102 protein-coding genes and 3 pseudogenes (2 of these 105 only partly in view) are annotated in these 113,090 nt (G+C 62.3%); 56 read left to right on the plus strand and 49 right to left on the minus strand.

Features of this window, described 5'->3' with window-relative positions:
- Both JFU57_RS12680 and JFU57_RS12685 read left to right on the plus strand, forming a co-directional pair.
- A protein-coding gene (locus JFU57_RS12680) for a DUF1329 domain-containing protein (protein WP_201129494.1) crosses the window boundary here: on the plus strand, positions 1-206 show its 3' portion. 1,162 nt of this gene lie to the left of the window's left edge; the window shows 206 of its 1,368 coding nt (coding positions 1,163-1,368); its start codon lies beyond the left edge, outside the window; it ends in the stop codon at positions 204-206.
- A 150-nt stretch (positions 207-356) separates the two neighbouring features.
- Positions 357-2,906, plus strand: coding sequence for a LuxR C-terminal-related transcriptional regulator (locus JFU57_RS12685; RefSeq protein WP_201129496.1), 2,550 nt, complete (start codon positions 357-359; stop codon positions 2,904-2,906).
- Between the two features lie 42 nt (positions 2,907-2,948).
- Here JFU57_RS12685 and JFU57_RS12690 read toward each other — a convergent pair whose 3' ends face one another.
- Complete coding sequence (locus tag JFU57_RS12690) at positions 2,949-3,740, minus strand: IclR family transcriptional regulator (RefSeq protein WP_201129498.1); 792 nt, start codon at positions 3,738-3,740, stop codon at positions 2,949-2,951.
- A 165-nt stretch (positions 3,741-3,905) separates the two neighbouring features.
- Between JFU57_RS12690 and hmgA the strand changes: the two genes are divergently transcribed.
- The 4 genes from hmgA to JFU57_RS12710 all read left to right on the plus strand — a co-directional run bounded on the left by hmgA (position 3,906) and on the right by JFU57_RS12710 (position 8,670).
- A complete protein-coding gene (gene hmgA, locus JFU57_RS12695; RefSeq protein ID WP_201129500.1) occupies positions 3,906-5,210 on the plus strand; it encodes a homogentisate 1,2-dioxygenase in 1,305 nt (434 codons plus the stop codon).
- A gap of 3 nt (positions 5,211-5,213) precedes the next feature.
- Positions 5,214-6,518 (plus strand): fumarylacetoacetase, encoded by a 1,305-nt coding sequence (gene fahA / locus JFU57_RS12700; protein WP_201129502.1) that lies wholly within the window; start codon positions 5,214-5,216, stop codon positions 6,516-6,518.
- Positions 6,519-6,530: 12 nt separating this feature from the next.
- Positions 6,531-7,169, plus strand: a complete 639-nt coding sequence (gene maiA / locus JFU57_RS12705) for a maleylacetoacetate isomerase (RefSeq protein WP_201129504.1) — start codon at positions 6,531-6,533, stop codon at positions 7,167-7,169.
- Between the two features lie 142 nt (positions 7,170-7,311).
- The gene (locus JFU57_RS12710) at positions 7,312-8,670 is read left to right on the plus strand and encodes an MFS transporter (protein WP_201129506.1); all 1,359 of its coding nucleotides are present in this window, start codon (positions 7,312-7,314) and stop codon (positions 8,668-8,670) included.
- A 12-nt stretch (positions 8,671-8,682) separates the two neighbouring features.
- Here JFU57_RS12710 and JFU57_RS12715 read toward each other — a convergent pair whose 3' ends face one another.
- On the minus strand, positions 8,683-9,504 hold the full coding sequence (locus JFU57_RS12715) for a class I SAM-dependent methyltransferase (protein ID WP_201129508.1): 822 nt from the start codon (positions 9,502-9,504) through the stop codon (positions 8,683-8,685).
- Between the two features lie 101 nt (positions 9,505-9,605).
- On the minus strand, positions 9,606-10,409 hold the full coding sequence (locus JFU57_RS12720) for a SirB1 family protein (protein ID WP_078469879.1): 804 nt from the start codon (positions 10,407-10,409) through the stop codon (positions 9,606-9,608).
- A 184-nt stretch (positions 10,410-10,593) separates the two neighbouring features.
- Between JFU57_RS12720 and JFU57_RS12725 the strand changes: the two genes are divergently transcribed.
- From JFU57_RS12725 to JFU57_RS12735, 3 genes are all read left to right on the plus strand, one after another.
- The gene (locus JFU57_RS12725) at positions 10,594-11,619 is read left to right on the plus strand and encodes a Leu/Phe/Val dehydrogenase (protein WP_078469880.1); all 1,026 of its coding nucleotides are present in this window, start codon (positions 10,594-10,596) and stop codon (positions 11,617-11,619) included.
- Between the two features lie 104 nt (positions 11,620-11,723).
- A complete protein-coding gene (locus tag JFU57_RS12730; RefSeq protein ID WP_201129510.1) occupies positions 11,724-11,978 on the plus strand; it encodes a hypothetical protein in 255 nt (84 codons plus the stop codon).
- The gene (locus JFU57_RS12735) at positions 11,975-12,400 is read left to right on the plus strand and encodes a hypothetical protein (RefSeq protein ID WP_201129512.1); all 426 of its coding nucleotides are present in this window, start codon (positions 11,975-11,977) and stop codon (positions 12,398-12,400) included. The genes JFU57_RS12730 and JFU57_RS12735 overlap by 4 nt, the downstream gene beginning before the upstream one ends.
- Before the next feature lie 176 nt (positions 12,401-12,576).
- Here JFU57_RS12735 and JFU57_RS12740 read toward each other — a convergent pair.
- Positions 12,577-12,831, minus strand: a pseudogene (locus JFU57_RS12740) (YebG family protein); the annotation flags it as partial.
- Between the two features lie 295 nt (positions 12,832-13,126).
- Between JFU57_RS12740 and JFU57_RS12745 the strand changes: the two are divergent.
- Entirely contained in the window at positions 13,127-13,627 is a 501-nt protein-coding gene (locus JFU57_RS12745) for a phosphate-starvation-inducible protein PsiE (RefSeq protein ID WP_020298359.1), read from the plus strand.
- Here JFU57_RS12745 and JFU57_RS12750 read toward each other — a convergent pair.
- From JFU57_RS12750 to JFU57_RS12760, 3 genes are all read right to left on the minus strand, one after another.
- Complete coding sequence (locus tag JFU57_RS12750; RefSeq protein ID WP_020298360.1) at positions 13,624-13,941, minus strand: DUF3509 domain-containing protein; 318 nt, start codon at positions 13,939-13,941, stop codon at positions 13,624-13,626. The genes JFU57_RS12745 and JFU57_RS12750 overlap by 4 nt on opposite strands.
- A 219-nt stretch (positions 13,942-14,160) precedes the next feature.
- Positions 14,161-15,474, minus strand: a complete 1,314-nt coding sequence (locus JFU57_RS12755) for a serine/threonine transporter (RefSeq protein ID WP_201129514.1) — start codon at positions 15,472-15,474, stop codon at positions 14,161-14,163.
- Positions 15,475-15,537: 63 nt separating this feature from the next.
- Positions 15,538-16,914 carry an L-serine ammonia-lyase gene (locus JFU57_RS12760; protein WP_201129516.1) on the minus strand — a complete coding sequence of 459 codons (1,377 nt, stop codon included), beginning with the start codon at positions 16,912-16,914 and terminating at the stop codon, positions 15,538-15,540.
- A 135-nt stretch (positions 16,915-17,049) separates the two neighbouring features.
- On the opposite strand from JFU57_RS12760, the gene JFU57_RS12765 reads away from it, so the two are divergent.
- Together JFU57_RS12765 and JFU57_RS12770 are read left to right on the plus strand one after the other, a co-directional pair.
- Positions 17,050-17,997, plus strand: a complete 948-nt coding sequence (locus JFU57_RS12765; protein ID WP_201129518.1) for a LysR substrate-binding domain-containing protein — start codon at positions 17,050-17,052, stop codon at positions 17,995-17,997.
- A 212-nt stretch (positions 17,998-18,209) separates the two neighbouring features.
- On the plus strand, positions 18,210-18,617 hold the full coding sequence (locus tag JFU57_RS12770) for an HPF/RaiA family ribosome-associated protein (RefSeq protein WP_201129520.1): 408 nt from the start codon (positions 18,210-18,212) through the stop codon (positions 18,615-18,617).
- Positions 18,618-18,701: 84 nt separating this feature from the next.
- On the opposite strand, the gene fecA is transcribed toward JFU57_RS12770, so the two are convergent.
- From fecA to JFU57_RS12785, 3 genes are all read right to left on the minus strand, one after another.
- Positions 18,702-21,059 carry a TonB-dependent Fe(3+) dicitrate receptor FecA gene (gene fecA / locus JFU57_RS12775; protein WP_201129522.1) on the minus strand — a complete coding sequence of 786 codons (2,358 nt, stop codon included), beginning with the start codon at positions 21,057-21,059 and terminating at the stop codon, positions 18,702-18,704.
- A gap of 125 nt (positions 21,060-21,184) precedes the next feature.
- A complete protein-coding gene (locus JFU57_RS12780) occupies positions 21,185-22,150 on the minus strand; it encodes a FecR domain-containing protein (protein WP_201129524.1) in 966 nt (321 codons plus the stop codon).
- A 22-nt stretch (positions 22,151-22,172) separates the two neighbouring features.
- Entirely contained in the window at positions 22,173-22,661 is a 489-nt protein-coding gene (locus JFU57_RS12785) for a sigma-70 family RNA polymerase sigma factor (RefSeq protein WP_201129526.1), read from the minus strand.
- A gap of 216 nt (positions 22,662-22,877) precedes the next feature.
- Between JFU57_RS12785 and JFU57_RS12790 the strand changes: the two genes are divergently transcribed.
- From JFU57_RS12790 to JFU57_RS12820, 7 genes are all read left to right on the plus strand, one after another.
- Positions 22,878-23,183 (plus strand): DUF3649 domain-containing protein, encoded by a 306-nt coding sequence (locus JFU57_RS12790; protein ID WP_078469890.1) that lies wholly within the window; start codon positions 22,878-22,880, stop codon positions 23,181-23,183.
- A complete protein-coding gene (locus JFU57_RS12795) occupies positions 23,180-24,754 on the plus strand; it encodes a PepSY-associated TM helix domain-containing protein (RefSeq protein WP_201129528.1) in 1,575 nt (524 codons plus the stop codon). The genes JFU57_RS12790 and JFU57_RS12795 overlap by 4 nt, the downstream gene beginning before the upstream one ends.
- Positions 24,755-25,081 carry a DUF3325 domain-containing protein gene (locus tag JFU57_RS12800; RefSeq protein WP_078469892.1) on the plus strand — a complete coding sequence of 109 codons (327 nt, stop codon included), beginning with the start codon at positions 24,755-24,757 and terminating at the stop codon, positions 25,079-25,081.
- 12 nt (positions 25,082-25,093) lie between these two features.
- The gene (locus JFU57_RS12805; RefSeq protein ID WP_078469893.1) at positions 25,094-25,672 is read left to right on the plus strand and encodes an RNA polymerase sigma factor; all 579 of its coding nucleotides are present in this window, start codon (positions 25,094-25,096) and stop codon (positions 25,670-25,672) included.
- The gene (locus tag JFU57_RS12810; RefSeq protein ID WP_201129530.1) at positions 25,669-26,658 is read left to right on the plus strand and encodes a FecR domain-containing protein; all 990 of its coding nucleotides are present in this window, start codon (positions 25,669-25,671) and stop codon (positions 26,656-26,658) included. The genes JFU57_RS12805 and JFU57_RS12810 overlap by 4 nt, the downstream gene beginning before the upstream one ends.
- Positions 26,659-26,825: 167 nt before the next feature.
- On the plus strand, positions 26,826-29,261 hold the full coding sequence (locus tag JFU57_RS12815) for a TonB-dependent siderophore receptor (RefSeq protein ID WP_201129532.1): 2,436 nt from the start codon (positions 26,826-26,828) through the stop codon (positions 29,259-29,261).
- Positions 29,261-30,313, plus strand: coding sequence for a YncE family protein (locus JFU57_RS12820; protein WP_201129534.1), 1,053 nt, complete (start codon positions 29,261-29,263; stop codon positions 30,311-30,313). The genes JFU57_RS12815 and JFU57_RS12820 overlap by 1 nt, the downstream gene beginning before the upstream one ends.
- Before the next feature lie 36 nt (positions 30,314-30,349).
- On the opposite strand, the gene JFU57_RS12825 is transcribed toward JFU57_RS12820, so the two are convergent.
- Positions 30,350-31,225: an AraC family transcriptional regulator gene (locus tag JFU57_RS12825; protein WP_201129536.1), complete on the minus strand. Its 876-nt coding sequence runs from the start codon at positions 31,223-31,225 to the stop codon at positions 30,350-30,352.
- Positions 31,226-31,445: 220 nt separating this feature from the next.
- Here JFU57_RS12825 and JFU57_RS12830 point away from each other — a divergent pair, with 220 nt between their 5' ends.
- A complete protein-coding gene (locus JFU57_RS12830; RefSeq protein ID WP_201129538.1) occupies positions 31,446-32,357 on the plus strand; it encodes a DMT family transporter in 912 nt (303 codons plus the stop codon).
- Between the two features lie 106 nt (positions 32,358-32,463).
- On the opposite strand, the gene JFU57_RS12835 is transcribed toward JFU57_RS12830, so the two are convergent.
- The gene (locus JFU57_RS12835) at positions 32,464-33,438 is read right to left on the minus strand and encodes a 2-hydroxyacid dehydrogenase (protein WP_201129540.1); all 975 of its coding nucleotides are present in this window, start codon (positions 33,436-33,438) and stop codon (positions 32,464-32,466) included.
- Positions 33,439-33,604: 166 nt separating this feature from the next.
- The gene (locus tag JFU57_RS12840; RefSeq protein WP_020298381.1) at positions 33,605-34,573 is read right to left on the minus strand and encodes a LysR family transcriptional regulator; all 969 of its coding nucleotides are present in this window, start codon (positions 34,571-34,573) and stop codon (positions 33,605-33,607) included.
- 264 nt (positions 34,574-34,837) lie between these two features.
- Between JFU57_RS12840 and JFU57_RS12845 the strand changes: the two genes are divergently transcribed.
- The 6 genes from JFU57_RS12845 to JFU57_RS12870 all read left to right on the plus strand — a co-directional run bounded on the left by JFU57_RS12845 (position 34,838) and on the right by JFU57_RS12870 (position 40,618).
- Positions 34,838-36,349, plus strand: a complete 1,512-nt coding sequence (locus JFU57_RS12845) for an efflux transporter outer membrane subunit (RefSeq protein ID WP_201129542.1) — start codon at positions 34,838-34,840, stop codon at positions 36,347-36,349.
- Positions 36,350-36,373: 24 nt separating this feature from the next.
- The gene (locus JFU57_RS12850; RefSeq protein WP_201129544.1) at positions 36,374-38,575 is read left to right on the plus strand and encodes an FUSC family protein; all 2,202 of its coding nucleotides are present in this window, start codon (positions 36,374-36,376) and stop codon (positions 38,573-38,575) included.
- Positions 38,565-38,765 carry a DUF1656 domain-containing protein gene (locus JFU57_RS12855; protein WP_078469901.1) on the plus strand — a complete coding sequence of 67 codons (201 nt, stop codon included), beginning with the start codon at positions 38,565-38,567 and terminating at the stop codon, positions 38,763-38,765. The genes JFU57_RS12850 and JFU57_RS12855 overlap by 11 nt, the downstream gene beginning before the upstream one ends.
- Before the next feature lie 10 nt (positions 38,766-38,775).
- Positions 38,776-39,639: an efflux RND transporter periplasmic adaptor subunit gene (locus JFU57_RS12860; protein ID WP_201129546.1), complete on the plus strand. Its 864-nt coding sequence runs from the start codon at positions 38,776-38,778 to the stop codon at positions 39,637-39,639.
- A 91-nt stretch (positions 39,640-39,730) separates the two neighbouring features.
- Positions 39,731-40,165, plus strand: a complete 435-nt coding sequence (locus tag JFU57_RS12865; protein WP_201129548.1) for a DUF3592 domain-containing protein — start codon at positions 39,731-39,733, stop codon at positions 40,163-40,165.
- A 57-nt stretch (positions 40,166-40,222) separates the two neighbouring features.
- The gene (locus JFU57_RS12870) at positions 40,223-40,618 is read left to right on the plus strand and encodes a DUF3592 domain-containing protein (RefSeq protein WP_078469904.1); all 396 of its coding nucleotides are present in this window, start codon (positions 40,223-40,225) and stop codon (positions 40,616-40,618) included.
- 23 nt (positions 40,619-40,641) lie between these two features.
- Here the strand turns inward: JFU57_RS12870 and JFU57_RS12875 are convergent, their stop codons facing one another.
- From JFU57_RS12875 to JFU57_RS12885, 3 genes are all read right to left on the minus strand, one after another.
- Positions 40,642-41,673: a sel1 repeat family protein gene (locus JFU57_RS12875; protein WP_201129550.1), complete on the minus strand. Its 1,032-nt coding sequence runs from the start codon at positions 41,671-41,673 to the stop codon at positions 40,642-40,644.
- Positions 41,674-41,852: 179 nt separating this feature from the next.
- Entirely contained in the window at positions 41,853-42,677 is an 825-nt protein-coding gene (locus JFU57_RS12880; protein ID WP_201129551.1) for an SDR family oxidoreductase, read from the minus strand.
- 36 nt (positions 42,678-42,713) lie between these two features.
- Positions 42,714-43,178 carry a multidrug transporter gene (locus JFU57_RS12885; RefSeq protein ID WP_078469907.1) on the minus strand — a complete coding sequence of 155 codons (465 nt, stop codon included), beginning with the start codon at positions 43,176-43,178 and terminating at the stop codon, positions 42,714-42,716.
- A 526-nt stretch (positions 43,179-43,704) separates the two neighbouring features.
- On the opposite strand from JFU57_RS12885, the gene JFU57_RS12890 reads away from it, so the two are divergent.
- The gene (locus JFU57_RS12890) at positions 43,705-44,367 is read left to right on the plus strand and encodes an RES family NAD+ phosphorylase (protein WP_201129552.1); all 663 of its coding nucleotides are present in this window, start codon (positions 43,705-43,707) and stop codon (positions 44,365-44,367) included.
- Between the two features lie 30 nt (positions 44,368-44,397).
- Here the strand turns inward: JFU57_RS12890 and JFU57_RS12895 are convergent, their stop codons facing one another.
- The gene (locus JFU57_RS12895) at positions 44,398-45,036 is read right to left on the minus strand and encodes a hypothetical protein (RefSeq protein ID WP_201129553.1); all 639 of its coding nucleotides are present in this window, start codon (positions 45,034-45,036) and stop codon (positions 44,398-44,400) included.
- Between the two features lie 854 nt (positions 45,037-45,890).
- Between JFU57_RS12895 and JFU57_RS12900 the strand changes: the two genes are divergently transcribed.
- Both JFU57_RS12900 and JFU57_RS12905 read left to right on the plus strand, forming a co-directional pair.
- The gene (locus JFU57_RS12900) at positions 45,891-46,187 is read left to right on the plus strand and encodes a helix-turn-helix domain-containing protein (protein ID WP_072451362.1); all 297 of its coding nucleotides are present in this window, start codon (positions 45,891-45,893) and stop codon (positions 46,185-46,187) included.
- On the plus strand, positions 46,184-47,449 hold the full coding sequence (locus tag JFU57_RS12905) for a type II toxin-antitoxin system HipA family toxin (RefSeq protein ID WP_201129554.1): 1,266 nt from the start codon (positions 46,184-46,186) through the stop codon (positions 47,447-47,449). The genes JFU57_RS12900 and JFU57_RS12905 overlap by 4 nt, the downstream gene beginning before the upstream one ends.
- 401 nt (positions 47,450-47,850) lie before the next feature.
- On the opposite strand, the gene JFU57_RS12910 is transcribed toward JFU57_RS12905, so the two are convergent.
- From JFU57_RS12910 to yaaA, 14 genes are all read right to left on the minus strand, one after another.
- On the minus strand, positions 47,851-48,126 hold the full coding sequence (locus tag JFU57_RS12910) for a short-chain dehydrogenase (protein WP_201129555.1): 276 nt from the start codon (positions 48,124-48,126) through the stop codon (positions 47,851-47,853).
- 539 nt (positions 48,127-48,665) lie between these two features.
- A complete protein-coding gene (locus JFU57_RS12915) occupies positions 48,666-50,117 on the minus strand; it encodes a mannose-1-phosphate guanylyltransferase/mannose-6-phosphate isomerase (RefSeq protein ID WP_078469912.1) in 1,452 nt (483 codons plus the stop codon).
- 116 nt (positions 50,118-50,233) lie between these two features.
- Positions 50,234-50,887 (minus strand): alginate O-acetyltransferase AlgF, encoded by a 654-nt coding sequence (locus tag JFU57_RS12920; protein WP_020298391.1) that lies wholly within the window; start codon positions 50,885-50,887, stop codon positions 50,234-50,236.
- A gap of 14 nt (positions 50,888-50,901) precedes the next feature.
- A complete protein-coding gene (locus JFU57_RS12925) occupies positions 50,902-52,077 on the minus strand; it encodes an alginate O-acetyltransferase (protein WP_201129556.1) in 1,176 nt (391 codons plus the stop codon).
- Positions 52,078-52,088: 11 nt separating this feature from the next.
- Positions 52,089-53,654 (minus strand): MBOAT family O-acyltransferase, encoded by a 1,566-nt coding sequence (locus JFU57_RS12930; RefSeq protein WP_201129558.1) that lies wholly within the window; start codon positions 53,652-53,654, stop codon positions 52,089-52,091.
- A 150-nt stretch (positions 53,655-53,804) separates the two neighbouring features.
- Positions 53,805-54,920, minus strand: coding sequence for a mannuronate-specific alginate lyase (locus JFU57_RS12935; RefSeq protein ID WP_078469915.1), 1,116 nt, complete (start codon positions 54,918-54,920; stop codon positions 53,805-53,807).
- A gap of 7 nt (positions 54,921-54,927) precedes the next feature.
- Positions 54,928-56,388: an alginate O-acetyltransferase gene (locus JFU57_RS12940; RefSeq protein ID WP_078469916.1), complete on the minus strand. Its 1,461-nt coding sequence runs from the start codon at positions 56,386-56,388 to the stop codon at positions 54,928-54,930.
- A gap of 11 nt (positions 56,389-56,399) precedes the next feature.
- Positions 56,400-57,974, minus strand: a complete 1,575-nt coding sequence (gene algG / locus JFU57_RS12945) for a mannuronan 5-epimerase AlgG (RefSeq protein ID WP_421548327.1) — start codon at positions 57,972-57,974, stop codon at positions 56,400-56,402.
- Between the two features lie 41 nt (positions 57,975-58,015).
- Positions 58,016-59,494: an alginate export family protein gene (locus JFU57_RS12950; RefSeq protein ID WP_078470225.1), complete on the minus strand. Its 1,479-nt coding sequence runs from the start codon at positions 59,492-59,494 to the stop codon at positions 58,016-58,018.
- A 35-nt stretch (positions 59,495-59,529) separates the two neighbouring features.
- Entirely contained in the window at positions 59,530-61,053 is a 1,524-nt protein-coding gene (algK, locus tag JFU57_RS12955) for an alginate biosynthesis TPR repeat lipoprotein AlgK (RefSeq protein ID WP_446739661.1), read from the minus strand.
- Positions 61,054-61,055: 2 nt separating this feature from the next.
- Positions 61,056-62,225: an alginate biosynthesis protein Alg44 gene (locus JFU57_RS12960; protein ID WP_078469918.1), complete on the minus strand. Its 1,170-nt coding sequence runs from the start codon at positions 62,223-62,225 to the stop codon at positions 61,056-61,058.
- A 35-nt stretch (positions 62,226-62,260) separates the two neighbouring features.
- The gene (alg8, locus tag JFU57_RS12965; protein ID WP_446739662.1) at positions 62,261-63,742 is read right to left on the minus strand and encodes a mannuronan synthase; all 1,482 of its coding nucleotides are present in this window, start codon (positions 63,740-63,742) and stop codon (positions 62,261-62,263) included.
- Between the two features lie 94 nt (positions 63,743-63,836).
- A complete protein-coding gene (locus JFU57_RS12970; RefSeq protein WP_201129560.1) occupies positions 63,837-65,153 on the minus strand; it encodes a nucleotide sugar dehydrogenase in 1,317 nt (438 codons plus the stop codon).
- Positions 65,154-65,964: 811 nt separating this feature from the next.
- Positions 65,965-66,744: a peroxide stress protein YaaA gene (gene yaaA / locus JFU57_RS12975; RefSeq protein ID WP_078469921.1), complete on the minus strand. Its 780-nt coding sequence runs from the start codon at positions 66,742-66,744 to the stop codon at positions 65,965-65,967.
- 187 nt (positions 66,745-66,931) lie between these two features.
- Between yaaA and JFU57_RS12980 the strand changes: the two genes are divergently transcribed.
- The 3 genes and pseudogenes from JFU57_RS12980 to JFU57_RS12990 all read left to right on the plus strand — a co-directional run bounded on the left by JFU57_RS12980 (position 66,932) and on the right by JFU57_RS12990 (position 70,861).
- Entirely contained in the window at positions 66,932-68,056 is a 1,125-nt protein-coding gene (locus JFU57_RS12980) for a polysaccharide deacetylase family protein (protein ID WP_201129562.1), read from the plus strand.
- A 349-nt stretch (positions 68,057-68,405) separates the two neighbouring features.
- Positions 68,406-69,800 carry a PhoH family protein gene (locus JFU57_RS12985; protein ID WP_078469923.1) on the plus strand — a complete coding sequence of 465 codons (1,395 nt, stop codon included), beginning with the start codon at positions 68,406-68,408 and terminating at the stop codon, positions 69,798-69,800.
- 142 nt (positions 69,801-69,942) lie between these two features.
- Positions 69,943-70,861 (plus strand): annotated as a pseudogene (locus JFU57_RS12990) (LysR family transcriptional regulator).
- Here the strand turns inward: JFU57_RS12990 and JFU57_RS12995 are convergent.
- Positions 70,858-71,304, minus strand: a complete 447-nt coding sequence (locus JFU57_RS12995) for a DMT family transporter (RefSeq protein WP_201129564.1) — start codon at positions 71,302-71,304, stop codon at positions 70,858-70,860. The pseudogene JFU57_RS12990 and the gene JFU57_RS12995 sit on opposite strands and share 4 nt — an antisense overlap.
- Positions 71,305-71,498: 194 nt before the next feature.
- Here JFU57_RS12995 and moaC point away from each other — a divergent pair, with 194 nt between their 5' ends.
- From moaC to JFU57_RS13015, 4 genes are all read left to right on the plus strand, one after another.
- The gene (moaC, locus tag JFU57_RS13000; RefSeq protein ID WP_201129565.1) at positions 71,499-71,972 is read left to right on the plus strand and encodes a cyclic pyranopterin monophosphate synthase MoaC; all 474 of its coding nucleotides are present in this window, start codon (positions 71,499-71,501) and stop codon (positions 71,970-71,972) included.
- A complete protein-coding gene (moaD, locus tag JFU57_RS13005; protein WP_078469927.1) occupies positions 71,969-72,211 on the plus strand; it encodes a molybdopterin converting factor subunit 1 in 243 nt (80 codons plus the stop codon). The genes moaC and moaD overlap by 4 nt, the downstream gene beginning before the upstream one ends.
- Before the next feature lies 1 nt (position 72,212).
- Positions 72,213-72,665: a molybdopterin synthase catalytic subunit MoaE gene (moaE, locus tag JFU57_RS13010; protein ID WP_201129566.1), complete on the plus strand. Its 453-nt coding sequence runs from the start codon at positions 72,213-72,215 to the stop codon at positions 72,663-72,665.
- A 236-nt stretch (positions 72,666-72,901) separates the two neighbouring features.
- A complete protein-coding gene (locus tag JFU57_RS13015) occupies positions 72,902-73,678 on the plus strand; it encodes an ABC transporter substrate-binding protein (protein ID WP_020298410.1) in 777 nt (258 codons plus the stop codon).
- Between the two features lie 48 nt (positions 73,679-73,726).
- On the opposite strand, the gene JFU57_RS13020 is transcribed toward JFU57_RS13015, so the two are convergent.
- The 5 genes from JFU57_RS13020 to JFU57_RS13040 form a co-directional block, all read right to left on the minus strand.
- A complete protein-coding gene (locus JFU57_RS13020; RefSeq protein ID WP_201129567.1) occupies positions 73,727-74,353 on the minus strand; it encodes a helix-turn-helix transcriptional regulator in 627 nt (208 codons plus the stop codon).
- Positions 74,354-74,442: 89 nt separating this feature from the next.
- Entirely contained in the window at positions 74,443-75,570 is a 1,128-nt protein-coding gene (locus JFU57_RS13025) for an NAD(P)/FAD-dependent oxidoreductase (RefSeq protein WP_201129568.1), read from the minus strand.
- 41 nt (positions 75,571-75,611) lie between these two features.
- Complete coding sequence (locus tag JFU57_RS13030; protein ID WP_201129569.1) at positions 75,612-76,589, minus strand: ornithine cyclodeaminase family protein; 978 nt, start codon at positions 76,587-76,589, stop codon at positions 75,612-75,614.
- Positions 76,590-76,733: 144 nt separating this feature from the next.
- Positions 76,734-78,227 (minus strand): ATP-dependent RNA helicase RhlB, encoded by a 1,494-nt coding sequence (gene rhlB / locus JFU57_RS13035; protein WP_078469932.1) that lies wholly within the window; start codon positions 78,225-78,227, stop codon positions 76,734-76,736.
- Between the two features lie 96 nt (positions 78,228-78,323).
- Positions 78,324-78,980 carry an alpha/beta hydrolase gene (locus JFU57_RS13040; protein WP_078469933.1) on the minus strand — a complete coding sequence of 219 codons (657 nt, stop codon included), beginning with the start codon at positions 78,978-78,980 and terminating at the stop codon, positions 78,324-78,326.
- A 468-nt stretch (positions 78,981-79,448) separates the two neighbouring features.
- Between JFU57_RS13040 and JFU57_RS13045 the strand changes: the two genes are divergently transcribed.
- The 4 genes from JFU57_RS13045 (at position 79,449) to JFU57_RS13060 (ending at position 83,607) form a co-directional block, all read left to right on the plus strand.
- On the plus strand, positions 79,449-80,477 hold the full coding sequence (locus JFU57_RS13045; RefSeq protein WP_020298417.1) for an amino acid ABC transporter substrate-binding protein: 1,029 nt from the start codon (positions 79,449-79,451) through the stop codon (positions 80,475-80,477).
- Between the two features lie 65 nt (positions 80,478-80,542).
- Positions 80,543-81,724: an amino acid ABC transporter permease gene (locus JFU57_RS13050; RefSeq protein WP_078469934.1), complete on the plus strand. Its 1,182-nt coding sequence runs from the start codon at positions 80,543-80,545 to the stop codon at positions 81,722-81,724.
- A gap of 10 nt (positions 81,725-81,734) precedes the next feature.
- Positions 81,735-82,832 (plus strand): amino acid ABC transporter permease, encoded by a 1,098-nt coding sequence (locus JFU57_RS13055; protein WP_078469935.1) that lies wholly within the window; start codon positions 81,735-81,737, stop codon positions 82,830-82,832.
- 10 nt (positions 82,833-82,842) lie between these two features.
- Positions 82,843-83,607 (plus strand): amino acid ABC transporter ATP-binding protein, encoded by a 765-nt coding sequence (locus JFU57_RS13060; RefSeq protein WP_003171943.1) that lies wholly within the window; start codon positions 82,843-82,845, stop codon positions 83,605-83,607.
- A gap of 59 nt (positions 83,608-83,666) precedes the next feature.
- On the opposite strand, the gene JFU57_RS13065 is transcribed toward JFU57_RS13060, so the two are convergent.
- Both JFU57_RS13065 and JFU57_RS13070 read right to left on the minus strand, forming a co-directional pair.
- Complete coding sequence (locus tag JFU57_RS13065) at positions 83,667-84,149, minus strand: type II toxin-antitoxin system MqsA family antitoxin (protein ID WP_201129570.1); 483 nt, start codon at positions 84,147-84,149, stop codon at positions 83,667-83,669.
- Positions 84,146-84,457: a type II toxin-antitoxin system MqsR family toxin gene (locus tag JFU57_RS13070; protein ID WP_201129572.1), complete on the minus strand. Its 312-nt coding sequence runs from the start codon at positions 84,455-84,457 to the stop codon at positions 84,146-84,148. Before JFU57_RS13070 ends, JFU57_RS13065 begins: the two co-directional genes overlap by 4 nt.
- A gap of 166 nt (positions 84,458-84,623) precedes the next feature.
- On the opposite strand from JFU57_RS13070, the gene JFU57_RS13075 reads away from it, so the two are divergent.
- From JFU57_RS13075 to JFU57_RS13095, 5 genes are all read left to right on the plus strand, one after another.
- Entirely contained in the window at positions 84,624-85,283 is a 660-nt protein-coding gene (locus JFU57_RS13075) for a FadR/GntR family transcriptional regulator (RefSeq protein ID WP_078469938.1), read from the plus strand.
- Positions 85,273-86,589: a CynX/NimT family MFS transporter gene (locus JFU57_RS13080; protein ID WP_201129573.1), complete on the plus strand. Its 1,317-nt coding sequence runs from the start codon at positions 85,273-85,275 to the stop codon at positions 86,587-86,589. The genes JFU57_RS13075 and JFU57_RS13080 overlap by 11 nt, the downstream gene beginning before the upstream one ends.
- A gap of 99 nt (positions 86,590-86,688) precedes the next feature.
- Positions 86,689-87,159, plus strand: a complete 471-nt coding sequence (locus JFU57_RS13085; protein WP_078469940.1) for a nuclear transport factor 2 family protein — start codon at positions 86,689-86,691, stop codon at positions 87,157-87,159.
- 53 nt (positions 87,160-87,212) lie between these two features.
- A complete protein-coding gene (locus tag JFU57_RS13090; RefSeq protein WP_078469941.1) occupies positions 87,213-87,533 on the plus strand; it encodes a GIY-YIG nuclease family protein in 321 nt (106 codons plus the stop codon).
- A gap of 87 nt (positions 87,534-87,620) precedes the next feature.
- Positions 87,621-88,556, plus strand: coding sequence for a glutathione S-transferase family protein (locus JFU57_RS13095; protein WP_201129574.1), 936 nt, complete (start codon positions 87,621-87,623; stop codon positions 88,554-88,556).
- 22 nt (positions 88,557-88,578) lie between these two features.
- On the opposite strand, the gene JFU57_RS13100 is transcribed toward JFU57_RS13095, so the two are convergent.
- Positions 88,579-88,929, minus strand: coding sequence for a glutaredoxin family protein (locus JFU57_RS13100; RefSeq protein ID WP_201129575.1), 351 nt, complete (start codon positions 88,927-88,929; stop codon positions 88,579-88,581).
- Positions 88,929-89,933: a nucleoid-associated protein YejK gene (gene yejK / locus JFU57_RS13105; protein WP_078469944.1), complete on the minus strand. Its 1,005-nt coding sequence runs from the start codon at positions 89,931-89,933 to the stop codon at positions 88,929-88,931. The genes JFU57_RS13100 and yejK overlap by 1 nt, the downstream gene beginning before the upstream one ends.
- A 395-nt stretch (positions 89,934-90,328) precedes the next feature.
- On the opposite strand from yejK, the gene JFU57_RS13110 reads away from it, so the two are divergent.
- Positions 90,329-90,610: an HU family DNA-binding protein gene (locus tag JFU57_RS13110; protein ID WP_003440137.1), complete on the plus strand. Its 282-nt coding sequence runs from the start codon at positions 90,329-90,331 to the stop codon at positions 90,608-90,610.
- Positions 90,611-90,673: 63 nt separating this feature from the next.
- On the opposite strand, the gene rlmF is transcribed toward JFU57_RS13110, so the two are convergent.
- The 5 genes and pseudogenes from rlmF to JFU57_RS13135 form a co-directional block, all read right to left on the minus strand.
- Positions 90,674-91,696 carry a 23S rRNA (adenine(1618)-N(6))-methyltransferase RlmF gene (gene rlmF / locus JFU57_RS13115; RefSeq protein WP_201129576.1) on the minus strand — a complete coding sequence of 341 codons (1,023 nt, stop codon included), beginning with the start codon at positions 91,694-91,696 and terminating at the stop codon, positions 90,674-90,676.
- Between the two features lie 130 nt (positions 91,697-91,826).
- Positions 91,827-94,673: a valine--tRNA ligase gene (locus tag JFU57_RS13120; protein ID WP_201129580.1), complete on the minus strand. Its 2,847-nt coding sequence runs from the start codon at positions 94,671-94,673 to the stop codon at positions 91,827-91,829.
- A gap of 256 nt (positions 94,674-94,929) precedes the next feature.
- Positions 94,930-95,345: pseudogene (locus JFU57_RS13125) on the minus strand (DNA polymerase III subunit chi).
- 7 nt (positions 95,346-95,352) lie between these two features.
- Complete coding sequence (locus JFU57_RS13130) at positions 95,353-95,781, minus strand: DNA polymerase III subunit chi (protein WP_201129581.1); 429 nt, start codon at positions 95,779-95,781, stop codon at positions 95,353-95,355.
- 60 nt (positions 95,782-95,841) lie between these two features.
- Positions 95,842-97,332: a leucyl aminopeptidase gene (locus JFU57_RS13135; RefSeq protein ID WP_078469949.1), complete on the minus strand. Its 1,491-nt coding sequence runs from the start codon at positions 97,330-97,332 to the stop codon at positions 95,842-95,844.
- Between the two features lie 309 nt (positions 97,333-97,641).
- Here JFU57_RS13135 and lptF point away from each other — a divergent pair, with 309 nt between their 5' ends.
- The 8 genes from lptF to pdxJ all read left to right on the plus strand — a co-directional run bounded on the left by lptF (position 97,642) and on the right by pdxJ (position 105,982).
- Positions 97,642-98,760: an LPS export ABC transporter permease LptF gene (gene lptF / locus JFU57_RS13140; RefSeq protein WP_078469950.1), complete on the plus strand. Its 1,119-nt coding sequence runs from the start codon at positions 97,642-97,644 to the stop codon at positions 98,758-98,760.
- The gene (gene lptG / locus JFU57_RS13145; RefSeq protein ID WP_078469951.1) at positions 98,753-99,814 is read left to right on the plus strand and encodes an LPS export ABC transporter permease LptG; all 1,062 of its coding nucleotides are present in this window, start codon (positions 98,753-98,755) and stop codon (positions 99,812-99,814) included. Before lptF ends, lptG begins: the two co-directional genes overlap by 8 nt.
- A gap of 171 nt (positions 99,815-99,985) precedes the next feature.
- A complete protein-coding gene (gene lepA / locus JFU57_RS13150; protein ID WP_020298957.1) occupies positions 99,986-101,785 on the plus strand; it encodes a translation elongation factor 4 in 1,800 nt (599 codons plus the stop codon).
- 5 nt (positions 101,786-101,790) lie between these two features.
- Positions 101,791-102,645, plus strand: coding sequence for a signal peptidase I (lepB, locus tag JFU57_RS13155; protein ID WP_020298958.1), 855 nt, complete (start codon positions 101,791-101,793; stop codon positions 102,643-102,645).
- Positions 102,646-102,848: 203 nt separating this feature from the next.
- On the plus strand, positions 102,849-103,538 hold the full coding sequence (gene rnc / locus JFU57_RS13160) for a ribonuclease III (RefSeq protein ID WP_020298959.1): 690 nt from the start codon (positions 102,849-102,851) through the stop codon (positions 103,536-103,538).
- A complete protein-coding gene (era, locus tag JFU57_RS13165) occupies positions 103,531-104,433 on the plus strand; it encodes a GTPase Era (RefSeq protein WP_020298960.1) in 903 nt (300 codons plus the stop codon). The genes rnc and era overlap by 8 nt, the downstream gene beginning before the upstream one ends.
- Before the next feature lie 66 nt (positions 104,434-104,499).
- Entirely contained in the window at positions 104,500-105,189 is a 690-nt protein-coding gene (recO, locus tag JFU57_RS13170) for a DNA repair protein RecO (RefSeq protein WP_078469952.1), read from the plus strand.
- Positions 105,190-105,238: 49 nt separating this feature from the next.
- Positions 105,239-105,982 (plus strand): pyridoxine 5'-phosphate synthase, encoded by a 744-nt coding sequence (gene pdxJ, locus JFU57_RS13175; protein WP_201129584.1) that lies wholly within the window; start codon positions 105,239-105,241, stop codon positions 105,980-105,982.
- Between the two features lie 154 nt (positions 105,983-106,136).
- On the opposite strand, the gene mltF is transcribed toward pdxJ, so the two are convergent.
- Positions 106,137-107,597, minus strand: coding sequence for a membrane-bound lytic murein transglycosylase MltF (gene mltF, locus JFU57_RS13180; protein ID WP_078469953.1), 1,461 nt, complete (start codon positions 107,595-107,597; stop codon positions 106,137-106,139).
- A gap of 286 nt (positions 107,598-107,883) precedes the next feature.
- On the opposite strand from mltF, the gene purL reads away from it, so the two are divergent.
- Both purL and JFU57_RS13190 read left to right on the plus strand, forming a co-directional pair.
- Positions 107,884-111,780 (plus strand): phosphoribosylformylglycinamidine synthase, encoded by a 3,897-nt coding sequence (purL, locus tag JFU57_RS13185; RefSeq protein ID WP_078469954.1) that lies wholly within the window; start codon positions 107,884-107,886, stop codon positions 111,778-111,780.
- A 5-nt stretch (positions 111,781-111,785) separates the two neighbouring features.
- Positions 111,786-112,097 (plus strand): Nif3-like dinuclear metal center hexameric protein, encoded by a 312-nt coding sequence (locus tag JFU57_RS13190; protein ID WP_201129586.1) that lies wholly within the window; start codon positions 111,786-111,788, stop codon positions 112,095-112,097.
- A gap of 71 nt (positions 112,098-112,168) precedes the next feature.
- Here the strand turns inward: JFU57_RS13190 and JFU57_RS13195 are convergent, their stop codons facing one another.
- Together JFU57_RS13195 and JFU57_RS13200 are read right to left on the minus strand one after the other, a co-directional pair.
- Positions 112,169-112,672, minus strand: a complete 504-nt coding sequence (locus tag JFU57_RS13195) for a L,D-transpeptidase family protein (RefSeq protein ID WP_078469956.1) — start codon at positions 112,670-112,672, stop codon at positions 112,169-112,171.
- 191 nt (positions 112,673-112,863) lie between these two features.
- Positions 112,864-113,090 carry the final stretch of an NUDIX hydrolase gene (locus tag JFU57_RS13200; protein ID WP_201129588.1) on the minus strand. The gene runs 325 nt beyond the window's last position, so the window shows 227 of its 552 coding nt (coding positions 326-552); its start codon lies off the right edge, out of view; the stop codon is at positions 112,864-112,866.

A 113,090-nucleotide genomic window follows, 5' to 3' on the forward strand; every position in this document is an offset into this window, starting at 1 on the left:
TGTGGCGGGTGGCCGAGGGGCATGCGCAGTTCTATTACGATCACCAGGTGCCGGCCTACACGGTCGAAACCCTGTACGACATCATCGCCGGGCGCTACATCGCCCTGGGCATGAAGAACGAAGAGAAGCACAGCTTCGAATTCGGCTTCGCCGCCAAGGCCGCCGACTACACCCCGGCAGCGCTGCGGGCGTCGGGGGTGCGTTGACGCCCAGGCGTTACCGGATGGGCAGAAGGCGACCGTTGGGTCGCCTTTTTTATGGGCCCTGATCAGCCTGCTGAATACTTCTCAACAAGTGGGGAGTTGAGGGCTAGGGTGATGCCACGCTGGCTAAAACTATAAAAAAGGCACGTTGCGATGACCGCCATGACTCACCGTCTGGACCGTCCTGGTCTCATGCCCCGCTTGTCCTCCCATCACCTGTGTCGCAGTCGTCTGAGCAGCCCGTTGCTGGCCTCTCAGGCGCGGGTCAGATTACTCTGTGCCCCGGCCGGCAGTGGCAAGACCGCACTGCTTGCCGAGTGCCTGTTGCAGGCGCCGCCCCAGGTGCACGTGTGCTGGTTACCGATGGCGGGAGCCGAGCAGGGCGCCGCCGATTTTGCCGGCCTGTTGGCCGAGGCCCTGGGCCTGCAGGCCCGCGACGAACTGTCGTTGCTGGCGTATCTGGCGCGTCTGCAAACCCCGACCTGGCTGTTTATCGATGACTATTGCCGTGTTGGCTGCGCCGGCCTCGATGGGTTGCTCGATCGTTTGCTGGCGGTCAGCAGCCCGGCCCTGACCTGGTGGTTGGGGGCCCGGCGCCGGCCCCAGTGCAACTGGCCACGGCTGCTGCTCGACGATGAGCTGTACGAGTGCGATGGCGCGCAACTGGCCTTCAGCCAGGCGGATATCGAGCAGTTGCTGCAACAACTGCCGCAACCGATGTGCGCGCAAACCGCCAGCCGGATCCTGCAACGCAGCGCCGGTTGGTGCGCCGGGGTGCGCATTGCCCTGCTCGAAGGCAGCGAGTTGGCAGCGCAGCCCTGCAAGCAGGGGCGGCCCAACACCCTGCGTGAATACCTGGAGCACGAGCTGTTCAGCCTGTTGTCGGCCGAGCTGGCCGAAGCCTGGCAGGTGCTGGCTCATCTGCCGCGCTTCAACGCGGCGCTGTGTGAGCATTTGTTCGGTGCCGGCGAGGGCGCGCAGTATTTGCGTGATCTGCAGGAGTTGGGTTGCTTTATCGAGCCCTGGGACGCCTCGGCCGACTGGTTGCAAGTGTTCCCGCCCCTGGCGCGGCTGATGCAGGATGAGGATTGCCCGGCCGGCCGAACCTGGCACCGGCGCGCCTGCCAGTGGTTTATCGCGCAGGAGGACTGGCAGACGGCGTTCGAGCAGGCGCTGCTGGCCCAGGAGTACGAGGTCGCCGTCAGCCTGTTGCAGCACTTCAGCTTCGAGCACCTGTTCGAACAGCAGAACGTGGTGTTGCTGCTGCGCCTGTACGAGCAGCAGGGTGAAGAGTTGATGCTGGGCAGCCCGCAATTGGTCGGGCTGCTGACGGCCGCTTTGCTGTTTGCCGGGCGCTTCGATCAGGCCGAAGCCTGTGTCGCGCAAATGGCCCGTTTCACCCCGCAACCCAGTGCCAGCCTGCAACGGCAATTGATCGCCCGCTGGCAAACGCAGCGCGGCTGCCTGTTGCATCTGCAAGGTTGCATGGAGCCTGCGCGCGAACACTTTCTCCGGGCCCTGGATGAGCTGGCGCCCAGTGCCTGGCCGGCGCGCCTGTTATGCCTGTCGGGCCTGACCCAGCAGGCCCTGCTCAGGGGCGAACTGGATGTGGCGCAGGCTATCAATCGTGAAGCGCTGTGCCTGGCGCGGGCGCAGAATTCGCTGCTGTTCGAAGGCCTGCTGGAGTTGGATCACGCGCAACTGCTGGAACAGCGCGGCGCCCCCCACAGGGCCGAGAGCCTGCTGGCGCGGCTGGATGAGTTGCTGCGTCGGCAAACCCGGCGGGCGACGCCGCTTTTGGGGCGGATTGCCTTGCGTCGCGGGCGCCTGGCCTTGCGCCAGGGCAATGAACCGCAGGCGGCGGAGTACTTTCAGGCGGGGCTTGAGCAATGCCTGCGCAGCCAGGACAAGCGGGCGTTGTACGGGTTTCTCGGGCAAGCGCTGCTGGCGGGGAATCGCGGTGACTACGCCCAGGCCTTTGTCCTGTTGCGCGACGCCGAGCGGCTGATGCAGCAGCGGCAGATCCCGGACACGGTGTACCGCGGGGTGCTGTTGCAGATCAGCAGCCATTTCTGGTTGCAGCAAGGGCGTCCAGAGCTTGCTCATGAAGCCTTGAGCCGGGTGCTGCGCCACTATCAGGGCGCAGGCGCGGTACAGGCACCACCCGCCACGATCGAACTGATCCCGCGGATCGAATACCTGCTGGTGCTGGCCCAGGTTCACCTGGGGCAAGCCGAGGCGCCGCTGGCCACGCTGCAACGGTTGCTGGAGCAGGCCCGACAGCAGGGCATGCTGGGTTTGCAGGCCGAACTGCAACTGGCCCTCGCCGAAACCGCCTACCTGCTGGGGGACGTTGAGTTGTCCGGGCAGGCGCTGCAGGCCGGCATGGCCCTGGCCGCCCGTTGCCAACTGCCCCAGGCGCTGCACGAATTGCGCCTGCGTCAGCCGGATATGCTGCTGGTCCGCGAAGTGCCGCTGCCCGACGCCGACCAGCCCCTGGCCAGCGACAATCCTCTGAGCCTGCGTGAGCTTGAAGTGCTGCAACTGATCGCCCTCGGCAGCTCCAACCAGCAGATTGCCGAACAGCTATTCATCTCCCTGCACACCGTGAAAACTCATGCGCGCCGGATCCACAGCAAACTCGGGGTAGAGCGACGCACCCAGGCCGTGGCCAAGGCCAAGGCACTGGGCCTGATGAATTGAATGACCTCACCGGTAGCCGCTGCCGATAGTCAGCGGCTACGTTCAGGGTTGATAACCCATGCGCCAACTGACGGCCTGGCTTGCGGCCAGCAGGCGGCGGGCGGCGGGGCCGTCTTCGTCGGCGTGGAACAGCGAGGTCGGCCCGACCACCGTCAGCACGGCGGCGATCTTGCCCATGGCGTCGAACACCGGCGCCGACAGGGCGTCGACCCCCGGCATCAACAGCCCATGCACATGGTGCAGGCCGCGATGGCGGATCTGCTCGCAGACCTCGGCGTACACCTGCTCGTCCGCCAGGGCATGGGGACTGCCGGCCTGCAGTTCCTGCTGGCGCAGGTCGACGCTTTCCCGGTTGGGCAAATAGGCGCCAAACACCAGGCCGGTGGATGAACTGAGCAAGGGCAGCACCGAGCCCAGCTGCGTCACCACCGTCACCGCACGCACCGCCGGTTCGATATGAACCACGGTCGCGCCCTGATTGCCCCAGACCGCGAGGAAGCAGGTTTCATTCAGTTCGTCGCGCAGTTCCGCCAGGGGCAGGGCGGCGACCTTCAGTACATCCATGCTGCTCAACGCCGCCAGCCCCACGCGCAGGGCTTCGCGGCCCAGTCCGTAATGGTTGGTGGTGCTGTTCTGTTCGGCAAAGCCGCTGGCGATCAAGGCTTGCAGGTAGCGGTGGACCTTGCTCGCCGGCATCTGCACGTGTTCGGCCAGGCGCGACAGCGAAGTGGACGGTGCCAACTGCGCCAGCGCCTTGAGAATGTCGGTGCCGACCTCGGCCGAGCGGACTTTCTGTTTACCGTTGCTGTCGCTGGTGCTGCGCGGCTTTTCCATGGAGGCGGTGTGATCCCGAGACGAATGGGCGTCTTTATAGCTTGACGGTCAATACCAATCAAATTACGTTATGCGTAATTGGATTACGATAAAAATAACGCCGCGTGCCGAGACTTCCAGCAATGGAGCAGGGCATCGCTGCCCACTCCATTCACAGGAGGCTCCATGAACCTCGATTCCACGCCGTCCGGCCTGGCCTATCAGTCGGGCTTCGGCAACGAATTCGCCAGCGAAGCATTGCCAGGCGCATTGCCCGTCGGCCAGAACTCCCCGCAAAAAGCCCCTTACGGCTTGTACACCGAACTCTTTTCCGGCACCGCCTTCACCATGGTCCGCAGCGAAGCGCGACGGACCTGGATGTACCGCATCCAGCCCTCGGCCAATCACCCGGCCTTTGCCAAGTTGGCGCGTCAGCTGGCGGGCGGTCCGCTGGGTGAGGTGACGCCCAATCGGCTGCGCTGGAACCCGCTGGATATGCCTGCCGAGCCGACCGATTTCATCGACGGTCTGGTGAGTATGGCGGCCAACGCACCGGCACAGAAACCCGCCGGCATCAGCGTCTATCACTACCGCGCCAACCGCTCCATGGAGCGGGTGTTCTTCAATGCCGATGGCGAGTTGCTGCTGGTGCCCGAGCAGGGTCGCCTGCGCATCGCCACGGAACTCGGCGTGTTGGAGCTTGAGCCGCTGGAAATCGCCGTGTTGCCCCGCGGCCTGAAGTTTCGTGTCGAGCTGCTGGACCCCGAGGCGCGCGGCTATGTCGCCGAGAACCACGGCGCGCCGCTGCGCCTGCCGGACCTGGGCCCCATCGGCAGCAATGGCCTGGCCAACCCGCGGGATTTCCTGACCCCGGTCGCCCATTACGAAGACCTCAAGCAGCCCACCCCTCTGGTGCAGAAGTTCCTCGGCGAACTCTGGGGCTGCGAACTCGATCACTCGCCGCTGAACGTGGTGGCCTGGCACGGCAACAACGTGCCGTACAAATATGACCTGCGCCGTTTCAACACCATCGGCACCGTGAGTTTCGACCACCCGGACCCATCGATCTTCACCGTGCTGACCTCGCCCACCAGCGTGCACGGCCTGGCCAACCTCGATTTCGTGATCTTCCCGCCGCGCTGGATGGTGGCCGAAAACACCTTCCGTCCGCCGTGGTTCCACCGCAACCTGATGAACGAATTCATGGGCCTGATCCAGGGCGCCTACGATGCCAAGGCCGAAGGTTTCCTGCCCGGCGGCGCGTCCCTGCACAGCTGCATGAGCGCCCACGGCCCGGACGGCGAAACCTGCACCAAGGCGATCAATGTCGAACTGCAACCGGCCAAGATCGACAACACCATGGCCTTCATGTTCGAGACCAGCCAAGTGCTGCGCCCGAGCCAGTTCGCCCTGGAGTGCCCGCAGTTGCAGAACAATTACGACGCTTGCTGGGCCTCGCTGCCCGCCACCTTCAACCCCAATCGGAGATAACCCATGAGCCAGCCAACCATCACCCGCAGTTGGGTTGCCTCCGCCAACGGGCATGCCGATTTCCCTTTGCAGAACCTGCCCCTGGGCGTTTTCAGTCGCAACGGTTCGGCACCGCGCTTTGGCGTGGCAATCGGCGAGCACATATTCGATCTGGAAGCCGCGCTGGAGGCGGGCCTGCTTGAAGGCGCCGCCCGCAGCGCCGTCGAGGCCGCACGTGGCGGGCAGTTGAATGCCTTCTTCGAGCTGGGGCGTGGCCCACGGGTGGTCCTGCGCGAACGCCTGCTGGAACTGCTGGGCGAAGGCAGCACCCTGCATGGCAAGATCCAGGCCCAGGGCGCCAAGCTGTTGCCCCTGGCGGCCGACTGCCAGATGCACCTGCCGGCGAAGATCAACGACTACACCGACTTTTATGTCGGTATCGAACACGCGCAAAACGTCGGCAAGCTGTTCCGCCCCGACAACCCGCTGCTGCCCAACTACAAATACGTGCCCATCGGCTACCACGGGCGCGCGTCGACCATCCGCCCCTCGGGCGCCGAGGTTCGCCGGCCCAAGGGCCAGACCCTGCCTGCTGGCCAGACCGAGCCGAATTTCGGCCCGTGCGCGCGGCTCGACTACGAGCTGGAACTGGGAATCTGGATTGGCCAGGGCAACCCGATGGGGGACTGCATTGCCATCGCCGATGCCGCCGAGCATATCGCCGGCTTCTGCCTGCTCAACGACTGGTCGGCGCGGGATATCCAGGCCTGGGAATACCAGCCCCTGGGCCCGTTCCTGTCGAAAAGCTTTATCACCAGCATCTCGCCCTGGGTGGTGACGGCCGAGGCCCTGGAGCCATTCCGTCGCGCTCAACCCGCGCGCCCCGACGGTGATCCACAGCCGCTGCCGTACCTGCTCGATGCCCGGGACCAGGCTGCAGGTGGCTTCGATATCGAACTCGAGGTGCTGCTGACCACCGCCGCCATGCGCGAGCAGGGCTTGCCGGCCCACCGCCTGACCTTGAGCAACACCGGGTACATGTACTGGACCGTGGCGCAGATGGTCGCGCACCACAGCGTCAACGGCTGCCAGTTGCAGGCCGGCGACCTGTTCGGTTCGGGCACGTTGTCCGGCCCGGAAAACGGCCAGTTCGGCAGCCTGCTGGAAATCACCGAGGGCGGCAAAAAGCCGATCGAGTTGCCCAGCGGCGAGGTGCGCAAGTTCCTCGAAGACGGCGACGAAATCATCCTGCGCGGGCGTTGCCGGCGTGAAGGTTTCGCCTCCATCGGCTTCGGCGAATGCCGGGGCACCGTCCTGCCGGCCCGCTAAGAGGTGTGCGCCATGGAGCTCTATACCTACTACCGTTCGACGGCGTCGTACCGGGTGCGCATTGCCCTGGGGCTCAAGGGCCTGGACTTCCAGGCCATCCCGGTCAATTTGCTGGTGCCCAAGGGCGGCGCCAACCGTCAGCCGCAGTACCTGGCGATCAACCCCCAGGGGCGGGTGCCGGCGCTGCGCACCGATGACGGTGAGGTGCTGGTCCAGTCACTGGCGATCGTCGAATTCCTCGACGAACGTTATCCACAGGTGCCGCTGCTGTCCCGGGAGCTGGCAACCCGTGCCCATGAGCGTGCGGTGGCGGCGATGATCGCCTGCGACATCCACCCGCTGCACAACTCCAGCACCCAGAACCTGTTGCGTGAATGGGGCCACGAGGAAGCGCAGTTGCAGGTGTGGATCGAGCACTGGATCAGCCAGGGCCTGGCGGCCGTGGAGCAACTGATCGGCGATCACGGCTATTGCTTTGGCGAGCAGCCGGGGCTGGCCGATGTGTTCCTGATTCCACAGTTGTATGCCGCCGAGCGCTTCAAGGTGTCGCTGGCGGCCTACCCACGGATTCTCCGGGTTGCGGCGCTGGCCGCAGAGCACCCGGCATTCCGCGCGGCGCACCCCGCCAACCAGCCCGACACCCCGGCCTGAGACGCCTGCACGCCCCCAGCCAGACCTGGGGGCGGCAGACCTCTGGGTCACTCAAGGTTTCGAGGGCTCCGCAACGGAGCCTGCTCCATCCCACCTGCAACCCTGCTGTACATAACGATAAAAACAGAACAGGTACCTTGCGATGCACAATCAGATTGCCAGCTTTCGGGCGGCGCTCGACGCCCGTCCGGTGTCGCGTTATCAGTGGTTACTCTTGCTGCTATTGGCGTTGCTGTTGGTCACCGACGGCTATGACGCTCAGGTTCTGGGGTACGTGGTGCCGGCCCTGGCCCGGGACTGGGGCCTGGAAAAAGCCGCCTTCGGCCCGGTGTTCAGCGCCAACCTGTTGGGCCTGACCCTGGGCTCGCTGGCCGTGACGCCCTTGGCGGACCGTTTTGGTGTGCGGCGGATTCTGCTCTGCTGCGTACTGATCTACGCCAGCCTCACGGTGTTGATGATCTTCGCCAACTCCCTGAACACCCTGATGGCTGCGCGCTTTATCTGCGGCATCGGCATGGGAGGGGCGATGCCCAGTGCCATGGCGCTGATGTCCGATTATTCGCCGCCGCGCCTGCGCACCCTGATGGTGACCTTGGCCGCCTGCGGGTTTTCCTTTGGTGGTGCGGCGGGTGGTTTTGTCGCGGCCGGGTTTATTGATCGCTTCGGCTGGGAGGCGGTGTTCCTGGCCGGCGGCGTCACGCCCTTGCTGCTGTTTCCGTTTCTCGCCTGGTGCCTGCCCGAGTCCCTGCCACGCCTGCTGCGTGACGCGCCGCCCTATGCGCGCCTGCGTAAAGTCAGTGCGCGAATGCTGCCCGAGTGGACGCCACCGGCCGCATCGGCCGAGCAGAACGCGCAGGAGCAGGGCAGCCAACTGACGGTGATCGAACTGTTCCGCCACGGCTATGCGCGGCCGACCCTGCTGATCTGGTCGACGTTTTTCGTCAGCCTGATCCTGCTGTATTTCATGATCAGCTGGTTGCCTTCGCTGTTGCTGGAAAGCGGGCTGGGCCTTAATCAGGCAAACCTGGTGACATCGATGTTCCTGTTCGCCGGCACCCTCGGCGCCATCTGCATGGCCTGGTTCGCCGACCGTCTCAAGCGCAAGGTGCGCCTGCTCTCGGGCGTCCTGGCTGCGGCTGCGGTCTGCACCATTCTGCTGGGCCTCAACCACGACAGCCCGCGTTATCTGGTGGCTTTTGTGTTCACCGCCGGGTTTTGCATCATCGGCGGGCAACTGACCCTCAACGCCTTCGCCAGTAACTTCTACCCGGCCCATGTGCGGGCCACGGGCACCGGCTGGGCCCTGGGCGTCGGCCGCTTCGGCTCGATTCTCGGGCCGCTGTTCGGCAGCATGCTGCTGGCGATGCATGTGCCGGTGCAGCAGATTTTCTTCTTCTGCGCGATTCCGGCAGTGATCGCGGCGCTGCTGATTATCCAGGTGCGTTCGCCGCTGGACGTTTCGCCGACGCCAGCGGACCAGCCCCAGGCCGCGACCCGTTGATTGCAGGGCAGGTCAGGCCGCTGTCGCGCGGATCAGGCGCAGGCCCCAGCCGGTGGCGATTGTGCCGTCTGCGCGTTGCAGCGCAGTGACCGAGGTTTCCAGGCGTTGCTTCAACAACGCCTGGCCGGCGGTTGATAGCCGATCCAGGTCATAGGTGTCGTTGAGCGCGGTCCAGAGTTCGTCGAAGTTCGGGGCCCACTCCACGTCCAGCTCGTCGAACTCGATGCCACTGAAGCGGGCGCCAAGCAGCTCGCGCCAGCCCGCTTCCGAACGGGTGCGCGGATCGCCCATGGGCAAGGCGGGCAGGGCGTGCTCCCGGGCCACGCTGCGAAAGGCCTGCAGGTAGAGCTCGCCGATTTGCCCCAGGAGAAACCCCCGGCCGACAATCGCCGCGAATTGTCCGCCCGGGCGCAGCACCCGGTGAGTCTCGTCGAGTACCTGTTGCAGGTCATCCATCAACATCAAGGCCAGGTGCGACAGCGCCACGTCGACGCTGGCCGCAGGCAGTGACAGGGCCTGGGCGCGTTCGTGCAGCAGTTGTCCGCGCGTCCCCAGGCGCTGGCGCGCGGCTGCGAGTTCGCTGTGGCTCATATCGACGCCGATCAGCGCCAGCTCCGGGTCCTGTTCGGCCAGCAGTTGCAGCAGGTAACCATCGCCACAGGCGATATCCAGCACCGTCTGCGCCAGCCCTGTGCATTTCACGGTCGAGGCCAGTACCGCGTAGGTAGAGCCGCGTCCGGCAATGTTCAGGGGAGCGAAGGCGACGCTGGTGGTGCCGGGGCGGCGCTGGTGAAAATCCTGCAGGAACAGCTCGGTATCGGACAGTGCGTGCATCAAGGGTCATCCATGAGTCAGGGCCAGGAGCGTGATCGCTCAAATGCTGGCAGGTTCGGGCGGGTGGCGGCGGGCGATGCCAGACGGGAGCAGCGGCAGGCTCAATGCACGATGGTATTGGGCGGCAAGTGGCCCAGGCGTTCGGTCAGGCGCAGGCGCTGGATCGGGTCCTCGCTGAGCAGCAGGGCGTGCTCCAGGTCGAAGCGTTCGGCGTTCGGGCAGTCCAGGCGCTGGTAGAGGCTGGCGCGGGCCAGGTAGTCGGCGGCGCTGGCGTTGCCCAGTTCCAGCACCCGCTCGGCATCGATCAGGGCGCCGAGGTTATCATCGTTGGCCAGGTGCAACTGGCGCAGGTTGCGCGACAGGCGCTGGAGAATCTGCACCGGCTGCGCGGTGAGCATGTGCTCGGCGACGAGCTTGATGTTGTTGCCGTACTGGCGTTGCAGCAGTTCACGGCAGTCGGCGGGGTACAGGCGTCGGCCGCCACAAGGGTCCAGCAGGTGGTCGGCGCCGGGCACGCGCAACAGAAAATGCCCGGGGAAGTTGACCCCCACCAGGGGGATTTCCAGGCGCCGCGCCAGCTCCAGGGCAATCAGCCCGAGGGCCAGTGGCTGCCCGCGCCGACGTTGCAAGACCTTGTCCAGCAAGGCCGCCTGGGCGCGCAGCGGTGTGGCTTCGTCCTGCTGGAAGCCCAGGTCGTTCATGCGCCGCAACAACGGCTGGCCCAGCTCGCTGACCGGCAACATGGGCAAGCCCGAGCTGATCCGCTGCTGCAAATCCTTGAAGTCGTGCAGCAGTTCTTCGGGGGCGACAGTGGTGTCGTGCTCGGCGGCAATCCACAGCGCCGCTTCGAACAGTGCGGGCGGGGAGCGGTGCAGGCAGGCGAAAAAAGCTTGGCGCGGGTTCATCTCGATCTCCGACGGATGCCCCGTTTTAGCCCGCTGACGCTCGTTCGTCCAGTACTGCACACACGCCGTAGCAGGTTATTTCCTAAAGCCCGCATAGCCCTTGGGCTTATTCCCGAGCGCTCCAGCAAATTCCAGGCGCAAGCCTATACTGGCGACTACAAGAAGTGATTCGGGGAGCCCGACGATGTTCGCTCTCATGCAAAGCACTCGCCTTGAATCGCTGCACCTGAGCGTTGATCCGGTCACCGGATTGAAGGCGGTGATTGCCATTCATTGCAGCCGCCTGGGGCCCGCCCTGGGCGGCTGTCGTTACCTTGCCTACCCCGACGATGAAAGTGCCGTGGCAGATGCTGCGCGCCTGGCCCAGGGCATGAGCTACAAGGCCGCACTGGCCGGGCTGCCCCAGGGCGGCGGCAAGGCGGTGATCATTCGTCCGCCGCATGTGGAAAGTCGCGCCGCACTGTTCGAAGCCTTCGGTCGCTGTATCGAGCAGCTCGACGGGCGCTACATCACCGCCATCGACAGCGGGACCTCGGTGGCCGACATGGATTGCATCGCGCAACAGACCCAGCATGTCACCAGCACCAGTGCCGCCGGCGACCCCTCGCCCTATGCCGCTCTTGGCGTGTTCGCCGGGATTCGCAGCACGGCCATGGCGCGCCTGGGCAGCGACAACCTGGAAGGCCTGCGCGTGGCGATCCAGGGCCTGGGCAATGTCGGCTTCGCCCTCGCCGAGCAGTTGCACGCCGCCGGGGCCGAGTTGCTGGTCAGTGACATCGACCCGGGCAAGGTGCAACTGGCCATGGAGCAACTGGGCGCCCACCCGATTGCCAACGATGCGCTGCTCAGCACCCCATGCGACATCCTCGCGCCGTGCGGCCTGGGCGCCGTGCTCACCAGCCACAGCGTGGCGCAATTGCGCTGTTCGGCGGTGGCGGGATCGGCCAACAACCAGCTGACCAACCTGCAGGTTGCCGATCAACTGGAGCGCCGCGGCATCCTCTACGCACCGGACTACGTGATCAATGCCGGTGGGCTGATCTATGTCTCGCTCAAGCACCGCGGTGAAGAGTTGTCGACCATCACTGCCCATCTCTCGAAAATCAGCTCGCGGTTGACCGAAGTCTTCGCCCACGCTCAGGCCGAAAAGCGCTCCCCGGCACGGGTGGCGGATGAGTTGGCGGAGCGGGCGTTGTATCGCCAGGCATAGGCGTCTTAACCGTTGCGCGTGCTAGCTGTAACATCAGCGCCCGCAATGGTTGCAGGCGTGAGCCCAACCCCCGACTGCTCAACTGACACGGAATGTATTCGACGATGCTTGAAGCACTGGACACTGGGCTGGATCAGCAGTTGGCGTATCGATTGCGCGGCGGCGCGGACATTGAGGCGATACGTGTTGTTCTGGTGCAGTACCGGGACAAGGGCTTTACAGCGCAGGCGGTGTACAACCATCTGCAATTCATCAGGCTTGCAGCGCCTGAAGACGTTGAAGACCGCATCCTGGAAGCCATGGATATAGCATCCGGGTACTGCTCGGCAGGGTGCCGGGTGTGGGACGTCGCGCAATGACAGAAGCAGATACGGATCGGGCGTTGACCGGTTGCTCTGTCAGGGACTTGCAGCTCTATGCTGCCGGGTGCCTGGCGGCCTACTGCACGGGCAAGGGCCTGGCTCACCCGTCCATCGATGACTTGCTGAAACACCTCAATGCCTATCCGGAACACGATCATCTACTGGCGTGGGAGAGGGCGGGGGCGTTACTGGCATTGAATGGTCGGGGCGATGATTTGCCGCAGGAGCTTGTCGCCTTGATGTCGTCTCAAGATATCGAGGCGTTCTCCAGCATTGTCGATAGCGCGGTCGAAGTCGGAATTGTCGATCTGTATGGAGACTCAACAGACTTGCCTGCCAGCTTTGTGCGAAACATCAGGTCCATGCTGCGTCGCAATGGGATTGATGTACCTGGTATGAAAGAGACGATCTCAGCCTGATGGACCGCTGCAAAAAGGCCGTGGCTCTGCCCCATGCATGAAAAAAGCCCTGTGCCAGGGGCACAGGGCTTATTCAATTCGGGTGACGCTTATTTCGCAGCCTTGGCCGCTTTCGCCGGTTTGGTCGGCGCCTCGACTTCAGCGGGCTGCTCCGCTTCGACAGTCTCCACTACGGGAGCGGGAGCGCTGAGCAACTCGGACAGGGCGTCCGGCTGGCTCTTGAATGCCTTGGCGAACACATCGCGGTTTTTCGCCATGTAGATCCCGGCTTCTTCCACTTGCTGCTCGCTCAGCGACGGCACGGCTTTTTGCAGCACTTCGGCGAGCAATTCAGCCAGTTCGAGCATTTTGTCATGACGATCAGCTTCGGCTTTATCCATGAACAAGCGCTCCAGATCTCGGCTGCTGCGGTATACCACTTCGACGGCCATTTACCACCTCACATGCCTTCACGATAATTGGTCTTTTGCGACTACTGTATTTATATACAGGTCAGAGGATAGGCGAATCTCTGTCCCTTGGATAGTGGCTTTTTAATGTAGCCGGGATTTTTGTTTTGTCGCGGGACAAATCCGTGGTCGGTTCGGGTTCGATAAAAGGTTGAACGTGCCTCATGTCACGCCGCCATCATCTTACTGACGGGCCTCTGGCCTTTTTTCTGCATGCAGAACAACCGTCACGTCCAACCCGCATCATCCGGTCGAAGCGACCTAAGGAAAAACCATCGTGAAAATCAATTGGGCCGAGAACCTGCGGCAGAACGTTCATCAACTGGCCGAGTCCCTGGGCAATCTGTTTGTCGAGTCGTTCCATTACCTGGCGCTGTTCGCCATCGGTGCCGTGACCGCCTGGGCCGCGGTGATGGAGTTTCTGCAGATGATCGAGGCGGGTCATATCAAGATCGACGACATTCTGCTGCTGTTCATCTATCTCGAGCTGGGCGCCATGGTCGGGATCTACTTCAAGACCAACCACATGCCGGTGCGCTTCCTGATCTACGTCGCGATCACGGCCCTGACTCGGCTGCTGATCTCCAACGTCTCGCACCACAATCCGCCGGACGTGGGGATCATTTACCTGTGCGGCGGGATCCTGCTGCTGGCCTTCGCGATCCTGGTGGTGCGCTACGCCTCCTCGCAGTTCCCTTCGGTGAAGATCGAGAACCCGCAGCGCAAGCTCGGTGCGGGCTCCAGCGAGCATCCGGAAGTGGAGAAGGGCGAGCTTTAAACCACCATGCCCAAGGGTGAAGGGCCGCTGCCGGCCGGTGGCGGCAGCTTCAGGCTGTCGCTGTTGGTCATGGCTTCAAGGATCGCCATGGCGCTGTGGCCCTGCTCGATGGCGATGCCGAACTGGATGCTTTGCACCAGACGCTTGAGGCGTTGCGGATCATTGCGCTGATGGGCGCTGATCATGCGCTTGGCCACCACCCGCCCGGCCTTGGACAGGGTCAGCATGATGCTGCCGTCCAGGCCCTGGATGCTCAGGTTGACCTGGTACTCCGGGGTGAAGGTGTCGGTAATCAGTTGAAATGGGTTATCCATGATGCGTCACCGCTTGATTGGATCGTGCAGTCATTGACCGGCAGTGATCGAGATTAGTTCGCGATACCAGACCACTGGCAGGCCGTTCGCTGAGGTTTGATAACGTCCGTATTCCTCGAGGGCTGACAAAGCAAGGGGCATGCCGCTAACCACGAAACCCAGTAAACGCAGGTATAAAAAAGCGGACCATGAGGTCCGCTTTTTTTATCGACGCCCGTTTCAGGGCACGACCGAATAAATGATCGCTGACAGTGCGATCAGGCCAATCAGCACCACGAACACATTCGACAGCCGGCCTGAATACTGGCGCAGTGAAGGCACGCGCCGGATGGCGTACATCGGCATCAGGAACAACAGGCAGGCGATCACTGGGCCGCCCATGGTTTCGATCAGGCGCAGGATGCTCGGGTTGAGGGTGGCCACAGCCCAGCAGGTGACGATCATGAACAGCGCAGTCAGGCGCTCCAGCCAGCTCGCGGAAATCACCCGGCCACGGCTGCGCAGGCTTTTCACGACCAGGCCCTGGAAGCCTTCGCTGGCACCCAGGTAGTGGCCGAGGAAGGACTTGGTGATTGCCACCAGGGCGATCAGGGGCGCGGCGTAGGCGATGACCGGGGTCTGGAAGTGATTGGCCAGGTACGACAGGATCGAGATGTTCTGCGCCTTGGCCGCCACCAGGTCGGCCGGTGACAGGGCCAATACGCAGCTGAAGCAGAAGAACATCACCGTCAGCACCATCATCGCGTGGGACATGGCCAGGATCGCGCTGCTTCTGGGTTCGGCCTGGGCACCGTACTGACGCTTCTGATCGACCGCGAACGCGGAAATGATCGGCGAGTGGTTGAAGGAAAACACCATCACCGGGATCGCCAACCACAGGGTCTTGAAGAACAGCGACAGCGGCATGCTTTCGCTGGCCGAGGCGAGGAAGGCGCCGTTCCAGTTCGGGATCAGGCTCAGCGCCAGCAGCAGCAAGGCGGCGACGAAGGGATAGACCAGCACGCTCATGGCTTTGACGATCACGCCCTGGCCGCATCGCACGATGGCCATCAGACCGAGGATCAGTGCCAGGGACAAAACCGCCCGGGGCGGCGGGGCAATGTGCAGCTGGTGTTCCAGGAAGTTGGTGAGGGTGTTGGTCAGCGCCACGCTGTACATCAACAGAATCGGGAAGATGGCGAAGAAATACAGCAGGGTGATCAGCTTGCCCGCGCCTACTCCGAAGTGTTCCTCCACCACTTCAGTGATGTCACCGGAGCGCCCCGAGAGCACGAAACGGGTCAGCCCGCGGTGGGCAAAGAAGGTCATCGGAAACGCCAGCAATGCCAGCACGATCAGCGGCCAGAAGCCGCCGACGCCGGCGTTGATCGGCAAAAACAGGGTGCCGGCACCGATGGCGGTGCCGTACAGGCCGAGCATCCAGGTGGTGTCGTGCTTGCTCCAGCCCTTGCGGGTGGTGGTGTCGCGGGTGGTCGCCGTGGAAACGGGTGGTGCAGCGGGATTTTCGGCAGCAGGTGTTCGTGCATCGGTCATCGGTATCGCCTCGTTATTATTTTTGCTCGGGCTCACGTGGGGCGGACAGTCAGGCCATGCTCCTCAGCATTCGACCCAACTCACGGCCAGGCCGCCCCGTGAAGTTTCTTTGTATTTGTCATGCATATCGGCGCCGGTATCGCGCATGGTGCGGATCACCCGGTCCAGGGAAATGAAGTGTTTGCCATCCCCGCGCAGGGCCATTTGCGTGGCGTTGATCGCCTTGACCGCGGCGATTGCGTTGCGCTCGATGCAGGGCACCTGCACCAGGCCGCCGACCGGGTCGCAGGTCAGGCCGAGGTTGTGCTCCAGGCCGATTTCGGCGGCGTTTTCCAGCTGCTCCGGGGTCGCGCCGAGGATTTGTGCCAGGCCGGCGGCGGCCATGGCGCAGGCGGAGCCAACCTCACCCTGGCAGCCGACTTCGGCGCCGGAGATCGAGGCGTTTTTCTTGCAGAGGATGCCCACCGCTGCCGCGCCGAGGAAAAAGTTGATGACGTCGTCCTCGCAGGCGTCGGCGTTGAACTTCATGTAGTAATGCAGCACCGCCGGAATGATCCCTGCAGCGCCGTTGGTCGGGGCGGTGACCATGCGCCCGCCGGCGGCGTTTTCCTCGTTCACAGCGAGGGCGAACAGGTTGACCCACTCCATGGCCGACAAGGTTGAGCTGATGACATTCGGCTTGCCGATTTCCAGCAGGCTGCGGTGCAATTTGGCCGCGCGCCGTGGCACGTCTAGGCCGCCGGGCAGGGTGCCTTCGTGGCGCAGGCCCTGCTCGACACACTCGCGCATCACCGACCAGATATGCAGCAGGCCGCTGCGGATCTCGGCCTCACTGCGCCAGGCCCGTTCGTTGGCCATCATCAGCTCGCCAACGCTCAGGCCGTTCTGCTTGCACAGCGCCAGCAACTGGGCGGCGCTGTTGAAGTCGTAAGGCAGTTCGACGCTGTGGCCCGCGGCGGCGCCGGCGGCGACTTCGGCGGCTTCGACGATAAATCCGCCACCGACCGAGTAGTAGGTCTGCTCCCACAGCGGGCCGTTGGCATCAAAGGCGGTCAGGGCCATGGCATTCGGGTGGTAGGGCAGGCTTTCGTCGAGCAGCAGCAAGTCGCGGTGCCAGTCGAAGGCGATGGTGGATCGGCCACCCAGGCTGAGTTCGCCTGATTCGCGCAGGTGCTGGATGCGTGGGCCGATGCTGCTTGGGTCGATGCTGTCGGGCCATTCGCCCATCAGCCCCATGACGCTGGCACGGTCAGTGGCATGTCCGACGCCGGTGGCGGAAAGCGAGCCGTACAGGCGGATTTCGACCCGTTGCACCTGGGCGTGCAGGCCCTGGTCGAACAGCGATTGGGCGAAGGTCGCGGCGGCGCGCATCGGGCCCACAGTGTGGGAGCTGGAAGGGCCGATGCCGACTTTGAAGAGATCGAAAACACTGATAGCCATGCTAAAGCCTTACAAGCAATGGAGGAGGAATCGCTGCCATTTTTTGTAGGCCGAGCGCAATGTCGGCGATACTGCCTGCCTCGGTCAGCACTGACCAACGAAACTTCCTAAGACAGCCTTTAGCAGGACTAAACGATGAGCCGTCAGTTTCATGCCCAGACTTACGTCTGGCTGCATGTGTTTTCCTGTGCCGCGCGGCACTTGTCGTTCACCCGCTGCGCGGAGGAGTTGCATATCACCCCCGGGGCGGTCAGCCAGCAGATCCGGCAGTTGGAGGACCGCCTGGGTTTTCGCCTGTTTCATCGCCGTGCCCGTGGTGTGGAGTTGAGCGCCGAAGGCCAGCGCCTGGCGGTCACGGTGAACGAGGCCTACGGCAGCATCGACGCCGAACTGCGGCGGTTGGATGCGGGGATGATCAGCGGAATCCTGCGCTTGCGTTCGATCCCGTCTTTTCTCGGAAAATGGCTGACACCGCGCCTGCCGCGCTTGCAGCAGCGTTTTCCGGATATCCAGTTGCGGCTGGTGGCGGAAGACAGCAGCGTGGCCCTGCACGAGGGCGACTTTGACCTGGCCATCGACCTCAACGACGGCAGTTACCCGGGGTTGTTATCCACAGCCCTGCTGGACGAGCAGATCTTTCCGGTCTGTGCGCCGAGCCTGCTGCGTGGGCGTCCGCCGCTGCATGGGCCGGCGGACCTGGTGCACTTTCCGTTGCTGCACGACATCACCGCCTGGCGTGGCAGCTATGAGTATGCGGAGTGGGAGTTCTATCTGAATGCCATCGGTTTCGAAGGCGCGGACGTGCGGCGCGGGCACACCTTCAACCGCAATCACCTGACGATCGAGGCGGCCATTGCCGGGATGGGCGTGGCCATCGCCCGGCGAACCTTGCTCAACGATGAGCTGGAGCGTGGCACCTTGATCGTGCCGTTCGGCCTCGCCGTGCCCAACCACAAACGTTATGTATTGATGTATGCACCGGGTGCGCTGAGCCACCCAGGCGTGCGTGCGGTGCATGACTGGCTGGTGGAGGAAGCGGAGATTTTTCGCGGCATGCACCCGCTGGGCGAGGGGCAATTATGAGCAAAGATGACAGAGTACGAGGGCGACCCAACTCCCGACATTAACAGCGCTTTTGCTGCTTGTCCGGGTTTATTTGCGAATGAATATTTATCTTTTTTTGGGGGTTGAATTGTTCGCCGCTCTGCCCAACTCTAGTAAACAAGAGGCCACGAAAACGACACCGCAAGGTGTTACCGGGTCTCTCGCGAGCTAGCTGAAATAAGGGAAGAACTATGCAAATCCAAGTCCATAGCGATAACCATATTCAAAGCAGCATCCGTCTGGAGGAGTGGGTAAAAAATACTGTTGAGAGCACCCTGGAACGCTACGAAGAAGATTTGACCCGGGTTGTGGTTCACCTGCGGGACGAGAACGGCGACAAGCCCGGTCCCCACGATTTGCGCTGCCAACTGGAGGCGCGGCCAAAAGGCCATCAACCGATTTCTGTAACGCACAAGGCCGACACACTGGAGCAGGCGATCGACGGAGCTGCCATCAAGCTCGAAAGCGCCCTGGAGCACATGTTCGGCAAGTTGCGCAGCAAACGCGCTGCCGCCACGCCTACAGCCGATAGCGGCGAGGCCGACGCACTGCTTGAAGAAGAATTTCTGGAAAACGAACAGGCTGCACTCAATAGCTGACGCCTGAGAAAGTCCCCCACCAACGGGCCTGCATTTGCAGGCCCGTTTTGTTTTGTGGGCACGAATGGCAAAGGTTGTCGGCGATCAGAAGGCGACCGAAGTCTGCACGTACAGGGTGCGTGGTTCGCCGACGTATTTGCCCATGTTGTTGTCGTCGAAGGAGCGGGTGAAGTACTGGTGGTTGAGGATGTTTTTCACCCCCACCGCCACGTTCAGGTCAGACAGCTGCGGACCGAAATCGTAGGCTGCGCGACTGCTGAACAGCATGTAGCCCGGGATATTGCCGACGTTGCCCATCGCGTTTTCCGCCGAGGTATTGGCGTTGTCGGCGAATTGGCTGCTCTGGTAGCTGCTGTCGAGGTTGAGCTTCCATGCACCTTGGGTGTAGCCCAGGCCCAGGGTGCCTTTATGCCGGGATGAAAACGGTACGCGATTGCCCTTGTTCGGCCCGTCCTCGCGGATGGTGGCGTCGACATAGGCATAGGTCGCGTGCAGGTCGAAGCCGGTCAGGGCCGGGCTCAGGCCGTCGAGGGCATAGTTGATGCTGCTCTCGATCCCCTGATGGCGGGTTTCACCGCGGGCGATCACGGTGTCGTTGGTCTGGTTGCTTTCATATTGGTTGTCGAAATTGATCAGGAACGCCCCGACTTCGGCGCGCAGGCCGCCGTTCTCATAGCGGGTGCCCAATTCCCAGGTTCGGGCTTTCTCCGGCTTGATCGCGCCTTTGTCGACGCGGTTGCGCATCTGGCTGTATTGCACGCTGCCGAATGAACCTTCGGTGTTGGCGTACAGGTTCCAGCTGTCGTTGAGGTGATAGAGCACGTTCAATGCCGGCAACGCGGTGTTGTAGTCGCCCTTGTACTGGGCATTGAGGCGCTTGTCGGTCTGCTCCGACTCGATCATCTCGTAGCGAATGCCAGGGGTGATGGTCCATTTGCCGATATCGATGCGATCGTCGAGGAAAATCGCATGGGCTTCGGTGCTGCCCCGGGTGTTGCGGTCCCTGGCATCAGCCGTGGTGGGCAACTGCTGGGCGGCAATCGGTGTGATGAAGCGCTGTTCGTGGCCCGCTTCGTTGATGTAGCGGTAGCCCAGGCCCAGTTCGTGGCTGGTGGGGCCGAGGTCGAAACCTTGGGCGAAACGGCTTTCCAGTCCGCGCACCCAGTACTCGCGTGGCGACAGTGAAATAACGGTGCGCTGATCCAGATAACCGCTGCGCAGGGTCTTGGTGAAGAAGCTGTTGACGGTGAATTCTCGGCGATCTTCCTGGTAGCGGTAGCCGACATTGAACATCGTGCGGCGGCCCCAGAATTTGTCGAACGGCCGGGTCGACTGATACGGATCAGCCTTGTACGCCGCAGTGCTCAAGCCGCCTGGCATATCGGCCTGGCCCTCGTAGTACTGAGCCATGGCGTTGAAGCTGTTGGCCTCGTCGAGTTGATACTTGCCCTTGAGAATCAGGTCGTCGATCTGCGTGTCGCTGTGTTCGCGCCAGTCGCCGCCGCGGGTGCCGGAGTACAGCAGCGCGCCGCCCAGGCCATTGTCGGCGGTGCCGCCGGCCAGCAGGTTGCCGGTGGTCTTGAAGCCGTCATGGCTGGACGACGGACTGGTCTCGGTCTGCACCCCGCCCTTGAGCGTCGGTTCATCGGGAATCGCCCGGGTCACGAAGTTGACGATCCCGCCGACGTTCTGCGGCCCGTAGCGCACCGCGCCGCCACCACGCACCACGTCCACGGCGTCCATGTTGCCCATGCTGATGGGAGCGAACGACAGCTGCGGCTGGCCATAGGGTGCGAACGGTACCGGGATCCCATCCATCAACACCGTCGAGCGCGATGCCAGGCGCGGATTGAGCCCACGGATACCGAAGTTCAGCGCCATGTCGTGGCTGCCGGTGCCGTTGTTTTCCGGTGCGTTGACCCCGGGAATGCGGTTGAGCACATCCCGGGCCTGGGTCGCGCCCTGACGTTCGAATTCTTCACGGCGGATCACGTCCCGAGCGCCGGGATGCTCGAACACGTTGCTCTGCGCCGCATCGCCCAGCCAGTCCCCGACCACGCTCGACGCCCCCAACTCCAGGGGCGCCGGGGTGTTGTCGTTGCTCAGCGGTTGCAGGCTGTAGGCGTTGTTGCCTTCGGCCCGGGCTTGCAGGCCGGTGCCTTCGAGCAGCAGCTTCAAGCCTTGTTCGGTGCTGTAGTGGCCGTCCAGGCCGGGGCTCTGCACGCCGTTGGTGACCTGCGAGCCAAAGGAAATCAGCACCCCGGCTTCACGGCCGAACTGGTTGAGCGCACTTTCCAGGGACGCGGGGGCAATGTGATAAGCCTTGGCCTGGGCGGCGTCTGCATGGGCCATGGGCAGGGCGCCGAAACTCAGGCTGGCGCCCAGCATCCAGTTGCGTAGCGTGCGGGCTAGTGGGGTAAGGCGAGGGGTGTGCTGGGGCATGGCTGACTGTCCAGAGAAGGGGGGAATCAAGGTGGCTTTCCTTGTCTGTCACTCGAGCTGTGCAAAACGGCTCAGCCGCCAGCAAAAAAATATCCGTCGTTAACCATCGATGTGTCGCCGCGGCCTCAAGCGCGGGCCTGGACCGTGACCCAATAGCGGGTGAAGCGGCGCACTTTGACCGGCAGGCTGATTTCCAGCAGCTCGAGAATCCGTTCGCTGTCGTCCAGTGGATAACTGCCCGAGAGCAGCAGGTCGGCGACCCTGGGATCGCAGTTGAGCTGGCCCCGTCGATAACGGCCCAGTTCATCGAGAAAATCCGCCAGGCGCATATGGGCCGCCACCAGCATCCCTTCGCTCCAGGCCCCGCTGTTGGCGTCCAGCGCCGTCGGGGTGTCCCAGGCCTGGGCTCTGAAGCTCAGTTGCCGCGCTGGCGGCACCAGCAGGGGGGCGCCGTTGAAGGCGGTCGGGCTCAGGCTGACCCGACCGCTGAACACCGCCAACTGGCTGCGCTGTTTGAACTGGCGCAGGTTCAGGCGCGCGCCCTCGGCCTGCACCAGGCCTTCGGCGGTCTGCACCCGCAGCGGGCGGTTGTCGTCGGCGCTGCTGAGCATGATTTCGCCTTCGAGCAGGCGGATCAGCCGCTGCTGGCCGTCGAAGTGCAGGTCCACCGCGCTGTTGGTATTGAGTTGCAGCAGGCTGCCATCGTCCAGGGTCAGCTTGCGCCGCTGGCCCAGCGGGCTGCGGTAGTCGGCTAGCAGCGGCGGCAGCGGGTTGTGCTCGCGCAGGCCCCAGGCCGCGGCAGAACCGGCTCCAAGAATCAGTAGCAGCTTCAGAGCCTGACGCCGGCTGGAGGACTTTGGCGCATTGAGCGCGGCATGGGCCAGGGGCGAACCCATGCCCCGCAGCCGCTGGTTGACCCGCTGAATATGCTCCCAAGCCCGCTGATGTTCGCTGTGGGCATCGTGCCATTGCTGCCAGGCCTGCTGCTGGCGCGGACTGAGGGCACCGCTCTGGATTTCGATCAGCCAGTGCACGGCCTGCTCGGCGACCTGGGTCGAGAAGCCCGGCGCACCATTGAAAGGGTTGTTCATAAGGGGGAGGGCATTGAGTGATTCACAGGGCGAAATAGCAGCGCAGGGCGGCCTTGTTCAAGTGACGTTTGACTGTGGCGATGGAAATGCCCAGCGCCTGGGCAATTTCGCCGTAGCTCAGGCCGTCGACCTGGGCCAGCAGAAAGGCGCGCTTGACCGGACGTGGCAAGCCGTCGAGCAACTCGTCGAGTTCAACCAGGGTTTGCAGGATGATTGCCCGGTCTTCCTCGGAGGGCGCCACCAGCTCCGGCATCTGCGCCAGGGTTTCGTAGTAGGCGCGTTCCAGGTCCTGGCGCCGGTAGTGGTTGCACAGCACGCGCTTGGCGATAGTAGTGAGGAACGCCCGGGGTTCGTTGATCTGCGGCGTTTCACGGGCCGTCAGCACCCGCATGAAGGTGTCTTGTGCCAGGTCGGCGGCGTTGTGGGGGCAGCCAAGGCGGCGTCGCAACCAGCCGTTGAGCCAGTTGTGATGCGCGTGATAGAGCACTTCGAGGGTTGAGGCGTGGGCCAAGCGAACGCTCCGGCAGCATACAGATGCTTAAGAGAACAAGAATTGTTCGCATTGTAGGGGCGAGATATGGCATTCGGCAATCAGTGCGGACCGACGGCGAGGCATCGGTTTATCGGCACTTTTTGCGTATGAGAATATTTATCATTAATATTGCCGCTCTTTAAGCTTGCCCCGGAGCTGTGCGGTGCAGGTTTTTTAACGTTTCCAGGGCGGAACATGAAAAGCAAAGTTGGCGCGACTCCCGTTTCCTATCGCCTGGCCGTGGCCTCGCGAGTGCTGGCGGCGGTGCTCGGCGGTTACCTGCTGGCGGCGTTGGGCAGTGTCTGCCTGACCTTGCTGTTACCCATGCCCCGGATCGATGCGACGGTCAGCGGGATGACGGCCTCGTTTGTGTTCTACCTGCTGGCGGTGCTCTGGTGTTTCGCCTGTCGCAGCGCCTGGCGGGCCTGGGCCGGGGTCGCGGGCGCCTGCCTGGTGCTGGCGCTGATCGCCGGCCTGGCCTACTGGATGGCGCGCCCATGAAAGAGGGTTTTCGTCAGTCCATGGCCTGGCTGCACACCTGGAGCGGGTTGGTGTTTGGCTGGCTGCTGTTTGCGATTTTCTTCACCGGGACCCTGTCGTATTTCAAGGCGGAAATCAGCCACTGGATGCAACCGGAAGTCCCGGCCCGGGCAGTCAGCACCGACAGCAGCCTGGCCCTGGCCCAAGGCTACCTGCAGCAACATGCCGGTGGCGCCGGGCGCTGGTTCATCAACCTGCCGGATGCCCGTGAACCGGCGCTGTCGGTGATGTGGCAGGGCCCGGTCAAGCCCGGCGAGCGCGGCGCCTTCACGGAAAAACTCCTCGATCCGGCCACCGGCAGCGAAATCCAGTCCCGGGATACCCGAGGCGGCGAGTTTTTCTACCGCTTCCACTTCCAGCTGCAAATGCCCCACCCCTGGGGTCGCTGGCTGGCGACCAGCGCGGCGATGGTGATGTTCGTCGCCTTGATCAGCGGGATCATCACCCACAAGAAAATCTTCAAGGACTTCTTCACCTTCCGCCCGCGCAAGGGCCAGCGCTCATGGCTCGACGGGCATAACGCGGTGGGTGTCCTGGTGTTGCCGTTTCACCTGATGATCACCTACAGCAGCCTGGTGATCTTTATGACCATGGTCATGCCGGCCAGCATTCTCACGGCTTATAACGGTGACACCCGGGCGTTTTTCAATGAGGCGTTTCCAGGCACCAACAATGCGCCGGCCTCGGGCAAACCGGGGGTGCTGATGCCTATGGGGCCGATGGTGGAGCAGGCGCGGCAGCAGTGGTCGGGCGGGCACATTGGGCGGATCGCGGTGAACAATCCCGGGGACGAAAACGCGTCGGTGAACGTGTTCCGCCACAGTGCCGATCGGGTGGTGCACGACTTTGGCAGCGTGATCTCGTTCAACGGCGTGACCGGCGAACTGCTCAGGGTATCTCCCGAACAGTCGTTGCCGACGGCCATCGCCGGCGGTTTCTATGGGCTGCACATGGGGGTGTTTGCCGGGCCGGTGTTGCGCTGGCTGTACTTTATCTGCGGTCTGGCCGGTACGGCGATGATCGGCACCGGGCTGGTGATCTGGCTCGGCAAGCGCCAGCTGAAGCACGCCAAGAGTGGAGTCATGCCGTTTGAGCTGCGGTTGGTGGAGGTGCTGAATATCGCCAGCATGTCGGGCCTGGTGTTGGCGGTCGCGGCGTTTTTCTGGGCCAATCGCCTGTTGCCGGCAGGTTTTGCCGAACGGGCGGACTGGGAGGTCAATAGCTTCTTCATGGTCTGGGGCTTGAGCCTGGTGCATGCCGCCGTGCGCCGTGGGCGGCGGGCCTGGGTCGAGCAATTGGGCCTGGCCGCGCTGCTGTTTGCCGCGGTGCCGCTGCTCGACCTGTTGACCGCACCCGCCGGCCTGGCCGGCAGTGACTGGATGCTCGCCGGGTTCGACCTGACCTGCCTGGGCAGCGGTGTATTCCTGGCCTGGGCCGCCTGGAAAATGCAGCGCTCGTCCCACTCCAAGCCCAGCCCACAGCCGCGAGCCGAACGGCCACGGCCGCTGACGCTCAAGAACGAGGTGAACTGAATGTTGCTCGCCGTGCTGCTGTGCTACGCCGGGTTTGCCGCCTTGTGCCTGTCGATGGATCGTCATCACAGCGACCTGCTGGGGCGCAAGGCCTCGGCAGGGCGCCGCCAGGGTTTGAGGCTGGGCGGCTGGTCGCTGCTGGGGCTGTCGTTGTGGGCGGCGGTGGCCGCTGCCGGTTGGGGCCTGGGGTTGGTGCAGTGGTGCGCAGTGTTGATGCTCAGTGCCTTGCTGCTGGTGCTGCTGTTGCCTTATCGCCCGCGCCTGGCCTTGTGGCTGGCCGCCCTGGGCTTGCTGGCCAGCCCGCTCGCCGCTGTTGCGCAGCTTTAAGCGGACCGTCCGATGATCATCAGTCCCCCTCCGGAACACCCTGACCCCGACCGCCCGGAAGCCTCGGGCAGTCGTGCGCATTTTCTGCAGGTATTTTTGTCCCAGCGCCCGCAGATGGAGGCCTTGGTCAGCCGTCGCGTAGGTTGCCGGGCGACGGCGGCCGACCTGGTGCAGGATTTGTTCCTGCGCTTCTGGCGCCGGCCGCTGGTGCAGGTCGAAGAGCTCAGCACCTACCTGCTGCGGTGCGCCGGCAACATTGCTATCGACCATTTGCGCAGCGAGGGGGCGCGGGTCCGGGTCAATGAAAGCTGGCTGCCGGAGCAGCAGGATCACTACAGCGCCGAGCCGCAAGCAGCGCTGGAGGCGGGCAATGATCTGCGCCATGTCGAGGCGGCGCTGCGCAGCCTGCCGGAGCGTACGCGGCAGATCTTTTTGCTCAACCGCATCCATGGCCGCAAGTACGCACAAATCGCCAAGGCCATGGGTTTGTCCCAAAGCGCCGTGGAAAAACATATGATGCGCGCCCTCGAAGCCTGCAAGGCCAGCCTGCGGGAACCCTCGACCACGCGAACGCCAGGGAAAGCACCGTGAACAGTATTGCTCGCGTCACCCCGACGCCGGCCCAGGAGCAGGCTGCCCTGGCCTGGCTCAGCCTGTTGCATGACCAGCCCAGCAGTGGCGATCAGGCCACATTCAGCCAATGGCTGCAGGCTGATCCGGCGCATATCGAAGCCTATGCCCAGGCCCAGGTGCTGTGGGAACTCAGCGAAGTGCCGGCGCGGACCCTGGCTCGGGAAGATGAATTTGCCCTGCAGGGTTACTTGCGGGAGATGGATCGGGCCCAGGGCCGTTCGCGGCGCCGTTGGGCTGCCGGGTTGGCGATGGCCGCCTGTTTGCTGCTGACGATCAGCATGGGGGGCGGCTGGCAGCCACAGCGCTGGGTCGACGATTTTGGTGCCGACTATGTCTCGGCCCCCGGGCAGGTGCGCACCGTGACCCTGGCCGATCAGTCCCAGGTGACCCTGGATGCCGACAGCGCGATTGCCGTGGACTTCACCCAGGGCGAGCGCCATGTGCAACTGCGCCGGGGGGCCGGTTTTTTCAGCGTGACCCACACCGGTCAGCCGTTTGTGGTCGAGGCCGACAGCGGCCGGGTGCAGGTGCTGGGCACCCAGTTCGAAGTGCGGCTGCAACCGGCCGGAGCCCAGGTGACCGTGCTCTCCGGACGCGTGGGCGTGACCCCGCAATCGGGCGCGAACCAGGAGGTGCTGGGCGCGGGCCAGCAGTTGGCGTATGCCGATGGTGTCAGCCAGGCGCTGCATGGTGTCGACAGTGAGGCGCACCTGGCCTGGCGCCAGGGTTGGCTGAACTTCTACAAGCAACCCCTGGCCGAGGTGGTCAAGGACCTGGGGCGCTATTACCCGGGACGGATCCTGCTGCTCAACGATGAACTGGGCGCCCGCCGAGTCAGCGGCAACTTCCCCAGCCAGGACCCGCAGGCGGTGCTCGACTCCCTGCAAGGCGTGCTTGGCTTTCAACAGCATCAACTGCTGGGCCGCGTGATTATCCTGCGCTGATGCCGGGTCGTTGGGTGTCAGGTAGATGAAGGGCGTTCAGTAGCCCAAACGCACCGGCTCGAAAATATTTTCATTTTTTTGCTGAGGTAAACCCGGGCGGCATTCGTGTAGTGCTTGAAAGTGCGAGTCATTCGCATCCGTAGCGGTTCTACACACAGGTCTCGAGCATGAAGTCCAGGGCACACATGGCGGCAAGCGGTTCGGTTAAAAGGTGGTTCGGCGCGTCGGCGCTGGCGGTTTCGGGCTTGGCCATGCTGCCGTTGAGCGTGGCCCTGGCGGCCGATGCCGGCAGCGCGCAACACAGTGCAGTGTTCAATTTCGCCATCGCCGCCAAGCCGCTGCCCCAGGCCCTGAGCGATTTCAGCCGGGTCACCGGGATCAGCGTGGTGTACACCGATGAGGCCCCCTATGGCATCCAGGCCCCGGCCGTCAGCGGTTCATTGAGCGCCGAGCAGGCCATGCAGCGCCTGCTGGGCAACTCCGGGCTGAGCTTCCGTCGCACCGACGCCCACACCCTGGCCCTGGAACCGCAGCCTACCGCCGGTGCGCTGAACCTGGGGGCGACCACCATCACCTCCGTGGTCGCGGCCGACAGCACCAGCTACCAGCCACCGGCTACCACCTCGATCGCCCGCTCCCAGGCCCTGAACCAGGAGATCCCGCAGATCATCAACGTGGTGCCGGCCCAGGCCATGCGCGACCAGGCGCCGCGCAACCTGGACGATGCCCTGACCAATATCAGCGGCATCACCCAGAGCAACACCCTGGGCGGCACCCTGGACGCGGTGATGATCCGCGGGTTTGGCGACAACCGTAACGGCTCGATCATGCGCGACAGCATGCCGGTGATGCAGGGTCGCGCCCTGAACGCCACCGCCGAGCGGGTCGAGGTGCTCAAGGGCCCGGCGTCCCTGCTCTACGGCATTCAGGACCCGGGCGGCGTGGTCAATATTGTCAGCAAAAAGCCCCAGCTCGAGCAGTACAACGCCGTGACCGTACGCGGCTCCAGCTATGGCTCGGGCAAGAACGGCAGCGGTGGCAGCCTCGACAGCACCGGCGCCCTGGGGGACTCCGGGCTGGCCTATCGGATGATTGTCGACCACGAGGATGAAGACTACTGGCGCAACTTCGGCACCCACCGCGAGACGCTGGTGGCGCCGTCCCTGGCCTGGTACGGCGAAGACACCAAAGTGCTGCTGGCCTACGAGCACCGCGAGTTCCTGACCCCGTTCGACCGTGGCACCGCCATCGACCCCAGGACCAACCACCCACTGGACATTCCGGCGACCCGCCGCCTGGACGAGCCGTTCAACAACCTGGAAGGGCGCTCGGACCTGTATCGATTTGAGGTCGACCATGACCTCAACGACAACTGGAAGGCGCATTTCGGCTACAGCTGGAACCGCGAAACCTACGACGCCAGCCAGGTGCGCCTGACGGCCGTCAATAGCAACGGCACCCTGACCCGCACCATGGACGGCACCCAGGGCGCCCTGACCACCGACCGTTATGCCACCGCCACCCTGCAAGGCAAGACCGAGCTGGCCGGGATGCAGCACGACCTGGTGTTCGGCCTGGACGATGAGTACCGCAAGATTTACCGCGCCGACCTGATTCGCGGCACCGCGTCGACCTTCAACTACCTCAACCCGGTGTATGGCCAGCAAGTGGCGGGTACTGCCGTGCGCGCCGCCGACAGCGACCAGACCGACCTGCTGCGCACCGATTCGCTGTTCTTCCAGGACTCGATCCACCTCACCGACCAGTGGATTCTGGTGGGCGGTGCGCGCTTCCAGGAGTACGACCAGTACGCGGGTCGGGGCCGTCCGTTCCACGCCAACACCGACACCAACGGTCAGAAGTGGGTGCCGCGCGCCGGCCTGGTGTACCGCTACACCGACGCGCTGTCGTTCTATGGCAGCTACACCGAATCCTTCAAGCCCAACTCCAGCATCGCGCCTCTGGGCGGCGGCAATGTGGTGCTCGATGGCAGCATCGAGCCGGAGGAAGGCAAGTCCTGGGAGCTGGGGGCCAAGCTCGACCTGCCGGGGCGCATCACCGCCAGCGCGGCGCTGTTTGATATCACCAAGCGCAACGTGCTGGTGACCACCGCGACCGCCACCGACACCGTGACCAGCGTTGCTGGCGAAGTGAAGTCCCGCGGCCTGGAAATGGACCTGACCGGCCAGCTCACCGAGCAATGGAGCCTGATCGGCAGCTACGCCTACACTGACGCCGAAGTGACCAAGGACACCCAATACGAAGGCAAGCGTTTGCAGAACGTGGCCAAGAACACCGGTTCGCTGTCGGCGGTGTATGACTTCGGCAGCCTGATCGGCGGCGACCGCCTGCGGGTCGGCGCCGGTGCGCGCTATGTCGGCGAACGGGCCGGCGATGCGCCCAACAGCTTCGACCTGCCGGCCTACACCGTGGCCGATGCCTTCGCCACCTACGACACCAAGGTCGAAGGGCAGAAGGTCAAGTTCCAGCTCAACGTGAAGAACCTGTTCGACAAGACCTACTACACCTCGTCGGCGAGCCGCTTCTTTGTGTCCATGGGCGATTCGCGTCAAGTGTCGCTGTCCAGCACCCTGGAGTTCTGATGAAGGCCTGGAACCTGTTGAGCCTGGCCCTGGTCCTCAACGCGGGCGCCTGGGCGGCGCCCGCTAGCGACGATCGGGGTTATCACCGGGAGCATCGGGTCACGCTGCCCGGGTCCGGCTCCAGCTGGGGTTTTATCGCCCTGGACCCAAGCCGGCCGTACCTGTACCTGGCGCGGCGGGAAAACGGCCTGAGCGTGTTCGATGTGGACCAGCAACGGCCAGTGAAGACCCTTGAGCAGTCTGCAGGCGCCAATGGTGTGGTGCTGGTGCCGGAGCTGGATCGCCTGTTGCTGCTCAACACCGATGGCAGCCTGGGGGTGGCGCAGTTATCCACCCTCAAGCCGCTGAAGCGTATCGCGGTGGCCCGCAGCAACCTCAACAGCGCGGTGTACGACCCCGGCACCGGGCAGGTGATCATCGTCAGCGGCCGGCGCGCCGACCGCTCGACCCTGTACGTGTTCGACCCCCGGCAGGAGCGCATCGTCGCCGCCCATGAATTCGCGGTGAAGAAGATCGACCCGTTGCTGCTCAAGGGCGATGGCAGCTTCTTCATGCCGATGCGTGATGAAGGCCAGGTGGCGCGCTTGTCGACCAGCAGCTTCGCGGTGCTGGACACCTGGCGCTACCCGCAATGCAGCCGGCCCAGTGCCCTGGCCCAGGACGCCGAGCGCGGCCGGTTGTTTATCGCCTGCCGCGGTGAGCAGCCGCAGTTGCTGGTGGTGGACCGCGACAGCGGTGCGCTCAAGGCCAGCCTGCCAATTGGGCGTGACGTCAACGCGCTGGCGTATGACCCGCAGCAGCGCCTGTTGCTGATCCCCAGCGGAGTGGACGCCAGCCTGACCCTGGTGGACCAGTTGGACGCCGATCACTACCGCCTGCGCAGCAGCGTCAGCACCACGCCGATGGCCTACAACATGGCGTTCGATCCGGGCAGCAAACGGGTGTACCTGGCGGCGATGGACTTTACCCAGCCGCTGGATCAAACGTCACCGGTGAAGGCGGATCCGCTGTTTCATGCCAATACCTTCAGCGTGCTGACCCTGGCGCCCTGAGGCCGGTCTGCGGCGGGCTCAGTTGGCTCAGTTGGCTCAGCGGGCGAGGGCCTGGCGATACTCTCCGGGCGTGCCGCCCAGGGTCTGGCGAAAGCGGTTGGTGAAATGGCTGGCGCTGGAGAAGCCGCAGGCCAGGGCAATTTCGCCCAGGGCCAGGGAGGTACTGCGCAGCAAATGCCGGGCCTGGGCCAGGCGCCGGGCCAGCACATACTGGTGCGGCGGCAGGCCGAAGCTTGCGCGGAACATCCGCGCAAAATGGTATTCCGACAACGCGCACAACCCGGCCAACTGCCCGAGGCTGATGGGTTCGCCCAACTGGCTGTCGATGTACTCCACCAGATGCCGGCGCTGGTGCGCGGCCAGTCCGCCCTTCAAGCGCAGTCCCTGGCGCAGGCCGACCTGGTTGAGCAGCGCGTGGCTGAGCATTTCGTGGGCCACGCTGCTGGTCAGCAGGCGTTCGGCGGGTTCGTCCCAGTTGAGCTGGATCAGGCGGCGAAAGCGCCGGGCCTGAAGCGGGTCATCGAGGAAGGTGCTTTCGCGCAGTTGCAGCTCGCGGGGTTCGCGGTCGAGCAGGGTGACGCAGCCCAGGGCGAATTGTTCGGGGCTGAAATACAGGTGCGCCAGGCGGATTTCGCCGTTGATCACCCAGGCTGATTGATGTTCGGCGGGGAGGATGCACAGTTTGTCCGGCCCGCCCGTGGTGCCCGGTTGCTCGCGGCGAAAGGTCCCGGTGCCGCCGGCGATGTAGCACGACAGGGTGTGGTGGCTGGGGGCCTCGTAGTCCTGGGCGTCGTGGTGGTTGCTCCACAAGGCTGCAGCCAGGCCGTCACCGAGCTCGGCGCTGTGCTCGAGGCGAGCATTGGGCGAGCGGTTGAGGGCTTGGAAGACTTGCAGGGTTTCCAGTGCGGGCATGGTCTGTACGTCGTTGAAAAATGAGTGCGCCACGATCCTGTAGCCGCTGCCGTTGGCTGCGCACGGCCCGGGGGGAGGGCGATGGCGCGGCCTTCAAGGCTTTGCATCCTACTCCGTAGACAGGGCGCTGCCAGCTGCCGATCCGACAAAAGCGCAAGTTTATGCAAGCGTGCGCGGTGCATGGGGCCTGACACTGCAAGCCGAACTCAGGAGTAGCGCCATGAACCTTGCCTTGTATTTGCTCACCGTCCTGATCTGGGGCACCACCTGGATCGCCTTGAAACTGCAACTGGGCGTGGTGGCGATTCCGGTCTCGATCGTCTACCGCTTCGGCCTGGCGGCGCTGATCCTGTTCGTATTGCTGCTGCTCAGCCGCAAACTGCAGGTGATGAACCGGCGCGGGCACCTGATCTGCCTGGCCCAGGGCTTGTGCCTGTTCTGCATCAACTTCATGTGCTTCTTGCACGCCAGCCAGTGGATCCCCAGCGGTCTGGTGGCGGTGGTGTTTTCCACGGCAACCCTGTGGAACGCGCTGAATGCCCGGGTGTTCTTCGGCCAACGGGTGGCGCGTAACGTGCTGCTGGGTGGCGGCCTCGGCCTGTTGGGCCTGGGGCTGTTGTTCTGGCCGGAGCTGGTGGGCCACAGCGCCAGCCCGCAAACCCTGCTGGGCCTTGGGTTGGCCTTGCTCGGCACCCTGTGTTTCTCTGCGGGCAACCTGCTGTCCAGCCTGCAACAGAAGGCCGGGCTCAAGCCGCTGACCACCAACGCCTGGGGCATGGCCTACGGCGCGGTGATGCTGGGAGTGTATTGCCTGGTCCAGGGCGTGCCGTTCGCCATGGAATGGAACACGCGCTATATCGGCTCGCTGCTGTACCTGGTGATCCCGGGCTCGGTGATCGGTTTTACCGCCTACCTGACCCTGGTCGGGCGCATGGGCCCGGAACGCGCGGCCTACTGCACCGTGCTGTTTCCGGTGGTGGCGCTGAATGTGTCGGCCTACGCCGAAGGCTATCAGTGGACCGCTCCGGCACTGGCCGGGCTGGTCCTGGTGATGCTGGGCAACGTGTTGGTGTTTCGCAAACCGAAACCGGCCTTGGCCGTCACCCCTGGGAATCTGCGCCCTGCTGCCTGAGCGCAACCTGTAGCCATTGCGCGGACGCAGGCCAGGTCGCTGATCATGGGGGCAGGGCTTGCAGAACCGCCGGGTTCCAGGGGCATGGCGCCCCTGGACGTGCCCCTCAGCCCTTCCAGGTCTGCGGGTTGACCAGATCCTGCGGGCGCTCACCGAGCAAGGCGCTGCGCAGGTTATCCACCGCGCGATTGGCCATGGCCTCACGGGTTTCGTGGGTCGCCGAGCCAACGTGGGGCAGGGTTACGGCGTTTTTCAGTTGGAACAACGGCGATTCGGCCAGCGGCTCCTTCTCGTAGACGTCGAGCCCGGCACCGCGAATCTGACCTTTTTGCAGGGCCTCGATCAGCGCCGGCTCATCCACCACCGGGCCGCGGGAGATATTCACCAGGATCGCGCTCGGCTTCATCAGCGCCAGTTCACGCTGGCTGATCAGGTGTTTGGTCTTGTCGCTGAGGGGCACCACCAGGCACACGAAATCGGCTTCGGCCAGCAGTTGATCCAGGCTGCGGAACTGCGCCCCGAGTTCCTGTTCCAGCTGGGGCTTGCGGCTGTTGCCGCTGTACAGGACCGGCATGTTGAAGCCCAGGCGGCCGCGACGCGCCACGGCGGCACCGATGTTGCCCATGCCGACGATGCCCAGGGTCTTGCCGTGCACGTCGCTGCCAAACAGCGAAGCGCCAACGCTGGCCTGCCACTGGCCGGCCTTGGTCCAGGCGTCCAGCTCGGCCACCCGGCGTGCGCTGCTCATCAGCAGGGCGAACGCCAGGTCGGCGGTGCTTTCAGTGAGCACGTCCGGGGTGTTGGTGAGCATGATCCCGCGTTCGTTGAAGTAGCCCAGATCGTAGTTGTCGTAACCCACCGAGACGCTGGACACCACTTGCAGTTTGGCGGCGTTTTCCAGCTGGGCGCGGCCCAGTTTGCGGCCGACGCCGATCAGGCCGTGGGCCTGGGGCAGGGCTTCGTTGAACTGCGCGCTGATATCACCCTGCTTGGGGTCGGGCACGATCACGTCGAACTCCTGGCGCAGGCGTTCGATCATCTCGGGAGTGATGCGGCTGAAGGCAAGTACGGTCTTTTTCATCGCGGGAAAGCTCGACAGGCGGGAGAGAATGCCAAGCAAGCTAACATTCTCGACAGCTTTTTTGTAGCCGCTGGCCATTGGGAGCGCCTGGGGGCATCAGGGGTGTTTGCCCTGATGCTGATGGCCAGCGCAGCCTGGCGGCAGCGGTTACAGCGGTTGAGCAGGCTCAGTTGGTCAGGCGTGCACCGGCCAGGCTGCCGCTGAGTTCGTAGGCGGCGAGTTCGGCCTGGTGCGCGGCGAGGATCTCCGGCAGGGAGCCGCGCAGGTACTCGACCCAGGTCTTGATCTTGGCGTCCAGGTACTGGCGCGAAGGGTAGATGGCGTACAGGTTCAGCTCCTGGGAGCGGTACTGCGGCATGACCCGCACCAGGGTGCCGTTGCGCAGCCCTTCGATGGCGGCGTACACCGGCAGCACGCCGACGCCCATGCCGCTGGTGATCGCGGTTTTCATCGCGTCGGCGGAGTTCACCAGGAACGGCGAGCCATTGATGGTCACCATTTCCTGGCCTTCCGGGCCGTCGAAGGTCCACTTTTCCAGGGGGATGACCGGGCTCACCAGGCGCAGGCAGGCGTGGTTCAGCAGGTCGATGGGCTTGTTCGGGCAGCCGTTGGCTTTTACATAGGCCGGCGAGGCACAGACGATGCTGTAGGTGATCCCCAGGCGCTGGGAGACAAACCCCGAGTCCGGCAGCTCGCTGGCGAGCACGATGGACACGTCGTAGCCCTCGTCCAGCAGGTCCGGCACGCGGTTGGCCATGGTCAGGTCGAAGGTCACGTCGGGGTGGGTCTTGCGATAGCGGGCGATGGCGTCGATCACGAAGTGCTGGCCGATACCGGTCATGGTGTGCACTTTCAATTGCCCGGCGGGGCGGGCATGGGCGTCGCTGGCCTCGGCCTCGGCTTCTTCGACGTAGGCCAGGATCTGCTCGCAGCGCAGCAGGTAGCGTTTGCCGGCCTCGGTCAGGGCGATGCGTCGAGTCGTACGGTTAAGCAAGCGGGTTTGCAGGTGGGCCTCAAGGTTGGAGACCGCGCGCGAGACATTGGCTGTGGTGGTGTCCAGTTGCACGGCGGCGGCGGTGAAACTGCCGGCCTCGGCGACACAGCTGAAGGCGCGCATGTTTTGCAAAGTGTCCATGGGGTGCTCTCAAGGGAGATGGCAAATTGTGACACGAAGTTTCAGTGTTTACAGGGGCTTGGGGATACGACCAATGGATTATCGCGTTTACGGTAACAAAGATTCACAGGAAACCCACCTTATCGCAATCGAGGCTGCCCCCTAGAATTGCCGCGATCTGCAGGAGCCTGTCGTGCAATGCGTTGTCCCAGACGCATCGTGTCGCCCACCAGACGTCCCCTGCCAGAGAGTTGCCCCTCCCCCCGATCTCAGGAATTCGCAGCAGTGCCGCCTCGCATCAGCAGAGAGTTGAAGACTCTCAGTGTTTGGGCTTTATCGTTAGCAATCAGCGGCTGCATCGGAACCGGAGGCATAGCGCCCCAAGGCACGCTACTTCCCGCCAATACCCTGGCCACCGACGAGGCGATTCAGAGCGCCGCCCAGGACGCCCACTGGCCCAGTGCCCAGTGGTGGCAGGCCTATGGCGACCCGCAGCTGGACCAATGGGTCGACCTCGCCCTGCAAGGCAGCCCGAGCATGGCCATGGCCGCCGCCCGGGTGCGCCAGGCACGGGCCCTGGCCGGTGTCGCCGAATCTGCCGAATCGCTGCAGATCAAGGGCGATGCCAGCCTCAAGCGCCACAATTGGCCCACTGATCAGTTCTACGGTCCCGGTGACCTGGCCAACAGCACCACCTGGGACAACAACGCGGCCCTGGGCCTGAGCTATGCCCTGGACCTCTGGGGGCGCGAAAGCAACGCCAGCGAACGCGCCGTGGACCTGGCCCACATGAGCGCCGCCGAGGCGCGCCTGGCCCAGCTGGAACTGTCGAACAATGTGGTGCGGGCCTACATCCAGCTGTCGCTGCACTATGCCCGGCGCGACATCGTGCAGGCGACCCTGAAGCAGCAACAGCAGATTCTCGAGCTGGCGCAAAAGCGCCTGGACGCGGGCATCGGTACTCACTTCGAAGTCAGCCAGGCCCAAACCCCGCTGCCGGAAACCCATCGCCAGATCGACGCCCTGGATGAAGAAATCGCCCTGACCCGCAACCAACTGGCGGCCCTGACCGGCAAAGGCCCGGGGGCCGGCGCGCAACTGCAACGGCCAACCCTGGCCCTGGGCGCCGCACTGCGCCTGCCATCGGCCTTGCCCGCGCAGTTGCTCGGCCAGCGCCCGGATGTGGTCGCCAGCCGCTGGCAAGTGGCGGCCCAGGCCCGAGGCATCGATGTGGCCCACGCCGGCTTCTACCCCAACGTCGACCTGGTGGGCAGCCTCGGCTACATGGCCACCGGCGGCGGTGCGCTGGAGTTCCTCACCGGCAAGAAACTCACCTACAACGTCGGCCCGGCCATCAGCCTGCCGATTTTCGACGGCGGGCGCCTGCGTGCCGAACTGGGTGAAGCCTCGGCCGGCTACGACATCGCCGTCGCGCACTACAACCAGACCCTGGTCAATGCGCTGAAAAGCATCTCCGACCAGTTGATCCGCCGCGAGTCCATGGACAAGCAGCAAGGCTTTGCCGCCGAGTCGGTGGCGTCGGCGCAGAAAACCTATGACATCGCGATGATCGCCTACCAGCGCGGCCTCACCGACTACCTCAATGTGCTGAACGCCCAGAGCCTGTTGTTCCAGCAGCAACAGATCCAGCAGCAGGTGCAGGCGGCGCGGCTCACGGCCCATGCCGAGCTGGTGACGGCCCTGGGCGGCGGCCTGGAGGCGGGGCGCGATGTGCCAGCGGACGTCAAGATCCAACCGAGCAAGACCCCGGCGGCCCTGGCCGTCTTTGACCACTGATCGCTGACGACTGAGAAGGACCCAATGACTCCCTTGCCTGCACCTTTGCGCTGGCTGCACTCCCTTGAATGGCGCCGGGGTTTCTTTGACTGGGCGCGCAGCGACGGCGTGACCTGGGTCTACATCTTCAAGGTGCTGACCGCCGCGTTCCTCACCTTGTGGCTGGCCATGCGTCTGGAGCTGCCGCAGCCGCGCACCGCGATGATCACCGTGTTTATCGTGATGCAGCCCCAGAGCGGCCAGGTGTTCGCCAAGAGTTTCTACCGCTTCTTGGGGACCCTGACCGGGTCGGCGGTGATGGTCGCGCTGATTGCCCTGTTCGCCCAGAACACCGAGCTGTTCCTCGGCTGCCTGGCGATCTGGGTCGGCATCTGTTCGGCCGGCGCGGCGCGTTATCGCAACTTTCGCGCCTACGGTTTCGTGCTGGCCGGCTACACCGCCGCCATGGTCGGCCTGCCGGCCCTGGCCCATCCGGACGGGGCCTTTATGGCGGCCGTGTGGCGGGTGCTGGAGATCTCCCTGGGGATTCTCTGCTCGACCCTGGTCAGTGCCGCGATCCTGCCGCAGACCGCCAGCGCCGCGATGCGCAATGCCCTGTACCAGCGCTTCGGGGTGTTTGCCCTGTTTGTCACCGACGGCCTGCGGGGACGCAGCCAGCGCGAGGCGTTCGAGAGCGGCAACGTGCGCTTTATCGCCGAGGCGGTGGGCCTGGAGGGCCTGCGCAGCGTCACGGTGTTTGAAGACCCGCACATGCGCCGGCGCAACGGCCGCCTGAGTCGCCTGAACAGCGAGTTCATGAGCATCACCACCCGCTTCAACGCCTTGCACCAATTGCTCGAGCGCCTGCGTGGCAGCGGTGCCGACTCTGTGGTGGGCGCGATCAAACCCGGGTTGCAGGACCTGGCCGAACTGCTGGACGGCTTCTCCGGCCGGGCCCTGACCAGCCCCGACGCGGCGCGCCTGGCCACGGCCCTGGCGGCCTACAAGGCCGAGCTGCCGGCTCGGGTGCGCAGCCTGCGGGCGCAGTTCCAGGAGCTGCAGCCCGGTGACGCCGAGCAGTTGGATTTCCACACCGCCTACGAACTGCTGTACCGCTTTGTCGACGACCTGCACGGCTACGCCCAGACCCACGCCTCGCTGGCCGACCACAGCCACGAACGCGAGCGCTGGGACGAACCCTTCACCCCGCAGACCAACTGGCTGGCCTCGGCCGCCTCGGGGATCCGCGCGGCCTTCGTGCTGGTGGTACTGGGCAGTTACTGGGTGGCCACGGCCTGGCCCAGCGGCGCCACCATGACCCTGATCGCCGCCGCCACCATCGGCCTGTCGGCGGCCACGCCGAACCCCAAACGCATGGCGTTCCAGATGGCGTGCGGGACCTTTATCGGGGCGATCATCGGCTTTGTCGAAATGTTCTTCGTGTTCCCCTGGATCGACGGCTTCCCGCTGTTGTGCGTGATGCTGGCGCCGGTGATCGTGCTGGGCTCGTTCCTCACCTCGCGTCCGCAATACGCCGGGGTCGGCCTGGGGCTGCTGATTTTCTTCAGCACCGGCTCGGTGCCGGACAACCTCACGGTCTACAACCCCTACAGCTTTATCAACGACTACATCGCCATGGTCATGGGCATGCTGGTGTGCGCGGCGGCCGGAGCGATCATCCTGCCGCCCAACAGCCGCTGGCTGTGGCGCCGACTCGAACAAGACCTGCGCGGCCAGGTGGTGTACGCCATCAGCGGCAAGCTCAAGGGTCTGGCCTCCAGCTTCGAGAGCCGAACCCGAGACCTGCTGCACCAGGCCTATGGCCTGGCGGTAGGGCAGCCCCAGGTGCAGCGCGAGCTACTGCGCTGGATGTTCGTGGTGCTGGAAGTCGGCCACGCGATCATCGAATTGCGCAAAGAGCAGGCGATCCTGCCGGTGCACCCGGCCTATGCCCAATCCCAGCCGTGGCGCCAGGCGATCCGGGTCATGGGCCGCTCGCTGGTGCGACTGTTCCTGCAACCGAGCCAGAGCAACCTGGAGCGCGGCCTGATCGCGGTCGACCACGCCATCAGCCGGGTCCAGGCCACCGACGAGCCCTTTGCCCCGCACTTCGACACCTCCGCCCTGCGCCGGGTGAAAAGCTACCTGCACTTTATCCGCAGCTCATTGCTCGACCCCCAGTCGCCGCTGGCGGCCTATGCCACGCCGCGCCCCGTTGCTGTCCAAGGACCCGAACATGCCTCGTGAAATCGCCTTCCACGGCGTTTACATGCCGACCATGACCCTGATGTTTTTTGTCGCCGCGGCCCTGGCCTGGGCCCTGGACCGGTTTATCGCCGGCTACGACCTGTACCGCTTTTTCTGGCACCCGGCGCTGCTGCGCCTGAGCCTGTTCACCTGTCTGTTCGGCGCCATGGCGCTCACTGTTTACCGTTGAGAGTGACCCGATGAAAAAGTTCTTCAGCCTGCTCGCGACCCTGCTGGTGCTGGCCCTTGCCCTGTGGATCGGCCGCACCCTGTGGGAGCACTACATGAACACCCCCTGGACCCGCGATGGTCGGGTGCGGGCGGACATCATCAACGTCGCCGCCGACGTCACCGGCGAAGTGGTCGAGGTGCCGGTGCGCGACAACCAGTTGGTGAAAAAAGGCGACCTGCTGATGCAGATCGACCCCGAGCACTACCGCATCGCGGTCAAGCAGGCGCAATCGCTGGTGGCCTCGAAAAAGGCCACCTGGGAGATGCGCAAGGTCAACGCCCACCGCCGCGCCGACCTGGACAACCTGGTGATCTCCAAGGAAAACCGCGACGACGCCAGCAACATCGCCGACTCGGCCCTGGCCGATTACCAGCATGCCCAGGCGCAACTGGATGCCGCCGAACTCAACCTCGCGCGCACCCAGGTACGGGCGGCGGTGGACGGCTATGTCACCAACCTCAACGTGCATCGCGGTGATTACGCGCGCATCGGCGAACCGAAAATGGCCGTGGTCGACATGAACTCGTTCTGGGTCTACGGCTTCTTCGAAGAAACCAAGTTGCCCCACGTGCGGGTGGGCGATAAAGCCGACATGCAACTGATGAGCGGCGAAGTGCTCAAGGGTCATGTGGAAAGCATCTCCCGCGGCATCTACGACCGCGACAACCCGGAAAGCCGCGAGCTGATCGCCGACGTCAACCCGACCTTCAACTGGGTGCGTCTGGCCCAGCGGGTGCCGGTGCGTATCCACATCGATGAAGTGCCGGACGGCGTGCTGCTGGCGGCGGGCATCACCTGCACCGTGGTAGTCAGGCAGGAGGGGGAGCAATAGGGGCGGAATGGCAGCCGCTGCACAAAACGGTTGCTGCTGCCTGTAGCCGCTCTCTATATTCGCCGCTCTTTGTTGAGCAGGGATGACGTGGGTGAGGATTTTTCCAGGGAGTATTTTTTTACTGGCGGCACTGGCTTTCGGCGCCGGTGCCGTGCATTTCTTCCACCAGTTTGTCGATTACCGCCTCAATGGCCTGCCCAGTGTCGGCACGGTGCTTCGGGTCACGGTGTACCCGGTGCACAACGGCGGCAAGTCCAGCTACACCCGATACACCGATGTCCAGTTCGCCACGGCGGAGGGCGCGCTGATCAAGCACAGCTTTCACGATGAGTTGTCCGGGGCGAAAGAGGGCGACCAGGTCGACCTCCTGTATAAACCTGAGAACCCCCAGGACGTGGTTTCGGCCAGTTGGCTGACGTTGTTTTTCGGGCTGATGATGACGCTCGGGGCCCTGGCCGGGCTGCTGGCGTTTTCGTCGTTTACGCCCATGAAAGCGCCGCCGCAGGGGCCGCCCGTCGAGCCCTGAACCGGGCGTTGAAAGAGCGTAGGGCGTCAGCTGTTGAAGCAGATCAGGAGTGTGCAGGTGCGATATATCGCGAAGTTTTTCTTTTTACTGATGGTGCTGGGCAGTGGGCTGGGTATTTATCATACGTCCCGAGATTTTTTTGCCCTCAGGCTCAACGGCGTTTATGCGCCGGCCCAGGTGCTGAGCTTTTCCAGTTCGCGGATGGTCGGGGTGCAGGGCGGCACCAGCTATATCTCCTCCAGAACCGTGTCCTATGTCACCGCTGACGGCACGCTGCTGACCCATGATTTCAAAAGTCAGTTTTCCAAATCCAAGGTCGGCGACACGGTGGGGGTGTTCTACAACCCCGGCAACCCTGCCGAGGTCATCCCCGATACCTGGAACGGGCTGTTTATCAGCGCGCTGCTGGGGGCCCTGGCCCTGACGGCATTGGGCGCGATGCTGGTCATTTGAGGGCGGGCCGGTCACTTGCGCCGTTACTGCTTGCGCTTGGCCAGGATGGTTTTGGCCTTGGCGACGATCTCTTCCACGCTCAGCTCATCATTGATCAGCAAAGCATGCAGCGCCGGGTCCTGCCACAGGTCCACGGCCGGGCCGGTAGTTTGCACACTGCGGGAAATCAATGCGTAGGCCATCACCTGGCCACGGGTGTGGAACTGCGGGTAGAGGTCTTGCATGTCCACCAACTGGGCCACGAACGCGCGCCGTTGCACTGGGGACATGCCCTCGAACACCTGCGGGTGGCTGTAGTACAGATCCGCTGAGCTGATGGCGATGACGATCTTGCGCAGCGCCTCCTTGATATCCTTTTCGGGGGTGAGTTGGCTGAGCAGTTGGGTGTAGTGCTGCTCGCCTTCGGCAATTTGCTGCGGGCTCATTTTGCGCTTCACTGCCTCGACTGTTTCTGCATCATCCAGGACCCTGGCCCAGGCATAGGCCACCGGGAAATTGCCTTGGTCGCGGCTCCAACGCACCATGTCCTGTTGCGAGTCCTGGTCGCCGTGCCGAGCGGCGCGCTCGAGCCAGCCCATGGCCAATTCCTTGTTCGGTGCAATGCCCAGCTTGCCCACGCTGTAGAGGTCGGCCAGGCCTGCTTCCGCGCAGGATTCATTGTGCTTGGCGGCGTAAGCGATGTAGTTGAAGGCTTCACTTTTGTCATAGTCGTTTTGCCTGGCGCCGACAATGCCGGCCAGGACGCACAGGCTCGTGGTGTAGCGAGGGGCGGCCATGATCAGGCAACTGCGAGCCATTTTTATTTCCTTGCTGGCCTGCAAGGTACGGCCTGCGCCATAGAGCAGGTCGTCCTCATCGCTCAGTCGGCTGCCGAGGCCGAGCAGCAACTCGCTGTCCATATCCGGCGTGCAGTACTGGTTGGCCTCGACCTTGGGCAGGATCTGTTCGAGGCTCAAGTCCGGCAGGGAGTTATTGAGTTTCTCGTCCGGTGACGCGGCATTGCAGCCCACCAGCAGACTGAAGATGGCCAAGGGCAGCAGGCTACGACATTTCAATGGAGAGTCCCTGAGGTTCAATCGAGTAAAAGCGAGGACGCCAGGAGGGCATGAGCAGGGGCGGGGTGCAGCCGTTCCGTGCTTGAGGTGCCGCTTCCCTGCGATTTGAGTGCGCGCATTCTACGGGCATCGGCGCTGCGCACAACGTTGTCATGCGCGTGATGGCCGGCGTTGAACGATCAGAGCCTGGCGCTCAATCCGAAACGCTTCATCAGCACCTTGTCCAGCAGCCCCTTGGGCAATAGCGCAGCCAGCAGCGGCAGCGCACGGCTGCCATTGCCGATCCGCACCAGGCGCGGCGGCGAGTCCTGCTGCACGGCCTTGAGCAGGTGGGCGGCGAACTCGCTGGCGGGGGTCGGTTTGTCCTGGGAGGCCTTGGCCCGGTTGCGAATCCCTTCCCGCAGCGGCCACCAGGGCGATTGCTCGTTGATCAGTTGCTCGGCTTCATGCCCGGCATTGCGGGCGAAGCTTGAGGCAATGGCCCCGGGCTGGACTTCCATCACGCGGATGCCGAACGGCGCCAGCTCCATGCGCAGCGCGTCGCTCAGGGCATGCACCGCCGCTTTGGAGGCGCAGTAGGCACCAGCAAAGGGCGTCACCAGCACTCCGGAAACGCTGCCGATATTCACCACCAGCCCCCGGCTGCGGCGCAGCACCGGAAACAGCGCCCGGGTCACCCCGATCACCGAGAACACATTGGTTTCGAACTGGCGCTGCATGGCTTCGACGCCACCGTCGAGCAGCGGGCCCATGGCGCCGTAGCCGGCATTGTTGATCAGCACGTCGAGGCCGCCGTACTGCTGGTTGATCTGCTCGCCCAGGGCGCTGAGGGCCGGGCCGTCATTCACATCCAGTTGCAGTGCGGTAAAACCGGCGGCGTGCAGGGCAGCCACATCCTCGGCCTTGCGCGCGCTGGCCAGGACAGTGAAACCGGCGTTTTTGAAAACGTCGGCCAGGGCGCGGCCAATACCGCTGGAACAACCGGTGATCAACGCGACGGGCATGGCGCGGTCCTTGTGCTGGAAGAAGGGAGGGGGCAATCAGTCGGAGAAACTACCCTGCAAACGCTCGGCGCGAAACTCCAGGGTCTGCGGGCGGTAGCCGGGGCGCAGGGGCGGCAGCGGCAAGCAGTCTTCCCAGTTGGCGCCGGCTTGTAACTCGCCGGGGCCGCGATATCGCGGGGCGCTGTACTGGTTGTCAGCAAGATTGACCGTATCCCCCGGGGCGTAGGCGGCGATGCGCCAGCGCAATTCGATCAGGGGTACGTCGTTGCCGTTGTTCATCTTCAACTGCAAGGGGCGGTCGGCCGGGCAGGCTTGGGGAGCGTAGGCGATGCGCAGTTCCAGGCGCGCCAGTTGCTGGGCTTCGCGGTTGTCGAGCCAGACCACCCAGCAGGCCACCAGGCCCAGGCCAAAAGCTGCCGCCAGGGACACGGGCAGGGCTTTGGCGGGGTAGCGCAGGAGCAGGATCAACCAGGTGATGACCAGCAGAACGCCGATGAACATGACATGCGCCTCGGGGAAGAGAGGGGGACATCCTACCTAAGCGTAGGTGGGGTTGGCGATGAGGGATGGCTTTGATCAGGGGCTTTTGCAAATGGGCGAAAGTTTAACGGTGTTTCAGTTATAGGGTCAGCCATAGAGCTTATCCAGAAGTTTCCAGGGTGAAGATGGTTTTTATCAAATAAGAGCAGGAAAAACATTGGGTTTTATTTGTATCAAATGATCTGGGCGGTTTTTTGTTAACTAAGGTGTCCCCCAAGGTTCATGGAGTTGGCTGTCTGTATTAATTGATGTAATTGTTTGGTGGGCATAGTTTTTTTATTGTTTTTTAATATAAAAATGTCTGGAAAGTTCTTGGGTTTTGAGATTGAATCAGCACCAAGATCAGCCTTGGACAGCTGTTTTAATCAGGCGCATGTCATGAGCTGTATAAGGGTTACATGGTGTTTCAACTGATGTGAGTAATCTTTGAACGTGCTAATGGAAAAACCCAGTGCAAAAAACAACCTTATTAGAGGCCCAATAATTGATGACCAAGAAAAAGACTACGTTCGAAGTAGCTAAGCAGGAAGTTCATGCCGCCCTTTCAATGCACGATCTGCCAACCATAGTCATCGCTGGGCGAAAGTCGGTGTATCGCGTGCAAGAGCAGCAGTATCCAGATCCGCTTTATTTCAATTGCAATTCGCAGACCCGCTTCGGCGATCCTCAGAAGGAAATCGGTGTCTGCTATGTCGCCTTCAGCGATAAGGTGGCGCTTGCGGAAACGTTGCAACATGGAAAGTCTGGGGTCGGAAGCCCTGTTTTGCAGTCGGAAATCGAGGAAAGGTCACTGCACCATCTTCAAACCACTCGCCAGTTGGTGGTGGTCGATGCGGCGGCATTGGCTCGCAACGCTGGCAAAACCCTTGGCGCAATCGTCAAGTCGCGCGGACAGGGCGATGAAGGTTATGCCTATACGCAAACCCTGAGTGGCGTTGTCATGCGCTGGCAACCTGCTATCGACGGCATCCTTTATCCCTCGCAGGTGTATCCGATCACAGCAAGCCTGGAGGGGTGCAATCTGGTGTTGTTTGAAGGCCGGCCTACTCAACTGGTCGCAGTGAGTAAGCAGCCGTTGGGAAGTGTGGTGCTTTCTAATGGGGAAACGGTCGGTGAGTTGTTGAATCGCATGCGGGTTCCAATCGAGTGAGAATGAGTTGGCCCTTTAATGGCGCCGATTTCACTTGCCCATGGTCAATCTGTTTTGGAAGTCGCGAACAATTATTTCAAAAGCATCCTTGTTGGAGAGAAGTGTGTACCTGGGCTGCAGGTTTTGTGGCTCCCCTAGGTTGGAGAAGTCCATGTCCTGGGCTAAATAACCCAAAAGCACATTGGTTTTCGCACCCTCTTTGGAGTCGATGGCTATGGCCTTGGTCAACTTGCCAATGTCCGCAATCACGGCGTTGTTCTTGAACTGGAACGCAGGGTAGTGCTTGCGAGTACCTTCGGTATAAGCAATGACCTGTCCGGCCTGGACTCTCTTGTTAAGCGCTTGCCGAGAGATGCCGAGGATTTCGCAGACGGTTTTAGAGTCAAGCAGTTCGTAGGTATTCTTAATGTTTTCAAATGAAAGCGCTTTGCCTTTTGTATAGGCAATCTGATTGCGTACCTGGGGGCTCAGCTGTTGGGTGTCGACTTTTTTCAGGAGTACTTGAAGTGCGTCGAAATAGGTTTCTTCTGCCCCATGGTTGGCTATTTCCATAAGAAGCGGCTGAGACAGTTTGTCCAGGAAGTTTTCAAAACCCTCCATCAGTGCAGCCTTGGCAGCCTCTTGTGAATGGATTGGTTGTTGAGTGGGTTTGCCAATGACAGTCTTCATTTTCCCCTCCCGTGCGAGTGGTTTTTCAGTGACCTTAGGCTAGCTCCCTATTTTTTGTGCGTCAATACGTCAATATGACAACTCGTCAACCTACGGTGATTTCGAATTCGCCAGCAGTGCACGCAACAGGATGGCATTCGCGTGGGGTTGCACGATCCGCTGTCTGTAGCCGCGGCCGCCAGGCTGCGCTGGCCGGGATAGGCCAGGAAGGATTGCGGCGGTTTTAGGGGCCCGTGCAGTCTGTGGTAGCGGTTACGTGGAGAGGATGGTTGGAGTACATATCCATTGCTGCGGTAACGGCGGCTTAGGGTTTCGCCCTTACGGCGAGTCCCTTTTGTCAAACGCCCGGAATGCCGGCCCAGCCAAAAGGAACCAAAAGGTCTCGCCCCGAGCGTACGGCCCTCGCTGCGCTCGGGTTCCCTCGTTCCGGCGTCCCTCAGGGGGCATCGCTACTAGCGATGTCCTCGACTGCGTCGAGGGGCGCTACGCGCCATTCCCCTGATGAACACCTCCACTCGGCCTGCCGAAGGGGGCGGGTGGATCAAGATCAAACGCCTGTTGGCGCGCCCTACCGGGCGGCGCATCTGGGGCACTGGAGGCAGGATTCTGGAGTCGGCGAGAGGTCCTAGACCTGTAATCGCTGCGGGCTGCGTACGGCATTGCGCAGGCGGAGTCGAGGCTGGGATGTTCCCTGCCGCTTGAAGGCTGTTGGCCCTTGTATGGTTTGCTCTAGCACTCTCGGTATTATTTTTGTGGACCATATAGGGTCTTCTATTTCGATAAATCGCCTATAATGGATATCAGGTTGTCCATATTAAGTTAAGTACCCACTCGCTTGGGCAGGTCTTTCAGTTATGTCACTGACTCGCTTTATGTACACCCCGTCCGAGATCACGGCCGAGATCGGAAAAAACGCCCAGGCCCTCAGATTGTCAAAAAATCTGTCGCGTAAAACCTTGGCTGAAAAATCCGGGGTGCCGGCGTCGACGATCAAGCGCTTTGAGCTGCAGGGAGCCATTTCCCTGGAGTCGATGGTGCTGATCGCGGCGGCTTTGGATGAGCTTGATCCGCTGCTCAAGTTGTTCAAGCCGCCTTCGCCAAACACGCTGTTTGAGCTGCAAAACTCAAAACGCCAGAGGGGCACCCGATGACTGAACGAGGCATCAAGAAGTACAAGCCGATCGATGAGTTGGGCGTCTTCATGCATGGCCGTCAGGTGGGGCTGCTTAGCTGGAACCGCCAAGGCACTTACTTCACCTATGCCAAGGAGTGGCTGACCCAGGGGTTCAACCTGTCGCCCCAACTGGCCTTCGACGAGAGGCCGCAGCAACCCGATACCCACCTGTTTCTGGGCCTTCATGGGGCCTTCGCCGATTCTCTTCCCGACGGTTGGGGCTTGCTGTTGATGGGGCGTTTTTTTACCGCGGAGTATGGATCGCGGGTTACCCACGGCCTGACTCAGCTCGACCGTCTTGCCTACATCGGCAACCGGGGGATGGGTGCCCTCGAGTACTACCCCATGTCGGAAAAAGTGGCCCGGGAGCCCATCAGCCTTTCAGCGTTGTATGAGGCATCGGTCCAGGTCCAGGTGGGGGAGACGGTTGAGGTGTTGAAAGCGCTGCGGATTGCCGGTGGCTCGCCGGGGGGCGCCCGGCCCAAGGCCGCCGTTGCGTTTTCGGCGGATCTGTCCCAGGTGGTTTCGGCGTTTGAACCTTTGCCGGAGGGCTACGCGCACTGGATCGTGAAATTCAGGTCCCTTGAGGAACCCTGGTCCATGGGCGCGATTGAATGCGCCTACGCCCGCATGGCCCGCGCCGCTGGAGTCGATATGGCTCACAGCGAGCTCATCACCGTGCCCTCGGAGCAGGGCTGGAACGAGCGTTTCTTTGCGACCCGGCGCTTTGATCGCAAGCACAACGAGAAAGTCCACATGATGACCGCTGCCGGGATTCTGCATGCGGACTTCAGAGTTCCGTGCCTGGACTACAAGGACTTGCTGAGGTTGACGTTCGCCCTGACCAGGAGCGCCAGGGAAGTGGAGAAAATGGCCCGGCTCATGGTGTTCAACGGCCTGGCCCACAACTACGACGATCACGCGAAGAACTTCGCTTTTCTGCACGAAGAGGGGCAAGGCGACCAGGAAGGGCAGTGGGTGCTGGCGCCCGCGTACGACCTGACCTTCTCCACCGGCATGGGCGAGCACACTACCGCGTTCGATGGCCAGGGGCGTCCGTCCAGAAAGGCGATCAGGCGCTTGTGTGCGGACTACAAGTTTCTCAAGCCGGATGACTACATTGATCAGACGCTGGAGGCGTTGGGAAATTGGGAAGCGGTGTTTGCTGAGCTGGGTATTCTGGCGGCTGATGGGAAGGAGATCTTTGAGACGCTTGCGGATGTTCATGCGCGGCTTTAGCGCTCGGTGTTGTGTGTTGCTATTTTGTTCGGGGCGGCCTGCTAGCCGGCCTGGGTTTTTGGTTCGGAGTGCATATCCATTGCTGCGGTAACGGCGGCTTAGGGTTTCGCCCTTACGGCGAGTCCCTTTTTACAGACGCCCGGAATGCCGGCCCAGTCAAAAGGAACCAAAAACGCTGCCCCCGGCGTTCGGCCACTCGCTGCGCTCGGGTTCCCTCGTTCCGGCGTCCCTCAGGGGGCATCGCTACTAGCGATGTCCTCGACTGCGTCGAGGGGCGCTACGCGCCATTCCCCTGATGAACACCTCCACTCGGCCTGCCGAAGGGGCGGGTGGATCAAGATCAAACGCCTGTTGGCGCGCCCTACCGGGCGGCGCTTGGGTGGGGGCGGGTGGTGTGGGTGTCAGCTCAGGTGCTGGCTGCCACGAATACGCCGACCCAGTACGTCCAGCAGATCGCATCCATCGCGCAGGAGGATGACGCTGGCGTGGGCGATTTGTGAGAGGTCGGTGGCGTCGGCTTGACGGTTGTCCATATGGACGATGCTTTCCATCAACTGGGTGACCGCAAGGATGCGGTAGGCGGCGCTGGCGTGAAGTTCGTCCAGGGGCGCGCGGGTGTCGATGAACAGGGTGGGAGTGGAGGATTCGTTGCTGGTTAGCGCGATGCGGTCCGTCATGGTGTGTTGCTCCTGAAATAAATAGAGCTGCCACTGGATCGCCGTCAAACGAATGGGGTGGCAACTGTACGCAGGTTGACGGACCGGTCTCAGGAACCCGGCGCATCCGAAGATGCCCCACGCACAGTCGCCATAAGACTTTTTGCGAGCGCAGAAGAGCGCAAGCAGAGTCGAGGAACTATGCGTCCTGAAAGTGTTGCCGAGCCGTCAAACCCGATCACGAATGAGTCGTGACAGGCGCGAGGATAGGGAGGCCCGCTGGGGCGGTCAACCCGATATTTGTAGCGTGACGCTACACCTGTAGCCGCTGCCGCCAGGCTGCGCTGGCCATCAATCACGCCACCAATACACCTGACACATCACGGCGTATTCAAAGGCCAGCGCAGCCTGGCGGCGGCTACAGGCCCCCTCAAAAAAATCCCCCTGGCCCATTGCCTGCGGATAGGGGACGCAGGCAATGGACCAGAGGGTTGAAGGTATTGCTGACAACGGCGATCCGCTTTTACTTGCAGCTTGCCGCTTGAAGCTTTCCGCTGCTCTTATTGCGCAATGGTTTTCACCGACACGCCACGTTCCACCGGGGTGGAGCGGCCGTAGATGTCTTCAAAACGTTCGATGTCGTCTTCGCCCAGGTAGCTGCCCGATTGCACTTCGATGATTTCCAGGGGGATTTTGCCTGGGTTGCGCAGGCGGTGGACCGAGGCGATGGGGATGTAGGTCGACTGGTTTTCGCAGAGCAGGAACACGTTTTCGTCGCAGGTGACTTCGGCGGTGCCGCTGACCACGATCCAGTGTTCGGCGCGGTGGTGGTGCATTTGCAGGGACAGGCAGGCACCCGGCTTGACCGAGATGTGCTTGACCTGGAAGCGTCCGCCCATGTCCACCGAGTCGTAGGAGCCCCACGGACGGTAGACCTCGCAGTGGTTCTGGGTTTCGCTGCGGCCCTGTTCGTTGAGGGTGTTGACCATCTGTTTCACGCCTTGGACCTTGTCCTTGTGGGCGATCATCATGGCGTCCTTGGTTTCGACGACGACGATGTTTTCCAGGCCGATCACCGACACCAGTTTGCCGTTGCCATGGATCATGCAGTTGTGGCTGTCCTGGATCACCACATCGCCTTTGCTGACGTTGCCGTTGGCGTCTTTTTCATGCACGTCCCACAGCGACGACCAGCAACCCACGTCGCTCCAGCCGGCGCTTAGCGGCACCACGCAGGCGCGTTGGGTTTTTTCCATCACGGCGTAGTCGATGGAGTTGTCCGGGCAGCAGGCGAAGGTCGCTTCGTCGATGTCCACGGTGTCGGCGTCCTGCACGCTGCGCTCCAGGGTCAGCAGGCAGGTGTCGTAGATGTCCGGATCGTGTTTTTTCAGCTCTTCGAGGAAGCGGCTGGCGCGGAACAGGAACATGCCGCTGTTCCAGAAATAGCCACCGTCCTTGACGAATTCGGTGGCGCGCTTGTGGTCGGGTTTTTCGACGAACTGGGCGACCCGGCTCACGCCTTCGGGCAGGTGGATATCGCTGCTGGACTTGATGTAGCCATAACCGGTTTCCGGTTTGGTCGCCGGTACGCCGAACAACACCATCTCGCCACGCTCGGCGGCCACGGTGGCCAGGGCCAGGGCGCGCTGCAGGGCTTTCTGGTCGTCCAGCACGTGGTCGGCGGGCAGCACCAGCATCAGTTCGTCACGGCCTTCGTTGACCAGCATCATTGCGGTCAATGCCACGGCCGGTGCGGTGTTGCGACCGAAGGGCTCCATCAGGATGCGCTGCGATTCCAGTTTGCGGGCACTGAGTTGCTCATTGACGATAAAGCGATGGTCCTTGTTGCAGACCACGATCGGGGTGTCCATGCCGTCGAACACCAGGCGCTCCAGGGTCTGCTGGAACAGGGTCTGTTCGCCGGTCAGGGCGAGAAATTGCTTGGGGAATTGCTTGCGCGAAAGCGGCCAAAGACGTGAGCCGCTACCACCTGACAAGATCACCGGAATCATGTTGTTACTCCTTCAAATATCGTATGGGTTAGAGCTACTGCGTTCTGTCGTTTCACTCTTGTTTTTGTCTCGTTGTCGCCGCTGCCTCGTGTCTGGGCAGCGGCGACAGATTCTGCTTAGCGCGTCGACACGGGGCGTTTCACCCACACTGGCGACAGGCTGCTGCCATTACCGGTGACGTAGAGCACGGCGGCTTCACCGCGCTCAAGGGCCACGGGCTTGAGGTCGCTGACTTTTTTCTCGCCGTCGTACAGGGCGAAGCTGACCTTGACCGGGTTGATCTCGCGCTCGCCGCGGCCCTTGGCAGCCACGGCCTTGACCACATCGGTCTTGCCGTCGGCGGTTTTCAGGGTCAGGGATTTGTCGCTGAGGTTCTGCACCCGTACCAGGGACTTCTGCTTGTTCTTGAACGGCGGTTCTTCGATCAGTTGCGGTTGGCCGCTGGCGTTGTTGACCAGGGTGTAATAGTGGTCGGCGGCGAGTTTGACCGGCACGGTCTGGCTGCCGACCTTGGCGCTGTAGTCGCCGCCAGGCATGAAGCTGAAGTCGCTGCTGGCCAGCGGGGCGACGTCGTTGAGGTTGGTGCTGCCGACGGTGGCGCTGACTTCGCTGTTGCTGGCGTTGTAGATACGCACGAAGGACGAGCCTTTAGGCGCGGTCGGGCCGTAGAGCGCGGCGTCGCCGGCGAAGGCGGACATCGACAGTACGCTCATGCCGGCGGCCAGAGTGAGGGCCTTGGCGAGACGACGCGGAGTAGTAGTGAAAGTCATGGTGTACCTCTCTTTCAGTTTTGCGCCCGGTCGGGCGTCTCGGATTTGTTGAGTGCAGCTACGTTTTGTTGGCTGGCGCCGGCTTTTTTCAGCTCGGCGACCCACTGCGGGTCGGCGTCGCCGATTTCGTTGTTCACAGGCAGATAGCGTTCGGGGAATTCCCAGATCAGCACTTGCGGCGGATCGTTTTTGAAGGCGTCACTTTTCAGGTAGCTGAGCATCGGCAGGATCGGGCCGTGGCCGTCTTCGGCGTAATTGACCACGTCGCTGTGCAGCGCCTGCTTCAGTGCGCCAACGAAGTTCCAGTTGGGGTTGGCGCTGTAGCTGGTGCCGATCAGCGCCACCGGGACCTGGTTGTCGGCGAACAGCGCATCGTCGGCAGCCGGCTGGTCGTCGGCGGCGCGGGTCACGCGTTTTTGCAGCGGCTCCTGGGCCGGCATCAGGTTTTCGAACAAGGGGTCCAGGGGCAGGAACAGGCGCAGGTCACCCTTGTGCTCCACGGTCTGCTCGGCTTCGGTGACGAAGCGCTGCGGCTGGCCGCTCAGCGGGGCTTTTTCGGCAATCGCCTTGGCCAGTTGCCGGGCGGCGATTTCGGCGCCGCTCGGGGTCCAGTGGGTGTCGGTGCGCAGGAACACTTGCTCACCCTGTTGCTTGGCCTGTTGCAGCGGGCCCAGCAGGTCGGGGGCGAGGATCTTGTCGGCCGCGACCCGGGCGTGGAAGTCCTGGTAGAGGTTGGCGTGGATGCTCGCCGGCTGCACGTCACCCAGGTGTTCCGGGTACAGGCGGACCTTGGCCGGCACGATCGCCATCACCAGTTTCACGCCTTTGGCCTTCAGGGTCTGGCGCACGCCTTCGACCAGGGCGTAGTTGCCTTGCAGGTTCAGTTCTTCGTTGACGATGGGGTTGAATTCTTCATCGCTGTACAGCCACTGGTCGCGGCCCAGGACCACGCCCGGACGACCTTCGTTGAACAGCTTGAAGTCCAGCGCGGCCCAGAGGTTGGTGCCCAGGCGCTTGATCGGGAACTCTTTGTCGTAGTGGGTTTCCACGGCCTTGGTCCAGCGTCCGTTGAGTACGGTGGCATCGCTGTTGGTGCTGAAGCCGAAGAAGCTGCGCACTGACCACAGGCCCAGGACCATCAGGGTCACCAGGAACAGGGCGATATAGAAAATACGTAATGAGCGGGTCATGGGCAGATCCCTCAGAACTGGAAGTAAAGGAACGGCGAGAAGCTTTGCGCCGAGAGTTTGAGAATCGAGGCGATAAACAGCAGCAGCACCAGGGTGCGCATCAGGTAGCGCGGCCAGTCGGCAGTCCAATAGGCCGGTTGCACCTGGGCGTCGGTGCCCACGATGTAACCCGGCTGGTGGATGCTGCCGGGGTTGTCGCCAGGCACAGCCTTGATCAGGCCAGGCTGGGCGGCGGCCGGGCCATCGCTGGCGGTGCTGACTTCAGGCTGGGTCTTGACGGGCGGACGGTTGCGGTAGAAGTCCCGCAGGCCGAAGAACGCCAGGGTCATGTAGGCCACGATCAGGGTTGCCACTTGCAGACCGGTGAGGCTGGCGCGGTTGAGTTCCGACAGCGACCAGTCGCCAAAGCTGAACATGGCGCCGTACATGCGTCCGGCCACGTGCAGGTTTTCCGCGCGGAAGATCACCCAGCCCATGACCACCAGGAGGAAGGTCAAGGCCCAGCGGATCGGGTTGAAGCTGCGCGGCGAGGTGTTGAGGCCGATGGCTTTTTCAATCGCCAGCCACATGCCGTGCCAGGCGCCCCAGACGATGTAGGTGATGTTCGCCCCGTGCCACAGGCCGCCCAGGAGCATGGTCAGGAACAGGTTGCGGTAGGTGGTCAGGGTGCCTTTGCGGTTACCGCCCAGGGTGATGTACAGGTAGTCCCGCAGCCAGGTGGAGAGGCTGATGTGCCAGCGCCGCCAGAACTCGGTGATTGACTGGCTGATGTAGGGCTGCTTGAAGTTTTCCATGAAGCGGAAACCCATCATCAACCCCAGACCGATGGCCATGTCGCTGTAGCCGGAGAAGTCGAAATACAGCTGTGCGGTGTAGGCCAGGGCGCCGAGCCAGGCATCGCCCGTGGTCGGGTTCTGCAGGGCAAAGCAATGGTCGGCCACCACCGCCAGGGTGTCGGCGATAAACACCTTCTTGATAAAACCCTGCATGAAGCGCGTGCAGCCTTCAGAGAATTTATCCAGGGTGTGGGTGCGGTTGTTGAACTGGTCGGCCAGGTCGCGAAAGCGCAGCACGGGGCCGGCGATCAGGTGCGGGAAGATCGCCACGAACGCCGCGAAGTCGATCAGGTTGCGGGTGGCCGGGGTGTCGCCGCGGTAGACGTCAATGATGTAGCTGATGGACTCGAAGATGTAGAACGAGATCCCGATCGGCAACAGGATGTGGGTCAGGATGAACGGCTCCAGACCATAGGAGGTCATCATCGCGTTGATGCTGTCCACGCCGAAGTTGGCGTATTTGAAGTAGCCGAGGATGCACAGGTCGACCCCGACTCCGAGCAGCAGCCAGCGCTGGGCGGGTTTGGTGCGCACACCGGCGGCGCCCACCTTGAGGCCGATCCAGTAGTTCCACAGGGTGACGCCGGCGAACAGCGCCAGGAAGTCCACGCGCCACCAGGCATAGAACACATAGCTGGCGATCAGCAGCAGCAAGTTGCGATAGCGTTGCCCGCTCAAGTAGTACAAGCCGAGAAAGATCGGCAAGAACAGAAACAGGAACACATTGGATGAGAAAACCATCCCGATCTCTCCGTGTTTAACCAATAGACAGAGGCCGCAGCCCCCCAAACCCCCCGTTGGAAAACGGTTGGGTTGTTACCCTGTTGCAAAGACTTCATGTGGCCAGGGAGTCAGCTCCCTGGCCGCACCCGCGCTCGACCGGCATCCGTTTCAAGAGCCCTTTTCATGGGACGGGTCATAGACCTTGGTCAGGTCGCCGCCGAGGCGGAAGGTCTTGAACGGCTGCATCTTGTGCTTGCGTTCCAGCACCTCCGGGCCACAGGTGTAGAGGCTGCAGAAGGGTTCGAGCCAGGCGAATTTGGAGTCGACCTTGAGGTCGGTCATGTCCTGTTCCTTGCCGTTCTTCTTCTCGAAAATATCCGGGTCCTTGACCCCGGCCAGCACCTGGTCACCCAGGCGCTTGAGGGCGCCGTTGTTTTCCTGGCGCAGGTCCACCCCGTTGACCTGGGCGAAGCTGGCGATCATCGCCAACGGCGGCAGGGCGTAGTTGTGGTAGGCCAGGGCGCGTTGCTGGCGCTTGAGTTCGTTGGGCAGGAAACCGTCGGCGTCGACCTGGTTGGCGCCGACCTTGTATTCCTTGACGGCCCAGTCGAACAGGTCGCGGCGGTTGGTGGCGACGGAGGTCGCCATCACCGACCAGGCGGCCCAGTACGAGTGATTGTTGGTTTTTTCCAGCGGCAGGTTGTCCCAGTCGCTGACCACCTGGTCGGCCATCTTGCTGAACCAGGCTTCGATCAATTGCGCTTCCTGCTGGTGGGCGGCCAGGGGATGGGAGTCGGAGAACTTCAGGCGGATATAGGCCGAGGCCATGCTGCCCAGGGCCCATTTGCGCATGGACTTGCCGGTGTGGTTGAAGTCCTTGGACATCAGCGCGTCGGCCTTGGCCCAGGAGGTCAGCCAGTTGAGGGTGCATTCCAGCTGTTCCGGACGACCGTCACGCATGAACTGCATCACCCGTTTGCTGGTGCCGCGCTCGAGCTTGGTGATGTCGGCGGTGGTGTCGCGGAAGGCTTTTTCCGACTGCACATTCAGGGTCGAACGGGCCTTGTCCGAGCCTTCGTACTTGCTGCGAAACTGCAGGGCGCCGGTATAGGGCGCGGGCATGGCATCGCAGCCTTCGCTGTTGTCGCCAGTCTTGAACTTGTCCACCGGCGCAAAGTAGCCCTGGGGCGGACGCAGCGGGGCGGCGGCCTGGGTGCTGCCGGCGAACATCGCCAGGCTGAGCAGGGTCGGTGTCAGGAGTTTTTTCAGCGTTGCAGTTTGCATAGAAACCTCATTGCCCGATTTGCGCGGTGCGTTGCCCGGCGCTCGGGAATACGTTGCGTTTGCAAATTTTCGCTTCGACTTTCTGTCCTGCGGTGCCCGCTTCGGGGCCCTGGACTTCGACCGCCAGCAGATTCTGCGAGGCCCAGTCTTCGTCAGTGCGCAGTTCAAAGGCGAAACGCCCATCGGTGTCGGATGTTTCCGGTTTTTCGATCTTGATGTCCTCGTGGCGCCCGTTCATGTACCAGAGGGTGGCTTGCAAGGTTTTCACCGAGGTGTCGGCGAAGCGGATATCGACCTGATGACTGCTGTTGCGCAGGTCCATGTTCTTGCTGTTGACCATCAGCTCGTTCTTGCCGGGCTTGAGGGTGGTGCTGCCGCTGAGCTGGGCGTCTTTGCCTTCGCAGCCGTTGTCGAGCAGCGCCATCATCTGCCGGTAGATGGTTTCCTGGTCCAGGCGATACAGCGGCGAGAATTCCCAGATCAGGATCTTCGGCGGCTTGTTCTGGAATTCTTCGCTGCCCAGGTACTGCAGCATCGAGCCCTCCAGGCCACCGCCGGGGAAGGCGACATTGAGGATATCGGCGCCCAGTTCCTGCTGCAGGAAGCCCGAGAAGTTGTAGTTCTTGCCGCTGTGGCTGGTGCCCACCAGGGTGATTTCCGGGTTGCCGGAATCGCCGAACAGGTCGCCATCGCCGGCCTCGCCCTTGGGCTCGGTGGTGAACTGGTCCATGTACTGCACCGCGTAGCTGGTGCCGCACAGTTGCCCGGCCATATTGTGCAGGGTGCCGGTCTTGCCCATGCGCCCTGATTTGTGGGTCTCGAATTCACGCTTGGGAATGTCGGCGAAGGCCGGCATCTGTTTGACTTTTTCCGCCACGATCTTCGCTGTGCGCTGGGCGCCGTAGGGGGTCCAGTGCTGGTCGCCACGGAAGTAGAAGTCATGGGCCGGCAGGGTGTCGGGCAGCTGTTCGTTGGTCAGCGGCGACAGGTCCGGCACCACATAACCCATCTGGGCAAAACGGCCGAGCATGCCCTGGTAGCTTTTCAGCGCCTTGTCATAGTCGAAGCGGGCCTTCTGCTCGGGGTTGAGTTTGTTGCGGTTCACCAGGCCCCGGGTCGGCTGGTAGACCACCACCAACTCCACGCCCTTGCTCTGGAAGGCATCGTGCAGTTGCTTCATGCGCCGGAAGCCTTCCGGGGTGGTGTTGAATTCGGTGCGCAGGTCTTCCTGGGTGCGGAACAGCCAGTCGCCCTGGGCTTGTACCAGGGTGGTGAAGTTCTGCTGGTAGCGGGTGACGTAATTCTTCGCGTCGTGGGCGGCCGGGCACAGGTTGCAGCACGGCTCGGCGCTGAATGTTGGCGCCTTGGCCTCGGCGGCCGCGTCATCGGCGCGGGCGCCGGCGCTGGCAGCGAGGATGCCGGCGGTCAACGCCGACAGGCTCAGGATCTTGATCAGGTGTGGGTGCATAAAAGTCATCCTCAATCGCGCAATTCGGTCTGGCGTTCGACGGGGTCGATCAGCACCGCTTTTTGTTGGCGCACCAGCAGGTCGAGAATCTCGTCCTGGCGCTCGCCGAGAATCCCCGAGAAGCTGATGCCGCTGCTTTTGGTCGGTGCGAGCATCGATACGCGGTACAGCTCCACGCTCAGCGGCGAGTCGATGGACATCGGGCCGCTGCCGTTGGCCGCCAGTTCGCCGCCGACCACGATCAGCGAAACCTGGGCATCGAACGGATCGAGCTTGATATCGCGGTCGGTGTCGGAGAGGTCCTTGATGTGGCCATAGACCCCGGTCAGGCCGTTGGCCATGGAGATGTTTTCGTAGAGGCGGATATTCACGCTGTTACGAATGCGGATGCCGTGGCGCTTGTTGCTCAGCACCTTGTTGCCCCACAACAGGTTGTCGGCACTCTCGTAGAGGGTGATGCCGTCGGTGTGGTTGCGGTAGATCTCGTTGTAGGCGATCACGTTGTTGATGCTGTTGCGGTCGATCACCAGGCCAGAGAGTTTGTTGTCGAAGCTGCGGTTGTTGAAGATGAAGCTGTCGTTGACCTCGCGGGAAATGATGATCCCGTGCTTCTTCTTGGTCCCATGCACGGTGTTGTCCGCGATGATCAGGCCGTGGGAACGGTCATGGGGGTCGATGCCGTAGACGATGTTGTCTTTGTAGGTGTTGCCCTTGACCACGAAGTCGCGGGTTTCGTAGCAGTAGAAGCCGTACCACATGTCCGAAAACTCCGAGCCGACGATCCAGCCGGTGGGTTCAGGGCGCTTGAGGACCTTGGCCATGTTCGGCGTGTATTGGGAAATACTCACGCCGTAGGACTTGCTGTTGGCGTAGCCGAAGCTGGCCATCTGGCTGTTGACGATGTAGGTCTCGGTGCCGCCCCAGGCCAGCAGGAACGGCCGGAATTCCTTGGGCGAGCGGAAGGTCGCCGGGCCGTTGTCCTTCTCGCGCCAGCCGGTGACCTTGGTGTCACGCACAAACAGCTGGCCATCGTTGACCAGGAACGAACCGCCTTCCTGGGACAGGCGCAGCTCCTTGGTCTGCTGGTCGATGTCGAGGATGCCGTGGCGTCCGACCACGATCGGGATCCTGGCCAGGTAGACCCCGGGCGCGGTTTCGCTGATGTACTGCTTGGGCAGTTTTTTCACCAGGTCCTTGAGGTTGATGTAGCCGTCGTCGACGAAAATCGCCTGGGGGATCCCGTGCTGGCGCACCACCCACTCGGCCATTTTGTTATCGCCGCCGATAAAGTCCTTCAGGGCGTCTTCCTGCATCATGCGGCGCACGCTGATCTTGCCCGGCTTGCTGCGCACGATCTTGGCCGCGGCTGCCTCGGCGGTGTAGCCGGAGAGGTCGGGCAGGGTCGGTTTGGCCAGTTCCAGCGGCTCGGTCGGCGCGCTGCTGACGGTGTAGGTCTTGGCCTGTTGCAGTTCCTTGGCCACGACTGGCGCCTTGGCCGGCTCGGCCGTCGCGAAGGCGGCCGAGCTGGCCAGCAGCATCGCGCCGGCCAGCAGGCTGAGGCAGCCTTTCGCGGCATGGCTGTTCATGGGGTAGCAATTCATCGTGGGCACTCCCTTCGCGGTTCGCATCAGAAGCGCCAGATCACGTCGATAAACGCGCGGTGCATGTACGAGTCGACGTCTTTGCCGTAGGCATCGCCGGGCTTGAACACACCGCCGCGAAAGCGCACCAGCGCCGAAGGTTCGTCGATGGATTGGCTCAGCGCGGCGGGCAACAAGCCTTGCTTGAAGTACTTGGTGACCACCAGGTCCATCTCCTGGCCCAGGTCTTTCTTGCCGTCTTCAGGCAGCGAGGTGCTGGAGATCAGCGCGCCCGAGCCGTCGTAGGTGTTGTCGAACGCGCTGATACCGTTGCTGCCCACCGGCTTGTTGCCGTCCACGCGCCAGAACTTGTGGTAGATCAGGCTGGCGTCGTATTCGTCGTTGAGCATCCACGAGCCGAACAGGGTGGCGGTCTGCATGTTGTTCATTTCGCCGCGGAAGGCTTCGCCGAAACGGTGCACCCGCGAGCGGGTCCCGGTGTAGTTGGAGCGGTTGCTTTCCAGGCCGTTCTGCTCGTAGTCGCCGCTGGCGCGGGCATAGGCCGCGCCGACTTGCCAATGAGGGTCCAGGCGCAGGCGCACACCCAGGTCGGTGGCCCAGCCGCTGATATCGTCGCTGCGCTTGGCCTCGGCCGGGCGGCTGCCGTCGGTCGTCAGGGCGTTGACCGTGTCGCGGTCGCCGCGCATGCCGGTCAGGCTGGCCCAGTAGTTGACGGTGTTGGTGTTGCGCCAGTTATAGGCGTCGCTGTCGGCGGTGAGGCCGAGCCAGCTGATGTCACCGTTTTCTTTCTTGTCCAGGGAGTCGGCTGCTTCACCCGGGGTCGGGTAGTCGAGCTTGCCGTCGTCATGGGTGTGATGGCCGCGTATGCCCACCCAGTTGCCCGGGGTCCACTGATAGGCGGCATCGCCGTAGACGTGCAGGCGATCCTTGTCCTTGGGCGCTAGCTCCTTGAGATCGGTGCGGTACTCGCTGAAGCGTTCGGCGGCGCCGACGTTGGCCCGCAGCAAGGTGGTGTCGAAGGTCCAGTTCAAGGCTTCGATATTGGTGTCGCGCCATTGCCCGTCGTCGTTGCGCAGGCGCTGGCGGCCGAGTTTCAACTGCTCGCCAGGGTAGGGCGTGAAGCCGCTGTAGCCGACCCAGAACTCGCGCATCGCCAGGTAGTTCTTCTTGGTCTTGCGATCACCGTTGTCGGTGGCCTGGGTGCCGTCGCTGTCGGCCTGCTGCAGGGTGTCGGTCTCGATGATGTCGGTGGACGTCACCGCCTGGCCCATGGCGTAGGCGCTCCACGCGCCACGTTCGCCGTAGACCCAGGGCCGCAGGTCCAGGCCCAGGCCGTTGACGTCGCCGCCGCTGGCGGTGCCGAGGTCGCGGTCGTCTTCGGACTGGCCGGTGATTTTCACTTCCAGGCCGAAATTCTTGGTGTCGGTCATGGCCGCCAGGGACGGCGTCGACCAGACCAGCACGCAACCCAGGGCGATGCCCAGTTGCGAGAGACGAAAGCGCATGCCTGTCGCCGCGGTGTGGAATGGGGAATTGCGGGTCATAGGGTTTCCTCGCCGTCTTCTTCTTGCAGGGCGTGCAATTGCAGCGTGTTCTGGCTCAGGGTGCCGCGCAGGGCTTGTTCCTGTTGCAGCAGGCGCTGGGCTTGGGCGCGCTGGGCAGGCGGCAGTTGGGTGTCGAGCTGTTGCGCAAGCTCATTGGCTTGCGGGGTGTCCTGGGCTTTGGCCAGTTGGCTGAAAACGTAGGCGTTGACCGGGTCGGGCTGGGTGCCCTTGCCCTGGGAAAACAGCTGGGCAATGGCGAAGTCGGCGCTGTTCTGGCCGTTGCGGGCGGCCGTCAGCAGGTGGTCCAGGGCCTTTTGCGGATAGACCTGGCCCAGGTAGCCACGACGGTAGATCTGGCCCAGGTAGTAATCGGCGGCCACTTCCTTGCCCACGGCTTTCTGGAAGTGTTCCTCGGCGACCTTGGCGTCGGCCGGGACCCACTTGCCTTCGTAGTACAGCTTGCCCAGTAGCAGCTCGGCGCGTGGCTGGTCGGCGGCACGGCCGTTGTCCAGGTATTGCATCATCTTGTCGACGTCGCCCAGTTCCGGGAAGTCGTAGAGCAATTGCGCCAGGCTGACCCAGGACGCCGGGTAGCCCGGGGCGACCTGTTCCAGCAGGGCCTGCGCGGTTTTTTCGTCGGGCTTGCCCAGCGTCGCATCGCCCAGTACCCGGGCCACGCTGTCGACGCGCTGGGCGCTGACGGTGCCGCGGCTGTAGCCGGCTTGCAGTTGCTTGAGCAGCTCGGCCTGTTGCTCGGGCTGGCCGCGTTTCTGGTACACGGTGGCCAACTCGACGTAGCAGATATCGGTGCTGTTGAGCGCGGCCTTGCAGATGCGCTCGACTTCATCCAGGTGCTGGTCATAGGTGCCCTGGGTGCGATACAGCAGCACCTGGGCCAGGCCGGCTTCAGGGTAGCCGGCGGCCTGCCATTGGCTGATCTGTTGCTGGGCGTTGATGTTGGGGAAGCTGTGGGGGTATTGCAGGTACAGCATCGCCAGGGGAATCAGGGTATTGCCTTCGCCATTGGCAAAGGCTTTTTTCAGCAGGCCTTCGGCCTCGTGCTGCTCGGCTTCGGTCGAACCCGGCTTGGCCACCAGCAGCCGGCCAAGGCGGGCCTGGGCCCGTGGCGAGGTGTCGGCGGCGGCGCGGTAAGTGGCTTCGGCCTGCTTGATCTGCGCCGGGTCGCGGCTTTCGACCTGGATATCGGCCAGGCCAACCTGGGCCTCGCTGTAGCCCAGGTCCGCCAGCTGGCGGTAGTTCTGTTCGGCCAGGGCGGTGTCGCCACGCTTCAGGGCTTCGTTGGCCAGGCGCTGGTCGGGCAGGCCGGCGCAACCGGCCAGGGCCAGGGCCAGGGCCAGGGCGGCAACCAGGGGCAGCACCGATACCTGCAGCCGCCGCAGGCTGCGACGATCGAAAGCAAGGCGCTGGTCAGGGCAGGCCGCGCGTTGTGTCAGGAGTCCGCTGTGTGGCCGGTCGCAGCCTGGGGCCGCGGCGACTGAGGTATGGGTAGGCACTGTCATGGTTACAGACCCGCAGCCATGGCTTTATCGATCAGCCAGTTCATGGAAGGACCGCGATCGCTGCTGACTTCCACCGGACGCCCGGCGAAGGTGCTGCTCAGCGGGGCATCGGGTTTGATCTGGACCCGGATATCGGACGACAGGTCGGCGCTGTTGAGGCTGGTGCTGCTGACGATCTTGCCGGTGCGGGTGCTGTCTTCGCCGGCGATCTGGAAGCTCACCGGGGTGCCCGGGCGGACGTCGGCGAACTGGCGATAGGAGAAGCGTGCCTCGACATTGGCCTGGCTGTTGCGCGGCACCAATTGGAAAATCACGTCGCCTTTGCTGGCGTACTGGCCGTCGGCGACCATCTGCTGGGCCACGGTGCAGTCGCAGGGCGACGTCAGGGTGCCGGTCATCTGCTTGCCGAACAACTCTTCGACCTTGGCCGGTTGCAGCTGATCTTCGTCCAGGTGGCCCTTGAGCACGTCGAGCATGCTGGTGCTGAAGGTGGCCAGGGGTGCGCCTTTGGCAGCGACGCCGTCGGCCTGCACCAGGCTTTGCACGGTACCGTCGCGAGGCATGGTCACGTTCATCCCCGGAACGTTGACCAGGCCAGCCTGGGCGTGGCTGACGAAGTACATGCCGTACACCGACTTGAGGATGAAGCCGAAGGCGGCCAGGCCGACGATGAAGATCCCGGCGCTGAAGGTCACGGCACGCAGGCGGCCGAAGGCGGTCATGCCGTGGCCGCCGTCCTTGACCTTGCGCGCCTTGGTGAAGTTGTCGCGTTGCAGGGTGGCGAGCACGTCGCCCATGGTCACGATATCGCCGGACAGGTGGGAGGTGATCAGGTGACGCAGGGTCGAAATGTCCTGCTGCTCCAGGTTCTGGAACTGGCAGCCGACGCGGCCGGTCTGGCGGTCGTGGGAGCGGATCTGCAACTCGACGTCCATGGCCAGTCCGAGGTTGTCGATGACGAATTGCAGACGGCCTTTATGCACCTCGCCGACGGTGAGCACCTGCTGCCCGGCGTTGAAGCTCAGGCCGCCCGCGGACAGGTCGTGGACCCGGACTTCCAGGGGCGTACGGTCGGTCCCGAAAAAGCGCAGCTTGGCCGGGATCTTGACCCGGGCATGTTGGCGTTGGGCTTCGGATTCATGCACTACGTTGACGTTCACGGCGGTGTTCATAAGGGCTATTTCCTAGTTAATTCAGGCAAGGCAGGTCAGACCATCAGCAGCAACACGGCGACGAACACGCTGCCGGCAGAGAAGGTCATGGTCCGAGACGACCAGGTGTTGAACCAACGTTGAAAGCTGGCGAGATCACGGGTCAGTTTGGTGTCCTGGCGGGTCCAGGACTGTTGGTCGAGGCGGAAGAACACGTAGATCTTCACCAGCGCACCGACGATCTGGTTGTAATAGAGAATCAACGGGTAAGCGGGGCCGATCCGGTGCCCGGAGCAGGACAGCAGCAGGGTCAGAATCAGGCGGGTGATGCCGATCCACAGCAGGTACGCGAGGATGAAGGCAAAGCCGTATTTGAAGCTGGCGATGATCGCCACGGTCAGGCCGAGCAGGGAGGTCCACATCGACACGCGCTGGTCGAACAGCACCACGCTGGTGAACAGCCCCAGGCGTTTCATCCCCAGGCCCAGGGCCCGGGAGTTCTGCCGCAGGTTATTGCCGTACCAGCGGAACATCAGTTTGCGGCTGGCCTTGATAAAGCTCTTTTCCGGCGGGTGCTCGACGGTGTTGATCGCGGCATCCGGCACGTAGAAGGTGTCGTAGCCCAGGCGCATCAGGCTGAACCAGCTGGACTTGTCGTCGCCGGTGAGGAACTTGAAGCGGCCCAGGCGCCAGTGTTGCAGCGAGTCGCTTTCGACGTCGGCGATGAAGTCCGGGTCGGTGACCACCGTGGCGCGGAATACCGACATGCGCCCGGTCATGGTCAGCACGCGCTTGGACAGGGCCATGGAGCACATGTTGATGTGACGCTGGGCGAAGCGCAGCTTGTGCCACTCGCTCATGATGTAGCCGCCACGTACTTCGCAGAACTCGTTGGTGGTCAGGCCGCCGACATTGCCGAACAGCTGGAACCAGGGCACGGTCTTGCGTACCACGCCTTCGGCCAGCACGGTGTCGCCATCGATCACGGCCACCACGGCGCGGTCGTCCGGCAGGTGGCGGGAGATGGCGCGGAAGCCGAACGCCAGGCCGTCACGCTTGCCGGTGCCGGCGATGCGTACGAAGTCGAGCTTGACGCGCTCCGGCGGGTTCATCTTGGCCCACAGGCTTTTCACCAGCAGCTCGTCGGACATTTCCACGAGGGAGCAGACCACGGTGGTGGGGAAGCCGCATTCGATGGCTTCACGGATCACCGAGCTGTAGACCTGGGCGGTGGTCAGGGCATCGATGCGAAAGCTGGTGACCATCAAAAACACATGGGATGGATCGGCGGCCTTGCCCAGCTTGCGCACTTTGCGCCGCAGGTGCGGGTAGACCACGTACAGGAACAGCATGCCGCGCAGAAAGTGCGTGGCCCCCATCGAATAGCGCCAGATGCCTACGGCGCCAATCAGGAAGATGAAATCCTTCGACTCGGCGTCAAAGGTCGAGGCGGGCAACGCCAGGGCGAGACCCATCAACAAACTGAGGTAGAACAGCCAACCGGCGGCTTGTAACAGGCTGTGCTTGAGCCATTGCATAATCAGCATCCTAAAATCAGTTGCAAGCTCCAAGCCGCAAGCTCCAAGCGCGGAGCCCTTGCTTACGGCTTGTAGCTTGAAGCTTGCCGCTGCTTTACCAGCAAATGCCTTCGGTACGGCCACTGACGCTGGTGGCCTTGGACATGAAGCCGACCAGGTCGATCACCTGTTTGCCGTGGGGGGCGGTTTCGGCCAGGGCGCGGAACTTCTCGTCGCGGTTACCGAGGATGATCACGTCGGAGTTGTCGATCACCGAGTCGAAGTCCGAGTTGAGCAGGGACGAGACGTGGGGGATCTTCGATTCGATGTAGTCCTTGTTCGCCCCGTGAACCCGGGCGTACTCGACGTTGCTGTCGTAGATGCTCAGGTCGTAGCCCTTGCCGATCAGCATTTCCGCCAGCTCCACCAGCGGGCTTTCTCGCAGATCGTCGGTGCCGGACTTGAAGCTCAGGCCCAGCAGCGCGACTTTGCGCTTGTCGTGGCTTTCGACGATGTCGAAGGCGTTCTGCACTTGGGATTCGTTGCTGCGCATCAGCGAGTTGAGCAGCGGCGCTTCCACGTCCAGAGAGCCGGCGCGGTAGGTCAGGGCACGCACGTCCTTGGGCAGGCACGAGCCGCCGAAGGCAAAGCCCGGGCGCATGTAGTACTGGGACAGGTTGAGGGTCTTGTCCTGGCAGACCACGTCCATCACTTCACGGCCGTCGACGCCGACCGCCTTGGCGATGTTGCCAATCTCGTTGGCGAAGGTGACCTTGGTCGCGTGCCAGACGTTGCAGGTGTACTTGATCATCTCGGCCACCGCGATGTCCTTGCGGATGATCGGCGCGTCGAGCTCTTCGTACAGCGATTGCAGGACGTCGCCGGAAGCGGTGTCGAACTCGCCGATGACAGTCATCGGTGGCAGGTCGTAATCCTTGATCGCGGTGCTTTCACGCAGGAACTCGGGGTTGACCGCAACGCCGAAGTCGACGCCGGCTTTCTTGCCCGAGCAGTCTTCGAGGATCGGGATCACCACATTGGCGACGGTGCCCGGCAATACGGTGCTGCGAACCACGATGGTGTGGCGGGTGGTCTTGTCACGCAGGACAAAACCGATCTCGCGGCACACGGCTTCGATGTAGTTCAGCTCCAGGTCGCCGTTCTTCTTGCTCGGCGTGCCGACGCAGATCATCGACAGGTCGGTATCGCGAATCGCCTCGGCGAAGTTGGTGGTGCCACGCAGGCGACCGGTCTCGATGCCCTTGGCCAGAAGTTCGCCCAGGCCCGGTTCAACGATCGGCGATTTGCCGGCGTTGATCATGTCGATCTTGTCTTTGGCAACATCGACGCCAATCACGTCATGGCCCCGTGCAGACAGGCAACCGGCACACACTGCACCGACGTAACCCAAACCAAATATGCTGATGCGCATCGCATTTACCTCTGTGTTATTCATGCCATTAAATGGCTGGAGTTAATGTTTGCCAGCTGTAGTTACGCACTCGGAAGTGCAGCGAACAGGCGCTGTAATGCCGTGGCGGGCAGACTAATTTCCGAGTGACTAAATAAATGCACTCAAGTTGTGCGCAACTTGGCCTTGTTGTAAGGGCTTGCCCTTGAATGTAGCCGGCCGTCCGTGGGAGGGCCTTTCCGAGCTTCGCTGCAGACCCTGTGGCAATGGCTGGAAGCCATGACGGGCGTGCGTTGGCGGCGCTTTCGGAAGCGCTGAATAGGGGCTATGCCTTGGCCTTGTAGGGGATAGTAATGATGCGTTATCTCCTGTCCTTAAAGGGTTAGTTCAAGTTTTAGACTGAGCGGTCAAACTTTGAAGCTAACTTGCCTAGTGTTAGTTGCCTGCGTGTAAGTCATCTCTTACAGCGACGATGAGAATCGTTACCGGTGGTATGAGCGGTGGTTAAGGACATAGTTCCGACCCACTCATCCTGTTTTCTGAAATTTCTTGAAATACGGACAAAGATGGCACTGCTCTCATATTGATGGCACGTGCGGTTTGAACCTTTAGTTATGGGGAGTTGCAAGGCGGGGATACTTTTGTGCCACTACCGTTAAAAAAAACAAGTGCCACTACTGAAAAAAGTCACATCTGTCGAGTGAAAGAAAAGTTATAAATTCAGAACAAAGGCTATTCGCGTCAACTAAATGACGCGAAAAGATCGGGGGAGTATGGGAAGGATGTAAAGTTGGCGCGCTGATTGTAGGACAACAGCGCGTCGAGACGTGCTTTATTCCGGGGCGTGGTCGCGCAGGAACACCAGATTTTCCGGTTTTGACTGTTCGGCGCTGTAGCGATAACCCTGCACATCGAATTGCTTGAGGGCGGCCGGGTCGTTGATGCGCTCTTCGATCACAAAACGGCTCATCATGCCGCGGGCTTTCTTGGCATAGAAGCTGATGATTTTGTACTGGCCGTTCTTCAGGTCCTTGAACTCGGTGTTGATGATGCGTGCATTCAGTGCACTGCGTTTCACCGCCGAAAAGTACTCGTTGGACGCCAGGTTGAGCAGCAGGTCATCCCCTTGCTCGGCCAGGGCTTCATTCAGCCATTCGCTGATGCGTGTGCCCCAGAAGGCGTACAGGTCCTTGCCACGGGCATTGGCCAGTTTGGTGCCCATCTCCAGCCGGTAAGGCTGCATCAGGTCCAGGGGGCGCAGCAGACCGTATAGGCCGGAAAGCATGCGCAGATGCTGCTGGGCGTAGTCGAACTGCGCTTCGCTGAGGGTCTGGGCATCCAGGCCGGTATACACGTCACCCTTGAAGGCCAGCAGCGCCTGTTTGGCGTTGGCTGGGGTGAAGGCCGGGTTCCAGCTGCCGAAACGCGCGGCATTGAGGCCGCCGATCTTGTCGGAGACATGCATCAGTTCGCTGATCTGGGCCGGGCTCAGTTCGCGCAATTGCTCGATCAGCTCCTGGGAATGGTCCAGGTATTGGGGCTGGGTAAAGCGCTGGGTAACCGGTGGGGTCTCGAAATCGAGGGTCTTGGCGGGTGAAATCACCATCAGCATGAAGTCGTCTCCTGTAAGCGTCGGGGGATTCTAGGGGCTTGGGCGCCCGGACTCCACCTATGAAGGCGATAGGTGACGCAAGGTGGGGGTGCTGGGCGTTGTGGCGGTTGGCGCGGGAGCAAGTGCCCTCGCCACAGGGGAGGATCGGCTATAGTGCGGCGCGGGTTTTGTTCTGGAGGCGTTTGTTTTGCGTATCGCATTTGTTTTTTCGGCCTGGCTCATGAGCTTTGGCGCCCTGGCGGCGGCCAATGACGTGGCGACCCTGGATCGCAGCACCTGGCCGGAGAAGCTCAACAGCCCGACCCTGTTCGACGTCGCCTCGCGCGCCGAGATCCTGACCTTTGCCCGCACCCTGCTGGTCAGCGAAGCCTGGGACGAGGGCTCGCTCAAGCAGCGCCTGGGTCTGCGCATCATTAATAGGGAGGCGATCGATGCGTTGCGTCAGCGCCTCTGGCAGCGCCTGCTGAGCAATTACAACTATGCCCAGCAGAGCTGCGACCAGGACGCGTCTTTTTGCTTCCTGGTGGAAGACATGGACAGCCTGCGCGAGCAGGCCGGCAAGTTTCACCTGGGGGACGATTCCTTCTATATCCGCTGGGCCGAGCCGAGCCGGGCGTTTCATGAGCAATACCTGGACGAGCTGTTGCGCAAGGCTGCGCTGTTCCCGCAGACCAGCAGCGAGGTCGCCCGCTTTGGCGACTACGAGCGCAATGGCGACGAACTCAACGACCGCCTGTTTCTGCTGACGTTCGACAGCGCCGCCAACCTGGCCCCCGACAACACCCCGTGGTTGACCGACTACCTGCGCAAGTCGAACCTCAACGGCACCTTCTTCGTCCTTGGCAGCGATATTCAGAACCGCCTGAACCAGGCCTCGGTGGCCAGCCTGCAGTCGTTGTACTCGCGGCAGTGTGTTGGCGTGCAGGGCTGGGAGTACCGCTCCCACAGCCACTGGCAGGACTGGCAGTACTCGGTCCAGCGCAGCGCCGAGCTGGTGCGCAACAAGCTGCCGGAAAACTATGTGCCCCTGTTCCGCCCACCCTATGGTCAGCGCCGCGCCGACGCCCAGGCCTTCTTCAATGCCCAGGGGTTGCAGGTGGCGTTGTGGGATATCGACGCCCAGGACGGTCCGGGCAAGCTCAAGGCTGAAGAGAGCGGCCAGCGGGTCCTGACCCTGATGTTGTTATGGCGGCGCGGAGTGATCGCTTTCAACGCCAAACAGGACACGGTCAAGGCCGCTATGCCCTGGTTGCTGACACAAACCGCGCAAAGCGGGATTGGCTGGGAAGACTGCCAGGATGCCTTTCGCTGAAAGCCGGAAAAGCCCGCAAATGCTGGGTTTTTGGCTGGATAGGTGCGTTTTTTGACGAGAAATGGTTGCAGGCGGACTTCCGACTTTAACGGTGGACGGGCAGCGCGCCAAGGGCTATTCGTCACCCTGAAAAATAAACTTCAAAAAAACGTCAAAGTGCTTTTTCCTGTCACAGGTTTTGGAGTATTACCAAAGTCAGACCGCCGAAACCTGCAACACAGGTGGCGTCTTCCAAGACTCCTTTTGTGTTCATGTCGCCCGAGCCCCCACGGACGAACTCGGTGGTCCTTTCGAGGCGCAGCACCGCCATGGTATTGCGTCGACTGGCTCCCACATAAGGTGACCGAGTATGGATGATCACGGACGCAGCCCTTCTTCCAACCAGCCAATCCTTTATGTACTCGATACCAATGTATTGATTCACGATCCAAACGCGCTGTTGAACTTCGAAGAGCACCACGTCGCCATCCCGATGATCGTTCTGGAGGAACTCGACAAGCTCAAGAGCGGCCATCACAGCGTTGCCGCGGAATGTCGGCAGGCGATTCGCCTGATCGACAAGACCCTGGGCGAAGCGACACCGGAAGATGTCGAACTGGGCGTGCCTATCCAGCGTGGCAAGAGCGGCCCCAAAGGCCTGTTGTCGATCCTGATGACCAAGCGCTCGGAGCCCAACAGCCTGCTGCCGGAAAACCTCAACGACAACATCATCATCAACCAGTTGATCGACCTGCACGCGCGCGAAAAGGACCTGCGCGTGGTGCTGGTGACCAAAGACATCAACATGCGCCTCAAGGCGCGCGCCTGCGGAATTGCGGCCGAGGACTACAGCACCGACCAACTGGTCGACGACGTGTCCCTGCTGCCCAACGGTTTCCACAACATGACCGGCTCGTTCTGGGACCGCGTGAGCAAGGTGGAAACCCGTCAGGACCACGGTCGTACCTGGCACCAGGTGCAGCTCATCGACAACCTGCCGGCGGTGCACATCAACGAATTCATCATCGACGAACAAGGGTTTGTCGGCTGGATCAAGGAAATCCGCGCTGACACCTTGCTGATCCTCGACCTGCATCAGGAGCCCCTGCTGCACCAGGAAGCCTGGGGCCTGAAACCGCGTGACATCTACCAGGGCCTGGCGCTGTATGCCTTGCTCGACCCGGACATCCACCTGGTCAACCTGTCGGGGGCCGCCGGTTCGGGTAAAACCATCCTGGCCCTGGCTGCCGCCATTGAGCAGACCATGGTCAGCAAGCGTTATCGGCGGATCATCGCCACCCGCAGCGTGCAGGGTCTGGACCAGGAGATCGGCTTCCTGCCCGGCACCGAAGCGGAAAAAATGGAGCCTTGGCTCGGCGCCATCACCGACAACCTCGAAGCCCTGCACATGGATGACGAAAACACCCATGGCAGCGTCGACTACATCCTGAGCAAGGTGCCGTTGCAGTTCAAATCCCTGAACTACATCCGGGGTCGCAGCTTCCAGCAAAGCCTGATCCTGATTGATGAGTGCCAGAACCTGACCCCGCACCAGATGAAAACCATCATCACCCGTGCCGGCGCCGGTTCCAAAGTGGTGTGCCTGGGCAACCTGGCGCAGATCGACACCCCTTACCTGTCCGCGACCAGCTCCGGGCTGACCTACCTCACCGAACGCTTCAAGGACTTCCCGAACGGCGTGCACATCACCCTGCAAGGGGTGCCACGCTCGATTCTCGCGGAATACGCCGAAACCCACCTGTAACCCATGCAGTTGTGAATGCGGGCGGCCCTTGGGTCGCCCGTTTTGTTTGCATCGCGCACCGGGCAACCGGGTATTCTGGTCGCCGATTCAGACCCGTGCCCTGGCCCCGGCCATGGCGTGCGCCCGCCCAGATGAGGCCAGGATGAGCACCCAGTTACTGCGTAACATCGACTTGAACCTGCTGGTGGTGCTCGACGCCCTGCTCACGGAGAAACACGTGACCCGCACCGGCGAGCGCCTGCACCTGAGCCAGCCGGCCATCAGCCACTCCCTGGGCAAGCTGCGCACCCTGCTGGACGATCCGCTGCTGATCCGCGACGGCCATGAGGTGGTGCTCAGCGTGCTGGCGCAGAACCTGCGGGCGCCGCTCAAGGAGATCCTGCGCCAGGTCGAGACCCTGCTCGGCAAGACCCTGGACTTCGATCCGGCCAGCTCCGAGCGCACCTTTGAGCTGGCGATGTCCGACTACGGGGCGGCGCTCATCCTCCCGGGTTTGCTGGTGCGCCTGCGTCGCGAGGCGCCGAATATCAGCCTCAACGTGACCCAGGGCAGCCGCCACGAGATGTTCGAACAAGTGAGCCGGGGCAAGATCGACTTGGCCCTGGGGGTATTTCCCAGCCTGGGGCCGGATATCGCCATGCAGGTGCTGTTCGAGGAAACATTTTCCTGCCTGGTGGACCGGCAAACGTTGCCCGCCAGCGGCGTGCTGGATCTGCCCGAGTACCTGGCCCGGCCCCATTTGCAGGTGTCGATAGATGCCAGCCTCAACGGTGAAGTCGACAGCCAGTTGCGCGCCCGTGGGTTGCAGCGACGCGTGGTGGTCAGCGTGCCCCACTGGCGGATCGCGCCGCAGATGATCCTGGGCACTGACCTGATCCTGACGGTCGCCACCCGCACCCTGGATCAAGCCGCAAACGACCCGCTGCTGCTGTGCCTGCCGCCCCCTGGCGATTGCGCCATTCCCTTTTGTGCACATCTGGCATCAGCGCTTCAGCGATGATCCGGCCCATGCCTGGTTGCGTCGGCAGGTCAGCGAGGTGGCGGCCGCCCCCAGGGTTTAACCGCGGGTGGTGATGACAAAACCGCCGACTACCACCAGTACCCCGACCAGCTTTTGCAGGCTGATGTCCTTGCGCGGCAAGCCCACCAGGCCGAAATAGTCGATGATCAGCGAGATCACCAACTGGCCGATGATCACCGCCATGATGAAGTTCAGTGCCCCCAGGCGTGGGGCCATCAGTAGGGCGATGGTGATGTAGAGCACGCCGGCGATCCCGCCCATCCAGATCCACCAGGGGGCGCCTGACAAGGTGCTGAGGTTGGGCTTGGGCACTTTGATCACCAGCAGCACGACCATCAGCGCCAGCAGGCTGACCAGCAGCGAAACCCCGGTGGCCCACAGTGGGTGGCCCAGGAGCGCCCCCAGTCGGGCGTTGGTCCCGGCCTGGAGGGGGACGGCGAACCCGGCAAGCAGGCTGAGAAGGATTGGAACGAGCAATGTCATGCAATGAACTCCTGTGTTTTCGACCTTGTACGGTGATTCGCCGACCCCGGCCAATTCGTTGTTCTGATGCCGTGCATTCCCCAGGCTGATGGCCCTTGGGCGGGCCAGACGCTTGCGTGGGAAAGGGCGCTAAGGCGCGTGCGAAAAATTGACCCAGGGGTTTACAATCGCCGCTCCTGATCAGGAGTAAGGCTGTGCTGACTCATCTCGATTCCCAAGGTCGCGCCAATATGGTCGACGTCACCGAAAAAGCCGTGACCTCCCGTGAAGCCGTGGCCGAAGCGCGGGTGCGCATGCTCCCGCAAACCCTGGACATGATCGTCAGCGGCGGCCACCCCAAGGGGGATGTGTTTGCCGTGGCCCGAATCGCCGGGATCCAGGCGGCGAAGAAAACCAGTGATCTGATCCCGCTGTGTCATCCGTTGATGCTCACCAGCGTCAAGGTCGAGCTCACCGCCGAAGGCGACGACACCGTGCACATCGTCGCCCGCTGCAAGCTTGCCGGGCAGACCGGGGTCGAGATGGAAGCCCTGACCGCCGCCAGCATCGCCGCCTTGACGATCTACGACATGTGCAAGGCCGTAGACCGAGGCATGACCATCGAAAGCGTGCGCCTGCTGGAAAAACTCGGCGGCAAGAGCGGCCATTACCAGGCGCCAACGCCATGAAGCTGAACGTGAAGTTTTTCGCCCGTTACCGCGAAGCGCTGGGGATGGATGGCTTGCTGCTGGAGGGTGAGTTCGCCACGGTGGAGGAGGTGCGGCGCTTGCTGGTGGAGCGTCATGGCGCCGAGGTCCTGGCCGAGCAAAACCTGATGTGTGCGCGCAACGAGGAGCTGTGCCAGCTTGACGAGCCCCTCAGCGATGGCGACGAAGTGGCATTCTTTCCAACCGTGACCGGGGGCTGAGATGGCGATTCGCGTGCAGTCCGCCGCCTTTGACCCGGGCGCTGAGGTCAATGCGCTGCATGCCGCCAACGTCGGCGTCGGCGCGGTGGTCAGCTTTGTCGGCTATGTGCGCGACTTCAATGACGGCCTGGAAGTGGCGGGGATGTTTCTCGAGCATTACCCGGGCATGACCGAAAAGGCTCTGGCCAAAATTGTCGCTGAAGCCGAGCAGCGTTGGCCGCTACTCAAGCTGGAGGTGCTGCACCGCATCGGCGAGTTGTTGCCTGGCGAGCCGATCGTGTTCGTCGGCGTCGCCAGTGCCCATCGCCAGGCGGCGTTCGAGGCCTGCGCGTTTGTCATGGACTACCTGAAAACCCGCGCGCCGTTCTGGAAGAAAGAAAACACCCGCGACGGGCCGCGCTGGGTGCAAGGGCGCGACAGCGATCACGCGGCGGCGGATCGCTGGAAGCCCTGATCCTCAGATAAGCGTTAATCCCTTCCCCCGTGGCGCCGGCTTGCCGGCGCCTGCGTCATTCCTCGCTTGCTGAACGTTCCCTGCGCTTGATGGCGCGACGCAACTGCGCGCGCTCCATTGACGATAAATACATAAAAGTCCAGTATGGAATTATAAGTACAAAATAACGGTTCCCCCCTGCGTTGCTCTTTTCTTCTGTCTTGCCAAACCTACAACAACCCCGCGAGAGAACGATCATGAAGAAACTCCCCCTTATCAGTGGCCTGGTGCTGAGCTTGCTGGCGTGCAGCAGCCTGTTCGCCGCCGACAAAACCCTGCGCATCGGTATCGAAGCCGCCTACCCACCGTTCGCTTTCAAGACCTCCGAAGGCAAGATCGAAGGCTTCGACTACGACATCGGCAATGCGCTGTGCGCGCAGATGCAGGTCAAGTGCGAGTGGATCGAGGGTGAGTTCGACGGCCTGATTCCCTCGCTGAAAGTGAAGAAAATCGACTTCGCGCTGTCGTCCATGACCATCACCGAGGAGCGCAAGAAGTCGGTGGATTTCACCCACAAGTACTACTTCACCTCTTCGCGCCTGGTGATGAAGCAGGGCGCAGTGGTGGATGACCAGTACGCCAGCCTCAAGGGCAAGACCGTTGGCGTGCAGCGGGCCACCACCACCGACCGCTACGCCACCGAGGTGTTCGAGCCCAAGGGCATCAAGGTCATGCGCTACAGCAACAATGAAGAGATCTACATGGACCTGGCGTCCGGTCGCCTGGACGCGGTGTTTGCCGACACCATCCCCTTGAGCGATTTCCTGGCGATGCCGCGCGGCGCGGGTTATGCCTTTGTCGGCCCCGAGCTCAAGGACCCGAAATACGTCGGCGAAGGCGCCGGGATCGCGGTGCGCAAGGGCAACACTGAGCTGGTTGGCGAGCTGAACAAGGCCATCGACGGTATCCGCGCCAACGGCGAATACCAGAAGATCCAGGCCAAGTACTTCAAGTCGGACATCTACGGCGATTGATCGGCGACGTCACCCGGGCTCCTTGAACGGAGCCTGGGTGACACAGGTTCAGCTCTTCAATTCCTTCAGGTGCTTGTACACCGTGGCGCGGCCCATGCTCAGCACGTTGGCCACGTAGTTGGAGGCGCTTTTGCCCTTGAAGGCGCCCTCGGCGTGCAACGCCAGCACCAGCTCCCGCTTGTGCTCGCGGGTCAGCAGGTTCAGCCCCAGCTGGCGTTCGCGCAGCCAGTTGTGGAGGAAGGTGTTGATCCGTTCCTGCCAGTCATCGCGAAACAGCGAGTCGGGCTGCGGGATCAGTTTGTTCGGCGAGAGAAACAGGTCCAGCGCCGCCTTGGCGTTTTCAAACAGGGAAATATTCAGGTTGATGCACAGCACGGCCAACGGATGGCCCTGGCTGTCGCGCAGCACGCTGCTCAGGCTGCGAATCTTCTGACCATCCCAATTGAGTTTTTCGTACGGCCCAATATTACGTTCGCTGACCTCCTCGCTGAGCATGTCCTCCAGCGCGGCGTCGTCGCCCACTTCACGCTTGGAAATGTTGTTGGCGATGTAGTCGATCTTTTGCGTGCGCAGGTCGTGGACCACCACCTCGGCATGGGGGAAAAACAGCGTGGCGATGGCATCGGCGATCGCCCGGAAGTTGTCCAGGGCAGGGTCCTGCACAGGTGTGGTCATGGGTCGTACTCCAGGCGGTGTCAGCGCCCTGGCATCCAGGGCGCTGGGAGTTTGCCGCAATCCCAGGGGCGCGTCACCTGAGCCGGGCTTCAGCCCAGGCGTGCAGGGGAGAGCATGGCGGCCTCCAGGCCAAAGCGGGTCAGTGGTTCGGGCAGGGGCAGGCCACGTACCAGTGCGGCGCTGGCCTGGCCCATGGCGGGTGAGGTCTGGATGCCGTATCCGCCCTGGCCGGCGACCCAGAACAGCCCCGGAACCTTTGGGTCGAACCCCGAGAGCAGGTCACCGTCACTGACGAAACTGCGCAAGCCGGCCCAGGTGCGGGTCGGGCGGCGGATGCTCAAGGTGGTGGCTTCTTCGATCTGGTAGATGCCCATGGCGATATCGAGTTCTTCGGGCTGCACGTCATGGGGTTCGACCGGGTCGGCGTTGGCCGGCGAGCCGAGGAACATCCCGGCATCGGGCTTCATGTAGAACGACTCATCCAGGCTCACCAGCATCGGCCAATGGTGGATATCCAGGCCTTCGGGTGCGGCGAAGATAAAGGCTGCGCGGCGCTTGGGTTGCAGCCCCAGGCGCCGGGCGCCGGCCATGGCGCCGATCTGGTCGGCCCAGGCGCCGGCGGCGTTGATGATGATGGGCGCGCTGAAGGTCTGGTTGGCGGTCGTCACGTGCCACAGTCCCTGGGCGTCACGCGCCAGGGACAGCACTTCGCAGTCGGTATGCAGCTCACCCTGGTTGCGCCGAATACCGCGCAGGTAGCCCTGGTGCAGGGCGTCGGTGTCGATATCGCTGGCGCTGGGGTCATACAGCGCGCCGTGGACTTTTTCCCGGCGCAGGATCGGCAGACGGGCGCAGGCCTGGTCGGCGCTGAGCAGTTGCATCTCCGGCACCGAGGCCTTGGCGCTCAGGTACTGATTGTTCAACTCTTGCGGGTCGCCGTTGAAGTCCACGGTCATCTCCCCGCGCGGCGTCAGCAGCGGGTGTTCGCAGAAGCCGGCGGGCGGCGCGTCGAAGAACGCGCGGCTGGCCAGGGTCAGGGCCCGCACCTGGGCGGTGCCATAGGCCGCGGTATACAGGGCCGCCGAGCGCCCAGTGGAGTGGTAGGCCGGGTGCGACTCGCGTTCGAGCACCACGACCCGGCCATGGCCTGACAGCCAGTAGCCGGTGGATGCCCCGGCGATGCCGCCGCCAATGATGATGAAGTCTGCCTGAGGCATGGGTGTCTCCGGAAAAGTCTGGGTAGGGCCGGGTACCGCGCTTATCGGGCGGGCGCTGGCGCTGCGTCAGCCTTGAGCTGCAAGCGGTACAGCGCATTGGCCAGGGCGATGTCCTCCAGGCCCAGGCCGATGGAGCGGAAAAACACCGAACCGGTGGCGTTCGGGCGCGGGGCCTGGCCGCTGAGTAATTCGCCCAGGTCGCCGACAATCGCCTCCTTGTGCCAGCCGTGCTGCTGGCTGGCGATCAGCATTTCGCCCGCGGCGTCCGGTGTGGTCTGGCGGTAGTCGCAATACACCTGCATCTGGCCCAGGCTTTGCGGCGGCACCTCGTGGGCCCGTGGCGCATTGGTGCTGATGGAGGTGATCAACGCCGGACGGCTCAGTTGCGCTGGGTCGATGACCGGCACGGCGGACGAGGTGCAGAGCATGATCACATCCGCGTCGGCCAGGGCCTGTTCACGGCTGCTGGCAATTTGTAGCCGCGGGTCCAGAGCCTGGAGCCGAGCCTGTTGTTCTGCGCTGGTGCTGGCGAGACTCGGCGAGTACAGGCGGATGGTCTGCCATGGCCGCAGGCCTTTGGCGTAGTGCAGGTGGGCCAGGGCCACGGGACCGCTGCCGATGATGCACAGCTGGCGGGCGTCGACAGGCGCCAGGGCGTCCACCGCCACGGCCGTGGTGGCGGCGGTGCGGGCGGTGGTCAGTTCGCCGGCATCGCACAGCAACAGCGGCTGGCCGCTGTCCATGGACATCAGCAGGGTCCAGGCGGTGACCAGCGGGCCTTCGGCGCGAACGATATAGGGCGAGGTCTTGACCCCATACACCCGATCATCGGCCAGCACCCCCAGGTAGTTGATGAAGTCGCCCGCCCCCTGGGGGAATTCCACCAGTTGCTGCGCCGGTTGCACCGCACGCCCGGCGGCCAGGTCGATAAACAGTTTGCGCAGGATCTGCGGCACATCGACCTGGGCCAGCAGTTCGCGGGCTTGGGGTTGGGCAATCACATAAGGCGTGCTGGACATGCGGGGGCTCCCACGGCAGTGGATATAAACTAATTTGTCTATTATGGACTTTTAGTTTTGTTCGGCAATCGCCAGGCGAAAAAAAACGCAGCCTGGTGGGGCTGCGTTTTCTTCAGGGCAGAGGCTTCGGGCGCTGCCCGTGCCTCAGGTCGCTTGCGGGCGTTTGCGCTCCACGGGGCGCAGCAGCTCGGTGGGCGGTGTTTCGCAGCTGATCTTGCGCCCCAGCAGGGCTTCGATCGATGGCAGCTGATAGGAGTCGTCCTCACCGGCGAAGCTGATGGACACACCGTTGGCCCCGGCCCGGCCGGTACGCCCGATGCGGTGCACGTAGTCGTCCGGTACTTCCGGCAGGGTGAAGTTGATCACGTGGCTGATGCCGTCGATGTGGATCCCGCGACCTGCCACATCGGTGGCCACCAGCACGCGGATCTTGCCTTCGCGGAAACCTTCCAGGGTCTTGATGCGCTTGTGCTGCGGTACATCGCCCGACAGTTGGGCGGCATTCACGCCATCGCGTACCAGGCGTTCCTCGATGCGCCGGACTTCGTCCTTGCGGTTGGCGAAGACCATGACCCGCTCCCAACCGTTGTCGGTAACCAGGTTGTAGAGCAGTTTGTATTTGTCGGCGCCGGCCACGGCATAAATGTGCTGTTCGACGTTTTCGCTGGCCACGTTCTCGGATTCGATCTCGACGATGGCCGGGTCGGTGGTCCATTGCTTGGCCAGGTTCATCACGTCTTCGGTGAAGGTCGCGGAGAACAGCAGGGTCTGACGTTCATTTTTCGGCGGAGTCTGGCGAATGATCTGCCGCACCTGGGGGATAAAGCCCATGTCGAGCATGCGGTCGGCTTCGTCCAGCACCATCACTTCGACCATGTCCAGGTGCACGTCGCCGCGCTGGTTGAAGTCCAGCAGGCGGCCCGGGGTGGCGACCAGGATGTCGCAGTGGCGGGCTTCGAGGTGCTTGAGCTGCTTGTCGAAGTCCATGCCGCCGACGAAAGTCATCACGTTCAGGCCGGTGTACTTGGTCAGGCTGGCGGCGTCCTTGGCGATCTGGACCACCAGTTCGCGGGTCGGCGCGATGATCAGTGCCCGTGGCTCGCCCATGTAGCGCTCTTTCGGCGGCGGGGTCTGCAACAGCTGGGTGATGATCGAGATCAGGAACGCGGCGGTCTTGCCGGTGCCGGTCTGGGCCCGGCCGATGGCGTCCTGGCCATTGATGGTGAAGCCCATGACCTGCGCCTGGATCGGCGTGCAGTAAGGAAAACCCAGGTCATGAATGGCATGCATCAGCTCGGGGGCGAGCTTGAAGTCGTGGAAGCGGGTCTTGCCTTCCTGGGGCTCGACGACGAAGTCTTCGAGTTTCCAGGTGCTGACGGCCGGCTTTGGCGCGCGCTCACGACGAGGTTGTTCGGCCTTGGGCTTTTCGCTGCGGGCGGGAGTCGATGGGGCTGCAACAGCAGGGGCGGCGGGTGTGGTCACCGGCTCTTTTTGGCTTGCGGTAGCTGGCGCGGTCCGGCCCGATTGACGGCCTTCATGATGGCTGCTGGGGCTGGGGGAGGGGACGCTGGAGCTTGGCGCGAGCTGCTCAGCCTCGCTTTTACCGAAGATTTTCTTGAGTGCTTTGAGCACGGTCATCTCATCAATTGGTTAAGGAATGTACGCCGGGCAGTGTAATGCAAGAATCGGGCGCGGCGTAGTGTGTTGGGTCTCGGACTACAGGAAGTTTCGTTTTTAGCGTAAACGCTCGCTCAACCAGACGCCGATGTCGCGAATTTCTTCGGGTAACACCTCATGGCCCATTGGGTATTCCTGCCATGTCACGGTGACACCATGCTGTTTCAAATACTCATAAGCGGTCCGCCCCATGGCGTTCTGCACCACTTCATCGTATTGCCCATGCAGCGACAGCACCGGAATCCGCTGTTGGCTGGCCGAAAGTTGCAGTTCGTCGCTGAAGGTCGGGGCGTAGGTCGAGAGGGCAAGTACGCCGCCCAGGGGGCCCTGCCACTCCAGGAAGGCCGTGTGCAGCACCACCGCACCACCCTGGGAGAAACCGGCGAGGAAAATCCGCGAGGCGTCTATTCCGCCGGCCCGTTGCTGTTCGATGAGATCGATAAGCTGTTTTGCCGACTGATCGAGCTGGTCGCGGTCGATCGCGCGGGCCGGGTTCATGGCCAGGATGTCGTACCAGCTGGGCATGGCATAACCGCCGTTGATGGTCACGGCGCGGGTCGGTGCCTGGGGCAGCACGAAGCGGGTGGTCAGCAGGGTTTCCTGCAGGACTTCGGCCACCGGGAGGAAGTCATAGCGATCTGCCCCCAAGCCATGGAGCCAGATAACACAGGCGTCGACGGGCTTGCTGGGCTGAAGAATCAAGGGTTCGGTCATGGTTGCTCCATTGTTGTGCGTGCGCGCTGAATAGGTGCGTGGTCAAGGTGCGCAGCAAGTTGATCTGTGAAGAAGATGTCGCAAGGTTGAACGTTTTGCTATTGACCATTGGCTGAAACGCTTAAGCGCTGAATATGGTACGGGCTTTGCTAACAGGGATATCGAAGTGATTGCACTTACCCCCGGCGGTAACACTATCAGGCTGCCGCTGGCTGGGGCATAGCAAAAATCCGGTGATGGACGTTCGCCACTGGCCGCTACGGGCTTCGCGAACATGAAAGGGCTAGAGCCCGTTCGGCCGATTGGTGAGATGTGGGGGCTCCGTTACGGGGATTTATCCTACTAGACTCATAGCGAAGGTCTTACGCCGCTTGACCCTAAAAAAAGCCAGCACAGGGTCAACAGCGCCTCATAAGGGTGCGGCAGGACTCAAGCTCCGACACAACAAGAGCAAAACTGGAGGTTTGAATGAAGATGTTGAAATCCACCCTGGCCGTCGTCACGGCAGCCGCGGTACTGGGTATGAGCGGCTTCGCGCAGGCGGGTGCGACCCTTGATGCAGTGCAGAAAAAAGGCTTTGTGCAATGCGGTGTGAGCGACGGTCTGCCGGGCTTCTCGGTACCGGACGCCACCGGCAAGATCCTGGGCATCGACGCTGACGTGTGCCGGGCTGTTGCGGCCGCCGTGTTTGGCGACGCGACCAAGGTCAAATTCAGCCAGTTGAACGCCAAGGAGCGCTTCACCGCGCTGCAATCGGGCGAAATCGACGTGCTGTCGCGCAACACCACCTGGACCAGCTCCCGCGATTCGGGCATGGGCCTGGTGTTTGCCGGCGTGACTTACTACGACGGCATCGGCTTCTTGGTGAACAATAAGCTGGGCGTCAAAAGCGCCAAGGAACTGGACGGTGCAACCATCTGCATCCAAGCCGGTACCACTACCGAGCTGAACGTTTCCGACTACTTCCGTGGCAACGGCCTGAAATACACCCCGATCACCTTCGACACTTCCGATGAAAGCGCCAAGTCGCTGGAATCCGGTCGTTGCGACGTGCTGACTTCCGACAAATCCCAGCTGTACGCACAACGCAGCAAGCTGGCGACCCCGACCGACTACGTCGTTCTGCCGGAAACCATTTCCAAGGAGCCCCTGGGCCCGGTCGTGCGTAAAGGCGACGAAGAATGGTTCAGCATCGTCAAATGGACCCTGTTCGCCATGCTCAATGCCGAAGAGGCCGGCGTGACTTCGAAAAACGTCGAAGCCGAAGCCAAGTCCACCAAGAACCCCGATGTTGCACGTCTGCTGGGTGCGGACGGTGAATACGGCAAAGACCTGAAACTGCCGAAGGACTGGGTAGTACAGATCGTCAAGCAAGTAGGTAACTACGGTGAAGTGTTCGAGAAAAACCTCGGCAAGAGCACACCACTGGCCATCGACCGCGGCCTGAACGCGCTGTGGAACAACGGCGGCATCCAATACGCACCACCAGTGCGCTGATGGTTCTATCACCCGGTGGGCCAACCACCGGGTGATGTTCTGTTCCATTATTTCTGGGGCACTTCATGCAAAATTCAATCGGCGCACCAAAGCAGAGGCTCAGTCTCAGCGATCCACGAGTGCGTGCGTGGTTATTCCAGATCATCACCATTGTGGCGGTGGTCTCGCTGGGCTGGTTTCTGTTCAACAACACCCAAACCAACCTCCAGCACCGGGGCATTACCTCGGGTTTCGACTTTCTCGAGCGCAGCGCCGGTTTCGGCATCGCGCAGCATTTGATCGACTACACCGAATCGGACAGCTATGCCCGGGTGTTCGTCATCGGCTTGCTCAACACCCTGCTGGTGACCTTTATCGGGGTGATCCTGGCGACCATTCTCGGCTTTATCGTCGGCGTGGCGCGTCTGTCGCAGAACTGGATCATCAGCAAGCTGGCCACGGTGTATGTGGAAGTATTCCGCAACATCCCGCCGTTGCTGCAGATTCTGTTCTGGTACTTCGCGGTGTTCCTGACCATGCCGGGGCCGCGCAACAGCCACAACTTCGGTGACACCTTCTTTGTCAGCAGCCGTGGCCTGAACATGCCGGCCGCTCAGGCGGCGGACGGGTTCTGGCCATTCGTGGTGAGTGTGGTACTGGCCATCGTCGCCATTGTGCTGATGTGCCGCTGGGCCAATAAGCGCTTCGAGGCCACCGGCGTGCCGTTCCACAAGTTCTGGACCGGCCTGGCGTTGATCCTGGTGATCCCTGGGTTGTGCGCGCTGATCTTCGGCGCGCCGCTGCACTGGGAATTGCCAAAGCTGCAAGGCTTCAACTTCGTCGGTGGCTGGGTGCTGATCCCGGAACTGCTGGCCCTGACCTTGGCCCTGACCGTCTACACCGCGGCGTTTATCGCCGAGATCGTGCGTTCCGGGATCAAGTCGGTCAGCCACGGCCAGACCGAGGCGGCACGCTCCCTGGGGCTGCGCAACGGCCCAACGCTGCGCAAGGTGATCATTCCGCAAGCGCTGCGGGTGATCATTCCGCCGCTGACCAGCCAATACCTGAACCTGGCGAAGAACTCCTCGCTGGCAGCCGGTATCGGTTATCCGGAAATGGTCTCGTTGTTTGCCGGCACGGTGCTCAACCAGACCGGGCAGGCGATTGAAGTCATTGCCATCACCATGAGCGTGTACCTGGCGATCAGTATCAGCATTTCCCTGCTGATGAACTGGTACAACAAGCGCATTGCGCTGATCGAGCGGTGAGGAAACGCGCATGACAACTCATACATTCAAACCTGACATGCCCCCTCCGAGCAGCAGCATCGGGGTGGTGGCGTGGATGCGCGCCAACATGTTCTCCAGCTGGCTCAATACCCTGCTGACCCTGTTTGCGTTCTACCTGATTTACCTGGTGGTGCCGCCGATCCTGCATTGGGCGATTCTCGATGCCAACTGGGTCGGCACCACGCGTGCCGACTGCACCAAGGAGGGCGCCTGCTGGGTCTTCATTCAGCAGCGCTTCGGCCAGTTCATGTACGGCTACTACCCGCAGGACCTGCGCTGGCGTGTGGACCTGACTGTGTGGCTGGCGGTGGTGGGCGTGGCGCCGCTGTTCGTCTCGCGCTTCCCGCGCAAGGCGATCTACGGCCTGAGCTTTCTGGTGCTGTACCCGATCGTCGCCTACTTCCTGCTGCATGGCGGCATCTTCGGCATGACCAACGTGGCAACCAGCCAATGGGGCGGCCTGATGCTGACCCTGGTCATCGCCACTGTCGGTATTGCCGGGGCCTTGCCGTTGGGCATCGTGCTGGCGTTGGGGCGGCGCTCGAACATGCCGGCGATTCGTGTGGTCTGCGTGACCTTCATCGAGTTCTGGCGTGGCGTACCGCTGATTACCGTGCTGTTCATGTCGTCGGTGATGCTGCCGCTGTTCCTGCCTGAAGGCATGAACTTCGACAAACTGCTGCGGGCCTTGATCGGCGTGATCCTGTTCCAGTCGGCCTACGTGGCGGAAGTGGTACGGGGCGGTCTGCAAGCGATTCCCAAAGGTCAGTACGAAGCGGCTGCGGCCATGGGCCTCGGGTACTGGCGCAGCATGGGCCTGGTGATTCTGCCGCAAGCCCTGAAGCTGGTAATCCCCGGCATCGTCAACACCTTCATTGCCCTGTTCAAGGACACCAGCCTGGTGATCATCATCGGCCTGTTCGACCTGCTCAACAGCGTGAAACAAGCCGCCGCCGACCCGAAATGGCTGGGCATGGCCACTGAAGGCTATGTGTTCGCGGCCCTGGTGTTCTGGATTTTCTGTTTTGGTATGTCCCGCTACTCCATGCATTTGGAACGTAAGCTGGACACTGGCCACAAGCGTTAGGAGTTTTTTCATGAGTGAAGCGATCAAACAGCCTGTGAGCCCTGAAGGCATTATCCAGATGCAGGGCGTGAACAAGTGGTACGGCCAGTTCCACGTGTTGAAAGACATCAACCTCAACGTCAAACAGGGCGAGCGTATCGTCCTGTGCGGGCCTTCGGGCTCGGGCAAGTCCACCACCATCCGCTGCCTCAACCGTCTGGAAGAACACCAGCAGGGCCGCATCGTGGTTGATGGCGTGGAGCTGACCAATGACCTCAAGCAGATCGAAGCGATCCGCCGTGAAGTGGGCATGGTGTTCCAGCACTTCAACCTGTTCCCGCACCTGACCATCCTGCAGAACTGCACCCTGGCGCCGATGTGGGTGCGCAAGATGCCCAAGCGCAAGGCCGAGGAAATTGCCATGCACTACCTGGAACGCGTACGCATTCCAGAGCAGGCGCACAAATTCCCGGGGCAACTCTCCGGCGGTCAGCAGCAGCGTGTGGCGATTGCCCGCGCCTTGTGCATGAAACCGAAAATCATGCTGTTCGATGAACCGACTTCAGCCCTCGACCCCGAGATGGTGAAAGAGGTGCTGGACACCATGATCGGCCTCGCCGAAGACGGCATGACCATGCTCTGCGTGACCCACGAAATGGGCTTTGCCCGGACCGTGGCCAACCGGGTGATCTTCATGGACAAGGGCGAAATCGTCGAACAGGCCGCGCCGAACGACTTCTTCGACAATCCGCAAAACGATCGCACCAAGTTGTTCCTGAGCCAGATCCTGCATTGATCGAGCCCGGTGTCTGACGATAAACCCGGCCTGGCGCCGGGTTTATTTTTGCCTGGGGTTCAACTGGCTAGGGTGGTTTCGTGCGGCGGATGGCGTGCGAGCAGCAGTTGCTGCAGGTCGCCGGCCTCGCTCAATTCGCGGGCATCGGCCAGCAGGTGAGGGTGGCGATCCAGCAGGCGCATCAGCATCAGCAGTGGCTGGGGCGGCGCGACTTCACCCCGTTCATAGCGGGAGAAGGCATTGTGTCCACCGCCGGAAAGCAGCTGCACGGCCTCCTTTTGCGAGAGGTGCAGTTTGCGGCGCATGCGTTTCATCTCGGCGGCGATCAATTGCCGGCAGTCCTCGATCAGTTGATCGCCGGCGGCGGCGTAGCGATCTGCACTGTCAGTGTCGAATTCGACTTCGGCACAGACCTGGCATTCCCAGCCTGCCAGGTCATGCACCGGGCGGGTCAGGTGCTTGTAGTCGATGATTTCGCTGCGATGGCTGAACGGCTTCATCTCATCGGGGGAGCCGCAACTCATGCATTGCTGTCGGTTCATGTGTTTCTCTCCTTGAAGGAGATCACCGGAGCGGTACCGCCTGGGCGGTACGTCACTTTGATGTAGATCTCCAGGCCCTGGTGTGTTGCGTGGTAGACGTCCTGCCAGAGTTGATGGTCGGCGTAGCTGGTCATGGATTTTTCGAGCATGGCGGGCTCCAGGGTGCAGACGATGCGCTGCATGTGCCCAAGGCTCAGGCCGAGCCTTCGACCGCCCTCCAGGGCGGATCGGGTGAAGGCTCTGGCGCCGAGCCGCAAAACCTCGGCCTTGACCACTGACAGGTGGTAATGCGCTGTGTGCTTTTCCATAAGACACCTTGCATTGCGTGATTGGAAATTACCCTCAAAGGGTTTTTTAAGCAATCGGATTTTTCCCAGATTGCCTGCTCCGTAACCCTAACCTTTTGCCTTCTCAGATGAAGCTGACTAACATGTCAGAAAATTCGTCCGATGATTGGATGAAAGGCTGAGGTTTATGTCAGATATTTCCCCGTTGGTGAAACGCTCCCTGGTTGACCAGGCTTTGGAGCAACTGCGCCTGCGCATCAATCATGGCGCCTGGAGCGTTGGTCAGCGCTTGCCTACCGAGCCGGAACTGGCTGCCGAACTGGGCATCAGCCGCAATACCGTGCGTGAAGCCATGCGCGTGCTGGCGTTTTCCGGGCTGATCGAGATCCGCCAGGGCGATGGCAGTTACCTGCGTGCCCTGGCCGACCCTCTGGACACCCTCAAGGCGCTGTCCGGCTGCACCCAGGAGCAGGCTCGGGAGACGCGGCAGATTCTCGAAGTCGAGGCCATTGGCCTGGCCGCGCTGCGCCGCACCGATGAGGACCTCAGGGCCCTGCGCGAAGCGCTCGCGGTCAGCGGTGCGCATTATCACGGCGACCTGGACAGTTACATCGCCTGCGACCTGGTGTTCCACGGGTTGCTGGTGGATGCCGCGCACAACCCGACCCTGAGCGAGCTGTACCGCTACTTCTCCAGCGTGGTCGGTGCCCAGTTGCGCAAGACCCTGAATATTTCTCCACGGCGTCAGCAGGTTTTCGACCTGCATGTGCAATTGCTCGATGCGGTGGAACAGCGTGACCCGGAGCGGGCCAAAGCCCTTTCCCGGCAGTTGATCAATGAACCTTGATACCGAGAAGCCCATGTCCAGTCACCAGGCCGACAACGCCACGCCATCCCCCAGCCGGCGTATGCCGGAACTTGAAGAACTGCTGATCGACGCCGAGGCCGATGACGGGCAGGTCCAGCACAGCCACCCGGTGCTGCGCCGCCCTTGGCTGTTGTTGCTGGGCTTGATCCTGGTGGCGTTGAACCTGCGTCCGGCGCTGTCGAGCATGGCGCCGCTGCTCAGCGACGTTTCTAAAAGCCTCGGCCTGTCAGCGGCCCAGGCCGGGTTACTGACCACCTTGCCGGTGCTCTGCCTGGGCCTGTTCGCGCCCCTGGCACCGTTGCTGGCACGGCGTTTCGGCGCCGAGCGAGTGGTGTTGGGGATTCTGCTGACCCTGGCGGGCGGGATTATCCTGCGCAGCAGCCTGGGCGAGTTCGGCCTGTTTGCCGGCAGCCTGCTGGCCGGCGCCAGCATCGGCGTGATCGGCGTCCTGTTGCCGGGCATCGTCAAGCGCGATTTTGCCAAGCACGCTGGCACCATGACCGGGGTCTACACCATGGCGCTGTGCCTGGGCGCGGCCATGGCGGCCGGGGCCACGGTGCCGCTCAGCCATCATTTCAGTGACAGCTGGGCCATGGGCCTGGGGTTCTGGGTGCTGCCGGCGCTGGTGGCGGCAGTGTTCTGGCTGCCCCAGGTCGGCAAGAAGCAGGGCGCACATCATGCGGCCTACCGCGTGCGTGGTCTGTTGCGGGACCCGCTGGCTTGGCAGGTGACCCTCTACATGGGCCTGCAATCATCCCTGGCCTACATCGTTTTTGGCTGGTTGCCGTCGATTCTGATTGGCCGTGGCCTGACCCCGACCCAGGCTGGGCTGGTGTTGTCCGGTTCGGTGATCGTGCAACTGGCCAGCTCCCTGGCGGCGCCCTGGCTGGCGACCCGTGGCAAGGACCAGCGCCTGGCGATCGTGATTGTCATGCTGCTGACCCTGGGCGGCCTGTTCGGTTGCCTGTATGCGCCGATCGACGGGCTGTGGGGCTGGGCGATCCTGCTCGGGCTGGGGCAGGGCGGGACGTTCAGCCTGGCCCTGACCCTGATTGTGCTGCGTTCTCGCGACGCTCATGTGGCGGCCAACCTGTCGGGCATGGCCCAGGGCATCGGTTACACCCTGGCCTCGATGGGGCCATTCGCAGTCGGTCTGGTGCATGACTGGACCGGCGGCTGGACGGCCCTGGGCTGGATCTTCGGGGTGATCGGCCTGGGGGCCATCGCTGCCGGCCTGGGTGCCGGTCGCTCGCTGTTTGTGCAGGTCGAAAGCGAAAAAATCTGACCCGCACCACTCTCGGTATTCCCGCCACGAATGCCGATAGTGTTCTGCGCGTGGGCAGATTATTGTGCGCATCATATTTTGATCGTTCGGAGCCTGCCCATGAGTGATGCCCACAGCGCCTTGATTACCACCTTCTATCAAGCGTTCCAGCGCCTGGATGCCGAGGCCATGGCTGCCTGCTATACCGACGATGTGCTGTTCAGCGACCCGGCCTTCGGCGAGTTGCGCGGGCGCGATGCCGGCGACATGTGGCGCCTGCTCACGACCCGGGCCAAGGACTTTTCCCTGACGTTCGACAACGTCCGCGCCGATGAGCGCACCGGCGGCGCGCACTGGGTCGCGACTTACCTGTTTAGCCAGACCGGCAACATCGTGGTCAACGATATCCAGGCGCGCTTCGTGTTTCGTGACGGCAAGATCTGCGAGCACCACGATCACTTCGACCTGTGGCGTTGGGCGCGGCAGGCGTTGGGCACCAAGGGCCTGCTGCTGGGCTGGACGCCGCTGGTCAAAAACGCAGTGCGCGGCCAGGCCCTGAAAGGCTTGAAGGCGTTCCAGGCCGGTCGTTGAGGCGCGTCCTCTGCTAAGATCGCGGCTTGTTGTCCACAAGCCCTGATCGTCACGTGAGCACCCCCAGCCCAATCCCCTGCGCCGAACCCGAACCTGCCGCCGTGGCCAGCAAACCCTGGTTTGTGTACCTGGTCAGGGCGGCCAACGGTTCGTTGTACTGCGGCATCAGCGACGACCCGCACAAGCGTTTTGCCAAGCATCAGAGCGGCAAGGGCGCGCGCTTCTTCCTTTCCAGCCCGGCGGTGGCCCTGGTGTACACCGAAGTCTGCCGCGACAAGAGTGATGCGTTGCGCCAGGAGCGGCTGATCAAAAAGCTTCGAAAAAGCGCCAAGGAATGCCTGGTGGCCTCGGCCGGCCCGGGCTTATCACCCTGACTGATAAGTTCCCATCAGGCGCATCTGTAGGCCGCCGGGGATTTGCGCGCTAAGCTGGTTTTTCCTACTTATCCGGCGGACTGCAGCATGTCAGAGTTGATTCTCCATCATTACCCGACTTCTCCTTTTGCGGAAAAAGCACGCCTGCTGCTGGGCTTCAAGGGCCTGTCCTGGCGCTCGGTGAAGATTTCCCCGGTGATGCCAAAACCTGATCTGACGGCGCTGACCGGTGGTTATCGCAAGACGCCGGTGTTGCAGGTGGGGGCCGATATCTATTGCGACACCGCCCTGATCGCCCGTCGCCTGGAGCAGGAAAAGGCCGCGCCGACGTTGTACCCCGAAGGCCAGGAACTGGTGGTTGCCGCGTTCGCCGCGTGGGCCGATTCGGTGGTGTTCCAGCATGCGGTGAGCCTGGTGTTCCAGCCGGAATCGGTCGCCGTGCGTTTTGGCAAGTTGTCGCCGGAAGCGATCAAGGCCTTTCTCGCAGACCGCGCCGGGCTGTTCAGTGGCGGCAGTGCCACCCGCGTCTCTGCTGAGCAGGCCAAGCATCAGTGGCCGACCCTCATGGCTCGCCTCGAGCAGCAACTGCAGCGCGAGCAGGGCGACTTTCTGTTCGGCGAGCCCTCGATTGCCGACTTCGCCCTGGCGCATCCGCTGTGGTTCCTCAAGGCGACGCCGGTCACTGCACCTCTGGTCGATGCCTACCCTGCGGTAAGCGCCTGGCACGCGCGGGTAATGGGCTTCGGCCATGGCGCCGCCAGCGACATGAGCGCCGAGGAAGCGCTGGAGGTAGCCCGCACGGCCACGCCGGCGGCGCTGCCGGCCGAGCCGTTCATCGACCCCAATGGCTTCAAGCCCGGGCAGCAGGTGCTGATTGCGGCGACCGACTACGGCGTCGACCCGGTGCTGGGGGAGTTGGTGTTCGCGGGTAGCGAGGAACTGATCCTGCGTCGCGAAGACCCCCGTGGCGGTGTGGTGCATGTGCACTTTCCGCGCCTGGGCTTTCGCATCGAAGCCCAGTAAGCGAGGGCAAATGGCGGCGCTGTTACTTCAGCGCCGCCATGATGGCCTCGGGGTCATAGGTGCGGATCAAGCTACCGTTGACATACAGGATCGGAATGCCGCGCCCGCCCAGGGCCTCATAGGCACTGCGCGCCTGGGCGTCTTTTTCGATATCGAACTCGCGGTAAGCAATGCCCTTCTGATCGAGGAAGCGCCGGGTGGCCTTGCAGTATCCGCACCAGTCAGTGGCATAGAGCACGACCCGGGCGTTGGCCCGGACCTGCTCCGATGCCATCCCCGACGGGTTGAACAGGCGTTCGATCTTGCCCCAGTTCTGATACAGGACTACCACCAGCAGGATCAGCAGTACCTTTTTCAGTACGCCGCCCACCATCAGTTACGCCGTTTGAGCTGATCGGTCAGTTGGGTCGGCAGGCCTTTGATGATCAGTGTCCCGGCCTCTTCGTCGTATTCGATCTTCGAGCCCAGCAGGTGGGCTTCAAAACTGATGGACAGGCCCTCGGCGCGCCCGGTGAAGCGGCGGAACTGATTGAGGGTGCGTTTATCGGCAGGGATTTCCGGCGACAGGCCGTAGTCCTTGTTGCGGATATGGTCGTAGAAAGCTTTGGGGCGGTCTTCGTCGATCAGCTCCGAGAGCTCTTCCAGGCCCATGGGTTCGCCGAGTTTGGCCTGGCTGCTGGCGTAGTCGACCAGGGTCTTGGTCTTTTCCCGGGCGTCTTCTTCGGGCAGGTCTTCGCTTTCGACGAAATCACTGAAGGCCTTGAGCAGGGTCCGGGTTTCGCCGGGGCCGTCGACGCCTTCCTGGCAGCCGATAAAGTCACGGAAGTATTCCGAGACCTTTTTGCCGTTCTTGCCCTTGATGAACGAGATGTACTGCTTGGACTGCTTGTTGTTCTGCCATTCGGAAATGTTGATCCGCGCGGCCAGGTGCAGTTGGCCCAGGTCCAGATGGCGCGAGGGGGTCACGTCCAGCTGGTCGGTGACCGCCACGCCTTCGCTGTGGTGCAGCAGGGCGATCGCCAGGTAGTCGGTCATGCCTTGCTGATAATGAGCGAACAACACATGGCCGCCGACCGACAGGTTGGACTCTTCCATCAGCTTCTGCAGATGTTCGACCGCAACCCGGCTGAATGCGGTGAAGTCCTTGCCGCCATCGAGGTACTCCTTCAGCCAGCCGCTGAAGGGGTGCGCCCCGGATTCGGCATGGAACAGACCCCAGGCCTTGCCCTGTTTGGCGTTATAGCTTTCGTTGAGGTCGGCAAGCATGTTTTCGATCGCCGCGGACTCGGCCAGTTCGGAGTCGCGGGCATGAAGAACTGCAGGGGTGCCGTCGGGTTTTTTGTCGATCAGGTGGACGATGCAATGACGGATCGGCATGGGCTTCTCGGCTGGTTGGCTGGGGGAGGGCGGGCTCCCCGAAAAAGTGCCCAGTGTACCGCACCTGCTGGTTTTGGCGGTGTTTGCCGGGACAGGAATGGCCCGACCCCGGGGCTTATGCAATTTTTTACGGATTTAGAGCAATAAAGCTGACCAAATGGCTAGGTAGAGGCGGATATTTCCCCGTCTCTGTGCTAGTTTTGCCCCGTCTTACGCGATGTATCAGCGTTAAGCGTGCATTCAGCATTTGTCAGGTCGAACCAAACCCTGATTTCGGTATCTATAACCCCGATCTGTCGTGGTTGTAACCGGGGTGCCAGATCCAAAAGATCTGGCTCGATGGCTGACACTGCACTCTGCAATCCAAATGAATTTGATAGGGAAGGAACACCACAATGGCTATTACTAAAGACCAACTGATCGCTGATATCGCTGAAGCTATCGACGCGCCGAAAACCACCGCGCGTAACGCACTGGACCAACTGGCCCAAATCGTTGCTGATCAATTGGAAAATGGCGGCGAAATCACTCTGCCAGGTATCGGCAAGCTGAAAGTGACCGAGCGTCCTGCCCGTACTGGCCGTAACCCATCGACTGGCGCTGCCATCGAAATCGCTGCCAAGAAAGTTATCAAGCTGGTCGTGGCTAAAGGCCTGACCGACGCTGTTAACAAGTAAGACGCAGCAAAAAAAACCGTGCTCCGGAGCGATCCGGGCACGGTTTTTTGTTGCCTGCAGCTTTTAGTCCTTGCGCACCCAGCGCTGGCGCCAGATCTGTTGTTCGCTCGGCGTCTGGAAGGTCCAGGCGACAAATCGACTCTGCTTCTGCCCCTGGGACATCTCCACCACCTGGCTCTCCAGCACCCCGGCCTTCTTCAGCGCAGTCTGAATCGCCGGCAGGTTGGACGCTTTCGACACCAGGGTGCTGAACCACAGCACTTTGTGCTGGAAGTGTGCGCTCTCTGCGATCAACTGGGTCACAAACCGCGCCTCGCCACCTTCGCACCACAGTTCAGCCGATTGGCCGCCGAAGTTCAGCACTGGCAATTTGCGTTTCGGGTCGGCGCGGCCCAGGGCCCGCCATTTACGTTCGCTGCCTTTGGTCGCTTCATCCATGGAGGCATGGAAGGGCGGGTTGCACATGGTCAGGTCAAAGCGCTCGCCCGGCTCCAGGAGGCCCAGCAGAATGTGCTTGGGATTGCTTTGCTGGCGCAGTTGAATGGCCTTGCTCAGCCCGTTGGACTGCACGATCGCCTTGGCGGCGGCCACGGCTGTCGGGTCGATTTCCGAGCCGAGGAAGTGCCAGCGGTAGTCGCTGTAGCCGATCAGCGGGTAGACGCAGTTGGCGCCCATGCCGATGTCCAGCACCTTGACCGGCGCGCCACGGGGGATCACGCCTTCGTTGACGCTGGCCAGCAAGTCGGCGAGGAAGTGCACGTAGTCGGCACGCCCTGGCACCGGCGGGCACAGGTAATCGGCCGGGATATCCCAGTGCTTGATGCCGTAGAAGGCCTTGAGCAGCGCGCGGTTGAACACCCGTACCGCGTCGGGGCTGGCGAAGTCGATACTTTCCTTGCCGTACGGGTTGATGATCACGAACTGCGCCAGCTCCGGCGTGGTCTTGATCAGGGCCGGGAAGTCGTAGCGGCCCTGATGGCGGTTACGCGGGTGCAGGGTGGCCTCTTTCCGGGGCACGACGGCCTTGGCCGGGGTGGCGGGTTTTGGCTTCTTGCGCGGTGCTTTGGGTGTGCTGGGGGCGGTCATGGGCTGCGTCGATTCTGGGCTTGTTTCAAAAGTGGCGGCTATTGTCCCATATTCCTGGGCAAGCCCGGTCAAAAGTGGCCGCCCATAAAAAAAGAGACCCGAAGGTCTCTTTTTTCACTCGGGTCCCACCTTACAGGCTGGAAATCCGTGCGTGCTGCTCAGCCAGCTTGCCCAGAGCCTGTTCGGCTTCGGCCAGTTTGGCGCGTTCCTTGTCGATGACTTCGGCCGGGGCCTTGTCGACGAACGAGGCATTGGACAGCTTGCCGCCGACCCGCTGCACTTCGCCTTGCAGGCGCTGGATTTCCTTGTCCAGGCGTGCCAGTTCGGTGCCCTTGTCGATCAGGCCCGCCATGGACACCAGCACTTCCATCTCGCCGACCAGGGCGGTGGCGGACAGCGGTGCTTCTGCGCCTGCGGCCAATACGGTGATCGACTCCAGCTTCGCCAGCTTCTTGAGCAGTGCATCGTTCTCGGTGAGACGACGCTGATCTTCGGTGCTGGCATTTTTCACGAACACTGCCAGCGGCTTGCCTGGACCGATGTTCATTTCGGCGCGGATGTTGCGGGTGCCGAGCATCAGGTTCTTGAGCCACTCGATATCGCTTTCGGCGGCCTCGTCGATGCGTGCTTCATTGGCCACCGGCCAAGGCTGCAGCATGATGGTCTTGCCCGTGCTACCTGCCAGCGGCGCGAGGCGCTGCCAGATTTCTTCGGTGATGAACGGCATGAACGGGTGAGCCAGGCGCAAGGCCACTTCGAGCACTCGGACCAGGGTGCGACGGGTGCCGCGCTGGCGTTCGACCGGCGCGTTCTCGTCCCACAGCACAGGCTTGGACAGTTCCAGGTACCAGTCGCAGTACTGGTTCCAGATGAACTCGTACAGCGCCTGGGCAGCCAGGTCGAAACGGAACTGGTCGAGCTGGCGAGTGACTTCGGTTTCGGTGCGTTGCAACTGCGAGATGATCCAGCGATCAGCCAGGGAGAGCTCGTAGGCCTCGCCGTTCTGGCCGCAGTCTTCGCCCTTGTCCAGCACGTAGCGCGCGGCGTTCCAGATCTTGTTGCAGAAGTTGCGATAACCCTCGACGCGGCCCATGTCGAACTTGATGTCGCGACCGGTGGACGCCAGGGAGCAGAACGTGAAGCGCAGGGCGTCGGTGCCATAGCTGGCGATACCGTCGGCGAATTCGGCGCGGGTCTGCTTCTCGATGGACTTCTGCAGTTTTGGCTGCATCAGGCCGGTGGTGCGTTTCTGCACCAGGGCTTCGAGCTCGATGCCGTCGATGATGTCCAGCGGGTCCAGGACGTTGCCCTTGGACTTGGACATCTTCTGGCCCTGGCCATCGCGGACCAGGCCGTGGACGTACACGGTCTTGAATGGAACCTGCGGTGTGCCGTCCTCGTTTTTCACCAGGTGCATGGTGAGCATGATCATCCGGGCAACCCAGAAGAAAATGATGTCGAAACCGGTCACCAGCACGTCAGTCGGGTGGAAGGTCTTGAGGAAGTCGGTCTGCTCCGGCCAGCCCAGGGTGGAGAAGGTCCACAGGCCCGAACTGAACCAGGTGTCGAGCACGTCGTTGTCCTGCTGCAGGGCAACGTCCGGGCCGAGGTTGTGCTTGGCCCGTACTTCGGCTTCATCGCGGCCTACGTAGACCTTGCCCGACTCGTCGTACCAGGCCGGAATCCGGTGGCCCCACCACAGCTGGCGGCTGATGCACCAATCCTGGATGTCGCGCATCCAGGAGAAGTACATGTTTTCGTATTGTTTCGGCACGAAGGCGATGCGACCGTCTTCCACTGCCGCGATGGCAGGTTCTGCCAGGGGCTTGGTGGAGACATACCACTGGTCGGTCAGCCACGGCTCGATGATGGTCCCGGAGCGGTCGCCCTTGGGCACCTTCAGGGCGTGATCATCGACGCTGACCAGTAGGCCGGCGGCGTCGAATGCGGCAACGATCTGCTTGCGCGCTTCGAAGCGGTCGAGGCCGGCGTACTCGGCCGGGATCTTGCCGTCGATGCTTTCGTTGAGCGTTCCATCCAGGTTGAACACCTGGCAGGCCGACAACACGGCAGCGTTCTTGTCGAAGATGTTGAGCAGCGGCAGGTTGTGGCGCTTGCCGACTTCATAGTCGTTGAAGTCGTGGGCCGGGGTGATCTTCACGCAGCCGGTGCCGAATTCAGGGTCGCAGTAGTCGTCAGCGATGATCGGGATGCGACGACCTACCAGCGGCAGTTCGACGAACTTGCCGATCAGGGCCTTGTAGCGCTCATCTTCCGGGTTCACGGCCACGGCGGAGTCGCCGAGCATGGTTTCCGGACGGGTGGTGGCGACGATCAGGTAGTCCTGGCCTTCAGCGGTCTTGGCGCCGTCGGCCAGCGGGTACTTGAGGTTCCACAGGAAGCCTTTCTCGTCGTGGTTTTCCACTTCGAGGTCGGAAATCGCCGTGTGCAGCTTGGTGTCCCAGTTGACCAGGCGCTTGCCGCGGTAGATCAGGCCGTCTTCGTGCAGGCGCACGAAAGCTTCTTTGACTGCTTCCGAGAGGCCGTCGTCCATGGTGAAGCGCTCGCGGCTCCAGTCCACGGAGGAACCCAGGCGGCGGATCTGGCGGCTGATGTTGCCACCGGACTGATCCTTCCACTCCCAGACTTTTTCCAGGAATTTCTCCCGGCCCAGGTCATGACGATTCTGGCCCTGGGCTTCGATCTGACGCTCTACCAGCATTTGCGTGGCGATACCGGCGTGGTCGGTACCCGGTTGCCACAGGGTGTTGCGACCCTGCATGCGGCGGAAGCGGATCAAGGCGTCCATGATCGCGTTGTTGAAGCCATGGCCCATGTGCAGGCTGCCAGTGACGTTCGGCGGCGGAATCATGATGGTGTAGGAGTCGCCCGCGCCTTGCGGGGCGAAGTAGTTCTCGGACTCCCAAGTCTGGTACCAGGAAGTTTCAATGGCGTGCGGCTGGTAGGTCTTATCCATGCGCGGCGGGACCCTATTGGCATTTATTCAGGAAAGCCGGCAAGTATAGCGGAGGCGCCCGCCAGCAAGCTACCGGCCAGCCGCATGCGCAGGCGTGACCGGGAAAGCAGTGGCGTTGCTTGTGGTCAGCGGCGCCTACGAAATCGGCCTGTAGCCGCTGCCGCAGGCTGCGCTGGTCGGGACTGACGCTAGAGAACTACCTGATGGAACAAGGGCGTTGCGGATGACCCGCGCAGCCTCGCAAGCTCGGCCGGCGCTAAAGGTTATTCAGCAGCCGTTCCATACGTGCTTCGAGGCGGCGTTTGATTTCGGTTTCGATATGGGGGCAAAGTCGTCGATCACGTCTTGCATGATCAACTGCGCTGCGGCGCGCAGCTCGCGGTCCAGGTGCAGCAGGGCGTCCGGGCCGGAGTTGGCGACAGGTGCTGCCACTGCCGGGGTGGGCGCTGGTGTAGGGGCTGGGGCCTCGACGGGTGCGGCGGGGGCGGGCTCAACGGCGGCCTCGGGCTGCTTGCCGCCGACCATGTCGAACAGCAGGGGGATTTGCACGTCGCCGTTCACGGTCTCAGTGAGCAGCGGCGGTTGCAGGTTGTCATCGCCGAGCAGTTGGCGGATCGACTCGAGGTCGTCCAGCAGGTGCGCGGACTTTTGCTGCGGTTTTGGAGTGTCCATCGGGTGCTCAGAGTCGCTGTAAACGGTGATCTTGCAGAGGATAGCCCTGTTCGCGATAGAAACGGAAACTCTCGCGGGCGGCCTGACGAATCGTCGGGTCTTCCACCACGACTTCGGCGATCCGGGCAAACGCCTTGGCAAAGCCCGGGACTTTCAGGTCCAGGTTCACCAGCAGATCCTGGTGGGCGCCGCAGTCATCGCCCAGGCCAAGGACAATCAAGCCCTCTGGCTCGCTTTCGGCGGGGCCGTGGGGCACGAAGGTCTCACCTTTGAAGCGCCACAGGCGGGCATCCAGGTCTTCGCGCTGGGCGGCATCGCTGCAATGCAGGTAGATGCGGTGGCCCATGCGCCAGGCTTTTTCCGTGAGCTTGCAGGCAAAATCCAGGCGCGCTGAAGGATCCGCGCTGGGAAGGATATAAAAGTCGACTTTGGTCATTGCGATTCCTGAGCCTGGGCTGGCGCCGCCCGCAAGCGGCGCCGACCGAGGTCATGGGTTTCAGGCTTTGGCGCGATCCAGCAGGTACTGGGTCAGCAGGGGAACCGGACGGCCAGTGGCGCCCTTGTCCTTGCCGCCGCTGGTCCAGGCGGTGCCGGCGATGTCCAGGTGCGCCCAGTTCAGATTCTTGGTGAAGCGCGACAGGAAGCAGGCCGCCGTGATGGTGCCGGCTTTCGGCCCACCAATGTTGGCGATGTCGGCGAATGGGCTGTCCAGTTGCTCCTGGTACTCGTCGAACAGCGGCAGTTGCCAGGCGCGGTCGTCAGCTTGCTGGCCGGCGCTCAAGAGTTGGCCAATCAGCTCGTCGTTGTTGCCCAGCAGGCCGGAGGTGTGGGAACCCAGGGCTACGATGCAGGCACCGGTCAGGGTGGCGATATCGATCACCGATTGCGGCTTGAAGCGTTCGGCGTAGGTCAGGGCGTCGCACAGCACCAGGCGGCCTTCGGCGTCGGTGTTGAGGATCTCCACGGTCTGGCCGCTCAGGGTGGTGACGATGTCGCCCGGACGCGCCGCGCCGCCGCTTGGCATGTTCTCGGCGCAGGCCAGGATGCACACCAGATTGATCGGCAACTTGAGCTCGAGGACCGCGCGCAGGGTACCGAAGACGCTGGCTGCGCCGCCCATGTCGTACTTCATTTCATCCATGCCCGCGCCCGGCTTGAGGCTGATGCCGCCGGTGTCGAAGGTGATGCCTTTGCCGACCAGGGCAAACGGCTTCTCGGATTTCTTGCCGCCGTTGTATTGCATGACGATCAGGCGTGGAGGCTGGTCGCTGCCCTGACCCACGGCATAGAACGAGCCCATGCCCAGTTCCTTGATCTTTTTCTCGTCGAACACTTCGACTTTCAGGCCCTTGAACTCTTTACCCAGGGCCTTGGCCTGTTCGCCGAGGAAGGTCGGGTGGCAGATGTTCGGCGGCAGGTTGCCCAGGTCGCGGGTGAAAGCCATGCCATTGGCGATGGCCGTGGCGTGGGTGACTGCGCGCTGGACTTCAGCCTGGGCGGCCTTGATGGTCAGCAGGGTGATTTTCTTCAGGGCGCGGGGTTCGGCCTTCTGGCTCTTGAACTGGTCGAAGACATAGCCGCCATCGACCAGGGTTTCGGCCAGCAGCCGGGACTTGCCGTAGCTGTCGCGGCCCTTGACCACCACTTCGTCCAGTGCCAGCACGGCATCACTGCCGCCCAGGCCCTTGAGGGTATTGAGTACGCCGCTGGCGATTTTACGGAACGGGCGGTCGCCGAGTTCAGCGTCCTTGCCGATGCCGACCAGCAGCAGGCGTTCGGCCTTGAGGTTGGCCACGTTGTGCAGCAGCAGGCTTTGGCCGACCTTGCCGGTCAGGTCGCCGCGCTTGAGGACGGCGCTGATGGCGCCGCCGCTGAGTTCGTCGAGTTGGCTGGCGACCGTGCCGAGCTTGCGGCCTTCGCCGATGGCGACCACCAGAGTGGCGGTCTTCAAGGTTTCTGGGCTAACGCTTTTTACAACCAGTTCCATGTCCGGATCCCTGAGGTAATGGTCAAAGAGCGCAAGGTCGATGCCCTGCGCGGGGCGTATCTATATATAGAAGAAAGTATCGTCAGCCAGCGACGACAAAGCCGCCAGTTTGAACCTCGCCGCCCGAGCCTGACAACCCTCCAGCGTGCGAACTTCGCCGCTTTAGAGGCCTGCATGAGCATGTGCAGTGACAGGCGCACGCATTCACAGGATAATGCGCCATCTTTTTTCGGCGGCCTGCCTTGGCGGGCCGGCTCGATACGTTTGCTTGTTTGGCCGCCTTAGCCTGACAGCCCTGGAGTGTCTGGTTTGATCGTCTTTCGTTATCTATCTCGCGAAGTCCTGCTGACCCTGAGCGCCGTGAGCGCGGTGCTGCTGGTCATCATCATGAGCGGGCGCTTCGTCAAATACCTGGCCCAAGCTGCCTCGGGAGCGCTGGATCCGGGTTCGCTGTTCCTGATCATGGGCTTTCGTCTGCCCGGGTTCCTGCAATTGATTCTGCCGCTGGGCCTGTTCCTCGGCATTCTCCTGGCCTATGGCCGGCTGTACCTCGAAAGTGAAATGACCGTGCTCTCGGCCACGGGCATGAGCCAGCAGCGCCTGCTGGGCATGACCATGATTCCGGCCACGCTGATCGCCGTGCTGGTCGGTTGGTTGAGCCTGGGCCTGGCGCCGCAGGGAGCGAACCAGTTCCAGCTGCTGCTCAACAAGCAGGACGCCATGACCGAGTTCGACACCTTGGTGCCGGGTCGCTTCCAGGCGCTCAACGACGGTACTCGTGTGACCTACACCGAGCAGTTGTCCGAGGACCGGGCCAATCTGGGCGGCGTGTTCATTTCGGAAAAACGCCTGAACAAGGACAAGAAGGACCAGGGGATTTCGGTGCTGGTCGCCGAAAAAGGCCACCAGGACATCCGTCCGGACGGCAACCGCTACCTGATTCTGGAAAACGGCTATCGCTATGACGGCAACCCGGGCGAGGCCAATTACCGGGTGATCAAGTACGACACCTACGGCGTATTGCTGGCCAAGCCGGACGTCAGTGACGAAGTCACCGACCGCGACGCCATGCCGACCCGCGACCTGTTCGGCAAGACCGACCTGCGGGCCGTGGCCGAGTTGCAATGGCGCCTGTCGCTGCCGTTGCTGGTGTTTATCGTGACCCTGATGGCCGTGCCGTTGGCGCGGGTCAACCCGCGGCAGGGGCGTTTCCTCAAGCTGATTCCGGCGATTCTTCTTTATATGGCTTACCTGACTATCCTGATTGCCGCCCGTGGTTCCCTGGAGAAGGGCAAGCTGTCGCCAGTGCTGGGCCTATGGGGGGTGCATGTGTTGTTCCTGCTGGTCGGCCTGGCCCTGCTGTATTGGGAGCCTTTGCGCTTGAAACTGGCGAGTCGCCGCAGCGTGCAGGAGATGGCCCGTGGTTAAGCTCGATCGCTACATTGGTAGCAGTGTATTCATGGCCATCCTGGCGGTGCTGGGGATTATTCTCGGCCTGGCTTCGTTGTTCGCCTTTATCGATGAGATGGGCAGTGTCAGCGACAGCTATACCGTGATGGACGTGCTGGGCTTCGTGTTGCTGACCGCGCCGCGTCGGGTGTACGAGATGCTGCCGATGGCGGCGCTGATCGGCTGCCTGATCGGCCTGGGCAGCCTGGCCAGCAACAGCGAACTGACCATCATGCGTGCGGCCGGTGTTTCGGTCGGGCGTATCGTCTGGGCGGTGATGAAGCCGATGCTGGTGCTGATGCTGGTCGGCGTGCTGGTGGGTGAGTACGTGGCGCCCGCCACCGAAAGCCAGGCCCAGGCCAACCGCGCCCTGGCCCAGGGTTCGGGCGATGCGCAAAGCTCCAAGCACGGCCTGTGGCACCGCCAGGGTGATGAATTCATCCACATCAACGCGGTCCAGCCCAATGGTTTGCTGTACGGCGTGACCCGTTACCACTTCGACAAGGAACGCCACCTGCTGTCCTCGAGCTTCGCCAAGCATGCCAAGTTCGACAAGGATTACTGGCAGCTGACGGATGTCACCACCACCTACTTCCGTGAAGGCCACACCGAGGTCATCAGCACCCCGGATGAGCGTTGGGACGTAGCGTTGAGCCCGCAATTGCTGAGCACTGTGGTCATGGCCCCGGAATCACTGTCGATCACCGGTCTGTGGGGTTATATCCACTATCTGGCGGACCAGGGCCTGAACAACGGCCGGTACTGGCTGGCCTTCTGGGTCAAGGTGCTGCAACCGCTGGTCACCGCCGCCCTGGTGCTGATGGCGATTTCCTTCATTTTCGGGCCTTTGCGCTCGGTAACCCTGGGGCAGCGGGTGTTCACCGGGGTGCTGGTGGGCTTTACCTTCCGCATCGCCCAGGACTTGCTGGGGCCGTCGAGCCTGGTGTTCGGCTTCTCGCCGCTGTTCGCGGTGCTGGTGCCCGCCGCTATTTGCACCCTGGCCGGCTTCTGGTTGTTGCGTCGCGCCGGTTGATGACGCCGCCGCCAGGCGCTGCAGGATGACAAACGCCCCGGTCGCAAGATCGGGGCGTTTGCGCATTTGCCGGTGGCTGACAGGCGAACGTGACGCTAGCGCGGTGTTTCAGGTACAATTCCCGGCTATTTTTCGGCGGGCTATGCCTGCAGCCTTTTTGAGTGTTGACCTGTGAGTGATTTGAGTCATATCCGCAATTTCTCCATCATCGCCCACATTGACCATGGCAAGTCGACTCTGGCTGATCGCTTCATCCAGATGTGCGGCGGCCTGGCCGAACGCGAAATGGAAGCCCAGGTCCTGGACTCCATGGACCTTGAGCGTGAGCGCGGTATCACCATCAAGGCCCACAGTGTCACCCTGTATTACACCGCCCGCGATGGCATCAAGTACCAGCTGAACTTCATTGATACCCCGGGCCACGTCGATTTCACCTATGAAGTCAGCCGGTCGCTGGCGGCCTGTGAAGGTGCATTGCTGGTGGTGGATGCCGGCCAAGGCGTTGAAGCGCAGTCGGTTGCCAACTGCTACACGGCGATCGAGCAGGGCCTGGAAGTCATGCCCGTCCTGAACAAGATCGACCTGCCCCAGGCCGATCCGGATCGGGTCAAGGAAGAAATCGAGAAAATCATCGGCATCGATGCCACCGACGCGGTCGAGTGCAGTGCCAAGACCGGTCTGGGCGTCGATGAAGTGCTCGAGCGTCTGGTCAAGACCATTCCTGCGCCAACCGGCAACTACGAAGATCCGCTGCAAGCGTTGATCATCGACTCCTGGTTCGACAACTACCTGGGCGTTGTGTCCCTGGTGCGTGTGCGCCATGGCCGAGTGAAGAAGGGCGACAAGATCCTGGTCAAATCCACCGGCAAGATCCACTTGGTGGATAGCGTCGGTGTATTCAACCCGAAACACACCGCCACCACCGACCTCAAGGCCGGTGAAGTGGGCTTCATCATCGCCGGTATCAAGGACATTCACGGTGCGCCAGTGGGCGATACCCTGACCCTGAGTTCGACGCCCGATGTCGATGTGCTGCCAGGCTTCAAGCGGATTCAGCCGCAGGTCTACGCCGGTTTGTTCCCGGTCAGCTCCGACGACTTCGAAGACTTCCGTGAGGCCCTGCAGAAGCTCACCCTGAACGACTCGTCGCTGCAGTACACCCCGGAAAGCTCCGACGCCCTGGGCTTCGGCTTCCGTTGCGGGTTCCTCGGCATGCTGCACATGGAAATCATCCAGGAGCGCCTCGAACGCGAGTACGACCTGGACCTGATCACCACCGCGCCGACCGTTATTTTCGAGCTGTTGCTGAAAACCGGTGAAACGATTTACGTCGACAACCCGTCCAAGCTCCCAGACTTGTCGTCCATTGAAGACATGCGCGAGCCAATCGTTCGCGCCAATATTCTTGTGCCGCAAGAGCACCTGGGCAACGTCATTACCCTGTGTATCGAAAAACGTGGCGTGCAGCACGACATGCTGTTCCTCGGCTCCCAAGTCCAGGTGACCTACGATTTGCCGATGAACGAAGTGGTCCTGGACTTCTTCGATCGTCTCAAATCCACCAGCCGTGGTTATGCTTCGCTGGATTACCATTTCGATCGTTATCAGTCGGCTAATCTGGTGAAACTGGATGTGCTGATCAACGGTGACAAGGTCGACGCTCTGGCGCTGATCGTGCACAAGGATAACGCGCACTACAAAGGTCGCCAGTTGACCGAGAAGATGAAAGAACTGATTCCGCGCCAGATGTTCGACGTCGCGATCCAGGCCGCCATTGGCGGGCAGATCATTGCGCGGACCTCCGTCAAGGCACTCAGAAAGAACGTATTGGCCAAATGCTACGGTGGTGACGTTAGCCGTAAGCGCAAGCTGTTGGAAAAGCAGAAGGCCGGTAAAAAACGCATGAAGCAAGTCGGTAACGTGGAAATTCCACAAGAAGCCTTCCTTGCAGTGCTCAGGTTGGATAGTTAGGTCCTATGTCACTAAATTTCCCGCTGTTGCTGGTCATCGCTGTCGCCGTTTGCGGTTTCCTGGCGTTGCTCGATCTGATTTTTCTGGCGCCACGTCGGCGTGCGGCCATCGCCAACTATCAGGGCAGCGTCAGCGAGCCGGATGGGGTGGTGGTCGAGAAACTGAATAAAGAGCCTTTGCTGGTTGAATACGGCAAGTCGTTCTTTCCGGTGCTGTTCATCGTATTGGTGCTGCGTTCGTTTCTGGTGGAACCGTTCCAGATCCCTTCGGGCTCGATGATGCCAACCCTGGATGTAGGCGACTTCATCCTGGTGAACAAGTTTTCTTATGGGATCCGCCTGCCGGTGATCGACAAGAAAGTCATCGAAGTCGGTGATCCGAAACGCGGCGATGTGATGGTGTTTCGCTACCCGAGCGACCCCAACGTCAACTACATCAAGCGTGTAGTCGGCCTGCCGGGTGATGAAGTGCGCTACACCAGTGACAAGAAGCTGTTCATCAATGGTCAGCCGGTCGCTGAACTGTTGGTGGGCTCGCAGCCCGGTAGCCTGGGCAGTGCGGAGCTGTACAAGGAAAAACTCGGCGAAGTCGAGCACCTGATTCGCAAAGAGATGAGTCGCTACCACGCCCCGACCGATGGTCAGTGGGTGGTCCCCGCCGGTCATTACTTCATGATGGGCGACAACCGCGACAACTCCAACGACAGCCGTTACTGGGATGATCCGAGCATTCCCAAAGACTTGCTGGGCATGGTTCCCGACAAGAATATCGTCGGCAAGGCCTTTGCAGTCTGGATGAGCTGGCCCGAACCGAAACTCAGCCACCTGCCGAATTTCTCGCGGGTTGGCCTGATCAAGTAATCACACCCACGGCGCTGTTGAACACAGCGCCGAATGCTTTTCTGGAGCGGGGATAACGGCGAACGACCGGGATCGCCCAGGCGCCAGAAGCATGCAGTCAACGATATTCAGGATGTGCATTTGAACACTGCGTTAATTGCCACAGGCACTGTATGCCTCCCTATGGTGGTGAAATTCGACCACGAACTCAGCGTGGGTAAACCGTGAGCGTTTCTTTGAGCCGTCTCGAGCGTCAGCTCGGCTACACCTTCAAGGACCAGGAACTGATGATCCTGGCCCTCACTCACCGCAGCTTTGCCGGGCGCAACAATGAGCGCCTGGAATTCCTCGGTGATGCCATTCTCAACTTCGTGGCCGGCGAGGCGCTGTTCGAGCGTTTCCCCCAGGCTCGCGAAGGCCAGTTGTCGCGTTTGCGCGCGCGCCTGGTAAAAGGTGAAACACTGGCCGTACTGGCCCGTGGTTTCGACCTGGGCGAGTACTTGCGCCTGGGGTCCGGTGAGTTGAAGAGCGGCGGTTTTCGTCGTGAGTCGATCCTTGCCGATGCCCTGGAAGCCTTGATCGGTGCGATCTACCTGGATGCCGGCATGGACGCAGCGCGCGACCGCGTGCTGGCCTGGCTGACCTCCGAGTTCGACAGCCTGACGCTGGTCGACACCAACAAAGATCCCAAGACCCGCCTGCAGGAATTCCTGCAATCGCGTGCCTGCGACCTGCCGCGTTACGAAGTGGTGGATATCCAGGGTGAGCCCCATTGCCGGACGTTCTTCGTCGAATGTGAAATCACCTTACTGAATGAAAAAAGCCGAGGTCAGGGTGTCAGCCGTCGTATTGCCGAACAGGTAGCGGCCGCTGCAGCACTGATTGCCCTGGGCGTGGAGAATGGCCATGACTGATTCAACTGCAACACGCTGTGGCTATGTCGCCATCGTCGGCCGCCCGAACGTGGGCAAATCGACGCTGCTCAACCACATCCTCGGACAGAAGCTGGCCATCACCTCGCGCAAGCCGCAGACCACCCGTCACAACATGCTCGGGATCAAGACCGAGGGCGCTGTCCAGGCGATCTACGTCGACACCCCAGGCATGCACAAAGGTGGCGAAAAGGCCCTCAACCGCTACATGAACAAGACCGCTTCGGCGGCGTTGAAAGACGTCGACGTGGTGATCTTCGTGGTTGATCGCACCAAGTGGACCGACGAAGACCAGATGGTTCTCGAGCGCGTACAGTACGTGACCGGCCCGCTGATCGTCGCGCTGAACAAGACCGATCGCATCGAAGACAAGGCCGAGCTGATGCCGCACCTGTCCTGGTTGCAGGAGCAGTTGCCGAACGCGCAGATCATGCCGATCTCGGCCCAGCACGGGCACAACCTCGAAGCGCTGGAGCGAGTGATCGCCGAGCACCTGCCGGAAAACGATCACTTCTTCCCTGAAGACCAGATCACTGACCGCAGCAGCCGCTTTCTCGCCGCGGAGCTGGTGCGCGAGAAGATCATGCGCCAGATGGGGGCCGAGCTGCCGTACCAGATCACCGTGGAAATCGAAGAATTCAAGCAGCAGGGCAAAACCCTGCATATTCATGCGCTGATTCTCGTCGAACGCGATGGCCAGAAGAAAATCATCATTGGTGACAAGGGTGAGCGCATCAAGCGCATCGGCACCGAGGCGCGCAAGGATATGGAAGTGCTGTTCGACTCCAAAATCATGCTCAACCTGTGGGTCAAGGTCAAAGGCGGCTGGTCCGACGACGAGCGCGCCCTGCGTTCCCTGGGCTACGGCGACCTGTAATAGCGCCGGCTCTTGGAGTGGGGGAGTGCGCTCCCTCACCCTCTCTCACCTGAGAACCGGACACTGATGTCTACCCACCCCCCCGTCGGCCAGCCCGCTTATGTCCTGCACAGTCGCGCCTACCGCGAAACCAGTGCCCTGGTCGACTTCCTCACGCCCCAAGGCCGCCTGCGTGCGGTACTGCGCAGTGCGCGCGGCAAGGCCGGAACCCTGGCCCGGCCATTCGTGCCACTGGAAGTCGAGTTTCGCGGGCGCGGCGAGCTGAAGAACGTCGGGCGCATGGAAAGTGCCGGCGTCTCCACCTGGCTCAATGGCGAGGCTCTGTTCAGCGGACTCTACCTCAATGAACTGCTGATTCGTCTGTTGCCTGCCGAGGATCCTCATCCGGCGGTCTTCGATCACTATGCCGCGACCTTGCTGGCCCTGGCCGAGGGGCGTCCCCTGGAGCCCTTGTTGCGGGCGTTCGAGTGGCGGCTGCTGGATGACCTGGGCTACGGCTTTGCCCTGGACAGCGATATCCATGGCCAGCCGATAGATGCCAAGGGCCTGTACCGCCTGCAAGTGGATGCCGGGCTGGAGCAGGTTTACCTGTTGCAGCCGGGGTTGTTCAACGGCACCGAGCTGCTGGCCATGGCCGAGGCCGACTGGAGCGCCCCCGGTGCGCTGTCGGCCGCCAAGCGCTTGATGCGCCAGGCCCTGGCGGTGCACCTGGGCGGTCGGCCATTGGTCAGTCGCGAGTTGTTTCGCAAGCCCTGATCACCCCGTATGCTGTGCGCCGAATCTTCATTTATTCAGGAGCGCTTCCGTGACCACCAGCAATCGCATTCTTCTTGGCGTGAACATCGACCACGTCGCCACCTTGCGTCAGGCGCGGGGCACCCGTTATCCCGATCCGGTCAAGGCCGCGCTGGATGCAGAAGAGGCGGGCGCTGACGGCATCACCGTGCACCTGCGCGAAGACCGGCGGCACATCCAGGAGCGCGACGTCGTGCTGCTCAAGGACGTGCTGCAGACCCGCATGAATTTCGAGATGGGCGTTACCGAGGAAATGATGGCGTTCGCCGAACGCATCCGTCCGGCACACATCTGCCTGGTCCCGGAAACCCGCCAGGAACTGACCACCGAGGGCGGTCTGGATGTCGCAGGCCAGGAAGAGCGAATCAAGGCCGCGGTCGAGCGCCTGTCGAAAACCGGCGCCGAAGTGTCGTTGTTCATCGACGCGGATGAGCGGCAGATCGAAGCTTCCCGCCGTGTCGGCGCCCCGGCCATCGAGCTGCACACCGGGCGCTACGCCGATGCGCAGACCCCAACCGAGGTCGCGCAAGAGCTGCAGCGTGTGGCTGAGGGCGTGGCAATCGGCTTGGCTCAAGGGCTGATCGTCAATGCCGGGCACGGCCTGCATTACCACAACGTCGAGGCGGTGGCGGCAATCAAGGGCATCAACGAACTGAACATCGGTCACGCCCTGGTGGCCCATGCCTTGTTCGTCGGCTTCAAAGGCGCCGTGGCGGAAATGAAGGCCCTGATCCTGGCCGCCGCCAAAGCCTGACCCAACTCTGTAGCTGCTGCCGACAGGCTCGGGCCGCGTTCGGACGCTGGCCGTGCCGGGCGCTGTGGGGTGTCAGGTAGATTGATGCGTTGCGGATGGCCAGCGCAGCCTCGCGGGCTCGGCAGCGGCTACGGGATGTATTGAGAGCGGGGCTTTAGAGCGGTGGGTTTTCCGCCGGGGGCTTGGTCTTGTCGACGCCGGGCACGTGCAGATTGCCTTCAGCCACCTGGTCGCCTTCCAGCTGCGGCTGCGTGACCCAGGTCAGGATGTCGTAGTAGCGCCGGATGTTGGCCACAAAGTGCACCGGCTCACCGCCCCGGGCGTAGCCGTAACGGGTCTTGCTGTACCACTGTTTCTGCGACAGCCGTGGCAGCATTTTCTTCACGTCCAGCCACTTGTTGGGGTTGAGCCCCTCTTTCTCCGCCAGCTTGCGCGCGTCGTCCAGGTGGCCGGTGCCGACGTTATAGGCGGCGAGGGCGAACCAGGTGCGATCCGGTTCCTCGATCTTGTCGTCCAGTTGTTCCTTGATATAGGCCAGGTACTTGGCCCCGCCGCTGATGCTCTGCTTGGGGTCCAGGCGGTTGGACACGCCCATGGCCTGGGCGGTGTTTTGCGTCAGCATCATCAGGCCGCGCACGCCGGTCTTGGACGTCACCGCGGGCTGCCACATGGATTCCTGGTAGCCGACCGCTGCCAGCAGGCGCCAGTCGACTTTCTCCTGCTTGGCCGAGGCCTTGAAGTGCTTCTCGTATTTGGGCAAACGCTGCTGCAGGTGCTGGGCAAAGGTGTAGGCGCCCACGTAGCCCAGAACATCCACGTGCCCGTAGTAGCGATCTTTCAGGCGCTGCAGGGTGCCGTTCTTCTGCACCTTGTCGAGGTAGGCGTTGATCTCGTTGAGCAGACTGTTGTCTTCGCCGGCGGCCACGGCCCAGCTCTGGTTGCTGGCGTCGCCGAGGTCGAAGGCCACGCGCACGTTGGGAAAGTACACCTGGTTCATCGCCACTTCGTTGGAGTCGACCAGGGTCAGGTCGATCTGCCCTTCGTCGACCATGCGCAACAGGTCGACCACTTCCACCGCGTCCGATTCTTCGTATTCGATGCCGGGGTACTTCAGCTTCAGATCGGCCAGTTGCTCGGCGTGGGTGCTGCCCTTGAGCACCATGATGTGCTTGCCCACCAGGTCGGCGGCGTTGGTCGGCCGGGACTGGCCGTTGCGATAGATGATCTGCGGGGTGACTTCAAGGTAAGGATGGGAAAACCTGACTTGTTGCTGGCGTTTCTCGCTGCTGACCAGACCGGCAGCAGCCAGCACCGGGCCGTTAGGTTTACCCAGCTGGCCAAAAAGGTCATCGAGGTTGTCGGCGGTTTCGATCTTCAGCTCAACGCCCAGATCGTCGGCGAAGCGTTTCACCAGCTCGTATTCGAAGCCGGTTTCGCCATTGCGATCCTGAAAGTAGGTGGCCGGGCTGTTACGGGTGACCACCCGCAGCACACCATCCTCCTTTATACGCTCCAGGGTGCTGGGTTTTTCAACACAGGCACCGAGCATCAGGAAGAGTCCGGTTGCGATGAGCCATCTGGCACAGCGCGGACGTAAAGCCATAGGGGAAAACATTTGCGCAGTATACGCAAAGGACCACGGCCGCCATATCTCGACAGATAAGGGCTGGTCTGCTAGAGATTCGCCGCCGGCGCTGGAGCCCTTGTGAATGGCGGCTCGCTGCTCAATGTGACGCTTAAAATAACCCTTCTGAATGGGCTCGATGCCTCTTTGTTATAGCCCGCGGTCCCTGGGCCGACGTCTGGCCGCAGTCTCGCGTGCCGTTTCGGGTGCCGTGGCGGGCGCTTTAGGCTAGAATGCACGGCCTCAAAGCACACCCCTTCCCGAGGCTGTCCCGAAGATGTTGATCCTGCGCGGCGCTCCTGCCCTTTCTGCCTTTCGCCACAGCAAACTCCTTGAGCAACTGAGCCGATCTGTCCCGGCTGTCAGTGGCTTGTATGCTGAATTCGCTCACTTCGCCGAAGTCACCGGCGACCTGACCGGCGACGAACAGCAGGTGCTTGCGCGCCTTCTGAAGTACGGTCCAAGCGTACCGGTCCAAGAACCGACCGGTCGCCTGTTCCTGGTGCTGCCGCGGTTTGGCACCATCTCGCCATGGTCGAGCAAGGCCAGTGATATCGCCCGCAACTGTGGCCTGGCAAAAATCCAGCGCCTGGAGCGCGGTATTGCGTTTTACGTGGCCGGTGAGTTCAGCGATGTCCAGGCGCAACAGATCGCCGACGTCCTGCACGACCGCATGACCCAGATCGTCCTGGGCAACCTGGAGCAGGCTGCCGGCCTGTTCAGCCATGCCACGCCCAAGCCGCTGACCGCCATCGATATCCTCGGCGGTGGTCGCGAAGCGCTGGAAAGCGCCAACCGCGAATTGGGCCTGGCCCTGGCCGAAGACGAAATCGATTACCTGATGAGTGCCTTCCAGGGCCTCAAGCGCAACCCGCACGACATCGAACTGATGATGTTCGCCCAGGCCAACTCCGAGCATTGCCGGCACAAGATCTTCAATGCCAGCTGGGACATCGACGGCCAGAGCCAGGACAAGAGCCTGTTCGGCATGATCAAGAACACCTACGTGATGCACAGCGAAGGTGTTCTGTCGGCTTATAAGGACAACGCCTCGGTGATCGTCGGCAACGTCGCCGGCCGTTTCTTCCCGGACCCCGAGACCCGCCAGTACGGCGCGGTCCAGGAGCCGGTGCATATCCTGATGAAGGTCGAGACGCATAACCACCCGACGGCGATCGCCCCGTTCCCGGGCGCGTCCACCGGCTCCGGTGGCGAGATCCGTGACGAGGGTGCCACCGGTCGCGGCGCCAAGCCCAAGGCTGGCCTGACCGGTTTCACCGTATCCAACCTGCAGATCCCGGGTTTCGAGCAGCCGTGGGAAGTGCCGTATGGCAAGCCCGAGCGCATCGTCACCGCGCTGGACATCATGATCGAAGGCCCGTTGGGCGGCGCCGCGTTCAACAACGAATTCGGCCGTCCAGCCCTGACCGGCTACTTCCGTACCTTCGAGCAATCCATCACCACCCCGCGTGGCGATGAGGTTCGTGGCTACCACAAGCCGATCATGCTGGCCGGCGGCATGGGTAACATCCGTGCCGAACACGTACAGAAAGGCGAGATCACCGTCGGCTCCAAGCTGATCGTGCTCGGTGGCCCGGCCATGCTGATCGGCCTGGGCGGCGGCGCTGCTTCCTCGATGGCCACCGGCACCAGCTCGGCTGACCTGGACTTTGCCTCGGTACAGCGCGAAAACCCGGAAATGGAACGCCGTTGCCAGGAAGTCATCGACCGTTGCTGGCAGTTGGGTGACAAAAACCCGATCAGCTTCATCCATGACGTCGGTGCGGGCGGTTTGTCCAACGCCTTCCCGGAACTGGTCAACGATGGCGACCGTGGCGGCCGTTTCGAGCTGCGCAATATTCCCAATGACGAGCCGGGCATGGCCCCGCACGAAATCTGGTCCAACGAATCCCAGGAGCGTTACGTCCTGGCCGTCGGCGCTGAAGATTTCGAGCGCTTCCAGGCGATCTGCGAGCGCGAGCGCTGCCCGTTCGCCGTAGTGGGCGAAGCCACCGCCGAGCCGCAGTTGACTGTCACCGACAGCCACTTCGGCAACAGCCCGGTGGACATGCCTCTGGAAGTGCTGCTGGGCAAAGCCCCACGCATGCACCGTTCGGCGGTCCGCGAGACCGAGCTGGGCGATGATTTCGACCCGAGCAGCCTGTCCATCGACGACTGCGTGGAGCGCGTCCTGCACCACCCGGCCGTGGCCAGCAAAAGCTTCCTGATCACCATTGGCGACCGCACCATCACCGGCCTGGTTGCCCGTGATCAGATGGTCGGCCCGTGGCAGGTCCCCGTGGCTGACGTGGCCGTCACCGCCACCAGCTTCGACGTCTACACCGGTGAAGCCATGGCCATGGGTGAGCGCACGCCGCTGGCCCTGCTCGACGCACCGGCGTCCGGGCGCATGGCGATTGGCGAAACCCTAACCAACATCGCGGCTTCGCGCATCGAGAAAATTTCCGACATCAAACTGTCGGCCAACTGGATGTCCGCTGCCGGCCACCCGGGTGAAGATGCGCGCCTGTATGACACCGTGAAAGCGGTCGGCATGGAGCTGTGCCCGGAGCTGGGGATCACCATTCCGGTGGGCAAGGACTCGATGTCCATGGCCACTCGCTGGAGCGACGAGGGCGTCGACAAGAGCGTGACCTCGCCGCTGTCGCTGATCGTTACCGGCTTCGCGCCAGTGGCGGATATCCGCAAGACCCTGACCCCCGTGCTGCGCATGGACAAGGGCATCACCGACCTGATCCTGATCGACCTCGGCCGTGGCCAGAACCGCATGGGCGCCTCGATCCTGGCCCAGGTTCACGGCAAGCTCGGCAAGCAGGCACCGGACGTCGATGACGCCGAAGACCTGAAGGCCTTCTTCGCAGTGATCCAGGGCCTCAACGCCGACGGTCACCTGCTGGCCTACCACGACCGTTCCGACGGTGGTTTGCTGACCAGCACCGTGGAAATGGCCTTTGCCGGTCACTGCGGCCTGAGCCTGAACCTCGACGGCGTGGCTGAAACCTCGGCCGACATCGCCGCAATCCTGTTCAACGAAGAGCTGGGCGCCGTGATCCAGGTACGCCAGGACGCCACCCCAGACGTACTGGCACAGTTCAGCGCCGCCGGCCTGGGCGACTGCGTGTCGGTCATCGGCCAGCCACTGAACAACGGCGAAGTCAGCATCACCTTCAATGGCGACACCGTGTTCTCCGGCCAGCGTCGTCTGCTGCAACGTCAGTGGGCTGAAACCAGCTACCAGATCCAGCGCCTGCGGGATAACGCCGACTGCGCCGAGCAAGAGTTCGACGTGCTGCTGGAAGAAGACAACCCGGGCCTGAGCGTCAAGCTGGCCTTCGACGTCAATCAGGACGTTGCCGCGCCTTACATCAAGAAGGGCGTCCGTCCTCAAGTGGCGGTCCTGCGTGAACAAGGCGTCAACGGCCAGGTGGAAATGGCTGCGGCCTTCGACCGTGCGGGCTTCAACGCGATCGACGTGCACATGAGCGACATCCTTGCCGGGCGTGTCGACCTGAACGACTTCAAGGGCATGGTCGCTTGCGGTGGCTTCTCCTACGGCGACGTACTGGGTGCCGGTGAAGGCTGGGCCAAGTCGGCGCTGTTCAACAGCCGTGCGCGGGACGCCTTCCAGGGCTTCTTCGAACGTACTGACAGCTTCACGCTGGGTGTGTGCAACGGTTGCCAGATGATGTCCAACCTGCACGAGCTGATTCCGGGCAGCGAGTTCTGGCCGCACTTTGTGCGTAACCGTTCCGAGCAGTTCGAAGCCCGTGTGGCCATGGTCGAAGTGCAGAAGTCGAACTCGATCTTCCTGCAGGGCATGGCCGGCTCGCGCATGCCGATCGCCATCGCCCACGGTGAAGGCCATGCCGAGTTCGCCAACGAAGACGCTCTGCTCGAAGCTGATCTGTCCGGTTGCGTGGCCCTGCGTTTCGTCGACAACCACGGCAAGGTCACCGAGAACTACCCGGCCAACCCGAACGGCTCGCCGCGCGGGATCACCGGTCTCACCAGCCGTGACGGTCGCGTCACCATCATGATGCCGCACCCGGAGCGGGTGTTCCGCGCAGTGCAGAACTCCTGGCGCCCGGAAGAGTGGAACGAAGATGCGGCGTGGATGCGCATGTTCCGTAACGCTCGGGTCTGGGTGAACTAAGGGACATGTACAAGCTCAGCTTCTTTGTTCCTCCCAGCCATGTGGATGTGGTCAAGAGCGCTGTATTCGCCGCCGGTGGCGGTAGAATCGGTGCCTACGACCACTGCGCCTGGCAGGTGCTGGGCCAGGGTCAGTTTCGCCCGCTGGACGGCAGCCAGCCGTTTCTCGGGCAAACCGGCCTGGTCGAGCAGGTCGAGGAGTGGAAGGTCGAGCTGGTGGTGGCCGATGAGCTGATCCGCTCGGTGGTGATGGCCCTGAAACAGAGCCATCCCTACGAAACGCCGGCTTATGAGGTTTGGCGCCTGGAAGACTTCTAGGCCCGCCATTGCGAAAAAGCCCGCTGAACCGGTAACGGTCAGCGGGCTTTTTCATGGGACGGGGCAAGCGCTCAGGGGCGGATTTCGATCATGGTGCCGTCCTTGACCAGGCCCCAGACTTCTCGCATATCGACGTTGCGCATGGCGATGCAGCCGTCGGTCCAGTCCAGGGTGTGGAAGAACTGCTCGGGGTAGTCTTCGCTGTCCGGCGTGCCGTGGATCATGATCATGCTGCCCGGTGGAACGCCTTCGCGGCGTGAGCGGGCGGAGTCGCTGATATTCGGGTAGGAGATGTGCATGGCCAGGTTGAAGCGATCGCTGGTCTTGCGCCAGTCGAGCCAGTAGAAGCCTTCCGGCGTGCGTTTATCGCCTTCCATCAGTTTTGGTCCCTTGGGCTGCTTGCCCAGGGAAATGCGATAGGTCTTGAGCGGCTTGCCGTCGTTGATCAGTTGCAGTTGGTGGGCCGACTTGAGGACCAGTACTTTTTCGATGATCTTGCCGTCCAGGGTTTCTACCGTAGAGGCGTGGGACGCAACAGTGAGTGACAAGCAGAGAAGGGCAAGCAACCAGCGCATTGAAACGATATCCCTAGGCGTACACCGGTGCTGCGTACGTTTTATTGTTTAAGAACCACTTTGCGATCTGCTGCGCTTGGCTCATGTGGCGCTAAAAGTGCCTTCGAAATGCTCATTTAGCTGCCTAAATTGAGCGATCTCAGCCATTTTTTGTCCAGCCTGAGCGTCGCTCGCCAGATCGGGAGCAGGTTCTATGTGATGGCCGGCTGAGCGAGCGGAGGAATCGACTCGGAGCGCACGGGGAAGTCCTCGGTGTGCCGATCAGCGAAAAAGCATTCTAAGGTACGCCCGACCGTGCGGAAAGCCAGCTCGGACCAAGGGATCTCCGACTCTTCGAATAAGCGCACCTCCAGGCTCTCTTCACCGGCGGCAAAGTCCAGGTCCGCCAGCTCGGCGCGAAAAAACACATGCACCTGGC

Source organism: Pseudomonas sp. TH07 (assembly GCF_016651285.1).
In the GTDB taxonomy this organism is placed as follows: domain Bacteria; phylum Pseudomonadota; class Gammaproteobacteria; order Pseudomonadales; family Pseudomonadaceae; genus Aquipseudomonas.

Bases quoted from the DNA above. Each gene is read 5' to 3' on its own strand.
- JFU57_RS12685 (WP_201129496.1), top strand. From the start codon at position 357: ATGACCGCCATGACTCACCGTCTGGACCGTCCTGGTCTCATGCCCCGC.
- JFU57_RS12690 (WP_201129498.1), bottom strand. From the start codon at position 3,740: ATGGAAAAGCCGCGCAGCACCAGCGACAGCAACGGTAAACAGAAAGTC.
- hmgA (WP_201129500.1), top strand. From the start codon at position 3,906: ATGAACCTCGATTCCACGCCGTCCGGCCTGGCCTATCAGTCGGGCTTC.
- fahA (WP_201129502.1), top strand. From the start codon at position 5,214: ATGAGCCAGCCAACCATCACCCGCAGTTGGGTTGCCTCCGCCAACGGG.
- maiA (WP_201129504.1), top strand. From the start codon at position 6,531: ATGGAGCTCTATACCTACTACCGTTCGACGGCGTCGTACCGGGTGCGC.
- JFU57_RS12710 (WP_201129506.1), top strand. From the start codon at position 7,312: ATGCACAATCAGATTGCCAGCTTTCGGGCGGCGCTCGACGCCCGTCCG.
- JFU57_RS12715 (WP_201129508.1), bottom strand. From the start codon at position 9,504: ATGCACGCACTGTCCGATACCGAGCTGTTCCTGCAGGATTTTCACCAG.
- JFU57_RS12720 (WP_078469879.1), bottom strand. From the start codon at position 10,409: ATGAACCCGCGCCAAGCTTTTTTCGCCTGCCTGCACCGCTCCCCGCCC.
- JFU57_RS12725 (WP_078469880.1), top strand. From the start codon at position 10,594: ATGTTCGCTCTCATGCAAAGCACTCGCCTTGAATCGCTGCACCTGAGC.
- JFU57_RS12730 (WP_201129510.1), top strand. From the start codon at position 11,724: ATGCTTGAAGCACTGGACACTGGGCTGGATCAGCAGTTGGCGTATCGA.
- JFU57_RS12735 (WP_201129512.1), top strand. From the start codon at position 11,975: ATGACAGAAGCAGATACGGATCGGGCGTTGACCGGTTGCTCTGTCAGG.
- JFU57_RS12750 (WP_020298360.1), bottom strand. From the start codon at position 13,941: ATGGATAACCCATTTCAACTGATTACCGACACCTTCACCCCGGAGTAC.
- JFU57_RS12755 (WP_201129514.1), bottom strand. From the start codon at position 15,474: ATGACCGATGCACGAACACCTGCTGCCGAAAATCCCGCTGCACCACCC.
- JFU57_RS12760 (WP_201129516.1), bottom strand. From the start codon at position 16,914: ATGGCTATCAGTGTTTTCGATCTCTTCAAAGTCGGCATCGGCCCTTCC.
- JFU57_RS12765 (WP_201129518.1), top strand. From the start codon at position 17,050: ATGAGCCGTCAGTTTCATGCCCAGACTTACGTCTGGCTGCATGTGTTT.
- JFU57_RS12770 (WP_201129520.1), top strand. From the start codon at position 18,210: ATGCAAATCCAAGTCCATAGCGATAACCATATTCAAAGCAGCATCCGT.
- fecA (WP_201129522.1), bottom strand. From the start codon at position 21,059: ATGCCCCAGCACACCCCTCGCCTTACCCCACTAGCCCGCACGCTACGC.
- JFU57_RS12780 (WP_201129524.1), bottom strand. From the start codon at position 22,150: ATGAACAACCCTTTCAATGGTGCGCCGGGCTTCTCGACCCAGGTCGCC.
- JFU57_RS12790 (WP_078469890.1), top strand. From the start codon at position 22,878: ATGAAAAGCAAAGTTGGCGCGACTCCCGTTTCCTATCGCCTGGCCGTG.
- JFU57_RS12795 (WP_201129528.1), top strand. From the start codon at position 23,180: ATGAAAGAGGGTTTTCGTCAGTCCATGGCCTGGCTGCACACCTGGAGC.
- JFU57_RS12800 (WP_078469892.1), top strand. From the start codon at position 24,755: ATGTTGCTCGCCGTGCTGCTGTGCTACGCCGGGTTTGCCGCCTTGTGC.
- JFU57_RS12805 (WP_078469893.1), top strand. From the start codon at position 25,094: ATGATCATCAGTCCCCCTCCGGAACACCCTGACCCCGACCGCCCGGAA.
- JFU57_RS12815 (WP_201129532.1), top strand. From the start codon at position 26,826: ATGAAGTCCAGGGCACACATGGCGGCAAGCGGTTCGGTTAAAAGGTGG.
- JFU57_RS12820 (WP_201129534.1), top strand. From the start codon at position 29,261: ATGAAGGCCTGGAACCTGTTGAGCCTGGCCCTGGTCCTCAACGCGGGC.
- JFU57_RS12825 (WP_201129536.1), bottom strand. From the start codon at position 31,225: ATGCCCGCACTGGAAACCCTGCAAGTCTTCCAAGCCCTCAACCGCTCG.
- JFU57_RS12830 (WP_201129538.1), top strand. From the start codon at position 31,446: ATGAACCTTGCCTTGTATTTGCTCACCGTCCTGATCTGGGGCACCACC.
- JFU57_RS12835 (WP_201129540.1), bottom strand. From the start codon at position 33,438: ATGAAAAAGACCGTACTTGCCTTCAGCCGCATCACTCCCGAGATGATC.
- JFU57_RS12840 (WP_020298381.1), bottom strand. From the start codon at position 34,573: ATGGACACTTTGCAAAACATGCGCGCCTTCAGCTGTGTCGCCGAGGCC.
- JFU57_RS12850 (WP_201129544.1), top strand. From the start codon at position 36,374: ATGACTCCCTTGCCTGCACCTTTGCGCTGGCTGCACTCCCTTGAATGG.
- JFU57_RS12855 (WP_078469901.1), top strand. From the start codon at position 38,565: ATGCCTCGTGAAATCGCCTTCCACGGCGTTTACATGCCGACCATGACC.
- JFU57_RS12860 (WP_201129546.1), top strand. From the start codon at position 38,776: ATGAAAAAGTTCTTCAGCCTGCTCGCGACCCTGCTGGTGCTGGCCCTT.
- JFU57_RS12880 (WP_201129551.1), bottom strand. From the start codon at position 42,677: ATGCCCGTCGCGTTGATCACCGGTTGTTCCAGCGGTATTGGCCGCGCC.
- JFU57_RS12885 (WP_078469907.1), bottom strand. From the start codon at position 43,178: ATGTTCATCGGCGTTCTGCTGGTCATCACCTGGTTGATCCTGCTCCTG.
- JFU57_RS12890 (WP_201129552.1), top strand. From the start codon at position 43,705: ATGACCAAGAAAAAGACTACGTTCGAAGTAGCTAAGCAGGAAGTTCAT.
- JFU57_RS12895 (WP_201129553.1), bottom strand. From the start codon at position 45,036: ATGAAGACTGTCATTGGCAAACCCACTCAACAACCAATCCATTCACAA.
- JFU57_RS12900 (WP_072451362.1), top strand. From the start codon at position 45,891: ATGTCACTGACTCGCTTTATGTACACCCCGTCCGAGATCACGGCCGAG.
- JFU57_RS12905 (WP_201129554.1), top strand. From the start codon at position 46,184: ATGACTGAACGAGGCATCAAGAAGTACAAGCCGATCGATGAGTTGGGC.
- JFU57_RS12910 (WP_201129555.1), bottom strand. From the start codon at position 48,126: ATGACGGACCGCATCGCGCTAACCAGCAACGAATCCTCCACTCCCACC.
- JFU57_RS12915 (WP_078469912.1), bottom strand. From the start codon at position 50,117: ATGATTCCGGTGATCTTGTCAGGTGGTAGCGGCTCACGTCTTTGGCCG.
- JFU57_RS12920 (WP_020298391.1), bottom strand. From the start codon at position 50,887: ATGACTTTCACTACTACTCCGCGTCGTCTCGCCAAGGCCCTCACTCTG.
- JFU57_RS12925 (WP_201129556.1), bottom strand. From the start codon at position 52,077: ATGACCCGCTCATTACGTATTTTCTATATCGCCCTGTTCCTGGTGACC.
- JFU57_RS12930 (WP_201129558.1), bottom strand. From the start codon at position 53,654: ATGGTTTTCTCATCCAATGTGTTCCTGTTTCTGTTCTTGCCGATCTTT.
- JFU57_RS12935 (WP_078469915.1), bottom strand. From the start codon at position 54,920: ATGCAAACTGCAACGCTGAAAAAACTCCTGACACCGACCCTGCTCAGC.
- JFU57_RS12940 (WP_078469916.1), bottom strand. From the start codon at position 56,388: ATGCACCCACACCTGATCAAGATCCTGAGCCTGTCGGCGTTGACCGCC.
- algG (WP_421548327.1), bottom strand. From the start codon at position 57,974: ATGAACAGCCATGCCGCGAAAGGCTGCCTCAGCCTGCTGGCCGGCGCG.
- JFU57_RS12950 (WP_078470225.1), bottom strand. From the start codon at position 59,494: ATGCGCTTTCGTCTCTCGCAACTGGGCATCGCCCTGGGTTGCGTGCTG.
- algK (WP_446739661.1), bottom strand. From the start codon at position 61,053: ATGACAGTGCCTACCCATACCTCAGTCGCCGCGGCCCCAGGCTGCGAC.
- JFU57_RS12960 (WP_078469918.1), bottom strand. From the start codon at position 62,225: ATGAACACCGCCGTGAACGTCAACGTAGTGCATGAATCCGAAGCCCAA.
- alg8 (WP_446739662.1), bottom strand. From the start codon at position 63,742: ATGCAATGGCTCAAGCACAGCCTGTTACAAGCCGCCGGTTGGCTGTTC.
- JFU57_RS12970 (WP_201129560.1), bottom strand. From the start codon at position 65,153: ATGCGCATCAGCATATTTGGTTTGGGTTACGTCGGTGCAGTGTGTGCC.
- yaaA (WP_078469921.1), bottom strand. From the start codon at position 66,744: ATGCTGATGGTGATTTCACCCGCCAAGACCCTCGATTTCGAGACCCCA.
- JFU57_RS12985 (WP_078469923.1), top strand. From the start codon at position 68,406: ATGGATGATCACGGACGCAGCCCTTCTTCCAACCAGCCAATCCTTTAT.
- JFU57_RS12995 (WP_201129564.1), bottom strand. From the start codon at position 71,304: ATGACATTGCTCGTTCCAATCCTTCTCAGCCTGCTTGCCGGGTTCGCC.
- moaD (WP_078469927.1), top strand. From the start codon at position 71,969: ATGAAGCTGAACGTGAAGTTTTTCGCCCGTTACCGCGAAGCGCTGGGG.
- moaE (WP_201129566.1), top strand. From the start codon at position 72,213: ATGGCGATTCGCGTGCAGTCCGCCGCCTTTGACCCGGGCGCTGAGGTC.
- JFU57_RS13015 (WP_020298410.1), top strand. From the start codon at position 72,902: ATGAAGAAACTCCCCCTTATCAGTGGCCTGGTGCTGAGCTTGCTGGCG.
- JFU57_RS13020 (WP_201129567.1), bottom strand. From the start codon at position 74,353: ATGACCACACCTGTGCAGGACCCTGCCCTGGACAACTTCCGGGCGATC.
- JFU57_RS13025 (WP_201129568.1), bottom strand. From the start codon at position 75,570: ATGCCTCAGGCAGACTTCATCATCATTGGCGGCGGCATCGCCGGGGCA.
- JFU57_RS13030 (WP_201129569.1), bottom strand. From the start codon at position 76,589: ATGTCCAGCACGCCTTATGTGATTGCCCAACCCCAAGCCCGCGAACTG.
- rhlB (WP_078469932.1), bottom strand. From the start codon at position 78,227: ATGACCGTGCTCAAAGCACTCAAGAAAATCTTCGGTAAAAGCGAGGCT.
- JFU57_RS13040 (WP_078469933.1), bottom strand. From the start codon at position 78,980: ATGACCGAACCCTTGATTCTTCAGCCCAGCAAGCCCGTCGACGCCTGT.
- JFU57_RS13045 (WP_020298417.1), top strand. From the start codon at position 79,449: ATGAAGATGTTGAAATCCACCCTGGCCGTCGTCACGGCAGCCGCGGTA.
- JFU57_RS13050 (WP_078469934.1), top strand. From the start codon at position 80,543: ATGCAAAATTCAATCGGCGCACCAAAGCAGAGGCTCAGTCTCAGCGAT.
- JFU57_RS13055 (WP_078469935.1), top strand. From the start codon at position 81,735: ATGACAACTCATACATTCAAACCTGACATGCCCCCTCCGAGCAGCAGC.
- JFU57_RS13060 (WP_003171943.1), top strand. From the start codon at position 82,843: ATGAGTGAAGCGATCAAACAGCCTGTGAGCCCTGAAGGCATTATCCAG.
- JFU57_RS13065 (WP_201129570.1), bottom strand. From the start codon at position 84,149: ATGAACCGACAGCAATGCATGAGTTGCGGCTCCCCCGATGAGATGAAG.
- JFU57_RS13070 (WP_201129572.1), bottom strand. From the start codon at position 84,457: ATGGAAAAGCACACAGCGCATTACCACCTGTCAGTGGTCAAGGCCGAG.
- JFU57_RS13075 (WP_078469938.1), top strand. From the start codon at position 84,624: ATGTCAGATATTTCCCCGTTGGTGAAACGCTCCCTGGTTGACCAGGCT.
- JFU57_RS13080 (WP_201129573.1), top strand. From the start codon at position 85,273: ATGAACCTTGATACCGAGAAGCCCATGTCCAGTCACCAGGCCGACAAC.
- JFU57_RS13085 (WP_078469940.1), top strand. From the start codon at position 86,689: ATGAGTGATGCCCACAGCGCCTTGATTACCACCTTCTATCAAGCGTTC.
- JFU57_RS13095 (WP_201129574.1), top strand. From the start codon at position 87,621: ATGTCAGAGTTGATTCTCCATCATTACCCGACTTCTCCTTTTGCGGAA.
- JFU57_RS13100 (WP_201129575.1), bottom strand. From the start codon at position 88,929: ATGGTGGGCGGCGTACTGAAAAAGGTACTGCTGATCCTGCTGGTGGTA.
- yejK (WP_078469944.1), bottom strand. From the start codon at position 89,933: ATGCCGATCCGTCATTGCATCGTCCACCTGATCGACAAAAAACCCGAC.
- JFU57_RS13110 (WP_003440137.1), top strand. From the start codon at position 90,329: ATGGCTATTACTAAAGACCAACTGATCGCTGATATCGCTGAAGCTATC.
- rlmF (WP_201129576.1), bottom strand. From the start codon at position 91,696: ATGACCGCCCCCAGCACACCCAAAGCACCGCGCAAGAAGCCAAAACCC.
- JFU57_RS13120 (WP_201129580.1), bottom strand. From the start codon at position 94,673: ATGGATAAGACCTACCAGCCGCACGCCATTGAAACTTCCTGGTACCAG.
- JFU57_RS13130 (WP_201129581.1), bottom strand. From the start codon at position 95,781: ATGACCAAAGTCGACTTTTATATCCTTCCCAGCGCGGATCCTTCAGCG.
- JFU57_RS13135 (WP_078469949.1), bottom strand. From the start codon at position 97,332: ATGGAACTGGTTGTAAAAAGCGTTAGCCCAGAAACCTTGAAGACCGCC.
- lepB (WP_020298958.1), top strand. From the start codon at position 101,791: ATGTCACTAAATTTCCCGCTGTTGCTGGTCATCGCTGTCGCCGTTTGC.
- era (WP_020298960.1), top strand. From the start codon at position 103,531: ATGACTGATTCAACTGCAACACGCTGTGGCTATGTCGCCATCGTCGGC.
- recO (WP_078469952.1), top strand. From the start codon at position 104,500: ATGTCTACCCACCCCCCCGTCGGCCAGCCCGCTTATGTCCTGCACAGT.
- mltF (WP_078469953.1), bottom strand. From the start codon at position 107,597: ATGTTTTCCCCTATGGCTTTACGTCCGCGCTGTGCCAGATGGCTCATC.
- purL (WP_078469954.1), top strand. From the start codon at position 107,884: ATGTTGATCCTGCGCGGCGCTCCTGCCCTTTCTGCCTTTCGCCACAGC.
- JFU57_RS13190 (WP_201129586.1), top strand. From the start codon at position 111,786: ATGTACAAGCTCAGCTTCTTTGTTCCTCCCAGCCATGTGGATGTGGTC.
- JFU57_RS13195 (WP_078469956.1), bottom strand. From the start codon at position 112,672: ATGCGCTGGTTGCTTGCCCTTCTCTGCTTGTCACTCACTGTTGCGTCC.